This is a genomic window from Tsuneonella sp. HG222, from assembly GCF_053819185.1.
The window spans coordinates 827,035-936,848 of record NZ_JBSOQZ010000002.1; the positions used below are offsets into that span (position 1 = coordinate 827,035).

111 protein-coding genes, 1 tRNA gene and 3 pseudogenes (1 of these 115 running past the window's edge) are annotated in these 109,814 nt (G+C 65.1%); 62 read left to right on the top strand and 53 right to left on the bottom strand.

Going from position 1 to position 109,814, the window contains the following annotated elements; all coding sequences use genetic code 11:
• Nucleotides 1–185 precede the first annotated feature (185 nt).
• Nucleotides 186–551 carry a hypothetical protein gene (locus ACWPMZ_RS15735; protein ID WP_455705004.1) on the top strand — a complete coding sequence of 122 codons (366 nt, stop codon included), beginning with the start codon at nucleotides 186–188 and terminating at the stop codon, nucleotides 549–551.
• Nucleotides 552–572: 21 nt separating this feature from the next.
• On the opposite strand, the gene ACWPMZ_RS15740 is transcribed toward ACWPMZ_RS15735, so the two are convergent.
• The gene (locus tag ACWPMZ_RS15740; protein ID WP_455705005.1) at nucleotides 573–1,028 is read right to left on the bottom strand and encodes a YaiI/YqxD family protein; all 456 of its coding nucleotides are present in this window, start codon (nucleotides 1,026–1,028) and stop codon (nucleotides 573–575) included.
• Between the two features lie 210 nt (nucleotides 1,029–1,238).
• Here ACWPMZ_RS15740 and ACWPMZ_RS15745 point away from each other — a divergent pair, with 210 nt between their 5' ends.
• The 3 genes from ACWPMZ_RS15745 to ACWPMZ_RS15755 all read left to right on the top strand — a co-directional run bounded on the left by ACWPMZ_RS15745 (nucleotide 1,239) and on the right by ACWPMZ_RS15755 (nucleotide 2,293).
• A complete protein-coding gene (locus ACWPMZ_RS15745) occupies nucleotides 1,239–1,451 on the top strand; it encodes a cold-shock protein (RefSeq protein ID WP_455705006.1) in 213 nt (70 codons plus the stop codon).
• A gap of 58 nt (nucleotides 1,452–1,509) precedes the next feature.
• Nucleotides 1,510–1,746, top strand: coding sequence for a hypothetical protein (locus tag ACWPMZ_RS15750; RefSeq protein WP_455705007.1), 237 nt, complete (start codon nucleotides 1,510–1,512; stop codon nucleotides 1,744–1,746).
• 256 nt (nucleotides 1,747–2,002) lie between these two features.
• The gene (locus tag ACWPMZ_RS15755; RefSeq protein WP_455705008.1) at nucleotides 2,003–2,293 is read left to right on the top strand and encodes a hypothetical protein; all 291 of its coding nucleotides are present in this window, start codon (nucleotides 2,003–2,005) and stop codon (nucleotides 2,291–2,293) included.
• Nucleotides 2,294–2,323: 30 nt separating this feature from the next.
• Here the strand turns inward: ACWPMZ_RS15755 and ACWPMZ_RS15760 are convergent, their stop codons facing one another.
• Nucleotides 2,324–2,794, bottom strand: a complete 471-nt coding sequence (locus tag ACWPMZ_RS15760) for a hypothetical protein (protein ID WP_455705009.1) — start codon at nucleotides 2,792–2,794, stop codon at nucleotides 2,324–2,326.
• Between the two features lie 107 nt (nucleotides 2,795–2,901).
• Between ACWPMZ_RS15760 and ACWPMZ_RS15765 the strand changes: the two genes are divergently transcribed.
• The 6 genes from ACWPMZ_RS15765 to ACWPMZ_RS15790 all read left to right on the top strand — a co-directional run bounded on the left by ACWPMZ_RS15765 (nucleotide 2,902) and on the right by ACWPMZ_RS15790 (nucleotide 7,403).
• Nucleotides 2,902–3,348: a COG3650 family protein gene (locus ACWPMZ_RS15765; protein WP_455705010.1), complete on the top strand. Its 447-nt coding sequence runs from the start codon at nucleotides 2,902–2,904 to the stop codon at nucleotides 3,346–3,348.
• A complete protein-coding gene (locus ACWPMZ_RS15770; protein WP_455705011.1) occupies nucleotides 3,345–4,139 on the top strand; it encodes a DODA-type extradiol aromatic ring-opening family dioxygenase in 795 nt (264 codons plus the stop codon). Before ACWPMZ_RS15765 ends, ACWPMZ_RS15770 begins: the two co-directional genes overlap by 4 nt.
• Before the next feature lie 46 nt (nucleotides 4,140–4,185).
• Nucleotides 4,186–4,863, top strand: coding sequence for a hypothetical protein (locus tag ACWPMZ_RS15775; RefSeq protein WP_455705012.1), 678 nt, complete (start codon nucleotides 4,186–4,188; stop codon nucleotides 4,861–4,863).
• Between the two features lie 148 nt (nucleotides 4,864–5,011).
• Nucleotides 5,012–5,623: a YbhB/YbcL family Raf kinase inhibitor-like protein gene (locus ACWPMZ_RS15780; RefSeq protein ID WP_455705013.1), complete on the top strand. Its 612-nt coding sequence runs from the start codon at nucleotides 5,012–5,014 to the stop codon at nucleotides 5,621–5,623.
• Between the two features lie 38 nt (nucleotides 5,624–5,661).
• The gene (locus tag ACWPMZ_RS15785) at nucleotides 5,662–5,910 is read left to right on the top strand and encodes an SWIB/MDM2 domain-containing protein (protein WP_455705014.1); all 249 of its coding nucleotides are present in this window, start codon (nucleotides 5,662–5,664) and stop codon (nucleotides 5,908–5,910) included.
• A 230-nt stretch (nucleotides 5,911–6,140) separates the two neighbouring features.
• Nucleotides 6,141–7,403: a gallate dioxygenase gene (locus ACWPMZ_RS15790; RefSeq protein WP_455705015.1), complete on the top strand. Its 1,263-nt coding sequence runs from the start codon at nucleotides 6,141–6,143 to the stop codon at nucleotides 7,401–7,403.
• Here ACWPMZ_RS15790 and ACWPMZ_RS15795 read toward each other — a convergent pair.
• From ACWPMZ_RS15795 to ACWPMZ_RS15805, 3 genes are all read right to left on the bottom strand, one after another.
• A complete protein-coding gene (locus tag ACWPMZ_RS15795; protein WP_455705016.1) occupies nucleotides 7,376–7,813 on the bottom strand; it encodes a DoxX family protein in 438 nt (145 codons plus the stop codon). The genes ACWPMZ_RS15790 and ACWPMZ_RS15795 overlap by 28 nt on opposite strands.
• Entirely contained in the window at nucleotides 7,810–8,253 is a 444-nt protein-coding gene (locus ACWPMZ_RS15800) for a pyridoxamine 5'-phosphate oxidase family protein (RefSeq protein WP_455705017.1), read from the bottom strand. Before ACWPMZ_RS15800 ends, ACWPMZ_RS15795 begins: the two co-directional genes overlap by 4 nt.
• 71 nt (nucleotides 8,254–8,324) lie before the next feature.
• On the bottom strand, nucleotides 8,325–8,615 hold the full coding sequence (locus ACWPMZ_RS15805; protein ID WP_455705018.1) for a DUF427 domain-containing protein: 291 nt from the start codon (nucleotides 8,613–8,615) through the stop codon (nucleotides 8,325–8,327).
• 99 nt (nucleotides 8,616–8,714) lie between these two features.
• On the opposite strand from ACWPMZ_RS15805, the gene ACWPMZ_RS15810 reads away from it, so the two are divergent.
• Nucleotides 8,715–9,968 carry a dipeptidase gene (locus ACWPMZ_RS15810; RefSeq protein ID WP_455705019.1) on the top strand — a complete coding sequence of 418 codons (1,254 nt, stop codon included), beginning with the start codon at nucleotides 8,715–8,717 and terminating at the stop codon, nucleotides 9,966–9,968.
• Here the strand turns inward: ACWPMZ_RS15810 and ACWPMZ_RS15815 are convergent.
• From ACWPMZ_RS15815 to ACWPMZ_RS15850, 8 genes are all read right to left on the bottom strand, one after another.
• Nucleotides 9,965–10,375 (bottom strand): DUF1810 domain-containing protein, encoded by a 411-nt coding sequence (locus tag ACWPMZ_RS15815; RefSeq protein WP_455705020.1) that lies wholly within the window; start codon nucleotides 10,373–10,375, stop codon nucleotides 9,965–9,967. The genes ACWPMZ_RS15810 and ACWPMZ_RS15815 overlap by 4 nt on opposite strands.
• Nucleotide 10,376: 1 nt before the next feature.
• Nucleotides 10,377–10,562, bottom strand: a complete 186-nt coding sequence (locus ACWPMZ_RS15820; RefSeq protein ID WP_455705021.1) for a DUF3008 family protein — start codon at nucleotides 10,560–10,562, stop codon at nucleotides 10,377–10,379.
• 2 nt (nucleotides 10,563–10,564) lie between these two features.
• Nucleotides 10,565–10,783, bottom strand: a complete 219-nt coding sequence (locus ACWPMZ_RS15825) for a DUF2945 domain-containing protein (protein WP_455705022.1) — start codon at nucleotides 10,781–10,783, stop codon at nucleotides 10,565–10,567.
• Complete coding sequence (locus tag ACWPMZ_RS15830; RefSeq protein WP_455705023.1) at nucleotides 10,780–11,118, bottom strand: hypothetical protein; 339 nt, start codon at nucleotides 11,116–11,118, stop codon at nucleotides 10,780–10,782. Before ACWPMZ_RS15830 ends, ACWPMZ_RS15825 begins: the two co-directional genes overlap by 4 nt.
• An 84-nt stretch (nucleotides 11,119–11,202) precedes the next feature.
• Entirely contained in the window at nucleotides 11,203–12,042 is an 840-nt protein-coding gene (dapD, locus tag ACWPMZ_RS15835; RefSeq protein WP_455705024.1) for a 2,3,4,5-tetrahydropyridine-2,6-dicarboxylate N-succinyltransferase, read from the bottom strand.
• A 62-nt stretch (nucleotides 12,043–12,104) separates the two neighbouring features.
• Nucleotides 12,105–12,743: a guanylate kinase gene (gene gmk / locus ACWPMZ_RS15840; protein ID WP_455705025.1), complete on the bottom strand. Its 639-nt coding sequence runs from the start codon at nucleotides 12,741–12,743 to the stop codon at nucleotides 12,105–12,107.
• 53 nt (nucleotides 12,744–12,796) lie between these two features.
• The gene (locus ACWPMZ_RS15845; protein ID WP_455705026.1) at nucleotides 12,797–13,234 is read right to left on the bottom strand and encodes a hypothetical protein; all 438 of its coding nucleotides are present in this window, start codon (nucleotides 13,232–13,234) and stop codon (nucleotides 12,797–12,799) included.
• Between the two features lie 35 nt (nucleotides 13,235–13,269).
• Complete coding sequence (locus ACWPMZ_RS15850) at nucleotides 13,270–13,785, bottom strand: SspB family protein (protein WP_455705027.1); 516 nt, start codon at nucleotides 13,783–13,785, stop codon at nucleotides 13,270–13,272.
• An 82-nt stretch (nucleotides 13,786–13,867) separates the two neighbouring features.
• On the opposite strand from ACWPMZ_RS15850, the gene hisB reads away from it, so the two are divergent.
• From hisB to pal, 15 genes are all read left to right on the top strand, one after another.
• A complete protein-coding gene (gene hisB / locus ACWPMZ_RS15855; protein ID WP_455705028.1) occupies nucleotides 13,868–14,461 on the top strand; it encodes an imidazoleglycerol-phosphate dehydratase HisB in 594 nt (197 codons plus the stop codon).
• Nucleotides 14,454–15,083 carry an imidazole glycerol phosphate synthase subunit HisH gene (hisH, locus tag ACWPMZ_RS15860; protein ID WP_455705029.1) on the top strand — a complete coding sequence of 210 codons (630 nt, stop codon included), beginning with the start codon at nucleotides 14,454–14,456 and terminating at the stop codon, nucleotides 15,081–15,083. Before hisB ends, hisH begins: the two co-directional genes overlap by 8 nt.
• Nucleotides 15,084–15,159: 76 nt before the next feature.
• Nucleotides 15,160–15,927, top strand: coding sequence for an SDR family oxidoreductase (locus tag ACWPMZ_RS15865; RefSeq protein WP_455705030.1), 768 nt, complete (start codon nucleotides 15,160–15,162; stop codon nucleotides 15,925–15,927).
• Nucleotides 15,924–17,060, top strand: a complete 1,137-nt coding sequence (locus tag ACWPMZ_RS15870) for a glycoside hydrolase family 130 protein (protein ID WP_455705031.1) — start codon at nucleotides 15,924–15,926, stop codon at nucleotides 17,058–17,060. The genes ACWPMZ_RS15865 and ACWPMZ_RS15870 overlap by 4 nt, the downstream gene beginning before the upstream one ends.
• 46 nt (nucleotides 17,061–17,106) lie before the next feature.
• A complete protein-coding gene (gene hisA, locus ACWPMZ_RS15875; RefSeq protein ID WP_455705032.1) occupies nucleotides 17,107–17,835 on the top strand; it encodes a 1-(5-phosphoribosyl)-5-[(5-phosphoribosylamino)methylideneamino]imidazole-4-carboxamide isomerase in 729 nt (242 codons plus the stop codon).
• Nucleotides 17,832–18,590 (top strand): imidazole glycerol phosphate synthase subunit HisF, encoded by a 759-nt coding sequence (hisF, locus tag ACWPMZ_RS15880; RefSeq protein WP_455705033.1) that lies wholly within the window; start codon nucleotides 17,832–17,834, stop codon nucleotides 18,588–18,590. Before hisA ends, hisF begins: the two co-directional genes overlap by 4 nt.
• Nucleotides 18,591–18,657: 67 nt before the next feature.
• On the top strand, nucleotides 18,658–18,828 hold the full coding sequence (locus tag ACWPMZ_RS15885; protein WP_455705034.1) for a hypothetical protein: 171 nt from the start codon (nucleotides 18,658–18,660) through the stop codon (nucleotides 18,826–18,828).
• 43 nt (nucleotides 18,829–18,871) lie between these two features.
• The gene (locus tag ACWPMZ_RS15890) at nucleotides 18,872–19,186 is read left to right on the top strand and encodes a phosphoribosyl-ATP diphosphatase (protein WP_455705035.1); all 315 of its coding nucleotides are present in this window, start codon (nucleotides 18,872–18,874) and stop codon (nucleotides 19,184–19,186) included.
• The gene (locus ACWPMZ_RS15895; protein ID WP_455705036.1) at nucleotides 19,186–19,563 is read left to right on the top strand and encodes a histidine triad nucleotide-binding protein; all 378 of its coding nucleotides are present in this window, start codon (nucleotides 19,186–19,188) and stop codon (nucleotides 19,561–19,563) included. The genes ACWPMZ_RS15890 and ACWPMZ_RS15895 overlap by 1 nt, the downstream gene beginning before the upstream one ends.
• A 74-nt stretch (nucleotides 19,564–19,637) precedes the next feature.
• Nucleotides 19,638–20,093 carry a YbgC/FadM family acyl-CoA thioesterase gene (locus ACWPMZ_RS15900; protein ID WP_455705037.1) on the top strand — a complete coding sequence of 152 codons (456 nt, stop codon included), beginning with the start codon at nucleotides 19,638–19,640 and terminating at the stop codon, nucleotides 20,091–20,093.
• Complete coding sequence (gene tolQ / locus ACWPMZ_RS15905) at nucleotides 20,090–20,797, top strand: protein TolQ (protein ID WP_455705038.1); 708 nt, start codon at nucleotides 20,090–20,092, stop codon at nucleotides 20,795–20,797. The genes ACWPMZ_RS15900 and tolQ overlap by 4 nt, the downstream gene beginning before the upstream one ends.
• 3 nt (nucleotides 20,798–20,800) lie before the next feature.
• Nucleotides 20,801–21,247, top strand: a complete 447-nt coding sequence (locus ACWPMZ_RS15910; RefSeq protein ID WP_455705039.1) for an ExbD/TolR family protein — start codon at nucleotides 20,801–20,803, stop codon at nucleotides 21,245–21,247.
• A gap of 10 nt (nucleotides 21,248–21,257) precedes the next feature.
• The gene (locus ACWPMZ_RS15915) at nucleotides 21,258–22,121 is read left to right on the top strand and encodes a hypothetical protein (protein ID WP_455705040.1); all 864 of its coding nucleotides are present in this window, start codon (nucleotides 21,258–21,260) and stop codon (nucleotides 22,119–22,121) included.
• Nucleotides 22,121–23,512: a Tol-Pal system beta propeller repeat protein TolB gene (gene tolB / locus ACWPMZ_RS15920; protein ID WP_455705041.1), complete on the top strand. Its 1,392-nt coding sequence runs from the start codon at nucleotides 22,121–22,123 to the stop codon at nucleotides 23,510–23,512. The genes ACWPMZ_RS15915 and tolB overlap by 1 nt, the downstream gene beginning before the upstream one ends.
• Nucleotides 23,513–23,579: 67 nt before the next feature.
• A complete protein-coding gene (gene pal, locus ACWPMZ_RS15925) occupies nucleotides 23,580–24,092 on the top strand; it encodes a peptidoglycan-associated lipoprotein Pal (RefSeq protein ID WP_455705042.1) in 513 nt (170 codons plus the stop codon).
• 14 nt (nucleotides 24,093–24,106) lie between these two features.
• Here pal and ACWPMZ_RS15930 read toward each other — a convergent pair whose 3' ends face one another.
• Nucleotides 24,107–24,259, bottom strand: coding sequence for a hypothetical protein (locus ACWPMZ_RS15930; RefSeq protein ID WP_455705043.1), 153 nt, complete (start codon nucleotides 24,257–24,259; stop codon nucleotides 24,107–24,109).
• A gap of 140 nt (nucleotides 24,260–24,399) precedes the next feature.
• On the opposite strand from ACWPMZ_RS15930, the gene ACWPMZ_RS15935 reads away from it, so the two are divergent.
• Entirely contained in the window at nucleotides 24,400–24,933 is a 534-nt protein-coding gene (locus ACWPMZ_RS15935; RefSeq protein WP_455705044.1) for a J domain-containing protein, read from the top strand.
• Here the strand turns inward: ACWPMZ_RS15935 and ACWPMZ_RS15940 are convergent.
• Nucleotides 24,930–25,871 carry an energy transducer TonB gene (locus ACWPMZ_RS15940; RefSeq protein WP_455705045.1) on the bottom strand — a complete coding sequence of 314 codons (942 nt, stop codon included), beginning with the start codon at nucleotides 25,869–25,871 and terminating at the stop codon, nucleotides 24,930–24,932. The two genes, ACWPMZ_RS15935 and ACWPMZ_RS15940, sit on opposite strands and share 4 nt — an antisense overlap.
• A 79-nt stretch (nucleotides 25,872–25,950) precedes the next feature.
• On the opposite strand from ACWPMZ_RS15940, the gene ACWPMZ_RS15945 reads away from it, so the two are divergent.
• Entirely contained in the window at nucleotides 25,951–26,265 is a 315-nt protein-coding gene (locus tag ACWPMZ_RS15945; RefSeq protein WP_455705046.1) for a PilZ domain-containing protein, read from the top strand.
• A gap of 13 nt (nucleotides 26,266–26,278) precedes the next feature.
• On the opposite strand, the gene ACWPMZ_RS15950 is transcribed toward ACWPMZ_RS15945, so the two are convergent.
• Nucleotides 26,279–27,598 (bottom strand): cystathionine gamma-synthase family protein, encoded by a 1,320-nt coding sequence (locus ACWPMZ_RS15950; RefSeq protein ID WP_455705047.1) that lies wholly within the window; start codon nucleotides 27,596–27,598, stop codon nucleotides 26,279–26,281.
• A 334-nt stretch (nucleotides 27,599–27,932) separates the two neighbouring features.
• On the opposite strand from ACWPMZ_RS15950, the gene ACWPMZ_RS15955 reads away from it, so the two are divergent.
• The gene (locus tag ACWPMZ_RS15955) at nucleotides 27,933–28,241 is read left to right on the top strand and encodes a PilZ domain-containing protein (protein ID WP_455705048.1); all 309 of its coding nucleotides are present in this window, start codon (nucleotides 27,933–27,935) and stop codon (nucleotides 28,239–28,241) included.
• A 23-nt stretch (nucleotides 28,242–28,264) separates the two neighbouring features.
• Here ACWPMZ_RS15955 and ACWPMZ_RS15960 read toward each other — a convergent pair whose 3' ends face one another.
• The 4 genes from ACWPMZ_RS15960 to pdeM form a co-directional block, all read right to left on the bottom strand.
• Nucleotides 28,265–29,671 (bottom strand): SLC13 family permease, encoded by a 1,407-nt coding sequence (locus ACWPMZ_RS15960; RefSeq protein WP_455705049.1) that lies wholly within the window; start codon nucleotides 29,669–29,671, stop codon nucleotides 28,265–28,267.
• Nucleotides 29,672–29,801: 130 nt separating this feature from the next.
• Nucleotides 29,802–30,365, bottom strand: a complete 564-nt coding sequence (locus tag ACWPMZ_RS15965; RefSeq protein WP_455705050.1) for a hypothetical protein — start codon at nucleotides 30,363–30,365, stop codon at nucleotides 29,802–29,804.
• Between the two features lie 68 nt (nucleotides 30,366–30,433).
• Nucleotides 30,434–30,976, bottom strand: a complete 543-nt coding sequence (infC, locus tag ACWPMZ_RS15970; protein WP_455705169.1) for a translation initiation factor IF-3 — start codon at nucleotides 30,974–30,976, stop codon at nucleotides 30,434–30,436.
• A 75-nt stretch (nucleotides 30,977–31,051) separates the two neighbouring features.
• Complete coding sequence (pdeM, locus tag ACWPMZ_RS15975) at nucleotides 31,052–31,744, bottom strand: ligase-associated DNA damage response endonuclease PdeM (RefSeq protein ID WP_455705051.1); 693 nt, start codon at nucleotides 31,742–31,744, stop codon at nucleotides 31,052–31,054.
• A 117-nt stretch (nucleotides 31,745–31,861) separates the two neighbouring features.
• Here pdeM and hemF point away from each other — a divergent pair, with 117 nt between their 5' ends.
• On the top strand, nucleotides 31,862–32,719 hold the full coding sequence (gene hemF, locus ACWPMZ_RS15980; protein WP_455705052.1) for an oxygen-dependent coproporphyrinogen oxidase: 858 nt from the start codon (nucleotides 31,862–31,864) through the stop codon (nucleotides 32,717–32,719).
• Nucleotide 32,720: 1 nt separating this feature from the next.
• Here hemF and ACWPMZ_RS15985 read toward each other — a convergent pair whose 3' ends face one another.
• The 4 genes and pseudogenes from ACWPMZ_RS15985 to ACWPMZ_RS16000 form a co-directional block, all read right to left on the bottom strand.
• Complete coding sequence (locus ACWPMZ_RS15985) at nucleotides 32,721–32,837, bottom strand: DUF2474 domain-containing protein (protein WP_455705053.1); 117 nt, start codon at nucleotides 32,835–32,837, stop codon at nucleotides 32,721–32,723.
• Nucleotides 32,838–33,833, bottom strand: coding sequence for a cytochrome d ubiquinol oxidase subunit II (cydB, locus tag ACWPMZ_RS15990; protein WP_455705054.1), 996 nt, complete (start codon nucleotides 33,831–33,833; stop codon nucleotides 32,838–32,840). It lies immediately after the preceding gene.
• A complete protein-coding gene (locus ACWPMZ_RS15995) occupies nucleotides 33,833–35,266 on the bottom strand; it encodes a cytochrome ubiquinol oxidase subunit I (RefSeq protein WP_455705055.1) in 1,434 nt (477 codons plus the stop codon). The genes cydB and ACWPMZ_RS15995 overlap by 1 nt, the downstream gene beginning before the upstream one ends.
• A gap of 78 nt (nucleotides 35,267–35,344) precedes the next feature.
• Nucleotides 35,345–36,489 (bottom strand): annotated as a pseudogene (locus ACWPMZ_RS16000) (aminotransferase).
• A gap of 289 nt (nucleotides 36,490–36,778) precedes the next feature.
• Between ACWPMZ_RS16000 and ACWPMZ_RS16005 the strand changes: the two are divergent.
• Entirely contained in the window at nucleotides 36,779–38,860 is a 2,082-nt protein-coding gene (locus tag ACWPMZ_RS16005) for a RelA/SpoT family protein (protein WP_455705056.1), read from the top strand.
• On the opposite strand, the gene ACWPMZ_RS16010 is transcribed toward ACWPMZ_RS16005, so the two are convergent.
• From ACWPMZ_RS16010 to ACWPMZ_RS16020, 3 genes are read right to left on the bottom strand one after another with little or no spacing between them, the layout of a single operon-like run.
• A complete protein-coding gene (locus tag ACWPMZ_RS16010; protein ID WP_455705057.1) occupies nucleotides 38,857–39,171 on the bottom strand; it encodes a DUF1905 domain-containing protein in 315 nt (104 codons plus the stop codon). The genes ACWPMZ_RS16005 and ACWPMZ_RS16010 overlap by 4 nt on opposite strands.
• A complete protein-coding gene (locus ACWPMZ_RS16015; protein ID WP_455705058.1) occupies nucleotides 39,168–40,073 on the bottom strand; it encodes a peptidylprolyl isomerase in 906 nt (301 codons plus the stop codon). The genes ACWPMZ_RS16010 and ACWPMZ_RS16015 overlap by 4 nt, the downstream gene beginning before the upstream one ends.
• Before the next feature lie 15 nt (nucleotides 40,074–40,088).
• Nucleotides 40,089–40,493 carry a metallopeptidase family protein gene (locus ACWPMZ_RS16020; RefSeq protein ID WP_455705059.1) on the bottom strand — a complete coding sequence of 135 codons (405 nt, stop codon included), beginning with the start codon at nucleotides 40,491–40,493 and terminating at the stop codon, nucleotides 40,089–40,091.
• Nucleotides 40,494–40,602: 109 nt separating this feature from the next.
• Between ACWPMZ_RS16020 and ACWPMZ_RS16025 the strand changes: the two genes are divergently transcribed.
• The 7 genes from ACWPMZ_RS16025 (at nucleotide 40,603) to ACWPMZ_RS16055 (ending at nucleotide 52,003) form a co-directional block, all read left to right on the top strand.
• Nucleotides 40,603–40,693: transfer RNA gene (locus ACWPMZ_RS16025), tRNA-Ser, on the top strand.
• 833 nt (nucleotides 40,694–41,526) lie between these two features.
• Complete coding sequence (locus tag ACWPMZ_RS16030; RefSeq protein WP_455705060.1) at nucleotides 41,527–44,346, top strand: TonB-dependent receptor domain-containing protein; 2,820 nt, start codon at nucleotides 41,527–41,529, stop codon at nucleotides 44,344–44,346.
• Between the two features lie 157 nt (nucleotides 44,347–44,503).
• A complete protein-coding gene (locus ACWPMZ_RS16035) occupies nucleotides 44,504–45,955 on the top strand; it encodes a carboxylesterase/lipase family protein (RefSeq protein WP_455705061.1) in 1,452 nt (483 codons plus the stop codon).
• A complete protein-coding gene (locus tag ACWPMZ_RS16040; protein ID WP_455705062.1) occupies nucleotides 45,894–46,964 on the top strand; it encodes a creatininase family protein in 1,071 nt (356 codons plus the stop codon). The genes ACWPMZ_RS16035 and ACWPMZ_RS16040 overlap by 62 nt, the downstream gene beginning before the upstream one ends.
• Nucleotides 46,965–47,010: 46 nt before the next feature.
• The gene (locus tag ACWPMZ_RS16045; RefSeq protein WP_455705063.1) at nucleotides 47,011–49,695 is read left to right on the top strand and encodes a glycoside hydrolase family 2 TIM barrel-domain containing protein; all 2,685 of its coding nucleotides are present in this window, start codon (nucleotides 47,011–47,013) and stop codon (nucleotides 49,693–49,695) included.
• Entirely contained in the window at nucleotides 49,692–50,726 is a 1,035-nt protein-coding gene (locus tag ACWPMZ_RS16050; RefSeq protein ID WP_455705064.1) for a Gfo/Idh/MocA family oxidoreductase, read from the top strand. Before ACWPMZ_RS16045 ends, ACWPMZ_RS16050 begins: the two co-directional genes overlap by 4 nt.
• A complete protein-coding gene (locus tag ACWPMZ_RS16055; protein WP_455705065.1) occupies nucleotides 50,723–52,003 on the top strand; it encodes an MFS transporter in 1,281 nt (426 codons plus the stop codon). Before ACWPMZ_RS16050 ends, ACWPMZ_RS16055 begins: the two co-directional genes overlap by 4 nt.
• Here the strand turns inward: ACWPMZ_RS16055 and ACWPMZ_RS16060 are convergent.
• The 3 genes from ACWPMZ_RS16060 to manD are packed head-to-tail and all read right to left on the bottom strand — an operon-like array spanning nucleotide 51,986 to nucleotide 55,980.
• Nucleotides 51,986–53,851 carry a sulfatase-like hydrolase/transferase gene (locus ACWPMZ_RS16060; protein WP_455705066.1) on the bottom strand — a complete coding sequence of 622 codons (1,866 nt, stop codon included), beginning with the start codon at nucleotides 53,849–53,851 and terminating at the stop codon, nucleotides 51,986–51,988. The genes ACWPMZ_RS16055 and ACWPMZ_RS16060 overlap by 18 nt on opposite strands.
• A gap of 20 nt (nucleotides 53,852–53,871) precedes the next feature.
• Nucleotides 53,872–54,768 carry a sugar kinase gene (locus ACWPMZ_RS16065; protein ID WP_455705067.1) on the bottom strand — a complete coding sequence of 299 codons (897 nt, stop codon included), beginning with the start codon at nucleotides 54,766–54,768 and terminating at the stop codon, nucleotides 53,872–53,874.
• A 3-nt stretch (nucleotides 54,769–54,771) separates the two neighbouring features.
• A complete protein-coding gene (manD, locus tag ACWPMZ_RS16070; protein ID WP_455705170.1) occupies nucleotides 54,772–55,980 on the bottom strand; it encodes a D-mannonate dehydratase ManD in 1,209 nt (402 codons plus the stop codon).
• An 89-nt stretch (nucleotides 55,981–56,069) separates the two neighbouring features.
• On the opposite strand from manD, the gene ACWPMZ_RS16075 reads away from it, so the two are divergent.
• From ACWPMZ_RS16075 to ACWPMZ_RS16090, 4 genes are all read left to right on the top strand, one after another.
• Nucleotides 56,070–56,849 carry a FadR/GntR family transcriptional regulator gene (locus ACWPMZ_RS16075; RefSeq protein WP_455705068.1) on the top strand — a complete coding sequence of 260 codons (780 nt, stop codon included), beginning with the start codon at nucleotides 56,070–56,072 and terminating at the stop codon, nucleotides 56,847–56,849.
• Nucleotides 56,846–58,267, top strand: coding sequence for a glucuronate isomerase (gene uxaC, locus ACWPMZ_RS16080; protein WP_455705069.1), 1,422 nt, complete (start codon nucleotides 56,846–56,848; stop codon nucleotides 58,265–58,267). The genes ACWPMZ_RS16075 and uxaC overlap by 4 nt, the downstream gene beginning before the upstream one ends.
• Nucleotides 58,264–59,670 (top strand): mannitol dehydrogenase family protein, encoded by a 1,407-nt coding sequence (locus ACWPMZ_RS16085; protein WP_455705070.1) that lies wholly within the window; start codon nucleotides 58,264–58,266, stop codon nucleotides 59,668–59,670. The genes uxaC and ACWPMZ_RS16085 overlap by 4 nt, the downstream gene beginning before the upstream one ends.
• A 111-nt stretch (nucleotides 59,671–59,781) precedes the next feature.
• The gene (locus ACWPMZ_RS16090; protein WP_455705071.1) at nucleotides 59,782–60,687 is read left to right on the top strand and encodes a LysR family transcriptional regulator; all 906 of its coding nucleotides are present in this window, start codon (nucleotides 59,782–59,784) and stop codon (nucleotides 60,685–60,687) included.
• A 433-nt stretch (nucleotides 60,688–61,120) separates the two neighbouring features.
• Here ACWPMZ_RS16090 and ACWPMZ_RS16095 read toward each other — a convergent pair whose 3' ends face one another.
• The 3 genes from ACWPMZ_RS16095 to ACWPMZ_RS16105 all read right to left on the bottom strand — a co-directional run bounded on the left by ACWPMZ_RS16095 (nucleotide 61,121) and on the right by ACWPMZ_RS16105 (nucleotide 64,047).
• The gene (locus ACWPMZ_RS16095) at nucleotides 61,121–61,453 is read right to left on the bottom strand and encodes a GFA family protein (protein ID WP_455705072.1); all 333 of its coding nucleotides are present in this window, start codon (nucleotides 61,451–61,453) and stop codon (nucleotides 61,121–61,123) included.
• Nucleotides 61,454–61,630: 177 nt separating this feature from the next.
• Entirely contained in the window at nucleotides 61,631–62,248 is a 618-nt protein-coding gene (locus tag ACWPMZ_RS16100) for an imm11 family protein (RefSeq protein ID WP_455705073.1), read from the bottom strand.
• 887 nt (nucleotides 62,249–63,135) lie between these two features.
• Complete coding sequence (locus tag ACWPMZ_RS16105; RefSeq protein ID WP_455705074.1) at nucleotides 63,136–64,047, bottom strand: LysR family transcriptional regulator; 912 nt, start codon at nucleotides 64,045–64,047, stop codon at nucleotides 63,136–63,138.
• A gap of 96 nt (nucleotides 64,048–64,143) precedes the next feature.
• Between ACWPMZ_RS16105 and ACWPMZ_RS16110 the strand changes: the two genes are divergently transcribed.
• The 5 genes from ACWPMZ_RS16110 to ACWPMZ_RS16130 all read left to right on the top strand — a co-directional run bounded on the left by ACWPMZ_RS16110 (nucleotide 64,144) and on the right by ACWPMZ_RS16130 (nucleotide 71,168).
• Nucleotides 64,144–64,473: a nuclear transport factor 2 family protein gene (locus ACWPMZ_RS16110; protein ID WP_455705171.1), complete on the top strand. Its 330-nt coding sequence runs from the start codon at nucleotides 64,144–64,146 to the stop codon at nucleotides 64,471–64,473.
• On the top strand, nucleotides 64,470–65,258 hold the full coding sequence (locus ACWPMZ_RS16115) for an SDR family oxidoreductase (RefSeq protein ID WP_455705075.1): 789 nt from the start codon (nucleotides 64,470–64,472) through the stop codon (nucleotides 65,256–65,258). Before ACWPMZ_RS16110 ends, ACWPMZ_RS16115 begins: the two co-directional genes overlap by 4 nt.
• A 487-nt stretch (nucleotides 65,259–65,745) precedes the next feature.
• Nucleotides 65,746–67,440: a hypothetical protein gene (locus ACWPMZ_RS16120; RefSeq protein ID WP_455705076.1), complete on the top strand. Its 1,695-nt coding sequence runs from the start codon at nucleotides 65,746–65,748 to the stop codon at nucleotides 67,438–67,440.
• A gap of 11 nt (nucleotides 67,441–67,451) precedes the next feature.
• Nucleotides 67,452–68,231: a hypothetical protein gene (locus ACWPMZ_RS16125; protein WP_455705077.1), complete on the top strand. Its 780-nt coding sequence runs from the start codon at nucleotides 67,452–67,454 to the stop codon at nucleotides 68,229–68,231.
• A 54-nt stretch (nucleotides 68,232–68,285) separates the two neighbouring features.
• Nucleotides 68,286–71,168, top strand: coding sequence for a TonB-dependent receptor plug domain-containing protein (locus ACWPMZ_RS16130; protein WP_455705078.1), 2,883 nt, complete (start codon nucleotides 68,286–68,288; stop codon nucleotides 71,166–71,168).
• Nucleotides 71,169–71,540: 372 nt separating this feature from the next.
• Here the strand turns inward: ACWPMZ_RS16130 and ACWPMZ_RS16135 are convergent, their stop codons facing one another.
• Both ACWPMZ_RS16135 and ACWPMZ_RS16140 read right to left on the bottom strand, forming a co-directional pair.
• Complete coding sequence (locus ACWPMZ_RS16135; protein ID WP_455705079.1) at nucleotides 71,541–72,389, bottom strand: hypothetical protein; 849 nt, start codon at nucleotides 72,387–72,389, stop codon at nucleotides 71,541–71,543.
• A gap of 10 nt (nucleotides 72,390–72,399) precedes the next feature.
• Nucleotides 72,400–74,118, bottom strand: a complete 1,719-nt coding sequence (locus ACWPMZ_RS16140; protein WP_455705080.1) for a hypothetical protein — start codon at nucleotides 74,116–74,118, stop codon at nucleotides 72,400–72,402.
• Nucleotides 74,119–74,315: 197 nt separating this feature from the next.
• On the opposite strand from ACWPMZ_RS16140, the gene ACWPMZ_RS16145 reads away from it, so the two are divergent.
• Nucleotides 74,316–74,813, top strand: a complete 498-nt coding sequence (locus ACWPMZ_RS16145; RefSeq protein WP_455705081.1) for a MarR family winged helix-turn-helix transcriptional regulator — start codon at nucleotides 74,316–74,318, stop codon at nucleotides 74,811–74,813.
• A gap of 143 nt (nucleotides 74,814–74,956) precedes the next feature.
• Here the strand turns inward: ACWPMZ_RS16145 and ACWPMZ_RS16150 are convergent, their stop codons facing one another.
• The 6 genes from ACWPMZ_RS16150 to ACWPMZ_RS16175 form a co-directional block, all read right to left on the bottom strand.
• A complete protein-coding gene (locus tag ACWPMZ_RS16150; RefSeq protein WP_455705082.1) occupies nucleotides 74,957–76,276 on the bottom strand; it encodes a PQQ-dependent sugar dehydrogenase in 1,320 nt (439 codons plus the stop codon).
• Entirely contained in the window at nucleotides 76,273–76,710 is a 438-nt protein-coding gene (locus ACWPMZ_RS16155) for a DUF2231 domain-containing protein (protein ID WP_455705083.1), read from the bottom strand. The genes ACWPMZ_RS16150 and ACWPMZ_RS16155 overlap by 4 nt, the downstream gene beginning before the upstream one ends.
• Before the next feature lie 70 nt (nucleotides 76,711–76,780).
• A complete protein-coding gene (locus tag ACWPMZ_RS16160; protein WP_455705084.1) occupies nucleotides 76,781–77,056 on the bottom strand; it encodes a hypothetical protein in 276 nt (91 codons plus the stop codon).
• A gap of 2 nt (nucleotides 77,057–77,058) precedes the next feature.
• The gene (locus tag ACWPMZ_RS16165) at nucleotides 77,059–79,599 is read right to left on the bottom strand and encodes a cbb3-type cytochrome c oxidase subunit I (RefSeq protein WP_455705085.1); all 2,541 of its coding nucleotides are present in this window, start codon (nucleotides 79,597–79,599) and stop codon (nucleotides 77,059–77,061) included.
• Nucleotides 79,596–80,624, bottom strand: coding sequence for a cytochrome c oxidase subunit II (gene coxB, locus ACWPMZ_RS16170; protein ID WP_455705086.1), 1,029 nt, complete (start codon nucleotides 80,622–80,624; stop codon nucleotides 79,596–79,598). The genes ACWPMZ_RS16165 and coxB overlap by 4 nt, the downstream gene beginning before the upstream one ends.
• Entirely contained in the window at nucleotides 80,617–80,976 is a 360-nt protein-coding gene (locus ACWPMZ_RS16175) for a c-type cytochrome (RefSeq protein ID WP_455705087.1), read from the bottom strand. The genes coxB and ACWPMZ_RS16175 overlap by 8 nt, the downstream gene beginning before the upstream one ends.
• Before the next feature lie 54 nt (nucleotides 80,977–81,030).
• On the opposite strand from ACWPMZ_RS16175, the pseudogene ACWPMZ_RS16180 reads away from it, so the two are divergent.
• Nucleotides 81,031–81,591, top strand: a pseudogene (locus ACWPMZ_RS16180) (c-type cytochrome); the annotation flags it as partial.
• Nucleotides 81,592–81,604: 13 nt separating this feature from the next.
• On the opposite strand, the gene ACWPMZ_RS16185 reads toward ACWPMZ_RS16180, so the two are convergent.
• Together ACWPMZ_RS16185 and ACWPMZ_RS16190 are read right to left on the bottom strand one after the other, a co-directional pair.
• Nucleotides 81,605–82,276, bottom strand: a complete 672-nt coding sequence (locus ACWPMZ_RS16185) for a cytochrome b (RefSeq protein WP_455705088.1) — start codon at nucleotides 82,274–82,276, stop codon at nucleotides 81,605–81,607.
• The gene (locus ACWPMZ_RS16190; protein ID WP_455705089.1) at nucleotides 82,273–82,887 is read right to left on the bottom strand and encodes a cytochrome c oxidase assembly protein; all 615 of its coding nucleotides are present in this window, start codon (nucleotides 82,885–82,887) and stop codon (nucleotides 82,273–82,275) included. The genes ACWPMZ_RS16185 and ACWPMZ_RS16190 overlap by 4 nt, the downstream gene beginning before the upstream one ends.
• A 367-nt stretch (nucleotides 82,888–83,254) precedes the next feature.
• Here ACWPMZ_RS16190 and ACWPMZ_RS16195 point away from each other — a divergent pair.
• From ACWPMZ_RS16195 to ACWPMZ_RS16205, 3 genes and pseudogenes are all read left to right on the top strand, one after another.
• Nucleotides 83,255–83,596: pseudogene (locus ACWPMZ_RS16195) on the top strand (low affinity iron permease family protein); the annotation flags it as partial.
• Between the two features lie 220 nt (nucleotides 83,597–83,816).
• Nucleotides 83,817–85,988, top strand: coding sequence for a TonB-dependent receptor (locus tag ACWPMZ_RS16200; protein ID WP_455705090.1), 2,172 nt, complete (start codon nucleotides 83,817–83,819; stop codon nucleotides 85,986–85,988).
• A complete protein-coding gene (locus ACWPMZ_RS16205) occupies nucleotides 85,988–87,064 on the top strand; it encodes a PepSY-associated TM helix domain-containing protein (RefSeq protein WP_455705091.1) in 1,077 nt (358 codons plus the stop codon). Before ACWPMZ_RS16200 ends, ACWPMZ_RS16205 begins: the two co-directional genes overlap by 1 nt.
• A 60-nt stretch (nucleotides 87,065–87,124) precedes the next feature.
• Here the strand turns inward: ACWPMZ_RS16205 and ACWPMZ_RS16210 are convergent, their stop codons facing one another.
• From ACWPMZ_RS16210 to ACWPMZ_RS16225, 4 genes are all read right to left on the bottom strand, one after another.
• A complete protein-coding gene (locus ACWPMZ_RS16210; protein WP_455705092.1) occupies nucleotides 87,125–88,555 on the bottom strand; it encodes an efflux transporter outer membrane subunit in 1,431 nt (476 codons plus the stop codon).
• 10 nt (nucleotides 88,556–88,565) lie between these two features.
• Nucleotides 88,566–91,757, bottom strand: a complete 3,192-nt coding sequence (locus ACWPMZ_RS16215) for an efflux RND transporter permease subunit (protein WP_455705093.1) — start codon at nucleotides 91,755–91,757, stop codon at nucleotides 88,566–88,568.
• 23 nt (nucleotides 91,758–91,780) lie between these two features.
• Nucleotides 91,781–93,079, bottom strand: a complete 1,299-nt coding sequence (locus tag ACWPMZ_RS16220; protein ID WP_455705094.1) for an efflux RND transporter periplasmic adaptor subunit — start codon at nucleotides 93,077–93,079, stop codon at nucleotides 91,781–91,783.
• 241 nt (nucleotides 93,080–93,320) lie between these two features.
• Nucleotides 93,321–93,917 (bottom strand): TetR/AcrR family transcriptional regulator, encoded by a 597-nt coding sequence (locus tag ACWPMZ_RS16225; RefSeq protein ID WP_455705095.1) that lies wholly within the window; start codon nucleotides 93,915–93,917, stop codon nucleotides 93,321–93,323.
• A gap of 161 nt (nucleotides 93,918–94,078) precedes the next feature.
• On the opposite strand from ACWPMZ_RS16225, the gene ACWPMZ_RS16230 reads away from it, so the two are divergent.
• The 9 genes from ACWPMZ_RS16230 (at nucleotide 94,079) to ACWPMZ_RS16270 (ending at nucleotide 104,393) form a co-directional block, all read left to right on the top strand.
• Nucleotides 94,079–95,008 (top strand): hypothetical protein, encoded by a 930-nt coding sequence (locus tag ACWPMZ_RS16230; protein ID WP_455705096.1) that lies wholly within the window; start codon nucleotides 94,079–94,081, stop codon nucleotides 95,006–95,008.
• A 116-nt stretch (nucleotides 95,009–95,124) separates the two neighbouring features.
• Nucleotides 95,125–95,460 carry a DUF6152 family protein gene (locus ACWPMZ_RS16235; protein ID WP_455705097.1) on the top strand — a complete coding sequence of 112 codons (336 nt, stop codon included), beginning with the start codon at nucleotides 95,125–95,127 and terminating at the stop codon, nucleotides 95,458–95,460.
• Nucleotides 95,453–96,268: a hypothetical protein gene (locus ACWPMZ_RS16240; RefSeq protein ID WP_455705098.1), complete on the top strand. Its 816-nt coding sequence runs from the start codon at nucleotides 95,453–95,455 to the stop codon at nucleotides 96,266–96,268. The genes ACWPMZ_RS16235 and ACWPMZ_RS16240 overlap by 8 nt, the downstream gene beginning before the upstream one ends.
• Before the next feature lie 67 nt (nucleotides 96,269–96,335).
• Nucleotides 96,336–96,746, top strand: a complete 411-nt coding sequence (locus ACWPMZ_RS16245; protein ID WP_455705099.1) for a DUF6152 family protein — start codon at nucleotides 96,336–96,338, stop codon at nucleotides 96,744–96,746.
• Nucleotides 96,743–97,525 (top strand): hypothetical protein, encoded by a 783-nt coding sequence (locus ACWPMZ_RS16250; protein ID WP_455705100.1) that lies wholly within the window; start codon nucleotides 96,743–96,745, stop codon nucleotides 97,523–97,525. The genes ACWPMZ_RS16245 and ACWPMZ_RS16250 overlap by 4 nt, the downstream gene beginning before the upstream one ends.
• Nucleotides 97,526–97,649: 124 nt before the next feature.
• Nucleotides 97,650–100,568 carry a TonB-dependent receptor domain-containing protein gene (locus ACWPMZ_RS16255; RefSeq protein WP_455705101.1) on the top strand — a complete coding sequence of 973 codons (2,919 nt, stop codon included), beginning with the start codon at nucleotides 97,650–97,652 and terminating at the stop codon, nucleotides 100,566–100,568.
• Between the two features lie 175 nt (nucleotides 100,569–100,743).
• A complete protein-coding gene (locus ACWPMZ_RS16260; protein WP_455705102.1) occupies nucleotides 100,744–102,651 on the top strand; it encodes a PQQ-dependent sugar dehydrogenase in 1,908 nt (635 codons plus the stop codon).
• A 41-nt stretch (nucleotides 102,652–102,692) separates the two neighbouring features.
• Nucleotides 102,693–103,289: a cytochrome b gene (locus ACWPMZ_RS16265; protein ID WP_455705103.1), complete on the top strand. Its 597-nt coding sequence runs from the start codon at nucleotides 102,693–102,695 to the stop codon at nucleotides 103,287–103,289.
• A 108-nt stretch (nucleotides 103,290–103,397) separates the two neighbouring features.
• Nucleotides 103,398–104,393: a LacI family DNA-binding transcriptional regulator gene (locus ACWPMZ_RS16270; protein ID WP_455705104.1), complete on the top strand. Its 996-nt coding sequence runs from the start codon at nucleotides 103,398–103,400 to the stop codon at nucleotides 104,391–104,393.
• An 11-nt stretch (nucleotides 104,394–104,404) separates the two neighbouring features.
• Here the strand turns inward: ACWPMZ_RS16270 and ACWPMZ_RS16275 are convergent, their stop codons facing one another.
• The 4 genes from ACWPMZ_RS16275 to ACWPMZ_RS16290 form a co-directional block, all read right to left on the bottom strand.
• Complete coding sequence (locus ACWPMZ_RS16275; RefSeq protein ID WP_455705105.1) at nucleotides 104,405–105,139, bottom strand: prepilin peptidase; 735 nt, start codon at nucleotides 105,137–105,139, stop codon at nucleotides 104,405–104,407.
• A 109-nt stretch (nucleotides 105,140–105,248) separates the two neighbouring features.
• The gene (locus ACWPMZ_RS16280) at nucleotides 105,249–106,109 is read right to left on the bottom strand and encodes a general secretion pathway protein GspK (RefSeq protein WP_455705106.1); all 861 of its coding nucleotides are present in this window, start codon (nucleotides 106,107–106,109) and stop codon (nucleotides 105,249–105,251) included.
• Complete coding sequence (locus ACWPMZ_RS16285) at nucleotides 106,106–106,642, bottom strand: prepilin-type N-terminal cleavage/methylation domain-containing protein (protein WP_455705107.1); 537 nt, start codon at nucleotides 106,640–106,642, stop codon at nucleotides 106,106–106,108. The genes ACWPMZ_RS16280 and ACWPMZ_RS16285 overlap by 4 nt, the downstream gene beginning before the upstream one ends.
• Nucleotides 106,642–107,730 carry a penicillin-binding protein activator gene (locus ACWPMZ_RS16290; RefSeq protein ID WP_455705108.1) on the bottom strand — a complete coding sequence of 363 codons (1,089 nt, stop codon included), beginning with the start codon at nucleotides 107,728–107,730 and terminating at the stop codon, nucleotides 106,642–106,644. The genes ACWPMZ_RS16285 and ACWPMZ_RS16290 overlap by 1 nt, the downstream gene beginning before the upstream one ends.
• Before the next feature lie 17 nt (nucleotides 107,731–107,747).
• On the opposite strand from ACWPMZ_RS16290, the gene ACWPMZ_RS16295 reads away from it, so the two are divergent.
• On the top strand, nucleotides 107,748–108,398 hold the full coding sequence (locus tag ACWPMZ_RS16295; RefSeq protein WP_455705109.1) for a hypothetical protein: 651 nt from the start codon (nucleotides 107,748–107,750) through the stop codon (nucleotides 108,396–108,398).
• Nucleotides 108,399–108,407: 9 nt separating this feature from the next.
• Here ACWPMZ_RS16295 and ACWPMZ_RS16300 read toward each other — a convergent pair whose 3' ends face one another.
• On the bottom strand, nucleotides 108,408–109,652 hold the full coding sequence (locus ACWPMZ_RS16300) for a type II secretion system F family protein (RefSeq protein ID WP_455705110.1): 1,245 nt from the start codon (nucleotides 109,650–109,652) through the stop codon (nucleotides 108,408–108,410).
• A 1-nt stretch (nucleotide 109,653) separates the two neighbouring features.
• A protein-coding gene (locus tag ACWPMZ_RS16305; RefSeq protein ID WP_455705111.1) for a GspE/PulE family protein crosses the window boundary here: on the bottom strand, nucleotides 109,654–109,814 show its 3' portion. The gene runs 1,366 nt beyond the window's last position; only the last 161 of its 1,527 coding nucleotides appear in the window; its start codon lies off the right edge, out of view; the stop codon is at nucleotides 109,654–109,656.

Here is a 109,814-nt window from a genome sequence, read left to right on the forward strand (position 1 = left end):
ATGCGCTGATCGGTCAGATGCGCACCTTCTCCTTCGCTCTCTTCGCCATGATACTCGGGGCCTGCTCTCAGGAACCTGCCGCGCCTGCCCCTGAGGCGACGAATGCCCCCGCAGACGCGACCGCTCCCGCCCCTGCGGCTACCTCCACGTCCCTTCCCGAACCCGGTGTCAGTGGTACGTGGGAAATGACTTCCAGCGGCGAAGGCGATGGCCTGTTCTTCGGTGCGACTGAAGGCGAACCTCCTTCGATGCACCTGTTCTGCCCGCGCGAAGGCGGCCTGCTGGTCAACGTCAATTCCTTCCGCCCCGTCGGCAGCGAGGAACGGATGACGCTCGGATCAGGGGGGACGGTCGTGACCCTGGTGGCCGATCCGGCCGGAGACGCGCTCCGCGGCGGCGTAAGCGGCACCGGGCCGGTCCCGACCGATCTGGCCGCCATCCTGACCGGAGCGGACGGCGTCGCGGTCAATTACGGCGCCCAGAACCTGGGCGTCCTGCCCTCCGTGCCGCGCAACTTGGCAGACAATTTCGTTGCCGGCTGCACCGACTAGACTACGGATCTCGGCAATCGTTCACCGCATGCCAACCAGCACCCGGTCGAGCGCCTGAAGGAAGCGCGAGCGATCCGCCTTGGCGAACGGCGGCGGGCCGCCCATGGCGCCGTCCATCCCGGCGCGCAGGTCGGCCATGATCGCGCGGGTCGCGATGGCCGCGCCGATGCCGCCCGCGTCGAACTCGCGCCCGTCGTGCTTGAGCACCCGCGCACCGGCCTTCAGGCAACGGTCGGCCAGCAGGATGTCGCCGGTCACCACGATCGTCCTCGGCCCGGCGTGCTCGGCGATCCAGTCGTCCGCCGCGTCGAAGGCGTCGGAGACCACGATGCGCTGGACCCGCTCACTCACCGGCACGCGGAACGCCGCGTTGCTGACCACGCGCACATGGGCGCGGTGGCGCTCCGCCACGCGGTAGATCTCGTCCTTCACCGGGCAGGCGTCGGCATCGACCAGGATGGTGACGGGATCGGCCATTTCGCCCGCGATTAGGCGATCCGCACCTTTCGTGCTACGGTAACCCCGCTGACGTCGAACTTTGCGACGGACTTCGAGATTTGCCGACCGCCGGCGCCCTCATGGGCATCGGCGCAAACCAGACGACGACCTCCTTTTCGAAAACGATCTGACGCACGAACCGGGCCGCACTCTGCGGCTCGACACCATCGTTCTTGAAAGGAACACCCCATGGCCAAGACTGGCACCGTCAAATTCTTCAACACCGAAAAGGGCTATGGCTTCATCCAGCCCGACGACGGCTCGGCCGACAGCTTCGTCCACATCAGCGCAGTGCAGGCCGCCGGCATGCAGTCGCTCGATAAGGACCAGCGTCTCAACTACGAGGTCGAGAAGGGCCGCAACGGCAAGGAAAGCGCCGTCGACCTTTCGTCCGCCGACTAATTCCGTTTCCCCCCTCCCGTACGCGGGAGGGGGGCCACTCGCGCCGGAGAACCGATCCATGAGCCAGACTTTCGAATTCTACGACGCCCGGGCCAACGAGGCCGCTGCCGAAGCAGCCTCCGCGACGCTCGACAACGTGCGCGACCGCAACCTGCGCGCCGAAAAGACCTGGCGCGCCCTTGCCACGCAGGCCCGCAAGGTCGTGGTCGACCGTGCCAAGGCCGATAACGAACGCGCCGAACGCCGCGCCGCCGAGGCGGAAGCCGCCGAAGCTGCAGAGGCCGCCGCCGGCTGACGGGGCGTCGCCGCGGGGCAACCCCGCGGTTGCGATGCTTTCTCCAGTGCTCGGTTGCGAATGCGCAGCCAGTCCGTCGATAGGCGGGCACGAGCCCTCCGGCCGATGCGCTACTGTGGCCCACTTGCCATGAAAAGTGTGACAACTGTGCCGGTCGTACTGGCAAAGTGACGCCGTTGACGAATTCCGGTTGGTTGGGCTGGACCTCGGCACGCGTTCTCCCCACATGTTGCAGTGCAGCATCAAGGAGCCGCCAATGACCTCTAAGACTCCCACCGACCTCTGGGTCGACGCCTGGATGCTCTCGTTCGAGGCGGCCTCGGTCGTCTGGCTGCGCTCCTTGCGGATGATGAGCGGCGGCGCGATCGCTGAACGCGAGGGGCAGCGCATGATCAGCGAAAAGATCACCGCCAGCGCGATGTTCTGGCCGGCGATGATCTGGGGTGGAGCGCTTTCGTCACCCGAAGCGTTCGGCACCAAGGCTCTGGCGCATTACGCCGTTCCGATCCGTGCTAACCGCCGGCGACTGTCGCGCTCGGCTCTCTAGCCCTCCTCGCCGCACGCGGCGTTAAGCCGCTTAGAAGGACTGGGTAACCATTGGAGCGACGGGGGCGGGGACGGTCGAGGCATCGATCACCTCGATGGCCGGCGCTTCGGCAGACTCTTCGGCCGCGGCAAGCACGTCCTCGACCGCGGCCTGGGCCCGGTCGGCTGCGCGTTCGACATTCCCCTGCGGACGGAAATCCGCCGCCTGCTGGAGGCTTTCCTCGGCCTCGCCGATCCAATAGTCGGTCGCGTCCTGCTCGGCATAGGCGAGAGCCTCGTAATCGAGGTCCGGGCGGTAGGAATAGCGTTCGGGGGTCAGGTCCTGCGGCCCGCCTTGATAAATCGGACGCCAGGCATCGACGCTGACATTCGCTTCCTGGATGGACGAGGGCCAGTAATCGCGGGCGTTCTGGATCATGACCGGGCGGGTGGCGGCGCCTGCCGCCATGCCGAGCAGCAGGCCGGCAGGTACAATCAGCGCGAGGGCTTTTACGGGCTTCATCGGTGCGACTCCAGGCGAATACCGTCTCCCCGAAAAAATGCGCGAGATGGCGGGCAGTTCCGCCGCGCCCCCTTTCACCGCGCGGAGGAAGGACCTAAGTTCGCCGGATGCTGGACCTACGCCTCGCCGCAGCCATCGTTTTCGCCCTCGCGGGTTGTACCCGGCAGACGGATACCGGTGGATCGCCCCTGCCAGGCGACAGCGAGGATCACACCGCCTGGTCCGGCATAGGGCCACAAGAGACCATCCGCTTCACCGGCACCGAGCCGTTCTGGGGCGGCGAGTCCAGTGGCGACACCCTGACCTATTCGACACCCGAGGACATCGACGGGACCGCAATCGCCGTCCAGCGCTTCGCCGGGCGCAACGGCCTGTCGCTGTCCGGCGAACTGGCCGGGCAACCGTTCACGATGGCGATCACGCCGGGCGAGTGCTCGGACGGCATGAGCGACCGGACCTATCCCTTCACGGTTACGCTGCAGGTCGAAGGGCAACAACGCCAGGGCTGCGCCTGGACCGACAAGACCGCCTTCACCGGGCTGGAGAACCCATGAGCCTGCGCCAGCCTGCCCTGTTCATCCCGCACGGCGGCGGCCCCTGGCCGTGGGTGCCGAACATGCGGCAGAATTTCCTCGGCCTGGAAGCCTATCTCAAGGCGCTGCCCGCGACCCTTCCCGAGCCGCCCAAGGCGATCCTTATCGTGTCCGGGCATTGGGAGGAGGCCGCGTTCACCTTCACCGGCACCGCGCCGGCGCAGGATCTGGAATTCGACTATTACGGTTTCCCGCCCGAGACCTATCGGCTGCGCTGGCCGGCGCCCGGCGCTCCCGGCCTGGTCCAGCGTGCCGAGGAGTTGATCGCCGGGGCGGGTCTGCCCAGCGCCATCGATCCTGCCCGCAAGCTCGACCACGGGGTGTTCGTGCCGCTCGCGGTCGCGTGGCCCGACGCCGATGTGCCGCTGGCCCAGATGAGCCTGCACGCCTCGTTCGATCCGGAACTGCATATCGCCGCGGGCAAGGCGCTTGCCCCGCTGCGCGACGAAGGTGTCCTGATCCTGGGATCGGGCATGAGCTTTCACAACCTGCGCGCCTACGGCCATCCCGGCGCGCGCCAGCCCGCCGCCGAGTTTGATCGCTGGCTCACCGCCGCCGCAACCGCGCGGGCAGGCGAGCGGGCGCAACTGCTTTCGCGGTGGCTCGATGCTCCGCACGCCCGGGTCAGCCATCCCAGGCCGGAGCACTTGCTCCCCCTGATGGTCGTGGCCGGGGCGTCGGACGAGCCGGGCACCCACGACTTCGGCGAGGAGATGATGGGCACGGCGATCTCGGGCTATCGCTTCGCGTGAGGACGATGGGGCGGGAACTGGCACTGGCGTGAGGCGTCGATCGGGCATGATCCCCAGGATGCTCGGCCTGCTCGCCGCTACCACGTTCCTCGCGGCATGCGACCAGCCGGGACCGCCCGATCCCCCGCCGGTAACCCCTCAAACCAAGGCGGCCGTCGGCGGGCTGGCCGAGCCGACCGAATCCGCGGTGGTCGTCGATGCAAGGGTTCGGCCCAGCGCCGTCGATCGACAAACGCCATTGGTGGCCGAGGCGGTCATTCTGGCAGAATGGGCCAAGGCGGCCAACCGCGAGAGCTGCGCCCCGCTGGCCTTCGAAGGCACCGGCAGTGCGCGCGGCGCTCCCCGCTCGGCCGAATTCTCCGGCGGCTGGGCAGTCGCCTTCGACCTGCCCAACCTGCGAAGCGCCTTCGGGGTCGCAGGAACCGGTGTCCGCGGAACGGACGCGGGGCCGACGGAAGCCGAAAGGGCCGCACTCACCGAGCAGTGGCCGTACTTCCGCGAACTGGAAAACGTCCCCAAGCCGGCGTTTGCCGCATACGGCGTGGAAGGGGCCGAGCCCTATCCGGCGACGAACGCAACCGGCCGGGGCCTCAATTCGCTCGCCTACGTCAGGATCGGTGGGCAGAATTGCCTGTACAACGTCTGGAGCCGGCTGGGCCGCGCACATCTCGAGACGCTGCTGGGCGAACTGCGCGTCGTGACGGCCGAAGGAACGGCACCCTGATCGGCGTCTGCCTGGCCTCGGCGCGGCATCGGGCGAGCGCCTGCGTGCCCGGCGCGGCGGAGCGCCGCTTACCGCCGACAACTCGCAGGGGCGGGTGTTGCGCCAATCGCCCGTTACGCCTAGGCCCATCCGTAAATCCGGAGAAATCATGCTAGAACACGTACCCGCCTGGTTGGGCAAGGCTCTCAAGAACGTGCGTGCCGGGCACGGCAAGCTGGCGATCGCGAAGCTGGGGGGCGAGGGCCTGCTCGGCCGCGGCGGCTTCACGCTCGGTTCGCCCGCTTTCGAAGACGGCGAGGCGCTGGATCCCAGCTTTACCGCCGACGAGGAGGATGCGGTCGCGCCGCCGCTGGAATGGACCGCGCCTCCGCCCGAGGCGATGGAGCTGGTGCTGATCGTCGAGGATCCCGACGCGCCGACGCCCGAGCCGTTCTGCCACTGGCTGGTCTGGGGCCTGCGCGCGCAGCAGGGCAAGCTGCTCGAAGGCGAAGCCCCGCCCCGGGTGGGCAAGAACAGCTTCCAGAACTCCGAATGGCTGCTCCCCGATCCCCCCACCGGACACGGTCCGCACGACTATGTCTTCCAGCTTTTCGCGCTCGATGACGGCATCGCCTTGATGCCCGGCGCGGGGCGCGGCGAGCTGCTCGCAGCGATGGAAGGCCACGTCGTGGCGGCCGCCGTTCTGACCGGAACTTACGAACGAAACGAAAATGGGGAAGAATCGGACGAGGAGTGGGACGATACGGATGAAATCGATTAGGACACTGCCACCGAATCTCTAACTGAAAGGACAGGCCCATGGCCAAGAACAATGCTCTGCAGAAGCCGGTGAACCTGACGCCGGAACTCGAAGCCGTCGTCGGCAAGGGTCCGATGACCCGCGCCCAGGTCACCAGCAAGGTGTGGGACCACATCAAGAAGAACGACCTGCAGGACAGCAAGGACAAGCGGATGATCAATCCCGACGCCACGCTCAGCGCGGTGATCGGCAAGGACCAGATCTCCATGTTCAAGATGACCGGCGCCGTCTCCAAGCACATGAGCTGAGACGCGCATTCGCGGGGCGCACGCCCTGCGAGGTCGCAATGTGTTACGGACGGGCGGGGCGGCGGAGAGGCCGGCCCGCCCGTTTTGCGTTTTGCTCAATGAATTCGGATATGCGAAGATTTCGCCCTTGCGGAGGTTTTTGACTTGTCGCCCGGCGCGGCGGCATGGCAAGGACGGTGACAGGCCGAACCCCGCTGGCGGGGTGGCGGCCGCTGCGGAGAGATTTCATCATGGCCCAGATCGTCGGCGGCGTCGCCACGTCGCATACCCCCACCATCGCCTTCGCCAAGGATGGCGGGAAGCAGAACGATCCGGTCTGGCAGCCGATCTTCGAAGGCTACGAGCCGGTCCAGGAGTGGTTTCGCGAGAAGGCGCCCGACGTGCTGGTCTACATCTACAACGACCACATGACCGCCTTCTTCGATCATTACAGTCACTTCGCGCTGGGCGTGGGCGAAAGCTTCGGCCCGGCCGACGAAGGTGGTGGTCCGCGCGACATTCCGGCGATCAAGGGTGATCCCGAATTCGCCGCCCACGTCGCCCGGGTCATGGTCGCCAACGAATTCGACCTGAGCTATTTCCAGGGCAAGAACCTAGACCACGGTGCCTTCAGCCCGCTGTCGGTCATGGTCGACCATGACGACGAGCACGGTTGGGCCTGCAAGCTGCTGCCGGTCGTCTGCGGCGTGTTGACCGTGCCGCTGCCCAGTGCGCGGCGGTTCTGGAAGTTCGGCAAGAGCCTGCGCCAGGCGATCCTGAGCTATCCCAAGGACATCAAGGTCGCGATCGCCGGGACCGGCGGCCTCAGCCACCAGGTCCACGGCGAAGGCTGCGGGTTCAACAACCCGGAATGGGACCACGAGTTCATGGAACGGCTGGAGAAGGATCCCGAAAGCCTGCTCGACATGACCGTGGCGGAACTGGCCGAGAAGGGCGGCTGGGAAGGCGCCGAAGTGGTCATGTGGCTGATGATGCGCGGCGCGCTGTCGGAAAAGGTCGAAGTGACCCACAAGACCTATTTCCTGCCCTCGATGACCCCGATCGCAACGATGATCTTCGAGGAAGTGAGCCAGGACGCGCCGGTCGAGGATCCGGCCCAGACCCGCGCCCGCGCCACGCACCAGTACGACGGGGCCGAGAAGCTCAAGGGCACTTATCCGTTCACGATCGAGCGCAGCGTCAAGGGCTTCCGCCTCAACCACTTCCTGCATTCATTGACCGATCCGGCCGTGCGCAAGCGCTTCAAGGCCGACGAGGAAGCGACGATGGTCGAGGCGGGGCTGACCGACGAGGAGCGCAGGCTGGTCCGCGAGCGCGACTGGATCGGCATGATCCACTACGGCGTCATCTTCTTCATGCTCGAAAAGCTGGGTGCCGTGGTCGGCGTGGGCAATATCGACATCTATGCGGCTTTTCGCGGCATGACGGTCCCCGAGTTCCAGAAGACCCGGAATGCGGCCATCAACTACGGCGTGGCGGGCAAGGAAGACTGATCGCGGCGGCGCAGCGGCCAGTCGGTCGCTCCGCCGGTCCACAGCGCAAGCCAGATAATGAGCGGCTGCGCCAGCATCCGGGGGATGTGATAGGCCATGCCCCAGCCGCCGTCGGTCTGGGCCATGTCCATCAGCATGTGGTTCATGTTGGCGGGCCAGACGCACAGCGCGTAGAGCGCCAGGCCGATACCGCCTGCACGGCGCAGGCTGGCCGACCACGGCTGGGCGAGCGCGAGCGCACCCAGCAGTTCGGCGACGCCGGTCAGCGCGATCACCGCATCGGGTTCAGGGACCCAGCCGGGGGTGATGCGCAGGAATGGGGCCGGGTCGGTGAGGTGAAAATAGCCGGCTACGCCGTAGAACAGCGCCAGCACCCAGCGCAGCGCCGTCCGAGGGCGGCTTTGCGTCAAGGCAGTTTGACTTCGCCCTCGTCCTCGCCGTCCCAGTAGTGGACGCGCTTGGCGACGACTTCCAGCAGGACGAGGCCGGGGGTATCGACGCCCTGCTTGAACCAGCGGTCGAGGCTCTTGTCCCAGTGCTCGGCGAACTTCGCCTTGTCTCGCACCAGCTTGGCCTCGCCTTCCACGTGGATGAACATGCCCGGCGCGCCGACAATGCCTTTCAGGCCAGCCTTGCCCGCATAGCTGAGGCCGACGGAGGGATCGCGGGCGATGTCGTCCACCATGCGCGTCTCGTCTTCGGTGAAGAACCAGCTCGTCCCTTCGTAGGCGACTTCGCTGTTGTTGCTCATCGGCCGGCCGGCGATCGAGCCGTCCTGCGCCCGGCTGACGAGCATGCAGAAGTCGATGTCCTTCATGTCTTCGGAAATGTCGGCGAGGGTCTTGGTCATCGGTGTCGATCCTTGAATGTATGGAGTCAGAGCGGGATCGAGGGACAATCGTTCCGGGTTACCCGGGCGCGTCACTCCTCGACGATCTCCACCCCGTTCCAGAAGGCGATGCGGCCGCGCACCTGCTCGGCTTCGGGCTTGGGATCGGCATAGTACCACGCGGCATCGACATTGCGCTCGCCGTCGATGTCGATCGTGTAGTAGTTTGCCGTGCCTTTCCAGGGGCATACGCTGGTCGTGTTGCTCTTGACGAGGACCGAGGGGTCGACGTCGTCCTTGGGGAAATAATGATTGCCTTCGACGACGACGGTGTCGTCGCTATGGGCAATTACCTGGTCGTTCCAAACCGCTTCGATCGCCATCAACGAGGCTCCTTCAAGCGCCTCCCACGCCGGCAAATATCGCGCGAAAACGTCTTCGGTTCCGGCTATCGCGGTGCAAATGCGTTGAAAGAAGTGCGAATGAAGCGCCTGATCCTTGCCGTCCTGCTCTCGGGCATCGCCGTTCCGGCCTGCGCGCAGAGCGCCGAACAGGTCGCCGAGGCCGCCCTGAAAGCGGCGCCGGTGTGGGACGGGCACAACGACGTGCCGGGCCAGCTTCGCAGCCGGCGCGGCAACGTGCTCGACGGGTTCGATTTCGAGGACACGAGCCACGAGCCCGATCCGCGCGGCGCGAGCACCAGCGCGATGCAAACCGATTTCGCGCGCATGGCCAAGGGCGGGCTGGGGGCGCAGTTCTGGTCGATCTATGTCAGCGCCGACCTGCCCGAGCCCGAAGCGGTGCGCCAGACGCTCGAGCAGGTGGACGTCGCCCGCCGGCTGTTCGCGCGCTATCCGCAGCGCCTGGCCTTCGCCCGGACCTCGGGCGAGGTCGAGCAGGCGATGAAGGCGGGCAAGGTCGCATCGCTGATGGGGCTCGAGGGCGGGCACTCGATCGGCTCGAGTCTGGGAATCCTGCGCCAGATGCACGCGCTGGGCGTGCGTTACATGACGCTGACGCATTACAAGAACACCCCCTGGGCCGACAGCGCGGACGATGTGCCGCGGCACGGGGGCCTGACCGACCTGGGCCGCGACGTGGTGCGCGAGATGAACCGGCTGGGCATGGTGGTCGACCTGGCGCACGTCAGCCACGACACCATGCGCGATGCCATCGAGGTCGGCCGGGCGCCGGTCATCTTCAGCCATTCGAACGCCTGGGCGGTGGTCAACGAAAGCCGCAACGTGCCCGACGACGTGCTCGCCTCGCTCAAGGCCAACGGCGGCATCGTGATGGTCACGGGCGTGGCCGACTTCGTCAGCGAGCCGTACCGCCAGTGGATCGCGAACCGCGATGCCGAAACGGCGCGCCTCAAGTGGCTATGGCAGGGCGACCCCGACAAGGTCGCGGCCGAGCAGAAGGCCTGGGCCGCAGCCAACCCGATGCCGAAGGTCACGGTTGCGGAACTGGCCGACCACGTCGATCACATCCGCAAGGTCGCCGGGATCGAGCACATCGGCATCGGCGGCGACTACGACGGCTGGATGGCCTTCCCCGTGGGGATGGAGGACGTATCGGGCTATCCGCTGCTGTTCGCCGAGCTGGCGCGGCGGGGCTACACCCGGGCCGACCTGGCCCGCATTTCGAACGGCAACATGATGCGGGTGATGAAGGCGGTCGAAGCCTACGCCGCGGCCCATGCCAACGATCCGCCGACCGAGCGCGACGTCCGCTAGAGCAGGTCGAGCGTTCGCTGGTCGCGCTCGCCGCGGTAAAACGCGTCGATGACCTGCGCGAATACCGGATCGCCACCGGCGGCCTCGAACAGAGTCATCGAACTGCGCAGCTTCAGGGCATCGACAGGCCCCAGGATCGCCTCGGCGCTCTTGCGCCCGGCCCAGGGAAGGAGGGCGGCAGCACATTCCATCAGTCGCGGTGCAAGGAGGGGGTGGCGCAGATAGGCCTCGGCTTCGGCCATGTCCGCGATGGCATACAATTGCGCGGTCGAGGTGCGGCCGAGCCCGGCGATCTGGGGAAAGACGAACCATATCCAGTGGCCGCGCTTCGACCCGGCCCGCAGTTCGGCCAGCGCGTTGTCGTAGACGGCCTGCTGGGCTTCGACGAACCGGCCGAGGCCCGGCACGTCAGTCGCCCTTCTTGTCGGGCAACCCCTTGCGCTTGGTCTCGGCAAATTCCTCGAGCTGCTTCGCGCTCATCGAATCGTACATGTCCTTCGAGGCGCCCTGCAGGTCCTTGACCTTGGTGTCGCCTCGTTTGGCCGACAACGCGGCCCCTGCGGCCTTCTGCTGCGCTTTCGACGTGGCGGGCATGATCAGTCTCCTTTCAGCTCCGATCCAAGTTTCAGAACCCTGTCGCCGTCGTCCTGCTCGATCAGGTAGGCAGGATCGTCCTTGCTGCCGTTGCGCACGATCTTGCTGCCCTTGATCGTGCGCTGCACCTTGCGTTCGAACCGTTCGGAGACCTTGCCTTTCGCCGTGCCGGACCCCCACGACCATGTGACGGTCTGGCCCTTGCGAAAAGCGTTGCTCATTCCGGCGTCTCGGCAGGCATGGGCGCGGTCGGCTCGGCGGCATCGGCAGGTGCCGCGGGATCGTTGGGCGCGTCCGGTCCGGCCACCAGGCCAGGTTCGTCGCTGACGATGCTGTCGGTAGAATCGCCGCCATCGGTGGCGTTCATCACGCGGTCGGTCTGGTTGGCGACGCGATCCTCCTCGTCGGTCGAAGCCGCGCCGGTCATCCAGATCGCCGAGAGCAGGACGATCGCCGCGAGCAGGCTGATCGCCAGCACCCAGCGCACAACGCCGCTGGTCGACCCGGCGCGCGCCTCGTCGGTCGTTTCGTGAATTTCTTGGCCTTCGGTATGCATAACGGCTCCCGTCAAATCCGGTGCGACCCGTTTTGGGTTCGGCGGATTCTACGGTTGCCGGGGGATTGTGTTCCTTTGGCCGCCCTAGTCGCGCAGCAGTTCGTTGATCGCCGTCTTGGCGCGGGTGCGTTCATCGACGCGCTTGACGATCACCGCGCACGACAGGCTCGGGCCGGGCGACCCGTCGGGCAGCGGCTTGCCGGGCAGGGCGCCGGGCACCACGACCGAGTACGGAGGAACCTCGCCGGTGAAGGTCTCGCCCGTCGCGCGGTCGACGATCTTGCTGGTGGAAGAGATGAACACGCCCATCGAGAGGACCGAACCCTTGCCGATGCGCACGCCTTCGACCACTTCGGAGCGGGCGCCGATGAAGCAGTCGTCCTCGATCACAACGGGCCCGGCCTGCAACGGTTCGAGCACCCCGCCGATGCCGACACCGCCCGACAGGTGGACGTTGCGGCCGATCTGCGCGCAGGAGCCGACCGTGGCCCAGGTGTCGACCATCGAGTTCTCGCCCACGTAGGCGCCGATGTTGACGAAGCTGGGCATCAGCACCACGCCCTTGGCGATGAAGCTGCCGCGGCGGGCGATGGCGCCGGGGACGACGCGGAAACCACCTTCGCGGAAACGGTCCGCATCCCACCCGGCGAACTTGCTCGGCACCTTGTCGAACGCCGGGGCGCCGGCGCTGCCGCCTTCGACCAGTTCGTTGTCGTTCAGCCGGAAGCTGAGCAGCACGGCCTTCTTGAGCCACTGGTTGACCTGCCAGCCGCCATTGCCGTCCGGCTCGGCGACGCGGGCCTTGCCGCTGTCGAGCAGGCCCAGCGCGGCTTCGACCACCGTGCGCACGTCGCTGCTGGCCGGAGTCACGCCGTCGCGGGCTTCCCAGGCGGCTTCGATGGCGCTTTCGAGTTCGGTGCTCATGACAGGGTCCCCATGGTCGTTTCGGGCGCGGTAGCGGCCGCCGCCATGGGGAGCAAGGCGAGCTAGGCCATCAGGTCGCGAACGAAGTCTATCAGTCCGGTCTGGCGCGTCCGCTCACGCCGTTCGGCATGAAGGATCTCGCGCACTTCGGCGAAGCACTTGTCGACATCGTCGTTGACCACGACGTACTCGTACTCGGCCCAGTGGCTGATTTCGGCCCGCGCGCGCGCCATCCGGCTCTCGATCACCTCGGCGCTGTCGGTCGCGCGGGTGGACAGGCGGCGGTGCAGTTCCTCGATGGTCGGCGGCAGGATGAACACGCTGACCACGTCCTGGCGGTCCTTCTGGTAGAGCTGCTGCGTACCCTGCCAGTCGATGTCGAACAGGAAGTCCTGCCCGTCCTTCAGGCCCTGGCGGATGCGCCCCTTGGGGGTGCCGTAGCGGTATCCGAAGACATGCGCCCACTCGTAGAAATCGTCTTCCTCGACCATCCGGTCGAAGTCCGCATCGGATACGAAGTGATAGTGCACGCCGTCCGTTTCGCCCGGACGCATCGGGCGCGTCGTCGCCGAAACGGACAGGCAGATTTCGGGATCGTCCGCCAGCAGCATGCGCGAGATCGTGGTCTTGCCCGCCCCGCTGGGCGACGAGAGTACGAACATCAGCCCGCGGCGTTTGAGCGAGGGTGTGGGATCGGCCATGCGCGCTCCTGCCGCAGAACCGGGCGGGGGCGCAAGACGCGATGCGCGCTTTTTCAGTCGGAGTTCTTGGCCTGCTCGTGGAGCGTCCGCGTGCCGCGCCGGCTGGATTCACGCCGGCCGATGCTTCGGTCGAAGATCGCCTTGGCAACGAGCCCGCCCGTCACCAGCAGGGCGCCGGGGACCGACTTGGTCGCAACCCGGGCGATGGCCGAGGTGACGAGCGTCTGGCCGAACGAGCGGCCCTCGACGATCTCATGCGCCTTCTCTGCAGGAAATTTGAGCTGAAGCAGGCCCTTTTCCATCGACCGGCGGAACAGGCGGCTGGCGGCGCGAATGCCGATGTCGGCGATGAGCAGGTTGGTGGCCGGGTTGGTGCTGGGGCCGGGCACCTTGTGGATGCGAGCCTTGGTGCCGCCGATCGCCTTGCGGACGAGGTTGCCGCCGGCCTTGGTGGCCTTGGCGCCGCCCTTTTCCTTGTCTCTCTTCGGCATGTATCGCCCCCTGCGTCGCCGCGCCGGGGCGCTGGCTATTTCTTGCGGCCGAAATCGACCGTGACGACGTTCGATCCGTCTTCTGCCGGGATAACGTCGGGCCGAGCACCGCGTTCCTCGCCGCTGGCCGTGCTGTCGTTCTCGGCATCCTCGTGCGCGGGCGGCGCCGTGTCGGACGAGACCGCCTGGAACTGCAGCCCGAAATCGACCGCCGGGTCGACGAAGGCGGTGATAGCGGCGAAGGGAATGACCAGCTTGGCCGGCACCTGGTTGAACGAGAGGCCCACGGTGAAGCCCTCGTCGGTGACGTTGAGGTCCCAGAACTTGTTCTGCAGGACGATCGTCATCTCGTCGGGGAAGCGATCCTTCAGGCTCTTGGGGATCGAAACCCCGGCCGCGCCGGTCTTGAAGGTGATGTAGAAATGGTGGTTGCCCGGCAGTTCGCTGCCGTTAGCCTGCACCTCGCCCAGCACGCGGCCGACCACGGCGCGCAGCGCCTCCTGCACGATCTCGTCGTAGGGTATCAGGCTGTCGGGCGTGTCGTCTGCCATATCGCCGCCTAGGTGGCGGGGAGGTTCGCGCCGGTCAAGCGAAAGCGTTGCCTCGGCGGCGTTTGCGCTTATAGCGCGGCACATGCGCACCGGACGGATAAGCAGGGACACGACGGAGACGAAAATCCTCGTCGAGGTGAACCTCGACGGGACCGGATCTTACGACGTTTCGACCGGAATCGGCTTCCTCGACCACATGGTCGAACAGTTCAGCCGCCACTCCCTAATCGACGTGACGATGAAGGTCGACGGCGACCTCCATGTCGACCAGCACCATACGACCGAAGACAGCGCCATCGCGCTGGGTCAGGCGCTGGGCCAGGCGCTGGGCGACAAGGGCGGCATCGGCCGCTACGGCAGCGCCTATTCGCCGATGGACGAAACGCTGGCGCGGGTGTCGCTCGACATCTCGGGGCGGCCGTTCCTCGTCTGGAAAGTGCGCTTCACCCAGGAGAAGCTGGGCGAATGGGATACCGAGCTGATCGAGCACTGGTTCCATTCGGTGGCGCAGGCGGCCGGCATCACCCTGCATGTCCAGCTGCTCTACGGGCAGAACAACCACCACGTCTGCGAAGCCGTCTACAAGGGGTTTGCCCGGGCCATGCGCCAGGCGGTGGAGCTCGACCCGCGCAAGGGCGGGGCGGTGCCCTCCACGAAAGGCCAGCTCGGTGGCTGAAGCCCTGGCGCTGATCGACTACGGCGCCGGAAACCTCCACTCGGTCCACAACGCCCTCCGGGCCGCGGGGGCCGAGCGGGTGAGCGTGACGGCCGATCCCGACATAGTGCGCGGCGCGCGCCGCATCGTCTTGCCGGGCGTCGGCAGCTTCAAGGCCTGCGCGCAGGGGCTGACCGCGATCCCCGGCCTGGTCGAGGCGCTGGAAGAGCGGGTGCTCGGCGGCGGCGTGCCGTTTCTCGGCATCTGCGTGGGCATGCAGTTGATGGCCGAGCGTGGGCTGGAGCACGGAGTGACCGAAGGGCTCGGCTGGATCGAGGGCGAGGTTTCGCCAATCGAGCGGACCGACCCGGCGATCAAGGTTCCGCACATGGGCTGGAACGACGTATCGCACATGCCGCATCGCGACGGCGCGGGCCTTATCGAGGAGGGGGAGGCCTATTTCCTCCATTCGTACCATTTCTCTGTGCGCAACGGCCGCGACATCGCGGCGATGACCGACCACGGCGGCGGCCTCGTCGCGGCGGTGGCGCGCGACACGATGCTGGGCGTGCAGTTCCATCCGGAAAAGAGCCAGGCCTACGGCTTGGCGCTGCTGGCGCGTTTCCTGGACTGGCGCCCCTGAGCCGAGCCCTGGCAGCGGCAGGCTGCCGGAACATCACCGCCCGCCCGCGCGTCTCCCTCACAACAGGAGACCACGCATGGCAGCAGATTCCCGCAACTTGTCCGACGCCCATACCGAGCAACCGTCCCTGAAAGGGCGCAAGGCGGTGATCACCGGCGGCACGACCGGCATCGGCCGCGCGATCGGCACCCTGCTGGCGAGCGAGGGCGTCGAGGTGTTCACCTGCGGGCGCAACGAGCAGCACCTGGCCGACGCGCTCGAGCGGTTCAACGAAGTCGGCAAGGGCGGCGGCATCGCGCTGGACCTGGCCGAAAAAGGCGGGGTCGATCGCTTCTTCAGCGCCGCCGAGGAATACCTGGGCGATTACGATATCGTCGTCATCAACGCCGCTGTGCCGGCCGACGGACTTGCCGAAATGGACGAGGACGAGGTCCGCTATGCCATCGCCACCGATTTCACCGCCTACGTCATGAGCGCGCACAAGGCCGTCGCCCACCTGAAGGATCGCGGCGATATCGTGATGACCGGCTCCTATTCGGTGCACAAGCTGGGGCCGGGCAGCACCGTCTATGCCGGGATGAAGGCCGGTATTCACGGGTTTGCCGAAGCTCTGCGGCGCGAGGTGGCGAAGCAGGGCATCAAGGTCGGCCTCGTGGTCCCCGCCATGACCGGGGCGGACTTCCAGTATCCCGACATCCCGGCCGACAAGCAGCGCGAGAAGATCAACAAGGACGAGATGCTGCGCGCCGAGGACATCGCCGTCGCGGTCCATTTCATGCTCACCCAGCCGCGCCGCGCGGTGGTGCAGGAAATGGTCGTCGTCCAGCGCAGCACTGACGAATGACCTTTCCCGTCGACCGCCTGATCTTCGGGCCCGACGACGTCGACCTCGCCCGGTCGCCGCTCGCCGCCGCGCTGGGCGGGCAGACCTATGTGTTGGGGGCGTTCAATCCGGGCATGACCCGGCTGCCCAGCGGCAACCTGCTGCTCATGGTCCGCGTGGCCGAGGCGCTGAAGGAGCCGATCCGCGACGGCAAGGTCCATGCGATCCGCTGGGACGATGGCGAGGGCTATGTGCTCGATGCCTGGCCGCTCGAGCTGGCCGACACTGCCGACCCGCGCAAGTTCCTGCTCCACGGCCACGGCTGGAAGGTGATGGCGCTTACCTCGCTGTCCTGGCTCCTGCCCGTGGAGCTGTCGCCCGACGGGCTGGAGGTGCGCGCCGTCCACTACGACCGCGTCGTCGCACCCACCGGCTCGTGGCAATGCTACGGCGTGGAGGACGCGCGCATCAGCAAGGTCGGCGATCGCTGGCTGATGACGACCTGTTCGGTCAGCCCGGAGCGGCACTCGACCACGCTGTACAGTTCGCGCGACGCGCTCGACTGGACCTTCGAAGGCATCGTGCTGGACCATCAGAATAAGGACATGCTGATCTTCGAAGGGGTGATCGGCGGCAAGTTCTGGGCACAGACGCGCCCGCTCGGCGCCCTGTGGTTCGCCTATCCGCCGGGCAGCCCCTATCATGCCGGGCCGTCGATCAACCTCGCATCCAGCCCGGATGCCCTGCACTGGCAACCGAGCATCCACCCGGGCATCCGGCCGCACGCGGGCACCGCCTCCACCGCGCGGATCGGCGGGGGAACGCCCCCGGTCCTGACCGAAATTGCCGGGCGCAAGGGCTGGCTGTCGCTGTGGCACGGGGTAGAGCCGCACGAGATCGTCGGCATCTATCGCACCTACTGGTCGCTGCTAGACCCTGAGGAGCCATGGAAGGTGCTCGCCACCAGCCATCCGCCGCTGCTCGAGGCGGACGCGGGCCTGACCGCGCCGCTGGCCGACAAGATGTACGTCCACGATGTCGTCTTCACGACCGGGATAGCCGATGCGGGCGATCATTTCGTCGCCGCGAGCGGCGAGACGGACCTCGCCTGCCGCATCACCCACATTCCCAAGGATGCCTTCGTCGCTTCCTAGCAATTCGGCGGATGACGCATCGGATGCGTGGTGATAGCGGGCGGCCATGATCGTCTTTCCCGCCATCGATCTGAAGGCCGGCCAGGTCGTGCGCCTGGCCGAAGGCGATATGGCGCGCGCCACCGTCTACGGTGACGATCCCGCGGCACAGGCGCTGATCTTTGCCGAGGCCGGTGCCGAACACCTGCACGTGGTCGATCTGGACGGCAGCTTCGCCGGCCGGGCAGAGAACCGCGCGGCGGTCGAAGCGATCGTCGCGGCGTTTCCCGGCTACGTCCAACTGGGCGGCGGTATCCGCGACCGCGCTACGGTAGAAGGCTGGTTCGACGTCGGAGTGGCGCGGATTGTGATGGGTTCAGCCGCTCTCAAGTCGCCGAATTTCGTCAAGGACATGGCGCGCGAGTTTCCCGGCGGCATCGTCGTGGCGGTCGACGCGAAGGACGGCATGGTCGCGACCGAGGGCTGGGCCGACGTGTCCGACGTGCCGGTGGTCGATCTCGCCCGCCGGTTCGAGGATGCCGGCGTCGCCAGCCTGCTGTTCACCGACATCGGCCGCGACGGCCTGCTCAAGGGCGTCAATATCGACGCGACGCTCGATCTCGCACGGCGGGTCGACATTCCCGTGATCGCCAGCGGCGGGGTCAAGGGCCTCGACGACATCCACGTCCTCGCGATCAACGCGCGCGATGGGATCGAGGGCGTGATAACCGGGCGCGCGCTCTATGAAGGGCGGCTTGACCTTGCGGCGGCAATCGCCGTGGCGAGCCGGGCATGACCGTCCGCGTCCGCGTCATCCCCTGTCTCGACGTGCGCGACGGGCGCGTGGTCAAGGGCGTCAACTTCGTGGACCTGCGCGACGCGGGCGATCCGGTCGAACAGGCGCAGGCTTATGACGCAGCCGGGGCCGACGAACTGTGCTTCCTCGACATCTCCGCCAGCCACGAAGGGCGCGGGACGCTGCTCGACGTGGTGCGGCGCACGGCCGAAGTTTGCTTCATGCCGCTGACCGTCGGGGGCGGGGTGCGCACGGTGGAGGATGCCCGCGCCTTGCTGCTGGCCGGGGCGGACAAGGTGGCGGTCAATTCGGCCGCCGTAACCCGGCCCGAGGTTGTGACGGACATCGCCGAGAAGATGGGCAGCCAGTGCATCGTCGCCAGCGTAGATGCCCGGCGGGTCGGCGACCACTGGGAGATCTTCACCCACGGCGGGCGGAGAGAGACTGGCATCGATGCCTTGCAACATGCTGTAAGACTGGCGGAACTCGGCGCCGGCGAATTGCTCGTCACCTCGATGGACGGCGACGGAACGCAGGCAGGCTACGACCTCGAGTTAACTAGAGCTATCGCGGATTCGGTCTCGATCCCCGTCATCGCCAGCGGCGGGGTGGGCAATCTGCAGCACCTGGTGGAAGGGGTCACGAAAGGCCATGCCAGCGCCGTCCTGGCCGCTTCGATCTTCCATTTCGGGACGCACACCATCGCCGAGGCGCACGAAGCGCTGCGCGCAGCGGGTTTACCCGCCCGGGGCTGAGCGTCCCTGTACGACACAGTGTGGATGAAGCGCTTGATCGGATTGCAGAAGAGCCGAGTGAACCGGCATGTATCTGCGTCTCTCCATAACCGTCGCGCTGGCGCTGATCCCCTCGGTTGCGATGGCCGGTGGGGGGGCGCAGGTACCCGAAGGCTCGCACGCCACATTGTTCGCGCTCGGCCTGGTGGGCGTGATCGTCGGCCGCCGGCTGTCGATGAAGTCTCCCGACCAGGATTGACGCCAGCATTGACGTTACCGGGCCGTTTGCCCATTCCGCGGGCATGGATACGCTTTCGCGCCTAGAACAAACCTTAAAGCAGCGCCTGACCGCGTCGCCCGATGACAGCTATGTCGCCAAGCTGGCGTCGCGCGGCATCCCGACGATAGCCCGCAAGCTGGGCGAGGAGGCGACCGAGGCGGTCGTCGCCGCGCTGGCGGGGGACGAGCAGGAACTGGTCGGCGAAAGCGCCGACGTGCTGTTCCACCTCATGGTCCTGCTGGCAGCCAAGGGCATCGCCTTCGACCGCGTGCTGGCCGAGCTCGGGCGCCGCGAGGGCACCTCCGGCATTGCCGAAAAGGCGGCGAGGAGCGCCTGATGCCGATCGACGCGACCCAGCCCTACGACAGCGGCAATATCTTCGCGAAGATCCTGCGCGGCGAAATCCCGTGCAACAAGGTCCACGAGGACGAGTGGAGCCTTGCCTTCCACGACATCGCCCCGCAGGCGCCGGTTCACATCCTCGTCATCCCCAAGGGCGAATGGGTGAGTTGGGACGACTTCGCCGCCCGGGCCCCGGCAGAGGAGATCGCCGGCTTCGTGCGCGCCGTGGGCAAGGTCGCGCGCGACAACGGGCTGGTCGAGCCGGGCTATCGCCTGCTTGCCAACGTCGGCGGCCACGGCGGACAGGAAGTGCCGCATCTGCACGTCCACCTGTTCGGCGGCGCGCCGCTCGGGAGGATGATTTCGCGCTGATCGTCGAGCGCGGGCAACAACTAACCATTGTCAGGTTGCCAGCCGAGTCGCCCGGAGTCTAAAGCCCCGGGTCAATGACCGAATGCCCCCCTCCAGCATCGGGCACGATCGACGGGAAACGTTTCCTGTTCCCGCTGCGCGTCTACTTCGAAGACACCGATGTGATGGGGATCGTCTACTATCCCAATTACCTCAAGTGGTTCGAACGCGCGCGCTGGGAAATGCTGCGCGCCGTCGGGGTCGACCTGAAGGGCTCGCAGGAGGCGGGACAGGGGGGATACGCCGTTGCCGCGCTCGACATCCGCTATCACCGCTCGGCCAAGCTCGACGATTCGATCGTAGTCGAAAGCCGCGTGTCCGAAATCCGCGCCGGCAGCGTGCTGGTGGCCCAGACCGCCCTGCGCGATGGGGAACCGATCGCGTCCGCCAACCTTCACGTAGTGTTTATCGGCCCCGACGGCCGCCCACGGCGCCAGCCGCGCGAGTGGATCGCCGCCTTCGAACCGTTCTTGTCCAAGGATCCTGCATGACCGCCCTCGACCTTCTCGCTGTCTCGACCGCGCCGACCCGGCTCGACCCGGGGCAGCTGTTTCTCGATGCCGACATCGTCGTGCAGGCGGTTATCCTCGGCCTGCTGCTCGCGAGCGTGTGGGTCTGGGCGATCATCGTCAGCTTTAGCGTGCGGATGGGCGGGGTGAACCGCAAGTCGGCCGCCTTCGAGCGCGAGTTCCTCAAGGCGCGCGAGCCGGAAGGCCTGATCGAGGAGCGCCGCCGCGATGAGCCGCCTTCTGTCCGCGTGGCCGCGGCTGGCCTCAAGGAACTGCAGCGCTCGACCGGATCGAGCGGCCGTGTGCTCGACCGCGAGGGCACGCGCGCCCGCGTCGCGCTGGCGATGGAAGGCCAAGTCGCGGCCGAGGCGGATTCGCTGGCCGAGCGGCTCAACTTCCTGGCGACGACCGGCTCGGTCGCGCCGTTCGTGGGCCTGTTCGGCACGGTGTGGGGCATCATGAACAGCTTCTTCCAGATCGGCCAGCAGGCCAATTCATCGCTCGCGGTGGTCGCGCCCGGCATCTCGGAAGCGCTGTTCGCCACCGCCATCGGGCTGTTCGCGGCGATCCCCGCGGTTATCGCCTACAACCGCTTCAGCCACCGCGTGAACGCCTACGAGGCGCGGCTGCAGCGCTTTGCCGACAAGGTGAATGCGCAGGTCAGCCGCGAGCTGGAAGGCATCTAGGCGATGGCGATGGGCATTGCTTCGGGTTCCAGCCGCCGCCGGGGCGGGCGCAGGCGGGCCGCCATTGCGGAGATCAACGTGACGCCGCTGGTCGACGTCATGCTCGTGCTGCTGATCATCTTCATGGTCACCGCCCCGCTGCTGACCAGCGGCGTGCCGATCGACCTGCCCGACAGCCGCGCCAACCCGCTCGACCAGGACCCCCGGCAGATCACCCTGTCGCTCGACGAGAACGGCTTCGTCTTCATCGACGATACGCTGGTCGAAGTCGGCCAGCTGCCGCAGGCGGTCGCGCAGCTCGATTGCGGCGCGGCCGAGGCGCCGCTGATCACGCTGCGGGCCGACCGGGGCCTCGACTATGGGCGGGTGATGGCGGTCATGGGCGAACTGAACCGTGCCGGGTGCAACAGCATTTCGCTGGTCACCAACGGTTCATCGCAGGCTCCATAGCCCCGGACCGATGGCGGCAATCGCGCATCTTCGCAGGGAGGAACGGCTGGGGCTGGGCGTGGCGCTGGTCGCGCACGTTGCCCTGTTCGCCGGCCTGCTGTGGCATGCGAACAAGCCCGCCGCGGTGATCGAGCCGCAGGAACGCATGATCGTGAGCCTGGCCGAAGAGGTCAGCCTGGAATCGACCGCGCCCGATCCGGCGACCGAGGCGCCTGCCGCCGTGGCGCCGGTCCTGGCTCCCGATCCCGCGCCTGCGCCTCCGCCTGCGGCAGAACCCGTCCCGCCCAAGCCGGTCGAGCGGGCGATCGAACGGCCCACGCCGCCAAAGCCGCAGCCCAGGCCGAGCGTCGCGCCGCCGAAGGCGCAGCCCAAACCCCAGCCCAAGCCGAGCGCCGCGCCGCCCAAGCCGCGCGCGTCGGCCTCGTCCGCCCCGCGCCCTGCCGCCAGCGCGCAGCCGCGGCCACGGCCGACGAGCGGCGGGTCGCGCCTGGGCGACGATTTCCTCGAAGGCGCGGGCGAAAGCCAGACCGCCAACCGAGGCACCCCGGCAGCCACCTTCGGCGCCGCCGAACAGGCCGCGCTTGCCCAGGCGATCAACCGCCAGCTCAAGCCGCACTGGGCCGCCCCGCAAGGCGCGGACGCGGAAAAGCTGGTCACGATCCTGGCGTTCAACCTCAACCAGGACGGGAGCCTCGCGGGCACGCCCCGGCTGGTGCGACAGGAGGGGATCACCCCGTCCAACGAGGCGCAGGCTACCCGTCACGCCGAGCAAGCGATCCGCGCGGTGCGCCTTGCCGCGCCGTTCGACCTGCCCGAACAGTTCTACGACAAATGGAAGCGCGTCTCCTCATGGCGCTTCGACAGGAAGCTGTAATGAAAACCACCATGATCCTCACTTCGCTGACGCTTCTCTTCGCGTCGCCCGCCCTCGCCCAGCAGGCCATGACCGTGCCGGCGCCCGCCACGCAGGTGCCCACCGCGCAGACGGATGAGGACGAGGGGCTGACCGGCTCGGTCAGCGACGAGAACGCCTGGCAGGATCTGTCGCTGGCGATCCCCAGCTTCGCCACCGACCGCGATCAGCCGACCCCTGCCAACAGCGGCGGGACGGCGGCGCTGGGGCTGGAGCTGGCCCGCATCGTGTACAACGATCTGCGCTTCAACGGCCTGTTTCGCCCCACCGGACCCGACACGCTGCCGCGTCCGAGCTTCCCTGAAATCACCGGCCCGGCGTTCGGCACCTGGCGCGGCCGCTCGGCCGAGATGCTGGTGCAGGGGTTCGTCCGAGCCGGGGGAGACGGGCGGCTGACGGTGGGCTGCTATCTCTACGACGTGGCGCTGGGCGAGGAACTGGCGCGCTCGGGCTGGGTGGTGCAGGCGGCCGACTGGCGCCGTGCGGCGCATAAATGCGCCGATCTGGTCTATTCGCGCCTGTCGGGCGAAAGCCCGTTCTTCGACAGCAAGATCGCTTACATCGCGGAGACCGGCCCGAAGAACAATCGCGTGAAGCGGCTGGCGATCATGGATTCGGACGGCGCCAACCACCGTTTCATTACCAACGGCCAGTCCACCGCGCTGACCCCGCGCTACTCGCCCGATTACTCGAAGATCGTCTACCTCAGCTACGTCGGCAACCGGATGCGGATCTATGTCTACGACATCGGCAGCGGCCAGCAGCGGCTCGTCTCGGAAAGCAACAATCCGACCTTCGCCCCGCGCTGGAGTCCCGACGGGCGAACGATCATCTATTCGATGGCGGTGGCCGGCAATACCGACATCTACTCGGTCCCGGCGACCGGCGGATCGCCGCGTAAGCTGACCGACAGCCCCGGTATCGACGTGGGCGGATCCTACTCGCCCGACGGCAGCCGGATCGTGTTCGAAAGCGACCGTTCGGGCACGCAGCAGTGCTATGTGATGGACGCGAACGGCGGCAACCAGCGGCGCGTCAGCTTCTTCGGCGGCCGCTGCGCGACACCGGAATGGAGCCCGCGCGGCGACCAGATCGCCTTCACCCACATCGCCGGCAACTTCCGCGTCGCCGTCATGACGCCGACGGGCAGCGGCGTGCGTCACCTGACCGATTCGTGGCAGGACGAGGCCCCGACATGGAGCCCGAACGGCCGCATCATCCAGTTTTTCCGCACTGCGCAAGGATCGGGCGAAAGCACGATCTGGCAGGTGGATCTCACCGGCCGCAACGAACGGCGTCTGCGGACGCCGGTCGGGGCGTCCGATCCGGCGTGGGGACCGGTTCTGCCCTAGGGGCGTTAGAGATCGTGGGGGTTACGACCAGGGCCGCAAGCGATCGCGATTACGAAGGAGATTAAGAATGAACCGTGTGATCACCGTCCTGGCGGCTGCCAGCGTCCTTGCCCTGGGAGCATGCTCTAAGAAGGCGCCGGAACAGCTTCCCCCGGCTCCGACCGAGACCGTGACGCCGACCCCGACCGGGCCCGATACAACGGCGGGTGCTCTTCCGGGCACGCAGGCGCACTTCAGCCAGATGATGCAGGGCCGCGACACCATCTTCTTCGATACCGACCGCTTCGACATCGACGGCCAGGATGCCACGGCGCTGCGCCAGCAGGCGCAATACCTGCTGCAGTATCCGCAGATCAACGCCACCATCGAAGGCCATTGCGACGAGCGCGGCACGCGGGACTACAACCTCGCGCTGGGCGAGCGGCGGGCCAATTCGGCGAAGAACTACCTCGTCAGCCTGGGTGTGCCGGCCAACCGCCTGTCGACCATCAGCTACGGCAAGGAACGCCCGCTGGCGATGGGTTCGGACGAGAACGCCTGGGCGCAGAACCGCCGCGCGGTCACGATCGTCCTGAATTAAGAGTGGAGGCCGCTCTAGCGGCTGAGCGTGTGGAGCGTCGGCGCGGCAAGCCCGCCCGGCGTTCCCCCGCTCGCATCGCTGAGAAGCGTGTTGGGCGTGGCCGAGAGCACGAACAGAACCGTCGCAAAAATCGAAAACGCGGCGGAAAGGGTCAGCTGCTTGCTCACGGTATCGGCTCCTTGACGCAGGCGATATGGGATCGACCCGCGATTGTGCAATGCAGCATTTGTCTTAATTTGTCGTCAAATGCGCGCTTGGCAAGGGCGCGGCGGCAAGCCACAGGGACAACCGTGGTAAAGGATCATCCGTGACCAAGGCGCGCCGCTCGATGGACTGGGGCTTTCCCCGCTGGCGTGGCTACGGCTCGTCGCGCGAGGCGACGACGGTCCGCCTGTGCGATCGCCACGGCTGCGAAGAACCCGGCAACTGCCCGGCGCCGAAGGCGCCTAACAGCCGCGACCGCTGGTATTTCTGCCAGAAGCACGCCGCCGAATACAATCAGAAGTGGGATTACTTCGAAGGCCTCGACAAGGCGGAGGCCGAGGAGCGCGCCCGCGCCGAGAAGCGCGACACGTCCGGCTATGCCGAAAGCTCGCACTACGGCTGGGCGAGCAGCGGCGACGGCAGCCGCAGCGCCGATGAAGTCCGCGCGCTCGAAGTCCTGGGCCTGACGCCCGACGCCGATTTCGACACGATCAAGAAGGCCTGGCGTGCCAAGGCCAAGGAAGTTCACCCCGACGTCAATCCCGGCGACGCCGAAGCGGCCAAGGAATTCCATGCCTGCTCGCTCGCTTGGGAGATCCTCCGGCAGGCCGAGGAACGGCGGGAGTGGAAGGGTTAGTTCGTGAGTTGGTAGGTGATCCGTGTGGTCCAGATCGACTTGACCGCCTTGCCCTGTTTGTCGAGCGCCGGAAAAAACTGAGCGTATTTGACGAGGTTGAAGCAGGCCGACTTTGAAAAGCTATCGTCCTGCGTGCGGACGTAGCAGTTCGCCACCCGGCCATTTTCGTCGACGATAAGACGCACCTGCAGGAACGCGCTCTGGCTCTGCTGAATCATGTCACGCGGATAATCGTTGATGATCCGCTGCGCCCAACTCGCCTGATCGTTGGGGGCGACCTGCCGGCTTAGGTCCCGCGGCAATGTGTCCACGCCCAGGTCCCTCACAAGATCGTCGACGCATTCATCGAGTGCCTTCATCGGCGCCCCCATCGAGCCAAGGCTGAGTTCAATGTCGCGTTCGAATACCTTACCCAGCCGAAGGGCGTTGATTTCGGCGTTGCGGCTATCGATTTCCTCTCGTGACCTTTCGGGTGGGACCACGCCGGGGACGGGCTGTGGGTCCCCGTCCAGCCTGTAAGGATTGCTAGCGATGATCTTGCCTTTACGCCCTTCGGGATAGTCGGCGAGATAGAAAAATCTGGTCTCTCCCGTTTCCCCACGCGGCAGATAGACAATCCGGGGCTTTCCCCTTGCCCTGGCGAGATCGCCCGACTGGACGCTGATCTGCAGGCTGTCGCCCGGCGCGAACCGATCGAGGTCGAGCATGACCGTCTGTCCTTCGGCGCCGAACACCCGCTGCAGGCCGCAGCTGTTGTCCTTGTAATTCATGATCCAGTTGGACGAGGGTCGCAGGACCAGATCGGACGGACCGGGCTCGTCTGCCGCCCAGGCCGGCAATGAAAGGGCAAGGGCGACGCCGAGTGTCAGGAAACGTGCGAACATGGGGCAACGCTGCAGCGCACCGATTCTGCCGTCAATCCGATTTTTGCGCGGCATTCCAGTTATTTTTAACCAAAGGGCCCTATCGCCCGATGCCGCCGCGGGGGTCAGCGGCATGCCCTCTGTGGAGCGAACGATGAGCACCGAACGTCGCGCGGGTAACCGGCTGAAGGTCGAGATTATCGTCGAATGCCGGGTCCCGGCAACGGCGGTGCCCGCGGTGATCCTCGACCTGTCGTATTCCGGCGGCCGGGTCGTCACCATCGACCGGCTCGAAATCGGCAGCACGATCGTCGTCACCTTTCCCGGCGAACGCCCCCTGTCGGCCCGTGTCGTCTGGGCCGAGGAAAGCGTCGCCGGGGTCCGTTTCGTCTATCCGTTGCCGAACGAGCTTTACGACCGGGTCATGGCGCTGTCGGTGCGCGAAGAGGACCGGTACCGCGTGGCCTGACCGGCCCCAGGCCCTAGACTTCCGCCAGCGCCTGTTCGAAGTCGGCGATCAGGTCGTCGGCATCCTCGATCCCGATCGATATCCGCACCAGGTTGTCAGTGATCCCCATCGCCGCCTTTCGCGCATCGGGCACCGAAAGGTGGGTCATCGCCGCGGGATGGCTGGCGAGCGTCTCGGTCCCGCCGAGGCTCACTGCCAGCTTGGCCACCTTGAGCGCGTCGAGGAAGCGGAAGCTCTCCGCCTCGCCTCCCTTGATGAACAGGCTGAAGGTGCTGCCCGGGCCCGAGCAATGCCGGTCGTAGATGTCCTTCTGGCGCGTGCCCTCTTCCAGCAGGCCGAGGAAGCCGACCCCCTCCACCTTGGGATGCCTGACCAGGAAATCGCACACCTTGATCGCGTTCTCGGTCGCCCTCTGCATGCGGATTTCGAGCGTTTCCAGGCTGCGCAGAAGCATCCAGGCGGTGTTGGGATCGCAGATCCCGCCCATCGTGTTGCGGAGCGAGCGGATCGGATCGAGCCACTTCTTCGCGCCCGAGACGGCGCCGGCCACCAGATCGGAATGGCCGCCGACATACTTGGTCAGCGAATAGACCACCATGTCCGCCCCATGATCGAGCGGACGCTGCCACAGCGGGCCGAGGAAGGTATTGTCGATGGCGATCGGCGGCTGGAAGCCATCCGCGCCAAACGTCGCGTCGCGCGAGGCGGCGACCGCCTCGATATCGACCAGGGCGTTGGTCGGGTTACCCGGGCTTTCGAGATAGATCAGCGCCACCTGGCCGCCCTGTTCGGTCGCCATGTCGCGGGCCTTGCCGAGTACCGCATCGAGCTCTTCGCGGCTCGCACCGGCGGGGAAGTCGACGTAGGTGATGCCGTATTTCGACAACTGCCGGGCGATGAAGCCCTCGGTCGCGGCATAGAGCGGGCCGGAATGGACGATTACGTCGCCCTTTTCGGCCGCGGTCAGCAGGAGGATGGCGATCGCCGACATGCCGCTGGAAAAGACCAGCGTGTCCTCCGATCCGTCCCACAGCGACAGGCGATCCTCGAGGATTTCCTGGTTGGGCCCGTTGAAGCGCGAATAGACTAGCCCGTCGGCGCCGCCCGGGCGCTTGCCGGTGATGCCCTCGAAGTGGCGCTTGCCGGCTTCGGCCTTGGGAAACACGAACGTGCTGGTGTGAAAGACCGGCGGCTTGAGGGCGCCTTCGGACAGTGCCGGGTCGAAGCCGTGGCCCATCATCAGCGTGCTGGGCTTCAGTTCGCGTCCGCCAATGGATTTCACTTCCGGCCGGGCGTGGCGGCGGGGGGTAACGGGTTCGATCGGGTCGGCCATGGCTGGCGTCCTTCCTATGTCTTGCGTGCTCCCAGGAAGGCAGGAGCCGGTTCATCGCCGGGGCGCTGGCGATCCTAACCTCCGCAGGATCGCATCTCCGCCGGGATGGCGCGCGGTTAGCGCCTGGGGGCTTTGACTTCAACTGAAACGGTTCGGGCCGTTCCTGTGCGCATGCCGGCCGAACGAACAGGTTCACCGAAACGAAAATTATGGACGGTGCGACTTCATTTCCGCAACAAATCCAGTCAATTCAGTATGCTTCGTTAACTTTCGGCAGGTATCTCTACGGATGCCGGTGAGCGGGTTTGGGTCCCGCGCCGATGAGGGTTCTGCAATGATTTCGGACCGACGCAATTCCCGCCGCCATCCGGTGGACCTCTTTGTCGAATGCAGGGTCCCTGCGACGGCGACCAGTGCCATCATGGTCGATCTGTCGGACAGCGGATGCCGCATCGCCACGCGCGAAAAGCTGCATCTGGGACAGACGGTGATCGTTCGCTTTCGCGGCCACAAGGAAATCGCCGGAACGGTTGCCTGGTCGAAGGCCAATGTCGCCGGACTGCGGTTCTCGCTCGCGCTGGAAGACGACGAGCTGGACGAGCTGGTCGAACAGTTCGCGCTCCAGCGCTCGAGCGCCGCCTGACACGGCCCCCCGCGCACACGCATTCAGCCGAGTACGGCGTGCATCGTCCAGATTACGCCGACAATCACCACCGCGCCGAACAGATCGAGCCATAGGCCGGCAGTGATCATGCGCTTCAGGGTCAGGTGTCCGGTGGCCCAGGCAAGCGCATTGGGGCCGGTGCCCGCGGGGAGCATGAAGCCCCAAGTGCTGGCAATCGCGCAGGGCAGGGCGAGTAGCAGCGGATCGGCATTCATCGACGGGGCGAGCGAGGCCACGATCGGCATGATTCCGCTGGCCGTCGCGATGTTGCTGGCAAATTCGGTGATGAGGATCACGAAGGCGACCACCAGCACCACCATCAGGAATGGAGGCACGCTGGCAAGCGGCAGCAGCGCCTCGCCCAGCCACTCGGCCAGCCCGCTTTCGGTCATGCCCATCGCCATCGCCAAACCGCCGCCGAACATCAAAACCACGTCCCACGGGGCGCGATTGGCTTCGGGCCAGAGCAGCATGGGGCGGCCGGTGCCGTCGGGCAGAAGGAACATGACCAGCCCGGCGATCGCCGCGATCGTCCCGTCGGTCAGCCCGCCCTCTGGTAACAGCGGCTCGGTGATGGGCTGCGTCATCCACGCCGCCATGGCCAGCATTACGACGATCGAGAGACGCTTTTCGGGGACCGTCCAGGGTCCGCCTGAACCGATCGCCGCCTTGGCCGCCGCCAGGTCGAACCGCTCGTCGGACAGCCGTTGGACCCTGGCGATGATGAACGCGGCCATCGGGATGGTGACGATGACCAGCGGCAAGGCATAAAGGCTCCAGGTCAGGAAGCTGATCCTGATCCCCAGGGTTTCCGCGATCAGGCCCGCGCCGATGACGTTGGTCGGGGTGCCGATCATGGTGCCCAAGCCACCGATGGAAGCGCCGAAGGCCACGCCCATCGGCAGCGCGCCGGCCAAGCCCCCGCTCTCGCCCGGCTTGACGCCGCCGGCCGCCAGCATTGCTATGGCCATCGGCATCATGATCAGCGCGGTCGAGGTGTTGGAAATGACCATCGACAGGATCGCGCAGGCGGACATCACGGCCAGCAGAAGTTGCCAGCTCGTCGCTCCAGCCAGTCCCATGATCCACAGGGCCAGGCGTCGGTGCAGGCCCGTCCGTTCGATGGCCAGCGCCAGGAAAGCGCCGCCCACGAACACGAAGATGATCGGCGAGTAATAGGCGCTTGCAGTCGCGTTCGCGGTGGCCACGCCCGCCAGCGGCAGGACGATGAAGGGCAGGAGCGCGGTCGCATAAAGCGGGATTGCCTCGGTCATCCACCAGGCGGCCATCCACATGACCAGTCCTGCAGCGATCCATGCCGGCTGGGGCATTCCGGCGGGCGGCGGCAGCACCAGCGTGATCGCCATCGCCGCGTTCCCGGCCCACAATCCGATCCGCCGTGCCGTCATGCTCTACCCCCTGCACGCAGTCCTAGCTTGTGGGCGCGCGAGGGCAAGGCGCTCGCTGTGGGCGAGCGTCCGGAGCAGGAGGTACCGCCTTATGACGCGACCGTTGCCGCCTTGGCGTCGACCGGCGGCACTAGGCCGGGTTCAGATCGACCTTCTCGATGTGCCAGGCGAGCTGGTCCGCGCTGGCGCCGGGCACATCGTTGACCCGGCGCAGTACGACTTCGCCTTCAAGCCGATAGGGCCGACCGTCCTGCGTCTTGCCGACGACCGTGGTCGGAGCGGTGTAGTAGAGCGAGCCGGCGGCGCCATCGGTCGTCCCCGTGGGCATGGCGATGGTGATGGTCTTGAAGCGCTGCCAGTAGGCGTCGTGCTGTGCGCGAGTCATGCCGCTGCGCGCCTCGGCATCCTTGCCCCAGGTGGCCCAGGTGCGATCGAGCTGGCCGACTTCGAGCGAGCGCGCCCATTCGAGCAGAACGCCGCGCGCGGCCTTTTCCTCGGCATTCGCCGGCTGCGACGGATCCGCCTCGGGAGTGCCTGGACTTGCCGCTGGCGGTGTAGGTTCGCCCGAAACGACGGGGGCCGGGGTTTCGACCGGCGCGGCCGTATCGCCGGCTTCGGTGGAAGGGGAGGGGGCGGGCGATCCGCACGCGGCGAGGGCCAGCGCGCTCGACAGCCCGATGATGGTTCTCGTCATGGATCGCAGAACGGACCACGGCGGGGCGCCGTTCCGCGCCCCGTCCCGGATTTCGAACTTCCTGGGCGCTACTTCGGCGCCAGCACCATCACCATCTGGCGGCCTTCCAGGCGCGGGAAGCTTTCCACCTTGGCCAGTTCCTGCATGTCGTCCTGCACCTTGCGCAGCAGGTCGATGCCCAGTTCCTGATGCGCCATTTCGCGTCCGCGGAAGCGCAGGGTCATCTTCACCTTGTCGCCTTCCTCGAGGAACTTGATCACGCTGCGCATCTTCACGTCATAGTCGTGCGTGTCGATGTTCGGACGTAGCTTGATCTCCTTGATCTCCTGCGTCTTCTGGGACTTGCGCGCGGCGTTGGCCTTCTTCTGCGCCTCGTAGCGGTGCTTGCCCACGTCGAGGAACTTGGCCACCGGCGGATCGGCGTTGGGAGAAATCTCGACCAGGTTGAGTCCGACTCCGGCCGCCTGTTCCATCGCTTCTGCGGTGTACATGACGCCGAGGTTCTCACCGTTCTCGTCGATGACGCGAACCTTGTCGGACTGAATGAGATTATCGTAGCGCGGGCCGCTCTTTACGGGCGGCTGAAGTGTGCGCCGGGGGGGACGGGCTATGGGGCAGTCTCCTGGAATTGCCGATGTGAATGCGCGCTACTTAGGGATGAAACGCGGATTCGGCAAAGGCTAAGGTCAGGCCGCCTTGCGCCACAGCGGAAACGTTGCAAGCTTGCCACCCGCCGGGACCACGGCGTCGATCGCGCGCGAGGGCTGTAAGGCGGCCAGGATGGCCGGATCGGCCGCGTTCATCCCGCCTGTCAGTGCCCCGTAGGCCGGCAGGATCATGCGCGCCGCACCGTTCTCTCCCGCGCCGATCACCGCGCAGGGGCGGCGGATCGCGCGGTCGCGCACGCGCACCTGAAAGCGCGGGTGATAATGGCCCGACAGTTCCGCCTTCGTCTCCCCCTTGCGGGCCCGGTGGCGCAGGATGATGCCGGCAAGCTCGAGCTCGTCGACCAGCGTGCCGCCGGCGGCAGCCTCCATCTGGGGGTCGTGGTTGCCGGTGATCCACACCCAGTCAGTCGCCCGCACCAGCGCGGCGAGCATCCCGGCGGCGTGCGGCTCGAGCCGCTCGGTCCCGTAGGAATCATGGAAATTGTCGCCCAGCGTGTAGACGCGCCGCGCCCCGGTTTCGCGGATGGCCAGCGCCAGCCGTTCGAGGGTCTCGCGGCTGTCGTAAGGGGGCAGCATCTGCCCGTGGCGGGCGAAGAAGCTCGCCTTCTCGAGGTGCAGGTCTGCCACCAGCAGCGCCTGCTCGCGCGGCCAGTAGAGCGCGCGGCCCTGCGTGATGGCAAATTCTTCACCGGCGAACGAAAGGGGAACCATGGGCCGCACTTGCCTCATGCGATTCCGCTTGGCAAGGGACCTGCGACGGCTTGATCGTGGTAAATGCCGGCCGCGCCGCCGGCTGCCATCGGCCCCCTGGACGCAACGAGAGAGCGAATGACCGACTGGACCCAGCAAACCGCCGAGGCCCGCGCATGGTTCGAAAGCCTGCGCGACCAGATCTGCGCTGCCTTCGAGATGATCGAGCGCGAGGCCGGCTCGGACGCCCGGTTCGACTACATCCCGTGGGATCGCGAGGCCGATGAGGGCATCGACGGCGGCGGCGGCGTGCGCGGGGTGATGAAGGGCAAGGTGTTCGAGAAGGTCGGCGTCAACGTCAGCACCGTGTCGGGCGATTTCGCGCCCGGCTTCGCCGCCACGGTCAACGGCGCGAGCGAAGACAACCCCGGCTTCACCGCCACCGGCATCAGCCTGGTCGCGCACATGGCCAACCCGCACGTGCCCGCAGTGCATATGAACACCCGCTTCCTTACCACCAGCCGGGCCTGGTTCGGCGGCGGGGCGGACCTAAATCCGCCGATCCCCTACGAAGAGGATACGGCGGAATTCCACGCCGCCTTCCGCGCCGCCTGCGCGGGCCACAACCCGACCTACTACGACAGGTTCAGCAAGTGGGCCGACGAATACTTCTTCATCCCCCATCGCGGCGTTGCGCGAGGCGTGGGAGGGATCTTCTACGACCACCTGGAATGCGACGATTTGGCCGCCTTCGACCGCAACTTCGCGTTCACCCGCGATGTCGGCAGCGCCTTCCTAGACGTGTTTCCCCGCCTGGTGCGTAAGCGGATGGGCATGGAATGGACGCCCGAGGACAAGGCGGCGCAGAAGGAGTGGCGCGGCCGCTACGTCGAATTCAACCTGGTCTACGACCGGGGCACGCTTTTCGGCCTCAAGACCGGCGGCAACATCGACGCGATCCTGATGAGCCTGCCGCCCGAGGTGACCTGGAGCTAGATCAGGCGATCCACAGGCGCAGCACCCAGGCGACGAGGCCCAGGGCCGCGACGCTGACCGCCCAGATCGCCGCCATCCAGGCGAGCCGTTTCCACAGCGGAGCGCGGTCGGCCTCCATCTAGTGATAGCCGTCCGCGCCGACCTTGCCGCGAAATACCCAGTAGGCCCAGCCGGTGTAGCCGAGGATGAGCGGCAGCGTCAGCGCCACGCCGACCAGCATGAACGCCTGGCTGCTTTCGGGCGCGGCGGCATCCCAGATGCTGACCGCAGGCGGCACGACGTTGGGCCAGATGGTTACGCCAAGGCCCGCCATTCCCATGAAGAACAGGCCCAGCGAAAGCAGGAACGGCGCCAGTTCGCCGCCCTTGCGGATTGTCCGGAACAGGAAATAGGCGGCGATCAGCGTCAGCAGCGGCACCTGGCTGGCGAACAGGATGTTCGGCATCTCGAGCCAATGGGCGCGGTACTGGGGCAGTAGTGCCAGGTTGTAGGCGCTCACCGCGCCCATCAGCAGCAGCGTGGCGATGCCGGCGCGCACCGCCAGGCGGCGGGCGTGATCCTGCACCTCGCCCTCCAGCTTCCAGATCATCCAGGTCGCGCCGAGCAGCGCGTAACCGGCGACGGTGCCGAGCCCGGTCAGCAGGGTATAGGGGGTGAGCCAGTCCCACCACGAGCCGGCATAAGCGCGATCGACGACCTCGATGCCCTGCAGGATCGCGCCGAGCACCATGCCCTGGCTCATCGCCGCGACGAGCGATCCGGCGAAGAACGCCAGGTCCCAGAACGCGCGATGCCGTTCGTCGCGCCAGCGAAACTCGAAGGCGACGCCGCGGAACACCAGGCCCAGCAGCATGGCGATGATCAGCGGATATGTGGCCGGCAGGATCACCGCGTAGGCCAGCGGGAAGGCCGCCATCAACCCGCCGCCGCCCAGCACCAGCCAGGTCTCGTTGCCGTCCCACACCGGCGCGATCGAATTCATCGCCCGGTTGCGCCCGTGACCGACCGTCACCGTAGGGAAGAGGATGCCGATGCCCAGGTCGAACCCGTCCATCACCACGTAGGCGAAGACCGCGAAGGCGATCACGAAGGCCCAGACGACGGTCAGGTCCATCAGCGTTCGGTCTCCCCCTCCGTGCGCGGCGCGCCGCCGGCCGCCTGTTGCGAGGCCGGCGTGACGCCTGCGGTGCGGATCGGCCCGGCGACCCCGCGGTCCGGCCCGCTCTCGCCGGTCTGGACGCCGTCGCCCATCAGCCGCAGAATATACCAGGTGCCGGCCCCGAAGACCGCGAAGTACACGACGACGAAAGCGGTCAGCGACGCGGCAAGCGCCGGCGCATCGAGCGGGCTGGCGCTTTCGGCGGTGCGCAACAGGCCATAGATCGTCCACGGCTGGCGGCCCACTTCGGTCGTTACCCACCCGGCGATGACGGCCACGAACCCGCTCGGCCCCATCAGCAGCGCTGCGCGATGCAGCCAGGTCCAGTCGAACAGCCTGCCGCGCATGCGGGCGAGCAGGCTCCACATCCCGATGCCCAGCATGGCGAAGCCGATCCCGACCATGATCCGGAAGGCCCAGAACACCGGGCCGACCGGCGGCCGGTCTTCCGGCGCGATCGTGTCCAGGCCGGCCAGCGGGGCATCGGGATCGTGCTTGAGGATCAGGCTGGACGCCTTCGGTATCTCGACCGCATATTTCACCTCACCCGCCGCGCTGTCGGGAAAGCCGAACAGGATCAGCGGCGCGCCATCGGGGTGGCTGGTGTAGTGGCCTTCCATCGCCATCACCTTGGCCGGCTGATGCTCGAGCGTGTTGAGCCCGTGTGCATCGCCCAGGAATATCTGCACCGGGGTGGCGATGGCGGCCATCCACATCGCCATGCTGAACATGATCCGGGCGTGCGGCTCGTGCCGGTCCTTCAACAGGTGCCAGGCGCCGGTCGCGCCGACGACGAACGCCGTGGTGAGGTAGGCCGCGGTGACAGTGTGCATGAGGCGGAAGGGGAAGCTGGGGTTGAACACGATCGCCCACCAGCTTGGTCCCGGCACGAACTGCCCGTTGGCGGCGATCTCGTAGCCGGTGGGGGTCTGCATCCAGGAATTGACCGAAAGGATCCAGAACGCGCTGACGAAAGTGCCGAGCGCGACCATCAGGGCCGCGGCAAAGTGCAGGCGCTTGCCCACCTTGTTCATGCCGAACAGCATGACGCCGAGGAACCCTGCCTCGAGGAAGAAGGCGGTCAGCACCTCGTAGGCCATCAGCGGGCCGATGACCGGCCCTGCCTTGTCGCTGAACACCGCCCAGTTGGTGCCGAACTGGTAGGACATGACGATGCCCGAGACGACGCCCATCGCGAAGGCGACCGCGAAGATCTTCAGCCAGAAACGGAACAGGTCGAGATAGGCCTGCCTGCCGGTCTTGAGCCAGAGGCCTTCCAGCACGGCGAGGTAACTCGCCAGACCGATCGAGAACGCCGGGAAAATGAAGTGGAAGCTCACCGTGAAGGCGAACTGGAGTCTCGCTAGCAGGAGAGCGTCGAGGTCCATGGCCGAAGGGCTAGACCCCTTGGCCGGCAGTTGCAAAACCGTAAAGTCGAACGGCTGTTGCGCCGAACGCAACTTGCATCAGCTCGGACGAAATTTCCTCAATCGTTCCAACGCGGCATCGAGCGTTGCGTCTTCCTTGGCGAAGCACAGGCGCAGGAAACCGCGCTGTGCATCCGGGCCGCAAAAGGCGCTGACCGGGATTGCCGCCACGCCCGCCTCGCGGATCATCCGTTCGGCCACCGCCTCGTCGTCCGGCGCAAGGCCGGATGCGGCGAGATCGATGGTGACGAACCAGGTCGCCTGGCTCGGCAGGACCGCGTATCCGGCCTCTTCCAGGCCGTTCACCAGCCTGTCCTTCGCACGGGCATAGCGAGCGCGGTGGTCGCGGTGCCATGCGGGCGGCAGCGCCAGGCCTTCGGCCACCGCCCATTGCAGCGGCACGGCGGTGGTGAAGGTCAGGAACTGGTGCTGGCCGGCGACGAGCGCGGCGAGCGCCGGGGCGGCGACCGCCCAGCCGACCTTCCAACCGGTCAGCGAGAAGATCTTGCCGGCCGAGCCGATCTTGATCGAGCGGTCGCGCAGCGCCGGGACGTGGAACGGGGAGACGTGGCTTGCCCGTCGAGGATCATGCCTTCCCACACCTCGTCGGCGATAAGGACGAGATCGTGCGCCTCGCACAAGGCGCCGAGCCGCTCCAGATCGGTGCGGCCGAGCAGGGTCCCGGTGGGGTTGTTCGGGGTGTTGATGACGATCGCGCGGGTTCGCGGGCCGATGGCGGCCTCGAGCAGATCGAACGGTATCGACCAGGCGGGCGGTTGCAGCGGCACGATCCGCGCGGTGCCGCCGGCCCGCTGGATGAGCGGCAGGTAGGCGTCGTAGAACGGCTGGAAGATCACCGCCTCGTCGCCGGGGCCGACGAAAGCCATGATCGCCGCCGCCAGCGCCTCGGTAGCGCCCGATGTCACGATCACTTCCGAAGGATCGACCGCAAGGCCCTGTTCCTGCGCGTAATAAGCCGCCACCGCCTGCCGCAGTTCGATCAGCCCGCGCATTGGCGGATACTGGTTGCCATGCTCGACCAGCGCGCGCTGCGCGGCAGCCAGCAACTCGGGCGCATGCTCGATCTCGGGGAATCCCTGGCCCAGGTTGATCGCCCCGGTTTCCCGGGCGAGCGCCGAAACGCGGTCGAACACCGTGTCGGCGGGAAGGGGCGGCAGGCGCATCGCGCAACACCTGCCGCACCGGGCGGAGTCCGGCAAGCGTGTGCAATCCGCTTTCCTACAACCTGTCAGGTATGCCACGCACACTGGATGGATTCGCCCGGCCACCGGTCCTTGTGTTCGGCACGCCTTGAGTGGTCGCGAGGGGACGGGCGGCAGGCGGGATCGCCGCGCCCAGGTGTATACTTCGTGTCACCTTTCGCGCCGCGCCGGCCATGATGTTGCATTCTTTGCAACGGCCAGGCGCTCTTTCCGCTTGCCGTGCGTGGCATCGCCCCACATCTTGCCCGGTATGCTGAGACAGTACGAACTGGTCGAACGGGTCAAGGAATACGATCCCGACGCCGACGAGGCGCTGCTCAATCGCGCCTACGTCTATACCGTGCAGAAGCACGGCAGCCAGAAGCGGGCCAGCGGCGACCCCTACTTCAGCCATCCGGTCGAGGTCGCCGGACTGATGACCGACCTCAAGCTCGACCAGGAAACGGTCATCACCGCGCTGCTCCACGATACCGTGGAAGACACGCTGGCGACGATCGAGGACGTCGAGGCGCAGTTCGGTCCCAACATCGCGCGGCTGGTCGACGGGGTCACCAAGCTCTCGAAGATCGAGACGATGACCGACGACGAGCGGGCGGCCGAGAACCTGCGCAAGTTCCTTCTCGCCATGAGCGAGGACCTGCGGGTCCTGCTGGTCAAGCTAGCCGACCGGCTGCACAACATGCGCACGCTGCACTTCATCAAGAGCCCCGACAAGCGCAAGCGCATCGCCCGCGAGACGATGGATATCTACGCCCCGCTGGCCGAGCGGGTGGGCATGTACGAGTACATGCGCGAGATGCAGCTCCTGGCGTTTGAGCAGCTGGAGCCCGAAGCCTATGCCACGATCACCGGGCGGCTGGAGCAGATCCGTGCCAGCGCCACCGGCCAGGTCGATGCGATCGCGCTGAAGATCAAGCAGGCGCTGGCCGAAGCCGGCGTCCAGGTCGAGGTTTCGGGGCGGGAGAAGCACCCCTATTCAATCTGGCGCAAGATGGCCGAGCGCCACGTCAGCTTCGAGCAGATCTCCGACATCATGGCCTTCCGGGTCGTCACCGAAAGCGTCGAGGACAGCTACCGCGCGCTGGGCGTGCTGCACAACGTCTGGCAGTTCGTGCCCGGCCGCTTCAAGGACTACATCTCGACCCCCAAGTCGAACGGCTATCGCAGCCTGCACACGACGCTGATCTACGAAAGCTCGATGCGGGTCGAGGTGCAGATCCGCACCCGCGAGATGCACCGCCGCAACGAGTTCGGCCTCGCCGCGCACTGGGCCTACAAGCAGGGCGACCGGCCCGACGGGCAGGTCGGCTGGCTGCGTGACCTGATCGAGATCGTGGACGCGAGCCACGATGCCGAGGAACTGCTCGAACATACCCGGATGGCGATCTACGCCGATCGCATCTTCGCCTTCACCCCCAAGGGTGCCCTGTTCCAGCTACCCAAGGGCGCGACCGCGGTGGATTTCGCCTTCGCGGTGCATACAGACCTCGGCGCGCAGACGGTGGGCGCCAAGATCAACGGCCGGCACATGCCGCTGCGCACCCCGCTGCACAACGGCGACGTGGTCGAAATCGTCAAGGGCAAGTCGGCCGAGCCGCAGCTCTCATGGCTGGGGTTCGTGACCACCGGCAAGGCGCGCGCCGCGATCCGCCGTGCCGTGCGGGCGAAGGAGCGCGAAGAGGTCGAGGCGATCGGCCGCAAGCTGTTCGACGACATCGCCAACCGGGTCCCCGCGCGGATCGGCCGCAAGGCGATCAAGGCCGCCGTCACCCGGCTGGAGCTCGGGGACGAGGACGAACTGATGCTGCTGATCGGCAGCGCCAAGCTGTCCGACCGCGAGGTGATGGAAGCTCTCGTACCCGGCAGCACCGCCGACCTGCCCGAACTCCCGCCGCAGGAACGGGCGATCTCGATCAAGGGGCTGACGCCGGGCGTCGGCTTCGCGCTGGCCGATTGCTGCCACCCGGTGCCGGGCGACCGCATCGTCGGCCTGCGCCAGCCCGGCGAGCGGGTCTGCGTCCATGCAATCGACTGCCTCGAACTCGCCAGCGGGATTGACGCCGACTGGGTCGACCTGTCGTGGGGCGAACGTTCGCAGGGCGCGGTCGGCCGGCTGCGCGTCGTGCTCTACCACCGGCCCGGTACGCTGGCGGAAATGGCCGGCATCTTCGCGCACAACCGCGCCAACGTGCTCAATCTCGTGCTCACGCAGCGGGACGATCCGTTCCACACCTACGATGTGGAAATCGAGGTGTCGGACCTGGCCCACCTGACCCGCATCGTCAGTGCCCTGCGCGCCAGCGAGGCCGTGGCCCAGGCGGAGCGGATCTAGAGTAGCTCGAGCTCGATCTCGGCGCTGTCTCCTTCGGACAGGCCTTCGGCCAGTCGCATCGCCTTCTTGACCGGCAGAAACCATTTGCCCTGCGATGGGAAGACCGAAGTCTGCCACGTACTCTCGCCCAGCCGGACCACGACCTTGACCGAGCCGAAGCCGCGCCTCTTGCCCAGCTCCAGCCGCCGCTCCAATTCGTGTCCGGTAACCTGCTCCGCCGCCTCCTCAGTCAGGTAGACGAAGGCGATGGGCGCCATGCCCTCCTCGATCACCATCGATTGCAGCGGTGCGCGGAAGCGGACCAGGGTCATCCGGCCGGCATGCGGCGAACCGGCGGCTGGACGTTGCACACGTCGATCCCGCCCGCCGGGTGGAGGTAGAACGGGTCCTTGCGGTTGGCCCGCACCTCGACGTAGCGCTTGAAGCTGTCGCTTGCGCTGTCGAGATATTCGAAGCGGAGAGGGGCACCGTCCGCCATATCGTTCGCGAGCCTCGCCGAGAGTATCGGCGTACGCTGCGCAGCGTCGTCGTACACACCGTTCGTCGCCGACGGACCGCGGGGCAGGGTGGACAGGTGCTCGATACCCTCGATCACCCGCCCGACCACGGCGATGTTACGATCGAGCTGGCGCGGAGCGTGGCCGATGACGGCATAAAGCTCGGAGCCGGTCCCACCGCTTCCGACCGACCGGGCGACCCCGACCGCGCCGTAGCAGTGCAGCGGCCATATGGCGCTCTCGGCAAAGCCCACGGGCCAGCCCCCGTCGAAGCCGGCGCCTTTCGCATAACTGTCGCTCAGGGTCAGTTCGGGCGCGGCGAAGGCGGGCGCGGTGTAGGTATCGTCGGGCTGGTCCGTTACGCCAGCAGGCATCGGCTTTGTCTCCTCGACATCGCCCCACTGGCTGACCCAGTTGTCGACCACGCGGTAGACGCTCGTGCCGTCCCACCAATGCCCCTGCGCCAGCTTTCGGATGTTCCCGACCCAGCCCTGGCTGAAAGGCGCGGGGATAAGCTGGATCACCACCCGCCGCTCATTGCCCGCGGGATCGGGCGCCAAGTCCATCACCAGAAGGTCGGCGCGATCGATCGCCTTCCACTCCGAAGGTGTAGCAGCGGCCACGACTGAAGCGGGGGTGGCGGGTTCGGGCCGGGCTTCCTGCGCCAATACGGGAGCGGGAAGGGTGAGCAGCGCTGCTGCAAGGGCGATTCTCATCGCGCCATCCTGCCGCTACCCGGCCGCATCCTCAAGCGCATGCAAGTCGTCGTCCGACAGGCCGAAGTGATGGCCGGCCTCGTGCACCAGGACATGCGTCACCAGGTCTTCCATCGTCACGTCTCCGCGCTCGGCCCATTCATCCAGCAGGGGCCGGCGGTAGAGGAAGATCCGGTCGGGCATTGAACCCGATTCTTCGATCGACTTCTCCGTCAGGGCACGGCCTTCATACAGACCGGACAACTCGAAGGGGTCTTCGATTCCCAGATCGGCCAGAACGTCGTCCTCGGCGAAATCCTCCACTTGCAGGACGATATCGCCAAGATGCCGGCGAAACTGCTCCGGCAACCGTTCGAGCGCGGCCCGCGCCAGTGTCTCGATCTCGGCGGCCGAGGGGGGAGGGCCGAACGTGCGCATCATGCCGCATGCCATAACGCGCATCCTTGCCACCGCAAGCCGCTGCCGCTAGGGCGCGCGTTCTCCGGACCGCCCGTCACGCTGAACAGCGCGGCATCAGCGCGAACGAGATGGAGCGGTGGCCGAGTGGTCGAAGGCGCACGCCTGGAAAGTGTGTATACGGTAACCCCGTATCGAGGGTTCGAATCCCTCCCGCTCCGCCACACATCCCTAGCACTCGTCTCCGCTCACAGGCGCCCCGCGAAAGGCCGGGGAACAGGCTGTCCAGCGGGCGGTAAGGCGTCCAGGCAGGACACTTTGGCCTCGATCTTCGCCTATTCCGGATCGGCTTTGCGGGGCCAGTATCCGCGTCGATCAACATCGGTACGGTTTCCTTTTGAGGGAAGAACAAGGAAAAAGACTGAACTTTTTTGGCTCAAATCAATTCGCCCAAATAATTGCGCCGCCCCAGATTTCCCGGCAATTTCGGAAACTTACGCCGGCCAAATTACCGTTTCCTGTTATTTGCGGAACAAGCGATTTGGTCGACGTAACAGCAGAGCGATGTCGCCCTGAACAGGGCGTCTGATCGCCATAACCGGTCACGCCGGATTTCCACCGACTAGGGTCGGCGCTTTGCGGTCAACTGCTTATTCGAGATGAGCCGCAAGTTTTAGCGGATCCACCCGAGGGTATTTGGCCATTGCAGCGGGAAATCCTCATTCGTGGTCAGGCCAATATGGCGGCGTAGCCATACCTCGCGGAAGGCCTGTCTAAGGCGAACCTGCGGTTAGCGCCTTACAGCCTACGGCGAGTATGTCGGAAATTTATGCACTACCATAAAATGCATTGATTTGTGTAACCGGCGTTCCCATGCGATTGGCATTACCAATATTTCGCTTGGGAGAGTGGACTGATGAGGCCGATTTCATTGTTGTTGGCGAGTGCGTGCGCCCTGGCATATGCAGCGCCGGCGCTAGCTCAACAGGCTCCGTCGGACCGGGGGAGCCCTCGTACAGCTGAGGAAAGCGGAGTCGTCAGCGATCAGAGCGACGACGTGATCGCTGCGGACGCCGGCGACGAAGCGGATCAACCTATCGTCGTCACCGGTTCGCGTATCGACCGAGCGGGTTTTGTTGCACCTTCGCCGACCGTCGTCATTGGCACGGAGACGCTGGAAGACCGCGCCGCGGTCAACGTTGCCGACGTCATCAACGAAATTCCCTCTTTCCGCCGCAGCCAAGCCCCTGAGGGCGGCGGCATCGGCAACTCGGGCATCAACAGGGTCGACCTTCGCGGGCTTGGCTCGGTGCGCACGCTCGTGCTGCTCGACCGTATGCGTCTCCCGGCCGTCAATCCCCCGGGATCAGCAACTGCAGGGGCCACCGACCTCAACCTCATTCCTTCCGCGCTCATCGGCCGGATCGACGCGGTCACCGGCGGCGCTTCGGCGGCTTATGGATCCGACGCGATCGCCGGCGTGGTCAATCTTCAACTCAACACATCGCTTGATCGGCTGAAAGGCACAGTTCAGGTCGGGCAGACGCGATACGGGGATGCGAGCGACTTCTTCGGCGCGCTGGCGTGGGGCACTGGCTTTGCCGACGGGCGCGGCCGGTTCATCGTCGGCGGTGAATTCCACCACAACGACGGGACGGGTCTGTTCAACCTCGATCGGGAGTGGGGGCGCCGCAACGTCAGCGTCGTAAACCTGCCGACCAGCCGCGCCGCTGGCCTTCCCGCTGCACTGCTGACTGACGATGTGACATTCGGCATGCTTACGCCAGGTGGTCTGATCGTACCCAATGCGGCGGGGAACCCGGCAGCGCTGCGCAACCTGCAGTTTGTGATCGGGCCGAACGGAACGGCAACGACTGTTCCCTTCAATGCCGGCCAGTTCCAAGGCCAGATCGGGACCAATATGGTCGGGGGCACGGGAACGCCGCCCTATCAGGTCCTTCGCCCGGAAACCCAGCGCTACAGTATCGCCGCCCACAGCGAGTTCGACATCACGGACGGCCTGATGGTGTGGGCCCGCGGCCTGTTTTCCAATGCGATCGGCAGAAACGTAGGGGCGCAGATTCGCGCCGCGACCGGAGGAACCTCCGGCCCGCTCTCCCTCAGCCGGAATAATCCCTACCTGCAGGCTGCGCTGACACCCGCGCAACTCGCGCTGATCCCTGCCAACGGCTCGTTGAGCATCGGCTATCTCGGTAACGACTTCGGACCGCCGCGAATTCGCAGCGAGAGCGAGACCTATAGCATTTCAGGCGGGCTCAAGGGCAAGATCGGTAACGCCTGGCGGTGGGACCTGGTCGTCCAGTATGGCAAGAACCGCAATATCGCCGAGCAGACCAACATCGCCAACACGGCGAACTTCCTGAATGCCATCAACGCGGTGTCATTGAACGGTCAGATCGTTTGCTCCAATGCCGCCGCACGGACCGCGGGGTGTCAGCCGATCAATATTCTCGGCCGGGCGCAATACACCCCCGAAGCTTACGCCTATGCCTTCGGATCCTCGACCGCGGTGTCGAACTCCACCTTGTTCGAAGTGGCCGCCAACGTGAACGGCGAGCCTTTCTCGGTATGGGCTGGTCCGGTTTCGGTCGGCGTGGGTGCGGAGTATCGCGAAGAGACATTTGGAACGCAGGTCGATCTGCTCACGCAGGCCGGATCGTTCCTGGTGGGGACGCGCAACTTCCCCAAGCGCGGGACAGAGGTTAAGGAAGTCTACGCCGAAACCATCGTCCCACTGCTCAGTGATGAGTGGTTTACCGGTTCGCTCGAGCTGAACGGGGCGGTTCGTCTGACCGACTACAGCAGCTCGGGGACTGTCACCACCTGGAAGGGCGGCCTGATCTGGCGGCCGATCGACGACATCATGCTTCGCGGCACCCTTTCGAGGGACATCCGTGCGCCCAGCATCCCGGAGCTGTACACGGCAGCCACGGCGGCAATTCCGCGGCCGATTTACAACGATCCGCGTGCAGCTTTTGCGGGCCAGACAGCATATGCCTACGACGCGTTCAGCGGCGGCAACGTGAACCTGGCCCCGGAAACCGCAAGAACTCTCAGTTTTGGCGCGGTGCTGACACCCAAGTTCGTCGACCGCCTGCAGCTGTCGGCCGACTATTACCAGATCAAGATCGAGGACGCGATCGGCGCCACGGGGGCGGGGACGATCCTGACCAACTGCCTCGGCACAGGGGTTGCGGACCTCAGCAGTCCTTATTGTGGCCTGATCACGTTCGCCAACAACAATCCCGTCACCGGTGCGGTGCAGTCGGTCGTCGCGCAGAATGCCAACTTTGCCCAATTCAAGACGCGTGGTGTGGATCTCGCCGCGTCCTATGTGCAGCCGCTGGACGAGATCGTGCCTGACGCGGCAGGTCGCATCACGTTCAATGTGCAGGCCACTCACGTCATCGAGTATCGCTCCACCTTCGACATCAGCTTGCTTTTTCCCAATGGCGTAAACCGGGCCGGGCAGACGGGTGCGATCTTTGGCGGTACGGCCGGCGTTCCGAAGTGGGCGGTCAATTCGACAGTGGCCTATCGCGGCGAGCGGTTCGAGACGAGCCTGCAGTATCGCTGGATCAGCCCCAGCCACTTCAACAACGCCCAGGTCGGGCCCGATGATCCGGCCTACAGCCCGACGCTGGTCAACAGCATCAGCGACAACACGATCCCCGCGCGCGGATACGTGAACCTGAGCGCAAGCTACGACTTCGGCAACGGAGGGCGCCGAATGGAAGTTTTTGGAACGATCAACAACCTGCTCGACCAGGATCCTCCGCTTCCGGCGATCAACAACAATGCCTGGTATGACATTCTCGGGCGAAGCTATCGCGTCGGCCTGCGGTTCGAGCTTTGATCGAAAGCGGGTCTGAAAACGTGTCCCGCTCGTCAGCAAGCGCACTACCGTGGCAGGAGTAAACTTGCGGCCTGCGGCTGCCATCCTGCTGGGCACACTGTTGGCGCTTGCCGCGCCGGTAGTGGCGCAGTCCGGACCGGGCCGGAGCGCTCCGGTCGTGTCGACGGCAACCGGATCGGTAGCCGGGGTGCTCGCTGGTTCAGGTTATGCATACAAGGGAGTGCCCTACGCGGCGCCGCCGGTCGGTGAATTGCGCTGGCGCTCCCCGCGCAGCGCGCCGCGCTGGACTGGGGTGCGGGACGCTGACGCATTCGGCCCCCCATGTGCCCAGGCCGCGCTGCGCGGCCAAACGGCGATCTCCGGAATCAGCCGCGAGGACTGCCTTTACCTGAACATCTGGACACCGGCGGACGCTGAAGGAAAACGCCTGCCGGTCATGGTGTGGATCCACGGGGGGGCATTCGCCAACGGCATGCGATCCAGTCCCACGTACGATGGAGCACGCTTTGCGGACGAAGGCGTGATCCTGGTCACACTGAATTACCGATTGGGGATCTTCGGGTTTCTGGCGCATCCGGATCTTACCACGCAATCCGATGTCCGCTCGTCCGGGAACTTCGGTCTCGAAGACCAGCTCGCTGCGCTACGTTGGGTGGCGGCCAATATTGCCGGGTTCGGTGGGGATCCCGGCAACGTCACGCTTTTCGGCCAATCCGCAGGTGGGGCAAGCGTGCTCGATCTCGTCACCTCGCAACGGGCGCGGGGCTTGTTTCGCAGGGCCATCATCCAGAGCGGTGCATCGTTGACCGGCATGACCGTCCCGGCACTGGAAAGCGCCGAGCAGCAGGGCCTTTCCCTCGCCGCAGGGCAGTCGATTTCCAGGTTGCGGCAGCTCAGTCAGGACGAGGTGCTGCAACGGGCGGCCTCGGCCGGCTCTGCGATGCGGCTAGGGCCGGTTCGAGACGGCTATGTAATCAAGGGAATTCCAGCAAACCTGGTTTCGGATCTGCAGGGATCGGGCGTGCAATTGCTGGTCGGCAGCAACTCGCGCGAGGGCCTTGCCATCCCGGCCGACGATCGGCTGGAGAACGAAATTCACGCCGCATTCGGCGCGGCAGCAAATTCCGGCCTAGCATTCTATCGCAGTTCCCCGGCCGACCCAATCCTGGGCACGCCGGCGCAGCAGTTCGCCACCGACAGCACATTCCGATGCGGTACCGTCGACCTGGTCCAGCGGATCGCCGCGGCCGGGTTGCCCGTCTGGCAGTATCAGTTCGAACAGTTCGTGCCGGGGCGAGAAGCGCAAGGCGCGGCCCACTCGTTCGAGGTGCCCTACGTCTTAGGCAACCTGTCGAGCACGGGGTTTTCCGCTGCCGCCTACGAACCCGCCGATCGCAAGCTGTCGGACCTGATGGTCGAGTACTGGACGAATTTCGCCAAGACCGGCGATCCAAACGGCGCAGGGCCTCCCGAATGGCCGCGCTACACGCCGGCCGGCAAGAGCTACCTCCGCCTTTCGAGTGCATTTCCCGCCAACGCAGAGCCTGATGCGGATCTTCGCGGTGCGGTCTGCAGGCTTTTTCCACCCCATTCATCCATCGAACAATGAGGCTGCTATGATCAAACGGATTTCGTCGGTGCGTTCGGCCAAAGGCATGGCCGCTCTGGCAGCATCAGTCGCACTGGCGGCGGTGGCTCCGGCGCAGGCTCAGGCGCAGGGACAGAGCCGGAGCCAGGCGCAAGCCACGGCGCCAGCGGCACCGCAAATGCGCTCCCGCCTGCTTACATCCCTCACGGGCTACGAAGTGACCGAATATCTCAAGCGCAACGATGTGATCTTCGTCCCCGTGGGTCCTACCGAGGTCAACGGCGGTAGCCCCACTGATGTGGAATACGTCATACCGCTCGCCTACGCGCTCGAGATGGCGGAAGAAGGGGATGGGCTCGTTCTCCCCTATCTGGCCTATTTCTACCCGGGTGGCACCACCAGCAGTCCGGCGACTGTCTACATGTCGACTTCGGACACGTTGCCCTTCCTGAAGGCACTCACCCGGTCGCTCATCAGGCAGGGGTTCCGCCGCATCGTGTTCCTCACCTCGCACGGGCCGTCGGGCAACACCATGCTGCCGCTGGTACGCGAGACTTTCGATGAGCATCACGTGCCCGTCCTGTGGATGGGCACCGATCTCGTTCGTGCGCCAACGCCTCCGGGCCAGCAAGCTCCGGGTTTCGGCGGCGGCGGCCCCGCCAATGGCCGGCAGCTGGTCACCTTCGGATCGTATGAACTGGTTGGACGCCTCAACGATATTCCGATCGGACTGAGCGAACCGGAGCGCAAGTTCGAGCGCGATCCGAGCAACCTGTCGCGCTTCGTTCCGCCCACCGCCGGAACGCCGGCCGGCAATTTCATCGCCGATGCCTCGGAGCATGGCGGTTACGTCCGCCCAATCACCGCCGAACAGCGCGCCCAGTGGGGCCGCGAGGGTGCTGCCTACATCAAGTCGCAGGTTGCCGATTTCGACGTGAATGGCATGCTCAATGCGTTGCGGCTGCGCGACGAGTTCACCAAGAAGCTGGAAAAGAAGTACGGCGATCTGCTTCCCGCAGCCGGCCGCTAAGAGCCATTGGGTTAGCAGGGTCATCGCCTTCGTGGGAGTGTCGGGAATGTTCACATTGGTTGTCCGCCGGATGACACTGCTGGCCGCGATCCTGTGCCTGGCGGTGCCGGGCTACAGCCCAGCTCAAGCGGGCGGCGAGACGCCCCGTCGAACCGTCATGCTGACCGACGGATGGCGGTTCAAGATGGGCGATGCCAGTCCGACGCCGCCGGCCGACACGTCCGGTTCGGGTTGGGAACAGGTCTCCGTCCCGCACACCTGGAACCGCGTCGGCTATTACCTTCCCGACCCGGCGACCCACATCGACCGCGCTGAAAACATCAACAAGGCGCAAGGGGTTGGCTGGTACAGCCTCAGCTTCCGTGCGCCGGGCAACCCCGACAGGCAGCGCGCCTGGTTGCAGTTCGACGCCGCCAGCCGCACCGCAGAGGTCTGGTTGAATGGGGTCCGACTGGGTGAGCACCGCGGTGCCTTTTCCCGGTTTCGGTTCGACGTGACGGGCGCCTTGCGCGCGGGCGAAGACAATCTGTTGTGGGTTCGGGTCGACAACACGCAACCTTCCGCGACGGCGCAAACGCCCGCCACGTTCCCGCTGACGGGTGACTTCTTCATCCACGGTGGGCTCTACCGGCCGGTCAGCCTGGTGTTCACTGATCCCGTCCACATCGACATGCTCGATTTCGGCGGTCCTGGCGCTTACGCGACGACCAAGACAATCGAGGGCGGCAACGCCGCGGTCGAAGTAAGAACGCGGGTCCGCAACAATGGCGCTGCAGGCGGCGAGATCCGGCTGGTGACGCAGCTTCTAGAGGCGACCGGTGCGCTCGCGGCGCAAGCCGAACAGACCTTCGCGCTGGCGCAACGTGGTTCTGCGGAGCCGGTGCAGCAACTGGAGGTACCGCGAGCCCGGCTGTGGCAGGGCACGGCAGACCCCTACCTCTACACTCTGCGCACGGAAATTCGCGCGAGCGATGGCAAAATCCTCGATGCGATCGAGCAGCCGTTCGGCATCCGTACGATGCGTCTCGATCCCGAGCAGGGGTTCTTTCTCAACGGCAAGCCCCTGCGGCTCCATGGCGTCGGGCTGCACCAGGATTGGGAGGGGAAAGGCTGGGCCCTCGGCGAACGGGAAGTCGAGGAAACGGTCGCGATACTGCGCGAAATGGGCGCCAATACGATCCGCCTGACGCACTACCAGCACGGCCGCCCGATCCACGAGGTCGCCGATCGAACCGGCTTGATCTTGTGGGACGAGATCGCGGTCGTGACCGCATGGACCCTGGGCGAGGATCAGACCGCTTCGCCCGATCTCCTCGCCAATGCCCGCTTGCAGTTGCAGGAACTGATCCGCCAGAATTACAATCACGCCTCCGTGGCGGTGTGGGGTCTGGCGAACGAAGTCGATTTCGGCCCCGGCCGCCCCGACTTTCTCGGCCGTCCGCCCTCCGCCGTTCCCGATCCCATGAGCCTGCTCGCCGAACTGAACCAGCTCGCCAAGGCAGAGGATCCGGGCCGGCCAACCGCGGTCGCGAATTGCTGCGAGGAACGCGGCATGGTCGCTGTGCCGGACATCGTCGATGCTGTCGACGCATCAGGCGCCAACAGGTACTTCGGCTGGTATTATGGCAAGCCGTCGGAACTGGACGCGCACCTTGATCGCCTGCGGGCAAAGCACCCGGGCCAACCGCTTTCGCTGAGCGAGTACGGCGCGGGGGGCGACGTCACCATGCACGCTGACGATCCGCTCGGCGGGCCGATCGAATCTGCCGGTCGGACGCAGCCGGAAGAATACCAGACCTGGGTCCACGAGGAGACGTGGAAAGTCGTCAAGACCAAGCCATACCTGTGGGCGACATGGCTGTGGAATGGCTTCGACTTCGGATCGACGGTGCGCCGAGAAGGCGACTCCCAGGACATCAACACCAAGGGCCTGGTGACCTACGACCGGCAGGTCAAAAAGGATGCGTTCTACTTCTACAAAGCGAACTGGGCCGCCACTCCGACGGTCCATATCACCGGCCGCCGTTATACCGATCGCGCCTATCCGGTGGCGGACGTGCGGGTTTACAGCAACGCTCCAAGCACCACACTTTCGCTCAATGGCCGCGCGCTTGGGGCCAGGAGCGACTGTCCGGATCGCATTTGCGTATGGGCGGCGGTGAAGCTCTCCGAGGGGAATAATCAGCTCGTCGCCAGCGGCGATTTCGCCGGCGGTGCGGCCAGCGACACGGTGAACTGGACGCTTGGCGCCGCATCGTCCCAATCCTTCCGCATCGATAGCGGGGCGATCATGGCACCGGCCGCGCCGGTGCGCTTCGGATCGGACGCGTTCTTTCATGGGGGAACGGCGGGAACGGCCGACACTCCGGGTGGCAGGGGACGCACCGCGGTGAAGGCGTCGATCAATGGCACCCAGAGCCGCGATACGGTCGCAACTTTCAGGGAAGGCGACTTCTACTACAGGTTGCCGCTCGCGCGGGGCCGTTACACGGTCGTGCTGACGTTCGTGGAGCCCAAGGCTGCCGGCGACACTCCCCGCACCTTCGATGTCATCGCCAACGGGCGCCCTTTGCTGGAAGGGTTCGACATCGCCCGTGCCGCAGGGGGCGCATTGACCGAAGTGAAACGCAACTTCCGGGTGACCGTGGGTAACAGCGGCCTGGACCTGCACTTCCGGCCCAGGGCGGGTAGTGCAATCGTCTCGACGGTAGAGGTGATGTCCGGCTCGTGATCCGGACCGCCGTTCTTGGTCGCGGCATGGCGGGGCGCGTCTTCCATGCCCCGCTGATCGGCGCCGTGCCCGAACTGGACCTCGTCGCCGTAGCAGGTCGAGCGGACGCCGCATCGCTGATCGCCGATCCGGCGATCGATCTGATCGTGATAGCGACCCCGAACGACAGCCATGTCGATCTGGCCGAGCAGGCCTTGCGCGCGGGCAAGCACGTGGTGATCGACAAGCCGTTCGCGCTGGATCTTCAGTCAGGGGAGCGCATCGTCGACCTCGCGCAGCGGCAGGACAGAGTGCTCACCGTATTCCACAACAGGCGGTGGGACGGAGACTTCCTGACGGTTCGCGCTATCTTGGCAGCGCAGCGGTTGGGAACGGTCCAGTTGTTCGAGGCACACTGGGATCGCTTCCGCCCACAGGTCCCGGACGGGTGGCGAGAGGAGCCGTCGGCCGGTGCGGGCACGCTGTGGAACCTTGGACCTCATCTGGTCGACCAGATGCTAGTTCTATTCGGTATGCCCGATGCCGTTCAAGCCGATATCTCCGCTCAGCGAGCAGGCGCGCGGGTTGACGACTTCTTCGCGCTGACCTTCCACTTCGGGGCGATGCGCGTGGTCCTGTCGGCCTCCAACCTTATAGCCAGCCCACGGCCCCGGTTCGGGGTACATGGAACGGCTGGAAGCTTCGTCAAATTCGGCCTCGATCCGCAGGAAGCCGCGCTTGCCGCGGGGAGCGATCAACTGGATGACGATTTCGGTGTTGAGCCCGATGCCCAGCACGGGACATTGACGCTCGCGTCCGCGCCACCAGAATTGATCATGACCGAACGTGGCAGGTACCTGGAATTCTACCGGCAAGTCGCTGGCGCAATACGAGACGGCGCTGCCCTACCGGTCAGGCCCGCCGATGCGCTTGCCGGCGTGCGCCTGATTAACGCCGCGCAGGAGAGCGCCGAGCAAGGCAAGCTCGTAGCGACCGACAGGCAAGGTGCAGGCAACGGCGCGGTGCTTCCCAGAACAGGATCGATGGCATGAAGTTTCTGCGCGAAGGAAACCTGCGCTGGTGGATCATCGGTCTGGTCACGCTGGGGACGATCCTCAACTACCTGGCCCGTTCGACCCTGTCGGTGGCAGCGCCCACGCTGCAGGCCGAATTCGACATGTCGACCGAGGAGTACAGCTGGGTCGTGCTCGCCTTCCAGGCAACCTACACGATCATGCAGACGGTCGCGGGGGGAGTGCTCGATGCGCTGGGTACGCGGCTGGGATTCTTCCTGTTCGCGATCGGCTGGGCTTTGTCCAACATGGCCCACGCCTTCGCCACCGGCTGGCCGAGTCTTGCTTTCTTCCGCGGGCTGCTCGGCGCGACAGAGGCAGCCGCCATTCCAGCGGGCGCCAAGACGGTCTCCGAGTGGTTTCCGCCGCGCGAACGACCGCTCGCCACCAGCGCCTTCCAGATGGGTACCAGCGTCGGCAACATGATTGCACCGCCGCTCGTCGCCTTCTGCATCCTGTGGTGGGGCTGGGAATCTGCCTTCCTCGTCACTGGCGCACTTAGCCTGGTGTGGGCGGCGATGTGGTGGGTAGGCTATCGCACGCCTGCCAATCACCCGCGCCTTTCCGCCGCCGAACGGCGCAAGATCGAAGCCGGCCTAGCGGAGAACACCGATGTCGGCGGCCAGCCTGCGACGCGCAAGGAAGTGCTCAAGTCGCGCGGCTTCTGGGCCATCGCGGTTCCTCGTTTCTTGGCCGAACCGGCCTGGCAGACTTTCAACTTCTTCATCCCGCTCTATCTCGTCGCGGTTTGGAACCTCGACCTGAAAAGCATTGCCCTGTGGGCCTGGCTCCCGTTCCTTGCGGCGGACTTCGGTTCGCTTGCCGCAGGCCTGCTTCCTCCGGCGCTCATGCGCCGCGGGGCGTCGCTGCTCACCTCGCGCAAGGTGACGATGACAATCGGCGCGCTGTGCATGCTCGGCCCCGCATGCATCGGCCTGGCGACGTCTCCCGCGATGGCGATCGCCTTGTTCTGCATCGGCGGCTTCGCGCACCAGATGCTGAACGGAGCGCTGGTCACCCTCTGTTCGGACCTGTTCGACACCCGCACGGTCGGCACCGCGACCGGGATGGCGGGCTCGCTCGCTTGGATCGGCGGCATGCTGTTCACGTTCGCGATCGGCAAAAGTGCCGACACCTTCGGCTATGATCCCCTGTTCGTCGCGCTGGCAGGTCTGGACCTCATCGGCGCGGCGGTGTTGTGGGCCCTGCTGCGCCAGCGCAAGGCCGAGGTTGGAGGATCAGCCGGGCCGGCGTGAGAAGCTTTGTTCGGGCGTGTACGTACCCGCCAGCTTGGCGACAGCTGACCCGGCAGCGCGCGACAGGTATTCATTGGCGTCGGCGGCCAACGGCCGCAGCTGCGCCAACAGCGGCAATGCCAAGGTACCGAGCTCCTCGATGGCATTGAGGCTCTGAAGACGGGCAGGAAATTCCAGGGTCGTGTCGGTGGCGATCCCACCTAGAACGGCCAACCCTTCCGACGTCTTGCCCACATTGCACAGTGCCTCCGCTGCAACGACCCGCACTGATGGCCAGTCATCATGCAGGGCACTGTTGAGCAATGCGTCGGCATGGGAACGCGCAGCTTCCCGCTGAATGAGCAGTCCGGTAGCCGCCCAGTACCTCATCGCTCCATTGGGATGGGACAGCCGCTTTGCGAACAAGCCGGACTTTTTATCGGCAGAACGGGCGGCCGACTGGGCCAAGACCATGATGGACCGCAGGGGATATGCCACAGGGTCCTGCGCCGTCTCATATCCTTCGAGCGGCGAACCTTCCGGTATGAAGCCGTTGTCGCGCATCTCCAGCATATGGCGGTCGAGGACCCGCCGAAGTCGGTGCTGTATTGCCTTGTGCGTCGATGTTCCGGCCAGGTTGTCCATCTGGTCTGGGTCGGCATCCAGGTCGTAGAGTTCCTCGAACGCCTTGGGCCTGAAGAAACGTTCTTGCTCGTCGTTCAGTTCGCCGGCGAGGTGAGCCCGCTCGAGCGACTGGTAACCTTTCGTCAGCCACTCGAAATCGACGCGCATGCCCAGCTTGCGGTGCGGCATGTAGTTCCGAATGTAGCGGTAGCGTCCGTCGGTAACTGTGCGAACGAAATCGTAACGCTCGTCCATGCGGTTGCGCATCCCGAACGCGAACCGGGACGGAGGTTGCCGATGAGCCCCCAAGAACGCCCGCCCTTGCATCGATCTAGGAGCCTTCAGGCCGGCAATCGATAGCAGCGTTGGCGGCAAGTCGATCAGGCTGACTGGGCTCCGGGCGACGGAGCGCGCAGCGAAGGGGGAAAGATGCTGCCAGCGCGGTGGCACGTATACGATCAACGGGACCCGTAATCCTTCCTCGTAGCAGTATCGCTTGCTACGGGGCAGCGCGCCGCCGTTGTCGCTGTAGTAACAGACGATCGTGTCGCCAGCCAGGCCATCGTTGGCGAGGTCCTCGAGCCGCGCGCCCATCTCACCGTCCATCAACGAGATCAGCTGATAGTAATTGGCAAAGTCGGCCTGCAGCTCCGGCGTGTCGGGCAGGTACTGCGGAATCTCGAATGACCCAAAGCGATCAGCACCCGGGGCCTTGGCAAACTGACGGGATTCGTGGGTGGTGTTACTGTTGAACACAGCCAGAAAAGGCTTGCCTTGCGGCCGGTTGCGCCAGTGCGCCCGGGGCGAACTCTCATCCCAGATGGTAGCCGGATCGACATCGCAGTTGTAGTCGGTCTTGTCGGCGTTTGTGCAATAATACCCCGCGTTCCGCATCAACGCGGGATAGATGTCGAGCGCCTGTGGCAACCTCGCGACGGCGCGCATGTGTTGAGCTGGTGAGCACGATGATGCGTAGACACCGGTCAGCAAGGTGAAGCGCGAAGGGGCGCAGACCGGAAAGTTGGCGTAAGCGTGTTCGAACAGGATGCCGCGGCTCGCCAACGCGTCAAGGTTGGGTGTGCGCGCCATGCGGTCGCCATATGCGCCCAAGAATGGGTTGTTGTCTTCGCTTACCAGCCAGAGGATATTCGGACGATCCGCCGTTGTGGCTGCTGATGGCGATACGGAGGCCGACAGTGCTGCCCCCACGGTGCCACGCAATATGTCTCTTCTGCTGGTCGACATGATGATCCTTTGCCGTGCGATCAAGCTTCCCGGTCTGGTGAACGGGGGATCGCTCCACGCTGCATGACGCACCAACCGGCAAGGCGATGACCGGCGGCGGCGGCATCTTCGACAGATTCGCCAATGGCTCGGGCTCCGAGATAACCCCCATTGAATGCATCGCCCGCGCCGGACGAATCGACGGGCTCGACAACGGCAGCCGGAGCGAGACTGCTTCCGTTGGGCAAGAGACAACCGTCGGCCCCGAGTTTTACGATCACTTCCCCGCAACCCAGACCCGCCCAGAATGCGGTGACCGACTGGGCATCCTGGGCGCCCCAGAGCTGTCGTTCGTCATCAAGTGTGGGCAGGCCGATGTCTGACAGTTCGATGGCCGCCTTGTGGGCGCTACGCGCCGCAGAAGGACTTTCCCAAAGCCGCGGGCGGTAATTGCCGTCAAAGGCTATCCTGCACCCCTGCGCGCGTAGATCGCCCACCAGGTTCAGGAGCTGCATGCGGTCGTCAGGCGAAAGGATCGCCAGGCTGATCAGCGAAAAGCAGAACAGGTCTACCGCGCCGATCGCCGATGCGAGATCTTTCGGCTGGAAAAGCCGGAAGAGATCGCGCGCGGCGCTGGTCTCTCGCCAATAGGTGAACGATCGCTCCCCCTGGGCGTCGGTCGTGATCGCATAGAGGCCTGCATGGCGGCTGGGGTGCGAGGCAAGCAACGAAAGGTCCAGGCCCTCGGCCGTCCATTGGGCCCGGAGCTGCTCGCTGAAGGGGTCGGAGCCTATCGCGGAGAGGAAACGAACCTGATGCCCTGCTCGGGCGAGATGGATTGCGGTATTGAGCGTGTCACCGCCATATCCGAGCGCCCAGCCGTCTTCAGCCCTGGCCAGTTCGAGCATTCCTTCGCCGCAGCAGACGATCCGGGCCAAGACTTACCAGTTCCACATGGTACCGTCGTCCAGCCGGGCGACAGGCAGGTAGGCGCGCTTGTAAGGGTACTTCGCAGCCAGTTCCTCATCGATATCGACGCCGTGGCCGGGCGTCTCTCCGCAAATCAGGTCGCCGGTTTCGAACCGGTAGTCATGCGGGAAGACGGCATCGGTTTCTTCCGTGTGCCGCATGTATTCCTGGATGCCGAAATTGGGCACCCAGGTGTCGAAGTGGAGCGCCGTTCCCATGGTGACCGGCGACAGGTCCGTCGCGCCATGGCATCCGGTGCGGACCTGGTACAGCGCCGCGAGGTCGGCGATGCGCCGCAGGTGCGTTATACCACCGGCGCCGACGATGGTCATGCGGATATAGTCGATCAACTGGTTCTGGATCAGGTCCTTGGCATCCCAGATCGTGTTGAAGACTTCGCCAACCGCCAGCGGGGTCACCGTGTGCTGACGAATGAGCCTGAACGCCTCCGGATTTTCCGCCGGGGTCGCATCTTCCAGCCAGAACAGCTGGTGGGGCTCGAGCATCTTTGCCAGATTTGCCGCCTCCTGCGGGGTGTAACGATGATGCCCATCGTGCAGCAGGTGATGATCGAACCCGTAGGTTTCGCGCAGCTTGTCGAACAGCTTCGGAACGAAATTGAGCGCCTTGCGGGTATCCCAGCCGGTTTCACTGGGAAGGGCGGCATCGGCCGGTTCGTAAAAGAGCTTTCCGCGGCCGACACCATAAGCGTCCTTGATGCCGGGCACGCCGGCTTGCGCGCGGATCGCCTTGTAGCCCATGTCGATATACTGGCCCACGGCATCGACGGTTTCGGCTATATCGCCGCCGTTTGCGTGCCCATAGACCATGACGCGATCGCGGCTCTTGCCGCCGAGCAACTGATACAGGGGCATTCCGGCCATTTTCGCCTTGATGTCCCACAACGCCACGTCGACGGCCGCGATCGCCCGCATCGTCACCGGACCGCGCCGCCAGTAAGCGCCTCGGTAAAGATACTGCCAGATATCCTCGATACGGCGGGGATCCTTGCCGATCAGTGTCGGCGCGACGTGTTCCTCGAGATAGGATACCACCGAAAGTTCGCGACCGTTGAGGGTGGCGTCACCGATACCGTAGACGCCTTGGTCGGTCTGGATCTTCAACGTAACGAAGTTGCGGCCCGGACATGTCACGATGACTTTGGCGGCGACGATTTTCATCGGGATGACCTTTGTTGAACTCATCCCGTGGTACAACCCATCTTGCCAATTTCAAGTAAAATGGTAAGGCCAGTTTTGGAGGATGTTGAATGGCATCGAAAGGTTTGATCCGGTTGGCTTCGAGCGGCGCCGACCGCATCTACGAACGCGTGGCGCGGCAGCTCATCGGCGAACTGGCAAAAGGCAAATACAAGGTCGGCGAGCGGCTCCCGGCCGAGCGTGAGCTGGCTGCCGAATACCAGGTGAGCCGACCGGCCGTTCGCGAGGCTATGATTGCGCTCGAAGTGCAGGGATTGGTGGAAGTCCGGATCGGGTCGGGCGCTTACGTGAAGCGTCTGCCAGGCACGGATGACAAGACACCCGGTTTCCACGCCACGGCCTTCGAGGTGACCGAGGCGCGGCTGCTGTTCGAAGGCGAAGCCGCTGCTCTGGCCGCCGAACAGATCAGCGACGAGGAATTGGTCGAGCTGGACGCCTTGCTGGAAAAGATGAGCCGGCCTGATCTGGGCGTGGGCGAGAGCGAGGCTGCCGACCACGCTTTCCATCTGCTCATCGCCCGGGCAACCCGCAATTCGGTGGTCATCGACACGGTGGAGCGACTGTGGGAGTTGCGCGCCACATCACCGGACTGCGTCCTGTTGCACGAAAAGTCGCGGGTTGCCGGCAATCGTCCGGTGCCAGAGGAGCACGAGGCCGTCGCCAGCGCGCTGCGGAACCGCGATCCGGGCGCTGCGCGTGCTGCGATGCGGGCCCATCTCGATCATGTGATCGACTATTTGCTCTTCGCGACCGAAGAACGGGCCCTGGCCGAAGCCCGACGGACAATCGCCGCCACTCGCCAGCGCTACAACCGGCCTGCACAAACGTGACGCAAGTCCGCTCGATAGCCCTGCATCCGGATCGCCTGTTCCCGACCGACGCGGCCGTGCGTGGGATCGCGCGCGAACTTTACGGTTCGGTTGCGGGGTTGCCTATCATCAGCCCCCATGGCCACACCGATCCTGCCTGGTTTGCCACCAACGAGCCGTTCGGAAATGCCGCCGAACTCTTGCTGATGCCGGACCATTACCTGTTCCGCATGCTCTACAGTCAGGGCATTCGTCTCGAGCGTCTCGGCCTTTATCCAAGCGATTATGCCGGACCAAGGGTGGACCCGCGCGAGGCATGGCGGCTCTTCGCTAGCAACTACCATCTATTTCGGGGAACCCCGTCGCGTCTGTGGCTCGACTGGGTTTTCGCAGAAGTCTTCGGCCTTGCCGACCTCCTTTGCGAGGCGACGTCCGATGCGTATTTCGATACCATCACCGAGGCTCTCGCACGCGAGGAGTTTAGGCCGCGTGCGTTGTTCGATCGCTTCAATATCGAAGTGATTGCGACGACAGAGTCGCCCACCGATGACTTGCGACATCATGCGGCTATCCGTGCAAGCGATTGGTCCGGCAGGGTCGTCACCGCCTATCGCCCCGACCCGGTGATCGACCCGGAATTCGAAGGCTTCCACGACAATCTTGCTCGGCTGTCGGACATGACCGGGCAGGAATGCTTTTCGTACGAAGGTTATTTGGCGGCGCACCGGCAACGACGCGCCTTCTTCGCGGAAATGGGCGCGACTTCGACCGACCATGGCCATCCGACGGCGAACACCGCCGACTTGTCGCGGCAAGAGGCGCAACAGCTGTTCGCAGCGGTGACGAAATCGGAGCCTGATCCGCGGCAATGCGAATTGTTCCGCGCCCACATGCTCACCGTAATGGCTGGCATGAGTGTGGAAGATGGCCTGGTCATGCAAATCCATCCGGGCAGCTTTCGCAACCATAACAGCGAGTTGTACGAACGCTTCGGACGCGACAAGGGAGCCGACATCCCGATGCGCACCGACTTCGTTACAGCCTTGCGGCCCCTGCTGGGCCGCTACGGCAACGACCCTCGCTTCAGCCTGATCGTGTTTACGCTGGACGAGACCACGTATGCGCGCGAGCTGGCGCCGCTTGCGGGTCATTACCCGGCGCTCAAGTTGGGCCCGGCATGGTGGTTTCACGACAGCCCGGAAGGAATGCGCCGCTTCCGGGCGCAAGTCACCGAGACTGCCGGATTCTACAACACGGTCGGCTTCAATGACGATACGCGGGCATTTCTGTCGATCCCCGCCAGGCACGACGTGGCTCGGCGGATCGACTGCGGGTTTCTGGCTCAGCTGGTTGCCGAACACCGGATCCAGGATTGGGAGGCCGCGGAGTTGGCGGCCGACCTGAGCTACAATCTCGCCAAGGCCGCTTACAAACTATGAGGCTGGCGTCGGACACCCTGTCTCACCTGGCGGGCGAGGTACAGCGCTTTGCCTACCCACGGGAGGAGCAGGACGTTGGTATCGTCCATCTCGGGCTCGGCGCCTTCCACCGCGCGCACCAGGCAGAATACACCGATTGCGCCATGGATGCCGGAGACCGCAATTGGGCGATCGGCGGCGTGTCTCTGCGATCACCTGCGGTCCGCAACCAGCTTGTGCCGCAGGACGGGCTGTTCACCGTCACTGCCCGCGACGGGTCCGAACAAAGGACCCGCCTAGTCGGTGCCGTGCGGACAGTGCTCGTTGGTAGCGAGCATCCCCGGGATGTCATCGCGGCATTGAGCGCCCCGGCGACGAAAATCGTCACCCTGACTGTCACCGAAAAGGGATACCTGGAAGCCCCTGATGGAACCCTGTCGCTCACGTCCGCACAGATCGCCCACGATCTGACGGACAGCGAGCGCCCCCAAACGATTTATGGCTTTCTCGCTCGGGGCCTGGAGGCGCGGCGGCGGGAAGGCCTCCCGGGCCTGACGATCATTTCCTGCGACAACCTCGCCGCAAACGGCGAGCGGCTCGCTGACCTTCTTGGCCAGTTTCTCGATCTCGTCTCTCCTTCGCTGGCCACCTGGTTTGCGAACGAATGCAAGTGTCCCTCGACGATGGTCGACCGCATCGTGCCAGCCACCACCGAAGCGCTCGTCGAGGATATCGCCCAGCGCATCGGAGTTCGCGATGAAGCGGCGGTCGTGACCGAGCCGTTCACGCAGTGGGTGGTCGAGGATCGCTTTGCCGGACCGCGGCCACGATGGGAGGTTGCCGGGGCGCAGCTTGTCGCAGATGTGAAGCCATACGAGGATGCCAAGCTGCGTATGCTCAACGGCGCGCATTCTGCGTTGGCCTATTGTGGCCTGGAGCGGGGTCACACCTTCGTCCACGAAGCTATCGCCGATCCGGAAATCGGCGCACTAGTCTCCAGATTGATGCTTCACGAGGCAGCCCCGACGCTGCCTTCGACCGCGGGTCTCGATCCGGTTTCATATTCCGAGCGCTTGCTCGCGCGGTTCGGCAACGCGGCGCTTGAGCATCGGCTCGAACAGATCGCGATGGACGGCTCGCAGAAGATCCCGCAGCGGTGGTTCCCGACACTGCGCGCGCATCAGCGAGAAGGTCGGCAGTGCCCGGCCATCCTGGAGGGATTGGCCGCCTGGCTTCGTTACCTGAAGGCTGGACCGACGGAGGCGAAAGAGCCGCTGGCGGCTACTCTGACGCCGTTGTGCCAGAACTCAGGGGTGGAAGCAGGATCCGCATTGTTCGGGCCGGGCGGCGTATTTTCCCAAAGCTGGACCGCGACGGACGATGATCTAGCCGTTCTGCGCAAAGCGCTGGCGGGCGCATACTGACTTGAAACCGCGGCGGCCATCTTCCCCCGACCATGCGAACGACGCTGTCCGCTTGTCTGTCACGTCGCCGCGACCATTGCCGGTCCACGATGGCTTGGAAATGTAGCAGCCATGCGGTTCAAAGGCCTGGATCTCAATCTGCTGGTGATCTTCGAAGCACTGATGGACACCCGCAGTGTTACACGCGCCGCCGAGCGGCTGGGCATGACTCAGCCGGCGGCAAGCGCCGCGCTGCGGCGGTTGCGCCAATACTTCGGTGACGATCTCGTCGTCGCGGTGGGCAAGCAGATGCATCCCACGCCTTTTGCCGAAATGCTCTTGCCCGAGATCCAGAACAGCCTTCAAGGCGTGGAGCGGGCAATCGCCACGCCGATCGAGTTCGATCCCAACAAATCGCACCGACGGTTCGTCGTCAGCACTTCGGATTACATCATGGTTGCGGTGCTGGTCCCGCTGGCGAAGCGCCTGGCCGAGAGTGCGCCGAACATTCAGCTGGAGATCACCGTACCAAACGAAGAAAGCGCACCTTCCCTCGAGCGCGGAAAGCTCGACCTGCTGATCACTCCCGAACGATATCTTGCCGAATGGCACCCCTCGGAGTTGCTGTTCGACGAGCAGCAAGTTGTGGTCGGATGGTCTCAGAACACGGTTCTCAAACGCGGAATAACGGAAGATGACTTTTTCTCATCAGGCCACGTGAGTGTGGCCTTGGGCAGCGCCAGAACGCCAGCGTTCGCGGACTCCCATCTCCAGCACCTCGGCCGGCACAGGCGCGTCGAAGTGTCCGTCACCAGCTTCGCCTCCGTCCCGTGGTTCCTGACAGGCACCCAGCGGCTGGCCGTCATCCACGAACGACTGGCGCGCGCGATGGCGCCGATGTTCGATTTGGCGTGGGCTCCCGTACCCTTTGAATTTCCGCGACTTCGGGAGATGATCCAATTTCACCAGGCACGAGCGAATGACTCAGGTCTTACTTGGCTTCGCGGAGAGCTCATGAAGGTGGCGCAGAGCGCTTAGAGCCCAAACGGGGGCTCTGTCAGCGCAAATGTACCGACTGCAAGGAACTGAGGGCAGGGGGCTTAAATACCTCGACGTCGCAAGCCCGCCGGCCAATTCTACTATCTCAACTCCTCGCCCGAGGTGAGCTATGCCGATCGGATCCAGGTAGCGGGCAGACTGATAGATCCGCCACCTCACATTGATTTAATAGGCCTCTATTGAAGCTTAGGCATCGAATCCCATGACCGCTCCCGATAGGCCGGTGCTTGAGGCGAACGCGGACTATTTTTTGCTCGGGCGGCCCGGATCTCACCAATTCTCGACAGGGGCAGGGTAATCGGTTCTATCGTTAATCGGTTCGGATCTACGAAATGGCGGCTTTTAGGAACAAACCGCCAACGGACCGCTGTCTGATTTTAATGTGATCAGCAGGCGTCAGCGCCGAACCGGCTTACCCGGCATTATCGAATTTCCTGACCTCGACGGCGGTTTCGTCGAAGTCGTCGATCAGGCGCGCGTTGATGCCCATCTTGCCGAAGTCTTCGCCAAGTGACGCCCAGTGGGTGCCGCAGCCGCAGGTCGGGCAGTGGTGAATGCCAATCATCCGATCGCCCCAGATGTAGGCTGCCGTCTCACCGGTAATGCGCACGCTATCCGGCGGAAAATAGGCGACCCGCCAGGCGGTTTTGCGACAGAGGGAGCAGTTGCAGTCGGCGACCCACTCGGGCCGGCTCGGTAGCTCTATCTGAACATTGCCGCAGTGACAGCTTGCTCGAATGCTCATGGCGACTTGTAACCGCCGGTTTGAACCGTACGCAATGGGGGTCGTTGCCGGAAAGTCGGCCTTCGGACCGGGAGGCGGGAAACCTGCCGGTCCGCTTCTGGAGCACTCACGGTATTCGAACGTCCGATTCTGGGGTGGAAAGCGGACATTCGACAAGGGCGTCAGGTCATGCCCATGTCAAACAATGCGACATTGTTTGAGGAAAAAGCCTTTATCGGCTTTTGCCTTCTTTAAGGCGCGACCCAGTTCCCAACTGAAGAAGATTGCGCTGTCAATCTTCTCTTCCACCCATAATTCGGGGGGAAGCATAGCGTCAGATCGAAGGGCGATCTGGCCGTCGTCCAGTCTTGAGCTGGCTGAGAAAATATCTCGCACAAACGGCCTGAGGCCAGGAGATTCTCCAGCAACAACTGTGTTCTTGTGGTTTCCGAATACGATGAGCAGCCATTCGCCTCCGACGGCCGTGGAACGATCGTTCTTGAGTACTCGAACAGCGGAAAAGCTCGCACGGCCGAGGTCGAACTGGCGCATCACATCGGCCGCGGCCTTCGAAACGACCCAATAGCTACCCGCAAAAAAGATGTCGGGCAGCTTGTAGTCTTTTTCCTTGGCGTGCGGAGCGCCGTAGATATCCTCAGGAAGGCACTCCGGCCCTACAGGCTCTCCGGATTCGATCCGTTGCCGCGCGTTCCGCACCAACTCCCGCTTCGTCTCATCGTCGCTCAGGCTATGGCGCAACGGCCGCAGGTTGCTAGCGTGTGCCGGAGCCGTGCTGATCCACGCCTTGCCACTCATCGGACGAACTCCACGTTCGTTGCCAAGATAGCCCGTTGAATCACTCTGAATCCTGTCATGATCACACCCCTTGCATATCGGTCGCATTGGCCACTGCAAACTGCGTCAGGTCTGCAATGTGGAAATCAGAAGCTCCGCTCGCCGGCCGGCATCAGGATTGGCCGATTTACGAGCCCCTGCTTGCGCCCCGCCGCAAGATCAGGACAGCGAATCCAGCTCCGATGCCAAGCAACACGGTAGCTCCGCCCGCCTGGCCGAGCGGCCCTGTGAAGAAAGTTGCCACTATCCAGTCGAACGCGCGCATCGCCCGAGGATACACAGGGCCGGAAAAGAAATTACGCATGAAGCCAGTCGCCGCCTGCGCCGCAAGGAACGTCATGAATAAGAATACGAACCCAGCCTGCAAGACTGCTCTAAGCATCGGCAATCGACCCATTCAGCACCTTTTGAAGTCCCCTTCAGTTCTCGGACGCTAACTGCTGGTTTGGCCGGAATGCGGACGTTAGGAGCCAAGCTCTCGGGTAGGTTCTTGATCCGCTTTCCGACGCCTCAAGCGAACCGAAGCCAAGCCCATGTCGCATATAGAAACAGGAGAGGAAGCAACACAAGGTGGTCTCCCCTCGCAAGTAGAGATTCCCGCAGCACGTATAGCGGCGCAGCCATAAGCGCCCACTAGCAACGCGCTGAAGGTGAGCCACAGCCCGACGGCTATCCGCTTGTCCCTCAGCGGACACTATTAAGTGCTGCCACCTTGCAAGCCGTAGCGCGGCAAAACTAACGGCCTGCTAGTGTCCGCAATGGGGTAGGAAGAGGACTGGCTGCTTTCTGCCTAACCCAACCCCAAATTGGCCTGTCAGCAAATGGCCCGACGGGAGCCGTAATTCGGGTTAGGCCTGTGCGAGCCGTCCCGATGCGTAGTCGCGGGCGAGCGCGATGAAAGCTTGAAACGCTGCGGAGGAATTCCGTCGATTGGAATAATAGAGGCAGAGCGGCGCAAGCGGCGGCGTCCAGTCTTCGAGAATGCGAACGAGACGTCCATCCGCGAGGTCTTCACGCACGTCGGTTTCCATGAAATATCCGATCCCCACGCCGTTCTCCACCGCGATGCGCGCCAGGGACGCTTCGTCGAGAGTGATCGGTCCCTCTACATCGAGGTGCAGCTCTTCGCCGCTTTTCTCGAAGCGCCATCGGAACAATGAGCCGTTGGGAAGCCGCACGCGAACACAGGGATGGCCGAGCAGCTCCGAAGGCGTCTGGGGGGTGGTCCTGCTTTCGAAAAAGGCGGGGGAGCCCACCACCGCCATTCGTCGTATCCGACCCAGCGGAATGGCGATGGCGTCGGTGGGCACCAGGTCCAAACTGCGCACCCCAAGATCGAAGCCCGCCGCCACGACATCGACGAGCCGCCCCTCGGTGACGAGGTCGATATGAACTTGCGGATAGCGCTGTAGGTAGCTCAGAATGAGCGGAGCCATGATCTCCCGCGCCGCCGTCGCGAAGGCGTTGATGCGCAAGGTGCCGGACGGCGTCTCCTGCTGGGAGCGCACCGTGTTCATTGCCTTTTGAATGTCCTCGAGCGCTGGTTTGATCTGCCCGACGAAAATCCGCCCGGCGTAAGTGAGCGAGACGCTGCGTGTGGTGCGATTGAACAATCGGACGGCCAGCTCCCGCTCGAGCTTGCCCACCGCGTTGCTGATGGCCGTGGTCGATATCCCCAGATCGAGCGCTGCCGCTCGAAAAGAGCCGCACCGAACGATGGCCAAAACCGCCTCGAGTTCGATTAGCGAGTGGCGAGCCATTATCCCGTTTTCCGTGACACCCTATCCCGATTTGTCTTGATTATCAGGCTAAATGTCCATCGCTAAATGGCGTTCATCACCCCTGAGGAGATGAACATGCCAATCGAGCTACCCAAGCCAATCGCCGACTATGTCGAAGCTAACGCCCGTCTCGACATTGACGGCATGCTAAAGCCCTTCCTGCGCGATGCGGTCTTCATCGACAACGGCAAGCATTTCGAAGGCACTGCTGCGATCCGCCAGCTGTTCGAAGACGAGGTGATCCCGGTAAAGGCGATCTTCACGCCCGATACGGTTCGGGAAAATGGCGGCGATGTCGTTGTCGAAGGTCCCGCTCATGGTGACTTTCCGGGCAGCCCGCTGCGTTTTACCTATCGCTTCACGCTGCTGCACGGCGCCATCAAAACGCTGGAGACAACGGTATGAACATCAAGGCAGATGCGGCCGAGTTCGTCGGCAGGCGTGTGCTCGTCAGCGGCGGTACCAAAGGTCTCGGCCGCGCCACGGTCGAGCGCTTTCTCGCCGGCGGGGCGCGCGTAATCACCGCCGCCCGGGCACTCAAGGATCCCATAGACGGCGTTGAATATGTCCAGGCGGATCTCATCACGCCTGAGGGCGGCGAAACGCTGGCCAAAGCTGCGATCGAGCGTCTGGGGGGCATCGACATCCTTGCCCATGTCGTCGGCGGATCGGCGTCGCCGGCTGGTGGCTTTGTCGCACTGACGGACGAGCATTGGCTAGCCGAGCTGAATCTCAACTTGCTGGCGACCGTGCGGCTCGACCACCTTCTGGTTCCGCAGATGCTCGAGCGTGGCGCGGGCGTCGTGGTGCACGTTACCTCCATCCAGTCGTCCCTGCCGCTGCCCGAATCCACGACCGGCTATGCTGCTGCCAAGGCTGCGCTCAGGACCTACAGCAAGTCTATCTCGAAGGAACTCGGTCCCAAGGGCGTGCGGGTCAACGCCGTGTCACCCGGCTGGATTATGACCGAGGCAACGGGAGACTTCTTGGAAAGGCTCGAGGCAGCCAATGGCGGCACGATCGAAGACGCGCGTCAGTCCGTAATTAATGCCTTGGGCGGAATCCCGATCGGACGGGGTGCACAGCCCGAAGAGGTGGCTGACCTTATCGCCTACCTTGCCTCGGACCGTGCCGCAGCGATCAACGGCGCCGAATTTGTCATCGATGGCGGGACCGTCCCCACCGTCTGAAGGTGATGGCCAGCGCCCCAATGGATCCATGCCCGTTGTCCGTTGGTCCGATCAGATCCGATTAGCGCCGCGAGCCGATCTCGGCGCACAGCTGCGACGACATTCTATGGTCATCAGGGGACAGCGGCAAACGCGTTGCAGATGATGCTCTCATCGCAGCCACCACCGGTTCCCGGCTGGGGCAGGTCATTTCCTCCCATAGAACTTTGTGACCGTGGGATCGGCTTAAAACCTCATTGCCCGAGGTTTGCGGCATCAAGCGACGGCCGGGTCGATCGAATACAATTTGCGACCAAACTCCCAGCCCCCAGAGACGAGCTCGCGGCCCGGCTCCGGACGCTATGATGGCTTCATGATTTGACCCTGACGCAAACGCTTACAAAGGGGGTTATGTGATCGAATGTTCTGCGCCATAATCATCACTATTGCCAAGGTATCTCGTTCGGTTATGTCACATAACTGTTAGACGAAAAGTCATAGGGTGGGGATGATGGGAAAGCGCAAAATCGGAGTCGAATTGTCTCGTCGAGGGCGGATGTTGCGTCCGTCTCCGGCCGTGGCGACGATTGCGGGGTTCCTTTTCCTTTCGTGTGCGACGGTCGCACAGGATCGGGCCCAATCTCCGGAGAGCAAAGCGCCCGGAGCGGTCGGCGATGTCGCCGGACACGTGCCGGACCAGAACGAGCAGGCCCAGGCCGCGCCGGTCGTCGATTCGGCTTCTCCCCGGGGGGCGCACTGGTGGTCGCCGGGCGACCGCAGGCGGATACCGGGGTATGTCACGTACCCTAACGCCTACGGCCAACTCGGCTTTCTGGTCGAAGGCGCGCCGATCGAAACCCAGGGCCACGCGTTTTTCGAACCGATCGGCGAGAATGGCCGGGCTTGCGTAAGCTGCCACCAGCCCGCGGACGCCATGTCGCTGTCAGTCGAATCGGTGCGCGAGCGGTGGACCGCTACCAAGGGCAAGGATCCGATCTTCGCCCCGGTCGACGGCATGAACTGCCCCCATCTGCCTGCGGGAGAGGAGAGTTCACACTCCCTGTTGCTCAACCGGGGCCTGTTCCGGATTTTCCTGCCTTGGCCACCCAAGGCTGCGGACGGCTCTCCGCTGGAGACGGAATTCACGATCGAGGTGGTCCGCGACCCGACGGGCTGCAACACCCATCCGGAGTATGGGCTGAACAGTGCCAACCCGATGATCTCGATCTATCGCCGGCCGCGGGTGCTGGCGAACACGAAGTACACGACGCACCAGAACTTCGGCGTCGGCGACTTTATCGGCAAGAGCGGATTGCCGACGGCTCGCGACCCTGAAACCGGGCGGCCGGTCAGCATGAACCTCATGGCCGATGCGCGGCATCCGACCTTGAAAACCCAGGCCGTCGAAGCGGCCGTGACCCATCTCCAGTTCGGCGCCAAGCTCTCCGACGAACAGGTCGCCCAGATTCTGGATCTGGAGAAGCGCGTGTACACCGCGCAAGTGATCCGCACGGGCGCTGGCAGCCTGGTCGAGAATGGGCCTCCCGGCTTCGGCCCGCGCAATCTGGCTGCCGCTGATGCCGGCGTGCTGGGCAACAATATCACCCGCTGGATCTTCCCGATGGGCGACGCCTGGTCGCAGGAAATCGCATCCCCGACCACCGATCGGGCACAGATGCGCGCCTCCATCAAACGCGGCCATGACGTTTTCATGTTCCGCACCTTCTGGATCAAGGATTCGATGCATCTCAACACGGTCGGACTCGGCAACCCGACTAAGCGCACCTGCGCGACCTGTCATGGCATGCACATGACCGGGCTGGATGCGGCCAACGGCTGGATGGACATCGGCACCACCAACCTTCCCTGGGCCAAGGAAACGCCGATGAACCCGTGGGAAGATGAAAAGCCCGAGCTGCCTCTCTTCAAGATCACCTGCAAACCCAATGTGCCGCCGCATCCCTTCCTGGGGCGGGTGTTCTACACGCAGGACCCGGGCCGCGCGCTCATTTCGGGCAAGTGCAACGAAGTCGGCACGATCGTGATGCAGCAATTCCGCGGCCTGGCGGCACGCGCGCCATACTTCTCGAACGGTTCGGCGGGGTCGATCCGCGAGCTGATCGACTTCTATGACCGGCGCTACAACATCCAGTACTCGGACAGCGAGAAACGCGATCTCGAGAACTTCCTGGCAAGCCTGTGAGGAGACTTACGATGGTCCGCAAAATCCTCGCTTGTGCTGCCGCCGTCAGCGCGGCTTCCGCTTCGGCCGCCGATGGGCAGAGGCTGGCGTTTGTCGAATGTCCGATCGTCCGTGACACCGCCAGCGTCCCGTGCTGGCTGAGCGAGTACGACGGCGAGCTTTATTACATGGGCATCCAGACCGACGTGAGTGCGGACTTCCATCCGCCTTCGCTCGGCCACAAGGTGCTGGTGGAGGGCACTGTCTCGGACGAGCCGCGCATCTGCGGCGGCGTGGTGCTCAAGGATGTCGTCGTCTCCGTGATGCAGGAGCGGGCCGACGACTGCAACACGCTGTTGATGGCCGAGGACCGCTACAAGCTGCCGTTCGAAGCACCGCGCCCACCGGGCCCGAGCCTGGGCCGGCTGGCGTTCGACAACACCCCGGCGCGCGCTCCGCGGGCGCCGCAAGTGCCGCAGCCTCCCTATCAGGCCAAAAGCTTCGACATCCCTTTCGATTTCAACGGGCGGATCGCGTTCAAGCATCCCCGGTTCCTGAGCCAGGTGATGACCTACGCCAAGCAGATCAACGCCAGCCGCATCAGCGTGACTGGCTATCGCGGCGCCACGCGGCTGAGCAACGGGGAGCTTCTTTCCGAGCAGGAGCAGATCGCCGAGCGCCGTGCGACCCAGGTGGCGGACCTGCTCAAAGGCGCCGGACTGACGACGCCCCAATACAAGGTCGAATGGAAAACTCGCGCCGAAACGGGTGACCATACCAAGCGACGAGTGACGGTAACGGTCGCGCCTTAGGCCGACCGAAAAGAAAAAAATGAACGCTCGAAATACGAGCACAGGGAGGGAAATATGGGGGATTTCAAGCATAGCCAACGCCTGCGTCGCAGCCTTTGGCCGGCGGTCGCCGGCATGGCGGTTGCGTGGAGCATTCCCGTCAGTGCGCAGGAAACCGCCGAACCGGCCGACAGGCAGGTAGAAGAAGAGCTCGAGGAAGACGCCTCTGATTCGCCAGAGGCGCAGGAAGAGATCGTCGTCACCGGTTCGCGCGTCCAGACGGCCGGCTTCACCGCCCCGACGCCGACAACCGTGCTCAGTTCCCAGGATCTGCAACAGACCGCGCCGACGCAGATTTCCGAAGCACTGTCCCAGATGCCGCAGTTTCGCATCACCTCGCAGCCTTTGACTGCCACGACCTATGCCAACCTCCGCGGGATCGGCGCCGACCGCACGCTGACCCTGGTGAATGGACGCCGCCACGTTCCCACGTTTTCCGATGGCACGGTCGATCTGGGGGTCATTCCCGCGATCCTCGTATCGCGCACCGAAGTCGTCACCGGCGGCGCTTCGGCGTCGTGGGGTTCCGACGCGGTCGCGGGCGTGGTCAACCTCATTCTGAAGAATCAGCTCGAGGGCATCGAAGGCTCGGTCCAGGCCGGCATCTCCGACTATGGCGACGACTTCAACTGGCTCGCTTCGTTGGCCGCCGGCACTTCGTTTGCGGGCGGGCGTGGCCATTTCCTCATCGGCGGCGAATATTCCCGGAGCAAGGGCGTGCGCCCGCTGCAAGCGCCGGAGATGTCCCGGCCCTGGGCGATGCGCGGCTCGGTCGGCAATTCCGCGTTCGCGACGAACGGCTTGCCGGGGACGCTTTACGCCGAAGACGTGCGCAGGGCCGATACCTTCGAAGGCGGGCTTATCACCAGCGGTCCGCTGCGCGGCACCACTTTCCTGCCGAACGGTGAAACCGGCCAATTCGGGTATGGACAGGTGTTCGCCAACAACATGATCGGCGGCACCAGCAATCTGGGCGAAACCCCCGTACCCGGAGGCGATCTCAAGAACCCGTTCGAGCGCTGGACGCTGATGGGCCGGGCGGAATACGAAATCACCAATTCGCTCAAGGCGTTTTTCGAAGGCACATACGCTCACGTCCTATCGAAGGCGTTGGGACAGCCGGCGCGTAACAACGGTACGGTCAGCGGCAGTGCGGCCGCCCTCAACCCGACCTGCTCGACCACTCAGCTTACGTCGACGCTCGGCAATATCCTCGTGCCCGTCAGCAACCCGTTCCTGCCGCAAAGCCTGAAGACCCGCGCAGCGCAACTGGGCGTGACCTGCTTCAACTTCGGCCGAGTCTATCGCGATCCGGGACTGGGCTCCTTCGTCTCGGACGACGGCTCGCCGGCAATCTACCGCGGCGTGGTCGGCCTCGAAGGAGGCCTGTTCGGCAGCTGGCACTGGGAAGCTTACTACCAGTACGGGCATAACAACTTCCAGCAGGCCCGCGTCGGCAACTTCAACAATGCCAAGTACCGCAACGCGCTCGACGCGGTGCAGGTGGGTTCGAACATCGTTTGCCGCATCAATGCGGATACCAACACCGCCAACGACGACGCTGCCTGCGCGCCGTTGAACGTATTCGGTTTCGGCTCCCCGTCACAGGCAGCGATCGACTACATCACCGGGACCTCCACCTTCGAGATGGACACCACGCAGGAAGTGGCTGCGGTGAGTGCCCGGGGCGATCTGTTCAACACTTGGGCCGGCCCGATCGCAGCGGCCACCGGTGCCGAGTATCGCAAGGAAACCGTCGACGCCGTCGCCGACCCGATCTCGCAGAACAACGGCTGGCACTCTTCGAACCGCAAGGGGATCACCGGGTCGTACAACGTCAAGGAAGCGTTCCTCGAACTCGTCATTCCCCTCGCGCGGGACTGGCCGCTTCTGGAGTCGTTCGACCTCAACCTTGCGGCAAGGCGGACCGATTACAGTTCGTCGGGCGGCGTCACCACGTGGAAAGCAGGTGCCACCTGGGACGTCACCGACGACCTTCGGTTCCGCGCTACGCAGTCGCGCGACATCCGCGCAGGCAACCTGGCCGAACTGTTCACGCCGACCGCGGTGCAGAGCGGAAACATTCGCGATCCCCGGACTTCGGCCGGCTTCCCCGTGCCGATCACGACGATCGGCAACAGCGCGCTATCGCCGGAACGGGCGGATACGTTCACCGCTGGCGTCGTATACCAGCCCGACTGGGTGCCGGGGCTCCGGCTGTCCGCCGACTACTACAGCATCGACATCGACGGACAGATCGGCACGATTCCTGCCAACGAAGTGCTCGAACGGTGCTACCTCGACAACCTGCCCCAGTATTGCGCGCTCGTGACGACGGGACCGACCGGCGCCATCACCGGTGTGACGGTACAGTTCGACAATCTCGACAAGTTCAAGACCAGCGGCGTCGACCTCGAGGCTTCGTATCGGATGCCGATGGATCAGCTGTTCAGCGGCGCCGACGGGAATCTGTCGCTCCGCATTCTGGGCAGCTACTTGCATGAGCAGGCCACCACGGCGGTGATCAATGCGACGACCACCGACGTGGCCGGCCAGTACACCTCGCCGCATTGGACGGTGTTCGGCCTGCTCTCCTATGACAACGACCGGTTCTCCACCGCGCTGGACTTGCGCTGGTACGGCGGCGGCACGATCAACAACCAGCGTGTCGAAGGCGAGATCTCGGCCAACGGGTTCAACATCAACCACGTCGACCCGGTGTTGTACGCCAACCTGTCCGCAAGCTACAGCCTGGCCAACGACGATGGCAACGGCCCGGAGGTCTACGTCAGGATCAACAACCTGTTCGACAAGGCTCCGCCGTTTCCGTCGACCGGCGGGGGCCTGTTCGATCCGGTCGGACGTTCCTATCGCGTCGGCGTCCGCTTCAAATACTGAGCGTGCGATCGAGGATCAACCACTGCGATGGGCGGCAAGGCCATCGCAGTTGGTTGAACAGGTTCAGTCGAGGGTCAGGTCGGCGACGCCATATCGCCGACTTGGCCTGACTGGCGATTAGCCGACACATCGCCCGAGCAAGGTCACCCCCTTTACGCCCTTGGCGGATGGGCAGTTTAAGTGCTCGCTGGCCATTGCGGATCTCGCCACACTGCATAGGTGCGCCTGGAGCGGCGAAGCGCTCGTCGTTGGCCCAGGGGCTGACCTCAGTTAGTGAACTTCCGTGGTCAGGGGGCGAGGCAAGGTTATCGAGACCCAACAAGCCGGTTGAAAGCCCCCGGTCGGCGCGCTCCGCGCCTTCAAGCGATTACCTCAATCGTTGGTCGAACGCAGGGCCAATTCACGCGAAACTCGCGGCTTCACGGTGATGTCCGCGCTGCGCGTGTTCCAATCGTCGGTGCCGTTCAAATCGCGGGGCTCGGTTTCCCACCGGATCGTCAGCCTGTCCTCGGGAATTCCGACCTGCTTCAGGATGACTTCGACCTGCTTGGCGCGCAACTCGCTCACACCTTCGTTCTCGATGAACGAGGTACCGTCGGACAGGAGCGACCCCCCGCGATAGCCGACCACCTCGATCTCGGCGGCGTCCATCGAGCGATAGTAGTCGATAGCCTGCCGGATTGGCGGGCTGTTCCGCGCGCTCCAGCCTCGATTGTTGAAGTCATACAAGACCTTGAACACTCGGGGTGGCTTCGCTTCCTTGACCGCCGGAGTGTCGGCCACCGGTCGCGCGGCTACGGCGGGTCTGGCAGCGGGTTCCTCCAGTTCGTTCGGGCCAGGGCCTCTGTGGTGGAACGGAATTTCGTAGCGGGCGTCGATCGGCAGGATCGTGTTGCAGGTGTCGTCCCGCTCCGGCAGCGAGGCGACCTTCACCGGATCAAGGACGATGCCGCCGCAGATGCGCTCCTTGTCGGTCGCGGTGCCTTCGACGATCACCTTGTGGTCGAGAAACGGCGGCCAGAACGCCGAACCGAAGCTGCCTTGAATGCCGAGATAATATCTCTCGCCATTATAGTCGGCCACCCAGCACGGCACGGTCTTCGTGTCTTGCACGATCGGGCAGGTGACGAAATTGCGCCGGTCTGCCGGCGGTCCCGCGGCCAGAGCCGGCATCCCGAGGGTCGCCAGGAACACAGCCGTCGTTTTGCCGATTTGCGCCATTCGTTTTTCCTTAGAGGACGCTCAAGAAGTTGACCAAGTCCTGCTTCTCCTGCTCCGTGTAGCGGATCAGGAAGCGGCGATCGTAGAAGTCGACGAGTTCACGCAGATTCGAGGCAGAACCGTTCGAGAAATAGGGGGCCCGGGCGGCGAGGCCGCGGAATTGCTGGCTGACGACAGCGCCCACATCCCTGCAGCTGCCCGAGATCAGCGCACGCCCTGGATCCTGCGTGTATATCACCCGGCCGTAGAAGGGATGCTCCGGCAGTCCCGGTTTGCAGGTCACCTTGAACAGCGGCAGCTCGGGTACCTGATCCGTGAACGGGCTCACCAGCGGCTCGCGGGCCCAGGGCAGGTTGGTGGTACCAAGGTCATACCACCCGGCAACGGCGTCCATGCCCGTCATCATCATGTTATGGCAGGTCGCACAGGTTCGCTTGGTCGGATTGCCCAGTCCGACCGTGTTGATATGCATCGCGTCCTTGATCCAGAACGGCTTGAGGAAGAACACGTCGGCCCCGCGCGCGATTGATGCCCGGAAGGCCTGCTGCGGCGAGCTTTCCGTCGAGACCGGCTTGTTCCACAACACGAAATCCATGAACACGGGTCGTTCGAGGAAGTCGCCGAGGAGGGGCTCACCCCGCTCCATGTTCCTCGGGCCCAGAGCGGGCGGCCCGTCGGCCTCGGTCAGCGACCCGGCGTTCTGGCTTGAAACCTGCGCCCCATAGAGCTGCATTTCGAAATCGACGATCTGCTTGAGCTGCGCGTCGGTCAGCTGCGACTTGGCCTGAAGATGCGTGACCGCAGCAGAAACCGCCTGCGTCTTCAGCGTCGGCTCTCGCGCGTCGGACATGATCTGCATGCTCACGGCCTGGCCGGTTTCCGGATCGACCGCAGCCGGCATGCCGTTCTTAATCAGGAAGGTTACCGACGGATTGGCCCGTGGTGCCCGTTGCGGTCCGACAACGTACTTCATGTTCATGACCGGCCGGGGCCGCCGGTAGATCGACACCATCGGGTTGGGGCTGTTCAAGCCATACACCGGATCGGTGTTACATCCGGTCGGATCGCGAACGACTTCGAGCGTGAAGTCCGGATCGATTTTCGAGCCGTCCGCAGCCCGTGGGGGCCAGGGCAGGAACACGCGGAACAACCCGCGATCGAGCAGCAGGGAATGCGAGGCCTTGTCGCCCTCGGGCTTGTTGGGACAATTGGCCCCGTCGACCAGCGCGAAGAGCGGATCCTTGCCGTCCGTTTCTTCCCAGCGTTCGCGAATGGTGTCCACGGAGATGGACATGGCGTCCGAGGGCTGATGGCAGGTGACGCAGGCGCGGCCATTCTCTCCGATCGCCTCGAAGAACGGGTGCCCGGCGGTTTCCACCCGGCCCCCGGCATTGTAGAGTCCGAAGGCGCCAGTGGGGTTCGCATATTGCGGCTCGGCCGGCAGTGCGTCTGCCTGACCGGGCGACCACCAGCGGTTCTTGTCGCTGGCGGACGCGGCGCCGTCGGCATCTTCGGGCTCCGCCGGCGCTGTTTGCGCCTGAACGAATTGGGCCGGCACATGGCCGGAAACGGCACCCACGGCGCCGGGCACCTCGCTCGCATCGGCCGGGACAGTGTCTTGTGCGGAAAGTCCGGACACCAACATGGATGTCAGCATCGTCGCGACAGAGGCTCCCAAGAGCCATTGACCAGCCGATGATCCCCCGGCGCCTTGCGTCCGTTTTTCCATTTCCAGCAATCCCCTCGGGTGCCTTGCAAGGCGAAGCATTCTTAAAGTGCTTGCATCATTGTTATCTGGCAGGACAATTCAAGTCAACGCGACGTCAACGCTTACAAAGCGGTGACCGAGCCGCGGTCTGGATTTCGAGGATATTCGCGCTAGGTTGCGCGACGAGGGGAGAACTTTCGATTGCCACCGACACACCAGTGAACGAGGCAGTAGACCTTGGCGTCATCGATAAGCTGGTTGGGTACCATATCCGACGCGCATCGAACCTGTTTCTCGCCGACTTCAACGAGTCGGTTTCGGATACTGGCATGCGCCAGGTCCTGATCGGAATCCTGTCGATCATTTCGGAGAACCCCGGGATCAGCCAGGGCCGTGTGGGCGAGACTCTCCGGATAAAGCGCGGCAACATGTCGAGCTTGATTTCTGAGCTCGAGGAACGCGGGCTGGTGCAACGCACCACCGTGGCAAGCAACCGTCGAGCCTTGTCCCTGACGGTCTCGCCCAACGGACAAAAGGTGCTCGGCGATTGCCTCGTCCGCATCCGCCAGCACGAGGACCGGTTGCTTGCCGATCTCTCGTCGCAAGAACGAGCGACGCTGGTCCACCTGTTGAGTCGGATCGAAGGTCCCGTGAGTTCAAATGCACCGGCTGCAAAGGAACTGAGCGCAGAGGACTCGCTCAAAGAAGTCTCGTAGCCCCTTCGGCCGCTTCAATCCGTTTCTTAAGATACCCTCACGAAGCCCAGTGATTGCAAGAGGACCGGACACACGACCCTGCGTCGTCAACTAAGCCATTGACGAGCCCCGGCTGACCAGTCGCATGGCGAAGCCGCCCCCTTTTATCCTACCGGTTGGACCATCGCTGGGCGGGTTCGCGGGGTAATGCTCCAGACCGTGTTCGAGACATCGTCGGCAACCAGCAGTCGGCCGCGCGGGGCGTCGAACAGTACCCCGACAGGACGCCCGCGCGCCTTACCGTCTTTCAAAAAGCCGGTGAGGAAATCGATCGGCTGGCCTGAGGGTCGCCCGCCCGTGAACGGAACGAAGACGACCTTGTAGCCCGAGCGATCATCGCGGTTCCAACTGCCGTGTTCGCCCACGAACGCGCCTTCCGCGAAGCGACCGCCTATTCCTCCGCCGGTCACGAACGACAGGCCCAGCGCGGCGACGTGGCTGCCGAGCGCGTAATCGGGCTTGAGTGCCTTGGCGACCATGTCGGGCTTCTGAGGGTGGACCCGCGGATCGACGGTTTGACCGTAATAGCTGTAGGGCCAGCCGTAAAATCCACCGTCACGCACCGAGGTGAGGTAATCGGGGACCAGTTCTGGCCCCAGCTCGTCGCGTTCGTTGACGACCGACCAGAGACGGTTGCTCCACGGGTCGAAAGCCAGCGCGGTTGGGTTGCGAATGCCGCTGGCGAAGACGCGGTTGCTTCCGTTGGCGGGATCGATTTCCCAAATGACGGCGCGGTCTTCCTCGGCGTCCATCCCGCGTTCGCCGACGTTGCTGTTGGAACCGATCCCGACGTAAAGCTTCGAGCCATCGGGACTGGCGGCGAGCGACTTGGTCCAGTGGTGGTTGATGACCGCCGGCAAGTCGGTGACCTTCTCACCTTGCGCGGTCATTGTCGTCGCGCCCTCCGTATAGGGAAAGCGCATCAAATCGCCCTGGTTGGCGACGTAGATCGACCCGTCCACGAACACCAATCCGTAAGGCGCGTCGAGGCCGGAGATGAAGGTCGTCTGCAGGTCGGTCTGCCCGTCGCCATCGCTGTCACGCAGCAGGGTGATGCTATCGCCGCCCTTGACCGGGCTCTTGCCGCGCGCCTTCAGCAGCCCGGCGATCACGTCCTTGGGCCGCAACTTGGGAGCCTTGCCGCCGGACCCTTCGGCGACCAGCACGTCACCGTTGGGAAGCACCAGCATCTGCCGCGGGATTTTCAGGTCCTTGGCGATCGCGGTGACGGTATAGCCGTCCGGCACTGTCGGCATTTCGCCATCCCACCCCGAAGGCGGGGCGATGGCGATCGCGGGGATGAGGCTGTCCGCCTGCCGCGGCAAGGTGGGCGACTGGCCGGTCTGATCGAGTCCCTGCGAGGACGGCGAGCACGCGGCGACGAGCGCCACGACAGGCAACGACCAGAGCATGGAGCGCGTCATGAGCGGGTCTCCCGGACGACGGCTTTGGAGTGAACTATGAATGCGGCGACCAGCGCCAGGACGCTGCAGACGACCGACATCAGAACGCCGGCCGTGCCGACCGAAGACCAGCCGTCCTTGGAATGTTGCAAGGCGTTGATGACGCCGACGACAAACATGACTGCGACGACGCCGAGATAAATGGCCCCGCGTCCGCGCGAGTGGCGTGCCCGTCCGAAGAAGAACGACACGAGCGCCCACGCCAGCAGCAGGCCCGCGAACAGGTCGGCCCCGGCAATCAGCCATTGCGAGAAATTGGTCCACTGGACCACGGACGTGCGCAGGTAGGTGATGTCGCTGATCAGGGCTGCGGGATATAGCGCCACCGGAAACGCCAGTAGGATGGCGTGGATCGGACTGGCGAGAGGCGCAGCGCGCACCCCGGGGTCTGGCATGGCGGAACTCCGGCCGGTTGAAGCTGATGAAACCTCAACCTGCCAGACGGCAAAAAGGTCCTAGGCGGCCTCACCCGACAACGGCAGGCAAGGCTCCGAACACGATAGCCACTGCGGCAAAACCGATGGCCGCTTTCGGCATGTTCTTGGCCGACCGCCGCCTTCGCCAAAGGACTGCCAACGCGGCGATTGCCACGAGCGTGGCGGCCATGGCGAGCATTCGCGCAACCGGGGAGTTGGGAAAGACGCTGCTTGCCCCCCACAGCGCCGAAAAGTGCGCGGCCCAAACGGCAAAGGCCCAAGCCGCCCCCTGCCAGTCCGTCGTCTCGCTGAACTGGTCGGACATCGCTAACCGCCCGGGAACAGTCGCACGACGAGCGAAGTCGCGAGGCCCTGCAAGGCCACGTAGCCGATGAACCGAGTCACGACGTCGAGCGTCACGTTTTCGGGCCCCGAAACAAGGCCGCGACCGCTGCGATAGCCCAGGTACAGCCCCATGATGACGGAAATGGCGGCGCAGACGCTCTGGAAGGCGACCAGCGCGAAAACCGTTGCGCCCTGACCGGTGGCAGCCGGATCGAGGCCCGCATCGCGCCAACCGGTCCAGTCGATCCACGAGCCGAACGCGAGCGCGCCGCTGCCCAGCGCAGCAAGCAGCCAGGGACCTTGCCCGGGAAATATGCCCTTCTCCGACCTGGAAAGAAGGCGGCGGGAAAACACGGCGAGCCCCAGCGCAAGCACCGCGAGACCCGCAACGAGTCTGGTCTGCAGAATTGCCGGCGGCGCGATCCAGACCTCGGGATGGATGCCGTAGAGATAGAGGTAGCTGAAGACCGCCATGAAGGCGATCATGCCCATCACCACCATCAACGTATTGAGCGCCCACCAGCCGTGGCTCGAAGGCCCGGTGATCGCGATCGGGAGCACGATACCCGCGCCGACGTCGGCCTCCTCGTGCTTGAGCGGTCGGTCGGTTTCCCACAGCCAACGCAACACGCAGGCGATGGCCACCAGGCCGCAGAAGAGCGCAAAGCCGTAGGCCTGTACCGTCAGTGAGAGGAAGTGGAGCGCGGTGCCGACCGCCGCGGCCAGCGGCCAGGGCGAAGGGCCGGGCATGATCTGGAGGTACTGCGGCTCGGCATTGACCGGGCTGGTGATCAGCGTCTCACGCAGGCCCGTTGCGCTGCCGGGCAGGAAGTACCGGCCTTCCTCGACGTCCTTCGCGAGGGCGGGTTCGTGCCAGAGCGGCTCGCGGCTGCGCACGACGGGGATCGAGCGCGTCGAGTAGAGACCCGTCGGCAACCATTCGAGAGTGCCGCCGCCATAGACGTTGCCCGCGCTGTCTTCGGCGGAGAAACGGAACTTGCGCGCTAGGTCGACGACGAACAGCGCGACGCCCGCCGCGATGATGAATGCGCCTACGGTCGATATAAGGTTGAGCAGATCGAACCCGCGATCGGGCAGGTAGGTGTAGACCCGCCGCGGCATGCCCATCAGGCCGGTCAGGTGCATCGGCAGGAAGGTAACGTGGATGCCGGTGAACATCAGCCAGAACACCCAGCGGCCCACTCGCTCGCTGAGCGGCTTCGCACTCGACATGCCGAACCAGTAATAGAACGCGCCGAACATCGGCAGCACCATCCCGCCGATGAGGACATAGTGAAGGTGCGCGACGATGAAGTACGTGTCGTGCGCCTGCCAGTCGAACGGCACCATGCCGAGCATCACTCCGGTGAGGCCTCCCATGACGAAGATGAGCAGGCCGCCGACGACGAACAGCGCGGGCGCCGACCAGCGGACCTTCCCGCTTGCCAGGGTGGCGATCCAGCAGAACACCTGGATACCGGCGGGAAGGCTCACCGCCATGCTGGCCGCGCTGAAATACCCAGTGGAAACGCGCGGCATGCCGGTGGCGAACATATGATGCGCCCACACGCCGAAGCTGATGAAGCCCGTGGCGATGATGGCCAGCACGTTCAGCCGGTAGCCGACCAGTTCGGTGCGCGCGATGGTCGCCACCATCATGCTCATCAGGCCCGCCGCGGGCAGGAAGATGATGTAGACCTCGGGGTGACCGAAGAACCAGAAGAGGTGCTGCCACAACAAGGGATCGCCGCCGCGGGTCGGATCGAAGAACGGCCAGTTGAACGCCCGTTCGAGCTCGAGCAGCAGGGTGCCCAGGATGACGCTGGGGAAAGCAACCACGATCATCACGGCGAACACCAGCATGGCCCAGGCGAACACCGGCATCCGGCTCAGCGTCATGCCTGGCGCGCGGGTGCGCAGCACGCCGACGATGATCTCGATTGCGCCGGCGATGGCGGAAATCTCGATGAAGCCGATGCCCAGCAGCCAGAAATCGGTGTTGATGCCCGGGCTGTAGGCGATCGAGGTGAGCGGCGGGTACATGAACCAGCCGCCGTCCGGCGCGAGGCCGACGAACAGCGAGCAGAAGAACAGCAGGCCGCCGACGATGTAGGCCCAGAACGCGTATGCCGAGAGACGCGGAAAGGGCAGATCGCGCGCCGCCAGCATCTGTGGCAGCAGAAGCACGCCGATCGCTTCGACCATCGGAACGGCGAACAGGAACATCATCACCGTACCGTGCATGGTGAAGAACTGGTTGTAGGTGTCGAGCGGCAGGAATTCCTGCAGCGGCGCGGCCAGTTGCACCCGCATGCCCAGCGACAGGATGCCCGCCAGCAAGAAAAACAGGAACGCCGTGCCGATGTAGTAGATGCCGATGTAGTTGTTGTTGACCGCCGTCAGGTACTGCCAGCCCTTCGGCGCACACCAGATGCGCTCCAGTTCCTCCAGCTCACCTTCGGGCCGGGGACCTTGCGTCGGGAAACGGTCGTAGAGGGCGTGATCGAACCCGGTCTCGCTCATCGCGGGGTGTCCAGCCAGGCCGCGATGGCCGCCACCTCCTGCGCGGACAGCAGGTCGTAGCTCGGCATTCGGTTGCCCGGCTTGATCGCTTGGCTGTCCGTGATCCACCCCTGCAGCGTCCCGCGGTTGTTCGGCACCACGCCCGCGCCCAAAGTCAGGCGTCGCGAAACATGGGTGAGGTCGGGCCCGGACAGGCCATTGGCTGCCGTGCCTTCAACCCGGTGGCAGGCGGCACAGCCGTTGGCCATGAACAGCGCTTCCCCATCCTGCCCGACGCCTTGCACTGCCGGCGGCGTGGGCCGGGCAACCGCTGGCGCGCGCCCGGGAACAGCCTGCGGCACGGCAGCGCCTTGAACCGCGACCCGCTCCCCGGCAAGAAAGCGGCGATAATCGGTATCTCCATGAGCGGCGACGACGAAGCCCATCAGGGCATGGGATCCACCGCAGTATTCGGCGCAGACCCCGCCGAAGCGCCCGGCGCGGTCCGCTTGCACCTTGAGCAGGTTGGTGCGGCCGGGGATCATGTCTTCCTTTCCCGACAGATTGGGAACCCAGAAGCTGTGGATCACGTCCACGCTGCGCAGTTCGAGTACGACTGGCCGCCCGACCGGCAGGTGCAGTTCATTGGCATCGCGCAGAACGACGCGGCCCTGTGCGTCGAGGTATTCGACGTCCCACCACCACATGTGCCCGGTGACGCGGATGCGTTGCTCGTCACCGCGGATCGGATCGGTGAGCGACGCGGTGAGGGTGAGACCCCAAACCAGCAGTCCCGTCAGCACCACGGCCGGGAAAGCGACGCCCATGATCCAGATCAGCTTTTCGCCGCCAAGCTTCGCTTTCCATCGGGCAGGGCCCGCCAGCGCGACGTAGAGTGCCGCCGCGACGATGGCGGTCACGGCAACACCCATCGCGAACAGCGCCCAGGCGAGCGTCGTGACGCTCTCGGCATAAGGTCCGGCCGGGTCGAGCACCGGCGGAGGCCAGCCCCACCAGGCGTCGAAGGCAATCGAAGCATCAGTCATCGGCGATACCATACAGATAGGCGGCGACATCGCGCGCCTCGGAAGCAGTGATCGGCATTGCGGGCATCGTACTGCCAGCTTTGGCGGCGGGCGCGTTGCGGACGAAAACCGCGAGATTTGCCGGGGTGTTGGGCAGAGCGCCGGCTATCGGTCCCCGCCCGTCGAACGCGGTCAGGTCCGGGCCCGCACTCCCCTTGGGCCACTCGATGTCGGGGAAGGCGTGGCACGTGGCGCATCCTGCATCGGCAACGATCGCGCGCCCCCGCTTTATGGCATCCGGGTCGAGATCGTGCCGTGCCTCGGGCGGCGGTTTGCAAGCGGCAGCCAAAGCTGCCAGCGTTGCTACAGCCACGATGCGGCCCAGCGCGGAACCCGGGATGCGACCGCGGGATTGGAACGAGGACCGATGAACTTCCTTGCTATCTTCCCGCTCGCAGCGAGCGCCCTCGCACTGAACGGTTGCAGTTCGCCTGCCATCACCGCCGATCCCTTTGCCGCTACCGGGGAACTGATAGCCTTCAGTGGCGGCGAAGCCGGACCCGCCGGAGCCTGCTCCACCTGCCACGATACCGCGGGCCAGGGCGATGGCGAAAATGCGCCGCGCATCGCCGGGCTCGACCAGGGCTATGCGCTGCGCCAGCTCGAGAACTTTGCGTCCGGCGCGCGGAGCCATCCCCAGATGCAGTGGATTGCCGGGCGGCTCGACAGCGGGGCGCGCGAGAAGGTCACCGCCTATTACGCCGATCTTGCGTGGGAGCCCGCGACGGATGCAGGTCAATCGTGTGCCGGCGCGACGATCTATCACGAGGGCATTCCTTCGCGCGGCATCGGATCGTGCGCCAGTTGCCATGGCCCTGACGGTCGCGGCGATGGCGGCAATCCCCCGCTGTCCGGGCAACCCGCCGGATACCTTTCCCACCAGCTCGAGGCATGGGCGAGCGGCGAGCGGTACGGCGATGCGACCGGGAGGATGACGGCCATCAGCCGCGCGCTCCATCCGCGCGATCGACAAGCGGTGGCGGCGTATGCTGCGGGCCTTGCGGATGGTGGCGATGGTCAGTCACCTCGGGCAACATGCCTTCGAACACGTCGTCCCGATCGACCAGGTGGTGCTTGATTGCCGCCAGCGCATGCGCCGGGACCAGCAGGGCCAGCAGGATTACCCCCGCGAAGTGGACGTCCATCGCCCAATCCAGCACGCGGAACTGCCACGCACGCGATAGTTCGTGGAACGGCATCTGCGGGATTGGTACGAGTCCCGCCAGGTAAAGCGGCTGCGCCGGCTGGATCGACGACCACATCGCCCAGCCCGACAGCGGCAGGATGGTGAACAGCGCGTAGAAGATTCCGTGTGTCAGGTGTGCGATCTTCGACGAAAATCCCGGCTTGTCCGCGTCGTTTATGGGGCCTGGAACGATCAGGCGCCACACCAGTCGGAGCAGTCCCAGCACCAGGAGGGTGAGCCCGATCTGCGAATGCAGCGCATAGGCTGCGAGTTTCTCGCCTCCCGCAAGGAATCTCTGAATCCACCACCCCGTTCCGAGCTGAAATATCACCACGGCGGCCATGATCCAGTGGAATGCGACCCCAACCGGTGTGTATCGCCCGCGGCTACGGTAGCTCTGCGCCCATGCCTGAAGCGTCCGTTTCATGCGATCCGCGGCTGCGCTTCCGCGCCCAACGCACGCCACAGCAGCGCCGACGCCAGGAGCAGGTAGACACCCCCACCAACGACCCACATCACAAGGCCGGCGATCTGTTGATCCTCGAGCGGGGTCAGGCCCCACACTCCGGTCGTCAGCCAGTGCGGCGCGTAGAACGCCTGCCGGGCGAAGACGAGCAGCGCACCTAGCACACCCATCTGCACCATCTGCGCCAATAGACCGGCAGTGGCTTCAAGTGCGGTTGTCCGGCGCAGCGCGACCCACCAGACGGCGGCCGTGCCCGTGATGGAAAGCTGCATGGCCCAGAACACGAGGTCGTCGGACATGGCCCGTTCGTAAAATGCGGGCACGTGCCATGCCCAGAAGACGCACACCTGCATTACGGTGGCTACCTTGAGCGAGACCTTCGGATAGGCCTGCGGACCGACGGCGGCCACCAGCAAGGGCGCGAGAACGATCGCAAGGCCCAGATGGTGGATCGAGCGCGCGAGAAACAGCCCGGAGCCCAAGGCACAAAGCGGTGTCACGAACAGGAGGAAGACAACTGCGGCCGCCCCGATCTGGCTGCGAGCATTGTCGCGCCGGCCGACCAGTCCCACGAGAAGGGCGGCGGCGAGGACAGTCAGCAGGACGGGATCCCAATTCCAGTGAGACCACCAGTGAGCAGGACCTGGCGCCTCTCCGCAATACGGCCGCCAGACTACTCCTCGTGACGCTGTCACAATATCCATTCGGACCAGCCTACGCGAAGGGGAGCTTCATGCAATCACATCCTCGTTCTTGCGTATCGTGGACCTGGCTACAGACAGCGTTGCATGACTAATCCGCGCGCAGGATCTCATTCATCCCAGAGTTTCTCACGCCGACGCAACACTTGCTGCAGATGGAACTACCTTCTGACTAAGCCGTTTTCGCATCCCACTCAGTAACCTGATCGGGCTGGAAGGGCCCTTGGGAGATGCGGCTATGCAGCGCTTCTTTGCCGCGGTGGCTTCGCGCAGTGCTTATCTTATGGGCCACCCGATGGCCTTTCTTGTCTCGGTCGCCTTGTGCCTTCTTTGGGCGGCGACCGGGCCAGTCTTTCGTTATTCGGATACCTGGCAACTGGTGATCAATACCGGAACGACGGTGCTGACATTTCTTGCGGTGTTCCTGATCCAGAACAGCCAGAATCGTGACGGCGCGGCAATCCAGGCCAAGCTGGACGAGATGCTGCGTTCGGTTGCCACCGCGCGAACCGGTTTCATCGGGATCGAACACCTCACCGACGAGGAAATCGCCAAGATCAAGGCGGCCCTCGAGCGGGAGGTTCTGCAGGTGAGTGAAGGGGAGCCCGACCAGCCCGGGGAGTCCGTCGACGAACTGCTCCAGACTTGCCGCGATACTGCGGTCGACGCACCGGCCAAGGTGCCGCTCGATGGCGAACTTGCACCCGATGATCGGCAGTGCGTCGATACATGATCGGCTCACTCTGCTATTGATAATAACTCGCAGTTAGCCTAGCGAGCCCTCGTCCAAAGGAGGGTTCATGAGTACTCGGGTGCGCTTGCTGGCTGGTATTGCAGTGTTTTCGGTGCCGTTTTCGGTGTCCGCGCAGGATTCGGTGTCGGCGCCGGCGGAGGACATTGATCGGCCATCGATCGTCGTAACCGCCACCCGGACGCAGCTTCCGCCCAGCGCGTTGCCTCTGACCATCGACGTCATCGAAAAGGAAGCGTTCGACCGGCAGGTTCAGATTTCGGGCTCTGCGGTCGACGCGGTGTCGGCCTTGCTGCCGTCTTTCTCGCCCACGCGCGAAAAGCTGTCCGGAGCGGGCGAAAGCCTGCGCGGCCGCTCGCCGCTCTATGCCATTAACGGCATCCCGCAATCCACTCCTGTGCGCGACGGCTCGCGCGACGGTTACACGATCGATCCGTTCTTCATCGACCGGATCGAGGTGATTTACGGCTCCAACGCGCTGCAGGGCATCGGCGGGACCGGGGGCGTGGTCAACCAGGTGACCGTCGGGGCACCCAAGGTGGACGGCACGGTCGTGACGAGCCTGTTGCAGGCGAGCGCCGCGGATGGCTTCGATGGCGCAGGGATGGGTGGCAAGCTGGGGGCGCTCGTTGGCCACCGCGCCGGTCAGTTCGACATCGCAGTAGGGGGGGCTTTCGAGCGCCGCGGCGTGTTCCTCGATGGACGCGGCAACACGATCGGCGTCGACGGCACCCAGGGCGAAGTACAGGACAGCGATTCCTGGTCCGTGTTCGGCCGCTTCGGTTTTCAGATCGATCCTTCGTTGCGGCTCGATGTCGTCGCAAACCGCTTCCAGCTCGAAGGCAACGGTCATTACGCGCTGGTCGTGGGCAATCGCGCGCTGGGTATTCCGGCAAGCAGCACCCGGGGCGCTCAGCCCGGCGAGCTTCCCTCCAACCGCGCGGAACTCCTTTCGGCCGCGCTGACGGACGACAACCTGGGCGGAGGCACATTCGCGCTGCAGGGATTTTTCAGCCGCACACGCGACATATTCGGGGGCGGCGCTTTTTCCACCTTTCAGGACCCCGCCATCGACCCGACCGGAACCTTGTTCGACCAGTCGGCAAACCAGTCGCGCAAGCTGGGCGGCAAGGTCACCTACGAGCGCGAAATACCCGGCTTCGAAGACCTTACGCTGACCGCCGGGTTCGACATGCTGTTCGACCGCACGGCTCAGACGCTGGTGCAGACCGGGCGGGTCTGGGTGCCGGAAACCGATTTCCGCAGCCTTGCGCCGTTTGCCCAGGCCAACCTGGCGCTTGCCGACGGCCTCATCCGGCTGGCCGGCGGGGTGCGCTATGAAGACGTGCAGCTCAAGGTCGGCGATTACCAGACGCTGGCGGTCTACGGCGCCACCAACGCCAACAACATTGCGACGTATCGGCCGAACCCGGTCTCCGGCGGAAGTCCTTCGTTCGACCAGCTTCTTTGGAACGGCGGCGTGATCGTCGAGCCGCTGCCGGGACTGCGAGCCTATGGGTCTTATGCCGAAGGGTTCACTATCGCCGACGTCGGTCGAATCCTGCGCGGGATCACCGAAAGCAATGTCGACATCGACGATTTTCTCGCGCTTGAACCGGTCATCTCGAACAACCGGGAACTCGGGCTCGAGTGGAAACGCGGACCGGTCGATGCATCGGTGTCGTACTTCTGGTCATCTAGCGATCTCGGATCGATCCTTGTCCGCGGGCTCGACGGCATCTTCAGCGTGTCGCGCCAGCCGATCGAGATCGAGGGGTTGGAGGCGAGCCTGGCCTGGGCCACTCCGCTACCTGGCCTCACCGTGAGCGCTGCCTATGCCGCCATCGAAGGGCTGACCGACAGCAACGACGCGGACGTGCTGGTCAATAACGACCTCGACGGCGCCAACATCTCGCCCGACCGTGTGAACCTCGCCGCCGACTATCGTAGCGGTCCATTCTCTGCCCGAGTGCAAGGCAGGTTCTACCTCCCCCGGACGTTCAACGACGCGGCGACTGCAACCGACTTCGAAGGTTACGAGCTGTTCGATGCATGGATTGCCTATCGCACCGGCATCGGCGAGTTCGCGCTTTCTGCGCAGAATATCGGCGACAAATTCTACATCACTTATGACAGCGACACCGTACAGACGGCGAGCAACGACCGCTTCTATTCGGGGCGTGGGCGGACCTTCACACTGAGCTGGCGCGGCGCCTTCTGATGCAACTGCTCGCGCTCCTGCACCGCTGGACGGGCGGGTTTGCGGGCCTGTTGCTGGCCGTCATCGGGCTAAGCGGCACTGTGCTGGTGTGGGAGGGGGCGTGGGTCGGCCTGCCCGGCGCCAACGACCGGGTCGCCAATGACCCGGCGATGTTCGGTGCCGCGATCGAGGCGGCGCTCGCCGAGCGGCCGGGCCTGACGCGCATCACCTTCGCGAGCGAGGAACTGGGGCTCCACCATGCCGCCTACGAAGACGGCGGCGGCGCCTATTTCCGCCAGGACGGCGCGGTGGTCGCCATCTGGGACACGATGTGGGCCAGGCCCGAACTGTGGCTGTTCGACCTGCATCATTATCTGCTGGTGGGAGAAAGCGGGAAATACGCGACCGGCGCGCTCGGCATCTTGCTGGTCGCTTTCACCGTGACCGGGTTGATCCTCTGGTGGCGCACGCGCAAGACCTTCAAGTTCCGCCTCTGGCCCGCCCGGCTGACCCGCAGCGCCATTGTTCGCCAGCATCGCGACATAGGTGTCGTCGCCGCGCCCTTTCTCCTGCTTACCGCGCTGACAGGAACGTTCATGGTGTTCCCGGCGATCTCGGACGTCCTAACGGCGCCTTGGGCGGACAATGAGACGGTCGCTCCGAAACCGCCAGAGGATCTCGGCCCGGTGGGACCGCGGACGGATTGGGCCCAGGCCATGGACAATGCCCAAGCCGCCTTTCCGGACGCCGCTCCTCGTCGCCTGATGTTTCCAGCGCCGTCAGGGTCGCCACTGACCCTTCGGTTGAAGCAGCCGTTCGAATGGACGCCGAATGGCCGGACTTATGTCTGGCTCGATCCGGCCGATGGCGCTGTATTGGGAGTAGACGATCCGGCCATCGCCGACACCGCCTCGGCCATTGCGGAGAAATTCTACCCCGTTCACGCAGGCAAAGTGGGCGGCCTCCTCTGGCAGCTTGCGCTGACGTTTTGCGGACTTGCGCTCACTTTGCTCGGAACGCTCGCCACCTGGAGTTTCTGGTTCCGACCGATTTCCAAAGCACCCGCGAGACCCACGATGAAAGTAGGTCTGATCTAGGTCGCGAAGTAGTCACACGCAGCGCGCGCGGGCTTTTTCAGACGACTTTTCCCGGTCGCTTCATGATCGAGGGACCACGCCCGCATCGGCCCAGCTTCCGCCCAGCGCCCTGAACACGTCGATCTGGCTGCGCGAGATGCGCGCGTCCTGGTCGGCCAGTTCGGCGCGGGCCTCGGCCAGGGTGCGTTCGGCGTCGAGCAGTTGGAGCGAGTCGACGGTCCCTTCGCGTTGCTGGGCGCGTACGATGGACGCGGCTCGCTCGGCTGAGGCCTGGGCGGACTGGAGCGCGCGCCGCTGGTCGAGCGAGCGGGCATAGCGGGTCAGCGCGGTTTCGGTTTCCTGCAGGGCGGTCAGGATCGTGCCGTCGAAGGCGGCCAGCGATTCGTCGGCGCCGGCCTGGGCGGCGTCGATCCGGGCGCGGGCGGCTTCCTGGTTGGGGAAGGCCCAATTGATCAACGAACCGACGAGATAGCCGACCGAACCGCCGGTCAGGAGGTTGCCGATGCTGGTTGCGGTCGAACCGACGTCGCCGCCGAGAGTGATGCGGGGATAGAGGTCCGCGGTCGCCACGCCGATCCGGGCGGTGTCGGCGGCAAGCCTGCGCTCGGCGGCGCGAATGTCGGGGCGGCGCGCAAGCAGGGCGGCTCCGTCACCGACCGGCAGCGGCGCTTCGATCTCCAGCGCGAGCGAGCGTTCGCCGGCGACCGGTGGCAGTTCGGCCGGAGCGCGGCCGGTGAGCGTCGCGAGCGAGAACAACGCCGCGCGGCGCTCCGCCTCGATCCCTGGAATCTGCGCGGAGCGCTGATCGCGCAGCGTGCGGATGCGCGCGACCGCGAGGCCATCCTCGAGTCCGGCGTCATGGCGCCGCTCGGTCAGGCGGAGCGATTGATCCAGCAGGTCCACGATCGACCGCGCCACGGCCTCGCGTGCGGCCGCGCTGGCGGCGTCGGCATAGGCACGGGTGGTGTCGGCCACGACGACCACGCGAACCGCGTCGGCCTCTGCCTGGGTCGCGCCGAGGTCGGCACGTCCGGCCTCGATCCCGCGCGACACGCGGCCGAAGGCATCGACCTCGTAGGAAATGTCGACGCCCAGGTCGAAGAGCGCATCTTCCCGATCCGCCCCGGGCGCCCGCTGGTCGTCGGGCGTGCGAAGGTAGGACCCGCCAGCGGACAGATTGGCCTGCGGCAGCCGGTCCGACCTGGCGCCGCGCAGCGCCGCGCGGGCGCGGGCAATCCGCGCCTTGGCCTGGCGAATGTCGGTGTTGGCCGCCAGCGCGTCTGCCACCAGGCTGTCGAGGACCGGGTCGTTGTACATCCGCCACCAATCGCTGGGCAGCGGCGAGGGCGTGACGGCTCCTGTCTCGAGCGAAAGAAAGGGGCCGGTCGCCGCCGAGGGCAGGGGGGTATTGGCGACGTAATCCGGCCCCACCGCGCAGCCGGCAAGGACCAGCGCGGATAGGGAAACGAGGGTGAGCGAGCGAAGACGCATGGGAGCAGTCCTATTCGGCTGGAACGTGGGAGTGGGTGCCGCCGCGATCGGCGCGCGACCGGCTGCGCAGCGCAGCCAGGCGGTCGCCGAGCTCGCGGCAAACGACGTAGAACGTCGGAGTGAAGACCAGGCCGAAGCCGGTGACCCCGAGCATGCCGAAGCACACTGCGGTGCCCAGCGCCTGGCGGAGCTCGGCGCCCGCCCCCGTCGCCACGACCAGCGGCACCGATCCGAGGATGAAGGCGAAGCTCGTCATCAGGATCGGGCGCAGGCGGGTACGGGCCGCCTTGACCGCGGCATCGATCGGCGAGAGGCCCTCGAGCTCTTCACCCTGGCGGGCAAACTCGACGATCAGGATCGCGTTCTTCGCGGCAAGCGCGATCAGTACGACGAGACCGATCTGGGTGAGCACGTTGTTGTCCATGCCACGCAGGTTCACGCCCACCATCGCGGCCAGCAGGCACATTGGCACAATCAGAATGATCGCCAGCGGCATGACCAGGCTCTCGTACTGCGCGGCGAGGACCAGGAATACGAGCACGACGGCCAGCGCGAAGACCAGCATCGCGGTGTTGCCTGCGCTCGCCTGCTGGAAGGCGATCCCGGTCCATTCGGTCTCGTAGCCGGCGGGCAGGGCCTCGGCGGCGACACGCTCCATCGTCGCCAGCGATTGCCCGGAGGAGAAGCCGGGAGCGGTATCGCCGTCGATCGCCACGGCTGGCGCCAGGTTGTAGCGCGTGACCCGGTACGGCCCGGTAGTATCGCTCAGTTCGGCGACCGAACCCAGCGGGACCATCGCGCCGTTGTCCGAGCGGGTGTAGAGGTTGGCGATATCGGCCGCGTCATTGCGGAACGGCGCGTCGGCCTGCGCGGTCACGCGGTATGTGCGCCCGAGCAGGTTGAAGTCGTTTATGAAGGCGCTGCCGAGGTAGACCTGGAGCGTCTCGAACACCTTGCCGGGCGACACGCCGAGGATTTGCGCCTTGTCGCGGTCGATGTCGGCCCTGACCCGCGGCGTCCCGGTGTCGAAGAAGGTGTAGACCCCGGCAAGTCCCTGCTGCTGGTTGGCCTGGGCGATGACCGCGTTGGCGATGTCCTGCATCTTGCGATAGCCGGCGCCCGACCGGTCCTCGATCATCATCCGGAAACCCCCGGCCGAACCGATCCCCCGGATGACGGGAGGCTTCACGATCATCAGGCGGGCGGACTTGATGTCGGCGGTCGCCGCCTGCGCCTGCTGGATCAGGGTATCAATGTCCTGGCCGTTCGCGGCGCGGTCCTTGAAGTCGTCGAGCACCCAGTAAGCCGCGGCCGAGCTGGCCGACTGGGTTTCGGACGTGCCGTCGAAGCCCGACAGCATGACCGTGCCGGAAATCCCGTCGATCGGCAGCACGCGCTCGGCAACCTGCTTCATCACCGCGTCGGTCCGGGTCGTCGCCGATCCTGCCGGCAGCTGGATCACGGTCAGGAAATATCCCTGGTCCTGTTGCGGCACGAATCCCGTCGGCGTCCAGACGAGCGCGGCCGCGGTCAGCGCGATGAGGCCCGCATAGGCGGTCATCATCCGCCGCGGCATGCGCACCAGGCGCGCAGTGAGCGCGGCATAGCGGTCGCTGAACCGCTCGAACGCGTGGTTGAACCTGTCGCCGGCCCGCTCGATCGCGAGCCGCCAGCGCGGGGCATCGTGCGGAAGCGCCGCGTGGGGGCGCAACATGAGCGCGGACAGCGCGGGCGACAGCGTCAGCGAAACGACCAGCGAGATGATCGTCGCCGCCGAGATGGTCACGGCGAACTGCTTGTAGAATTCGCCCGACAGGCCGCCGATGAAGAGCGTGGGCACGAACACGGCGCACAGCACCAGCACGATCGCGATCAGCGCGGTGCCGACCTCGTCCATCGATCGGCGGGCGGCTTCCAGTGGCGAATAGCCGGCCTCGAGATTGCGCTCGACGTTCTCGACCACGACGATGGCGTCGTCGACCACGATGCCGATGGCCAGCACCAGCCCGAACAGGGAAAGATTGTTCAGCGAGTATCCCAGCATTGCGAGCACCGCGAACGTGCCGACCAGCGAGATTGGAATTGCCAGCACCGGGATCAGCGAGGCGCGGGCCTTCTGCAGGAAGGCCACGATCACCAGCACGACGAGGATGATGGCCTCGAACAGGGTGTCGACCACCGCGTCGATGCTTTCGGAGATGAATTCCGTCGGGTTGTAGACGATGCGGTATTCGAGGCCCGCCGGGAAGCTTTCCGACAGCTGCGACATGGTCGACTTGACCTCCTCGGCAGCCGCGAGCGCGTTCGATCCGGGCGCCTGGAAGACCGGGATGATGACCGAGTCCATCTGGTCGAGATAAGCCGACGTCGCGTAGTCCTGCGCGCCGATCTCGACCCGCGCGACATCGCCCACGCGGACCTGCCGGCCCTGCGCATCGGTGCGTATCACCACGTTGGAGAATTGCTGCGGGTCGGTGAAGCGGCCCTGCGTTTCCACGTTGAGCTGGAAGGCGCTGTCGGGGCTGGGCTGCTGACCGAGCGTTCCTGCCGCGACCTGCACGTTCTGCGAACGCAGCGCCTGAACGATGTCGCCGGCGGTCAGGCCGAGCGCGGCCGCCCGGCCCGGATCGATCCAGACGCGCATCGCCAGTTCGCGCTGGCCGAACAACTGGACGTCGCCGACGCCTTCGATCCGCGCCAGCCGATCCTTGATGCGGGTCTGCGCGTAGTTCGAAATGTACTCCCGATCGAGCGATCCGTCGGGCGAAATCAGGTTCACGACCAGGAGGAAGTCCGGTGTCGTCTTGCGGGTCACGAGGCCGAGGCGCTGGACTTCCTCGGGAAGCCGGGGCTCGGCGATGGCCACGCGATTCTGCACCAGCGTCTGCGCCTGGTCGAGGTCCGTGCCCGGCTCGAATGTGACAGTGATGGTCACCCGGCCGTCACCGGTCGACTGGCTGGAGAGGTAGAGCATCCGGTCTACGCCGTTGATCTCCTGCTCGATCGGATTGGCGACCGTATCGGCCACCGTCTCGGCGGAGGCGCCTGGATAGACGGCGGTTACCGTCACCGTCGGCGGCACGACTTCGGGATACTGGCTCACCGGCAAAAAGGCATAGGCGATCGCGCCCACCAGGGTGATGATCACTGCGATCACTCCGGCAAAGATCGGCCGGTCGATGAAGAAGCGGGACAGTTGCATGATATTGGCTCCGGGCCGCAGGATCAGTTGGCGGCGGTGGCGAGGGCCGGGGCCTTCGCTGGCGCGACCCTGCCGGGTTTCGGCCGGACGGTCTGGCCGGGCATGGCAAGCTGCACGCCGTCGATGATGACGCGGTCGGCCTTGGTCAGGCCCTTGCGGATCACGCGCAGGCCATCGACCAGCGGCCCAAGTTCGACCTCGCGTGTCGCCACGCCATTCTTGCGGTCGACCACCATCACCAGCTTTCGCGTCTGGTCGGTCGAAATCGCCGCGTCGGGCACCAGCAGCGCCATCTCGGTGCCGCCGGTTGCCATGCGCATGTTGCCGAACAGCCCTGGCGTCAGGAAGCCGTCGGGATTGCGAACCAGCGCGCGGGCGCGGATCGTGCCGGATCGCGCATCGAGACCGTTGTCGACGAAGTCGAGCGAACCGTGCCAGCGATAATCCGCCTCATCGGCCAGGCGGATGTCGACCGGAACGTTCGACGCCATTCCTTCGCGCCGGGTCTTGAGGAACGTGCTCTCCGAACCCTCGAAGTTGAAATAGATCGGATCCACGGCGTTGATCGTGGTCAGCAGGGTGGCGGCTTCACCACTGCCGGCGGCGACGAGGTTGCCGGCATCGATGCGGCGGTCGGAGATCCGGCCGGATATCGGCGCCCTGACGGTCGCGAACTCGACGTCGAGATTGCGTGAGCGAACCTGCGCCTGTGCGGCGGCAAGGGCGGCCTGGTGGGCGCGCACCTCGGCCTGCAGCCGGTCGATCTCGTTGGCTGCTACCGCATCCTCGGCAACGAGACGTTGGGCCCGCGCGAGGTTGCTTCGGGCGAGGGTAAGCGCGCTCGATGCGCTGGCGACATTGGCTTGGGCTTCGGCCAGGCTGGCCCGGAACGGGCGCGCGTCGATGCTGAAAAGAGGGGCTCCGGCCCGCACGAACTGACCATCGGTGAAGTGGACCCCGACGACTTGGCCCGAGATGCGCGGACGGACCTCGACGGCGCGGCTGGGCTCGAACCGACCGATGAATTCGTCCCAACCGGTCACTTCGCGCTGCAGCGGGGTTGCAACCGTCACCTCGGGCGGGGGCGGGGTGGCGGCAGGCGCGTCTTCGGTGCGCAGCAACCACCAGGCGGCCAGGATCGCAGCCAGAATGGCGGCGATCATGATCGGGCGCCTGCTCCGTTGCTGAGCGGGCTGGCCGATGTCGGTCGCCGCCAATTCGATCGGTTGCATCGTGGCGGGATAGCCGTCGACGAACTCGCCGCTTTGGGAATGGCTGCTTTCGCGTTGACCGTCGTGGCGATCGAATGGCGTGTCGAACATGCGTATACCCCTCGCCCCGCAGGGCGCTTCATCCCGATCCCGAAAGCGAGCGCTTCGGAAGCAGCAGTTGCGGACAAGGCCGGAGCGGAGGGATGCGCGATGCAGGCCCCGCGCCCTTCCCGACAGCATTGCCATCAGGTGGGCCAGACTTCTGTACCGCTAAGTATGTAATCTGAGGTTCAGGTCAAGCGCTAATTTTGTACCGACCGATATTTTTTTCTGAAACGGTCGAAACCGGGCTTTAGCGGGAGGGCCAGATTGCCAGTGTCGCGCTCGCTACACTCTCGAGTTCGGCCCGCGACATGCCGGACTTGGCCTGCACCGAGAGCCCCTGCAGGACCGTCTTGAGATAATTGGTCAGGGCTTCGGCATCCGCCGGGCCCGTGAAATCGCCGGCCGTAATCCCCGTTTCGATCCGCTCGACAAGCGCCCGATGGGTATTCGCCGCGATGCCTTCGATGTGCTGGCGTATCGTCGACGTTTCCGCTCCGCAGGTCACCGTAGCCATCACGCCGAGGCAACCGCGGCAATCGCCGCTCACCAGTTCGATGGCGCCGTTCAGGAGATTGGCGACCATCCCCTTGGTGGTCGGGGCGGACAGGGCCTCGTGAATGTAATTCAGCTTTTCGCGCTCGTAGAGGTCGAGCGCCTGGGTGAAGAGTTCTTCCTTGTTGCCGAACGCCGCGTAGAGACTGGGCCGGGTAATCCCCATTGCATCGGTCAGATCGGACATCGATGCGCTCTCGTAGCCCTTCTCCCAAAACACGCGGAGGGCTGCCGCCAGGGCATCCTCGACGTCGAATTCCCGTGGGCGACCGCGGACTGCTACGTTTTCCATATCGGTCGGTATATATTGATGCCGTCGGAAAGTGCAAGCTTGCCGACGGGCTGCCGTCGCTGAGCTTTGGCTGTTGCGTGCGCGCTTCGGCCTGCGCGCCCACTTTGACGTCAAAGCCTACTACGCATATGAAAGCGCAACCAAAGAGGGGTGTGGCGGACGTGAAACTGCTCAATCGTTGTATGGCAGCAATGTCGATCTTCCTCGTTTCGCCTGCGATGCATCCACTCCTCCCGCTGCACGAGGCAACCGACGCTGTCGCTGATCGCGACCTTCTCATAGATGCGGCAAACGCGTTCATCGATGCCATCGTCGTGCACCGCGATGTCGCAAGCCTGAGCACGACCCGCGGCGCTCGCTGGACTGAAAACGGCTCCGTGATCGACGCGTCCGAAAGCCGCCTCGTGTCCGCACAGACCATCGGATACCGCCTGATCTTTGCGGACGAACTGACCGGCCAGGTCGCATTCTATGGCGCGGTTTCAGAGCCGGGCGGCGGCAGAGCGGCTGTGTTCGTCCGTCTGAAAACCGTGCGAAGGGAGATCGCCGAAGTCGAAATCGTCCATGCCCGTCAAGGGGAAGCATCGCTGTTTCGGCCCGAGGCCATGACCCTTCCCGATCCGATTTATGCAGAAACAGTGCCCGCCGACAAGCGCAACACGCGAGCCGCCCTGATTGCCGCCGCGCAAGCATATTACGATGGCATCGAGGCGGCGGACGGCTCTCGCGTCCCGGCCGCACCGGGGTGTTACCGTGTCGAAAATGGGGTCGACACGCATATCGAACCCTCGCTCCAACTGAGCGGTCATTGCAACGCGGGCCTGGCGAATTTTACCTGGATCAAGCCGGTACGCGATCGCCGCTTTCCCATCGTCGACGAAGAGCGGGGCCTGGTCTGGGCGATCGTGGTGATGGATATCGCGGGCGGGCCCTACCAGACTATGATCGATGGGCGCCCGACGCAGGCCGTGCGGCCGCCGCGTTCGATCATCGTGGGCGAACTGTTCAAGGTCGTCGGAGGGCGCATCAGGCGCATGGAGGTGGTCATGCGCAACGTGCCCTACGGCAGCGGGACCGGTTGGGCTGCATAGGGGCCGGCCAAACCTCCTTTACAGGCAAACACAACTGCATTATGGAAGCGCAACCATTTCGGGCTTGGGAGAGCATGTTGGGCGTTCGGAAAATACTTGCGGTGCTGTTGGTGGGCGTGACCCTATCGACGGGCTCCGCCTCGGCGCATCACAGCTTCGCCATGTTCGACAAGTCGAAGGAGCGGTGGATCGACGCCACCGTCGACCAGTTCCAGTGGACCAACCCTCACACGTGGATTCAGGTTACGTCGCGCGGCGAAGGGAAGGCCGTTCGCTGGAGCCTCGAGGGCGGTAGCCCCAACATCCTTTCGCGCAACGGCTGGAGGCGCTCCTCGCTGAAGCCCGGCGAGAAGGTCAGGGTCCTGTTCTATCCGCTGCGCGACGGCAAGCCCGGCGGCAGCTTCGTCGAGGTGCACAAGACCGACGGCACGGTGCTGTATTACCATGGCTGAGGCGCGTCTGGCTCTTCTGGGCCGGTTCCTCGCGGTGAGCTGCGCGCTGGTGCCCCTGCCTGCGATCGCGCAGACCGATGCCGAGGTGGCCGAAGTGGTGGACGCTTCGCGGCCCAGCGACCCGCGCGATTTTTCGGGCGTGTGGATGAACGACTTCACCTTCGACGAACGGCTCCGCCGCGCCGGCTTGAAGCGGCTCGAGGACGATCCCGGTCCGCCGCCTCCGCCCGCGGTCGAGGACTTGCCGCTGACGTCCGAGTATCGCGAGAAATATCGCGCGATCCAGGCGGAGCGCGCGAAGTTGGCCGAAGGGGCCGAGCCCTGCGCCTGGCCGGGCATGCCGCGGATCATGGTCTACCCCTATCCGTTCGAGGTGCTCCACACGCCGGGCCGCATCACCTTCATCTTCGAAGCGGACAACCAGATCCGCCGCATCTTCCTCGACCGGAGCGAGCACCTTCCCGAGGACGATCTCGATCCGACGTACAACGGGGATTCCATCGGCCGCTGGGAAGGCGACACGCTGGTCGTCGACACCGTCGGGTTCCACGAGCACACGCTCATTCCCCCGGGGCTACCCCACAGCGGCGCGATGCGCATCGGCGAACGAATTCGCTACCTCGACAGCGACACGATCGAAGTGCGCATGGTCATCGAGGATCCGGAGGCGCTGACGCGGCCGATCGAGCAGCGGGTGATCTACTCCAAGCGGCCCGACTGGCGGATCCGCGAATACAGCTGCCTGGAAAACAACCGCGACGCCCCCGACGCGCAAGGCGAACGGTCCGGCGGGGTTGTCGAGCAGTAAGGTTTCACACGGCGCGAGGGCGAACAGCCGCCGGCGGCGATTGCGAATTGAAGGGTCGGAGAGGGTTATGAGAAACAAGCAACTGGCGATCGGGGCGATGATGCTGGCCTGCCTCGCGGGAGGAGCCTCGGCGCATCACTCCTTCGCGATGTTCGATCAGACGCGGACCATCCGCCTGAAGGGGACCGTGCGCGAGTTCCAGTGGGTCAATCCGCACACCTGGGTCCAGTTGATGGTACCGACCGGCGGCAAGACCGTCGAGTGGAGCATCGAGGGCCGCAGCCCCAACGGGCTTGCCCGGCGCGGCTGGACCCGCAAGACCCTGGAGCCGGGCGACAACGTCACCCTGATCGTCAAGCCGCTCAAGAACGGCAAGCCGGGCGGCGCGATCGTGCGGGTGGTCTTCGCCGACGGGCGCGAGCTCAACGCGGATACGCCGACCGCCGTCGACACCGACGAGGAGGGCGTGCGCCGGTGACACGCTTCTTTGCATCGATCGGCGCAGTCTCGCTTCTCGCGCTGGCGACGCCGGCCCTGGCGCAGGTCGAAGCCGCGCCGGCGCAGACCGTCATTGCGACGAGCACCGTGGCACCGTCCGCTCCGGCCGATTTCAGCGGGCTGTGGGCGATATCGAACAACAGTGTTCGCGGCGCGCTCGATGCCGAACTGAAACCGATCACCGGCGGCCTCCTCACTCCCGAGGGCGAGAAGCGCAAGGCCGAGTCCCGCCCGGCGCTCGACCCAAGTGCCCTGTGCCTTCCCTCGATGCCGCGCCACCTGGGCGGCCCCTATCCGATCCAAATCCTGCAAACGCCGCGATACCTGGTGATGCTGTTCGAATGGGATACGATCTTCCGCGTCATCTACCTCGACGGGCGGCCCCATCCCGACCCGGACGTAGAGACCCGCTGGCTGGGTCATTCCGTCGGCCGCTGGGAGGGCAGCGATCTCGTGGTCGAGACGACGAACTTCAACGGCAAGACCTGGCTCGCCGGCGATGGGACGCCGATGTCCGAAAGCGCCCACCTGACCGAGCGGTTTCGCCGCACGAGCCCGACGAACCTGGAAATCCTCACCGAGTTGAAGGACCCCGAGATCCTGGCGCAGCCGCAGTTCTCGAAGCTGGTCTATAACCTGAAGGACGACTGGGAGCTCAAGGAATACTTCTGCACCGAGGGTAATCGCGACAACGTGTTCAATGCGGATCCGGACAACCCCGGCTCGCTCGAACTCGAAGACGAGTTTCCCGACCAATAAGCGAACCATAAGCTTTCGGAATACGACCCGCCTACGAAGCAACTTGGTTAAAAAGACAGCGCTACCATTCATGACGGAAAGACATTCGCATGGTCGGTATCGATAGAACAAACAGGGAGAGGGAATGATGAATACGAACCACCTGCGGCTCCTGCCGTCGACGGTCAGCCAGGGATCGCTCGCAATCGCACTGGCGCTGGGTCTGGCGCTTCCCGCTGCCGCGCAGGACGCTTCCGATAACGGCGCCGATGCGGTCGAAGAAAGCGCGTCTACGGCGATCGACGAGGAGATCATCGTCACGGGTTCGCGCGTCGCCCGCAGCGGCTTCACCGCACCCACGCCGGTTACCGTTCTGGGCGCCGAACAGCTCGGCAAGCTGGCGGACACCAATATCGCGGATTCGCTCAACAGGATTCCGTCTTTCCGGCCGCAGAACACCCCCACGACGCAAGGGCTCGGCCAGGCGAACCTGGGTAGCCAGCTGCTCGATCTGCGCGGCATCGGCGCGACGCGCACGCTGGTCCTGGTCGACGGGCGCCGCCACGTACCCACCACCACGGGCGGGACGTTCGACCTCAGCCTGGTGCCCAGCAACATCATCGAGCGGGTCGAGGTCGTCACCGGCGGCGCGTCGGCGGCCTACGGCTCCGATGCGGTGGCCGGCGTCGTCAACCTGATTACCGACGGCCGGCTCGACGGGATCAAGGGCGAAGTCCAGTACGGCATCTCGAAAGAGGGCGACAACAAGGAATTCGCCGCGAACCTGTCGTTCGGATCGGACCTGTTCGGCGGGCGCGGCCACATCGTGATGGCCGGCGAGTACAGCCGCAACGGCGGGGTGGGCGATTGCTTCACCCGCAAGTGGTGCTCACCCGATGGACTGGCGGACGGATACACCATCGCCAATCCGGGCGGCGCCGGGGCGGGGGGCTTTCCCGCGAACGTGATCGGCCTGGTCAAGGTGGCCAACATGACGCCCGCCGGTATCGTTACCGCCGGTCCGCTGCGCGGCGTGCAGTTCAACGCCGACGGCTCGATCAATCCCAACCGCTTCCAGTACGGCCAGCTTTCGACGACCGTGTCGGTCTACATGCTCGGAGGGGAGGGCAAGAACTACTTCCACGAAGGGCTCAACATCCTGCCCGAGTCCGAGCGGTTCGCCGTTTACAACAACCTGTCCTACGGGGTGACCGACTCCATCACCGCCAAGCTCGCCGTTTCCTTCGGCCAGATCACGGCCAAGACGAACGCTGCGCGACCGCTCGACAGCGGGGCCCTGACGATCCGGCGCGACAATGCGTTCCTCCCGGCCGGTCTCGCCGCGCTGATGGACGACCCTAATCAGGACGGAAACAAGGCCGATGCGCTCGCCAGCGTGGCGTTCGGCCGGGTGACGACCGAAGGCGGCTTCCCGCGTACCGTGGCCAAGCGCAGCGCACTGCGGGTGGTCGGCGCGCTGGAGGGCAGCATCGGGCCGGCATGGGACTGGGATGTCTATTACCAGATCGGCCGCGCCGACAGCGACCAGAGCACGACCCGCAACAAGATCCAGGCGAATTTCGTTCGCGCGATCGATTCGGTCCGCAACGCGCAGGGCGTTGCCGTCTGCCGTTCGAGCCTGAGCGATCCGACCAACGGCTGTTCGCCGATCAACCCCTTCGGCATCGGGAAGATTTCCGATGCGGCGCTCAACTATGCGCTGGGCACTTCGATGAACAGTTTCAAGTACGTTCAGCACGCCGCGGCGGCCAACGTCACCGGCGAGCTGTTCGAAGGATGGGCCGGGCCCATCTCGCTGGCCGCCGGTGTCGAATGGCGCCGCGACACGGTGGAAGGGGTGAGCGACCCGGTGTCCACCGCGAACGGGTTCTTCAACAACAACACCGCGCCGATCAACGGCAAGATCAGCGTGATCGAAGGCTACGCGGAATCGGTCATCCCGCTGGTTCGCGACCTGAGCTTCACCCACCTGCTGGAACTCAACGGAGCGGTCCGCCAGACGCACTACGCGCGGGAAAATTCGTTCAATCCGCAAACGACGGTGAATGCGACGACCTGGAAGGTCGGCGCGGTGTGGGAGCCCGTCGAGGGCGTGCGCCTGCGCGCGACGCGCTCACGCGATATCCGCGCGCCTAACCAGGTGGAGTTGTTCTCCGGCCGGGCGAGCGGACAGAACTTCATTTCCGATCCGGTGACCAAGCAGCAGTACAACACCCGGGTCTTCACCAGCGGCAACCCGACGCTGGACCCGGAGAAGGCGAACACCAAGACGGCCGGCATCGCGCTGCGTAGCCCGCCCGGCATGATTCCGGGGCGGCTGAGCCTTTCCGCCGATTATTACGACATCAACCTGAAGGGGGCGATCGCCACCTTGGGCGGCCAGCTGATCGTCAATCGCTGCTTCGGCGGCAGCGCGGAATTCTGCGCGCTGCTGACCCGCGATCCGGTGACGAACTTCCTGACCGAGGTCGTCAACCAGAACCTCAACCTGACCAGCCTGCGGTCGCGCGGCTGGGATTTCGAGTTCAACTACCAGCTTCCGCTCAGCGAGATCGGTTCGTTGCCGGGCGATATTTCGCTCAGGGTCCTGGCCAACCGTGCGCTGGAGCTTTCGACGACCGATTCCGCCGGGGTGACGACCGACCGCGCGGGCCAGACCGGCCGTCCGGTTTCGCAGGAATCCGGCGTCCCGGACTGGACGGTGAATACCGACCTCACGTTCAGCACCGGCCCGTTCAGCGCCACGGTGCAGGCACGGTATTTCACGGGCGGGGTGTACAACGTCACGCTCGTGGGGCCGGAAGATGCAGGCTACTCGGTCACCGCGGCCAACAGCATCAACACCAACCGCATTCCCGGTCGGACCTACATCAATCTGGCGGCATCCTACGAGTTGACCCCCCGCTTCGAACTGTTCGGCGCGGTCACCAACCTGTTCGATGCCAACCCGCCGATGGCGCCGTCTTCGGTGGGGCCGTACAATTCCGTTCTCTACGATCCGATCGGGCAGACCTTCCGGGTCGGCCTGCGGGCGGAATTCTAGCCGATGGATGGGCAACCGGCGGCCAGCCGCGCGGGCGAGGGGCTGGTGCGCTTCGCCGGCGTCGGCAGGGCCGCCGGACCAGCCCGCTCGGCGCCAAGTTTCAATTCCTTGGACGCAGGATCGGGCGCCGCGCGATGCGTCTCCGATCTCGGGATGTGAAAGCGTGAGGGTAGCAATGAAGTTCGTGATTGGTGCCATGCTGTTGGGCACTGCCGGGGCATGGGCTCTCGGCTCGGCGTGGCGCGAAGACTCCGCGGGACGCCAGGATGTGGCGCAGCTTGCGGTTGCGCCGGAAGTCGCGGCCGCGGCGGAAGCGGGCATACCCGTCTGGGCAGCGCAATACGATGCATCGCGGATCGAGTTCGCGAGCACGATATCGGGCGCGCCGATGACCGGCTCTTTCGGACAATGGGACGCGCAGATAGCCTTCGACCCGGCCAATCTCGCTGCCTCGCGCGTGGCGGTGACGATCGACCTGGCATCCGCGCGCACGGGCGACGAGGCGCGCGACGAGATGCTGCCGGGCTCGGACTGGTTCGATGCCGGTCAGTTTCCGCATGGCACCTTCAAGGCAGACAGCTTCCGCTCGCTCGGGGCCGACCGCTACGAAGCCTTGGGCCAGCTTTCGATCCGCGGCGTGCAACGCCCGGTCACCCTGCCGTTCACGCTCGCCATCAAGGGCGACGAGGCGACGATGAGCGGCGCACTCACCCTTGATCGCAGGGACTTCGGGCTGGGAAAGGCGCAGTTCGCGGCAGTCGACGTGGTGCCCGCCGCCGTCGAGGTGAAGATCGCATTGAAGGCCAGGCGCGCGCAGGGGCTGCGCGCCGACGCGGCGGGCTTCGGCCAGGCGGCGACGGCCGATGGCGGGGCGGGGCAGTCCTGCACCTACGGCCCCTATTGGGGCGACGACTATCGGCCCAAGCCCCAGTTCGCCGGCCAGACCCGCGCTCCGGCGGCCAAGCGGACAAACGTCAGGCTGGAAACGCTCGCCGACCTCGACACCGCGTGGTCGATCGCATTCCTGCCCGATGGGAAGATGCTGGTAACCGAACGGCCCGGCCGCATGCGCATCATCGACCGCGATGGCCGCATGGGCGCACCGATTGCCGGGCTGCCGCCGATCAAGGTGATCGCCAACACGGGTCTCTACGATGTCGCTCTGGACCCCGGCTTCAAGCACAATCGCCGTCTGTACTTCGGCTATTTCGCCCCGGCGAAGGGCGAGGCGCCCACTGTCGAGACCGACCGCGCGCGGTGGACCGCATGGATGCATCTCTCGCAGCCGGAGCGCGACCGCCAGAGCATCGGCATGCAACGGATCGCGAGCGCGAGGCTCTCCAAGGACGGTACGCGCCTGGAAGACGTCAAGGTGATCGCGCAGCAGGCCGGGCTCGACGGCCGCATCGCGGTGGGCCGCGATGGCAAGGTCTACATCACTGCCGGGACGATCGCGGCGGGCGACATGGAGGTCGACGATTTGCCGCAGCGGCTGAACTACACCTACGGCAAGGTCCTGCGCATCAACCGCGACGGGACGATCCCGCGCGACAACCCCTTCGTCGGCCGCAAGGGCGCGGTCCCCGCGATCTACGCCTACGGCCTGCGCGATCCGCAAGGCGCGGCGATCAATCCGGTGACAGGCGATTTGTGGACCGTCGAGCACGGCCCGAGGGGCGGCGACGAACTGAACATCATCCGCTCCGGCCGCAACTACGGCTTTCCGACAGTTAGTTACGGACGAAACTATTCTGGCACTTTCATCAACGGCGGGGCGACGGTGCTAAAGGGGACCGAGCAGCCGGTCTATTTCTGGACCCCCTCGATCGCCCCCTCCGGTATGCACTTTTACAACGGAACCCTGTTTCCCGAATGGCGCGGCAACCTGTTCGTCGGCGCAATGGCCGGCAAGCGCCTGATGCGCCTCGTGCTCGACGGTAACCGTGTGGTCGGCGAGGAGCAGATGCTCACCGACCTTTGCGAACCGATCCGCGATATCGAGGAGGGACCCGACGGCGCCCTCTACCTGCTGACCAAGGGGCCGAAGTCGAAGCTGCTGCGCCTCACCCCTTCGCGCAGCTGACGTCGCCAGTGTCCCAGAGACGAGCGGTTCGCTATCATGCGGTGAGCATCGCACTGCATTGGTCGATCGCCGCCGCCATCGCCGTTCTTTACGGCCTGGGTTGGTGGATGACCGACGCGGTGCATGATCCTGAGCGCGTCATCGCGGCGTTCGCGGGCTATCAGGTCCATAAATCGCTGGGCCTGACGGTCCTCGTTTTGTCGCTGGTCCAGCTCGCCTGGCACTTCGCTCATCGGCGACCGGCCTTGCCCGCGCGGATGACCCGGTTGGAGCGCTTGCTCGCCAAAAGCATGCATGGCTTGCTTTTCGCACTGATGATCATGCTGCCGTTGTCGGGATGGTTGTACGTGTCGGCCGGGTGGGATGTCAGGGGAGGAGCGCCTCTTGCCATTCCCACCTTTTGGTTCGGCGCATTCGAATGGCCTCACATCCCCGCGATCGCCGATCTTGAGACTCCTGCACGCGCGGCGGTGGCACAGGCAGCTCTCAGGGCGCACGACTGGCTTGGTTGGGTGGGGCTCGTGCTGATCGCGGGGCATGCGCTCGCGGCGTTGCATCATCATTTCCACGTGCGCGACGCCGTGCTCTGGCAAATGCTGCCGATAGGTCGCCGGCCGGAGCTGGGCGACGGCTCCTGACCACTGCGAAAAGAGTTCGCTTCCAAATGACGGTGGGCCGCATTAGGTCACCAGAATTGCGGCTACCCTGGCGTACCTTTCCGGTTGCATGAGGAGGAGCGAGTACGCTTGGTCACGACCGGACGCCCGACCCTAGAGGACGTTGCCTCTCTCGCCGGCGTCGCTCCCGTCACTGTTTCGCGTGTCGTCAACGGCAGTGAACAGGTCAGGGAAAAGACCCGCCAGAAGGTCATGGCCGCGATCGAACAGCTTGGATACGTTCCAAATCGGCTTGCAGGCGGCCTGGCATCGGCGCGCAGCAGAACGATCACGCTGGTCGTCCCTGCCAGCTACCTCAGCACCGCGAACTTCCTGCGGGGCGTCATCACCGCGGCGACGGACGCAGGGTATCACGTCTCCGTCGGCTTCTCGGGATCGTCGCGGAAGGAAACCGAGCGTGCGGTTCGCGAAGCGCTCAGCCGATGCCCCGAGGGAATGATCATCGTAGGCGGCTTTCTCGATGAACCGGTCCGACAACAGATTGCAGCGGCTAACATACCGGTCGTCGAAGCATGGGAAATCCCGCAAAAACCTGTCGACATGGCGGTCGGGTACTCGATCACCGCCTTGGGACACAGGATAGGGCGCTATTTGCTCGACCGTGGGTATGTGCGGCCGTTCATGGCGTGGTCGAACAACCCCCGCGCCATGGTTCTGCGCTATGCGATCAATCAGGTCATGCTCGATGCCGGGCTGGAAGAACCGCAGCACGCCGATTACGAATTTCCCGGCACCTTTCCCGATGGTATCAACGCGGTCGGCCGCATCGCCGAGATAGAGCCTCAGCCCGACGTCCTGCTCGCGATGTCGGACTGGGTTGCGCACGGCGCCATCTTCGAGGCGACCCGGCGCGGCTGGCGGGTGCCGCAGGATCTCGCAGTCGTCGGATTTGGCAACCAATCCTTCGGCGAATTCCTGTCTCCGTCGCTCACGTCGGTCAATATCAATGGCGAACTCGTCGGAACCCTGTCGGTCTCATTGATTTTGAAACGGCTGCGTGGACAGCCCGTCGAGCAGCCCGTCATCGATGTCGGCGCCGAGCTCCTGGTGCGCGAGAGTTCGTAAGCCGCCAAGGCTCACATCATGGGAAGCCCGAGGGCCATTCCTATCGTGCAGGCGGCAAGGAACGTCCCCAATGGCAAGGGCGAGGATGGACCAGCCAGCTTTTTTGCGCGCAGAACCGCGTAGACGGCAATCCCCAGGCAGCTTGCGCCGAGCAGCAGGAGCGGCAGGTTGCCGAGCCCGCACCATAGTCCGATGGCGCCGAAGAGTTTCTTGTCGGCGCCGCCGAGGCCGTTACGCCCCTTGAGGGAGCGGTAGCCCCAAGCCACGGCCCAGAGCACTCCGAACCCCGCCGCCCCTCCGGCAAGTCGCTCCCACAACTCGACGCCTTCCGGTGCGGGTGCGATCAGCGCTGCGACCGCAGTTGCAGCCACCAGATGATTTGGCAGCCAGAGGTAAAGGGCATCGAACACTGCGAGAACCAGCAGCAACCAGACGAGGGGGGCAAGGAGGGGCTGTCCGACTGCGAAAAGCCACGCACCGCACAGTGCACTTGCGACTTCGAGCGCGAGATGCTGCCGGGAAATCCGCTCGCCACACTTCGCGCATTTCCCGCGCGAAAGCAGGATTCCGGCAAGGGGGATGATGGCATGCCAGGGAAGTGTGGTCCCGCATGCGTCGCAAACCGAACGCCCGGTGTTCGCGCTGCCCCCGCGCGGAAGCCGCCAGAGGACGGTGGCAAGGTAGCTTCCGGCGACACTTCCGAGGATCGCACCCAAAGCGGCAAGCAGGATGGTGTCGCTGGGCATCGATCTGCCTTTACGGCGCTCTGCGGTGCGATGGAACACGGGTCTATTCGCCCGGTCGCTTCTGGTGCCGCAGGCGGGGCGGTCGCTTCAGTCGAGCCCCGGCGCGCGATCAGGGCAGAGGCGGTGCTCCCAGGGGCGGTGCGCCGCGCCACCGGCGAAGAGGGACCGCTTGCGGAACGCCTTCGACTGACCGGCGATAAAGCAGGGTCGTCAGGCGCTGCTTCGACCTGCCGATGGTAACCCCCGCGCGGGACCAGAAGTAGCTCGACGTCGTCCCTGCACCGGGTGGGGTAAAACTTCCCACCTCGGCCAATGTCCTGTCGGTCAGAATTTCCCTCTCGCGCCGTGCCACGATCGCATTGGCGCGCCCGGCATTTCCGACCAGAACGGTGACAAGCTCGGGCGGCGCGCTGTTGAGGTTCACCGTGGTCCCGGGCGGCAGGGCCGTGGCCAGCGTGGCGAGCCGTACGATGTCGGGATACGGGACGCCGGCCGCCTCGAGCTCGTTCAGGCTGCGCAAGCCCTGCCGCTCGATAACCGCGCCGGCGATCTGCGTCTCGCGTTCCGCCGGGAGACCTAGTTGCGCGACGATGGCCCGAAGTATCGAACGCGAAACGAGATCGCCCCGCGCCAGATTGTTGAGATTGAAGCGGTCCTGCGCGTCGGTCAGAACGAAATCGAACGTACCGTTGTCGATCTTCCGGTCGTTCTCGGCAATGGCCCCCCACGCTTCGAGCCTGCTGTCGCTTTCGGATCCTTCGACCAGATCCCGCCGCAGGGCAACGACGGCCGACAATTCTGCCCCCTTCGCGGTCGCCTGCGCCTGCGCGACCTCGCGCATCTGGATGGCAAGAGCCATGTCGCCGTCGTCTCCGGCGATCATGACGGCGAGAATGGACGTGGCGAGCATGACGATGACCAGGACGTTGATCAGGATCGTCCCGTCCTCTCCCGGTGGGATCTGCTTCATGGTCGCACCGTGGGCAATTCGATCACCCGCCGCACCGGGCCGGAAGTTTCGTTGGCGCGTGGCGCAAGCTCAAGGACGATCTCCAGCGCGCGCGGCATGGGCTGATCGGCAGCCACGACCTGCGGAATCGGCTCCCACTGATCGTTGAGCAGGACCCGCATCGTCAGGCTCTGAACCCCATCGAGCAGGATCGCCTCACTTTCGCCCGAACCGCGCGAAATCGCCCCATCGGCAAAAGCATAGGCCACTTCATACTCGCCGCCAGCGCTGGCGCGCACGATCTGCACCGTGCCGTCTTGCGCGAACGGCCCTTCGGTCATCTGCTCAAAGTCGGCGGAAAGGAGATAAAGCGCCCGCTGGACCTGCGCCAATCGGGCACCGCGCACCTCGGTTCGCTCCTGAACGTCCACCACGGTGGTCACCAGGCTGACGCCGGCCAGCGATATCAGCGCGAACAGGACAAGCGAGATCAGGACTTCGATCAAGGTGAAGCCGTCGCTTCCGTCGGCGGAAGGACCGTGCGACGGCTCCATCAGGCCGCGGGATGAACCTTGCGGACGCCCGTCGTGGCCACTTCCAGCACGACCATCTCACGCGCCGCGCTGCCGTCTTCCCGAAAGCGGACATGACCGCACACGCCGGCGAATCCATCGCCCGAAAGCACCGCAGAGCGATCGAGCGCCCCGGTCAAGCGCATCCGGCGTACTGCCATCGCGGCGTCGTAGGCCAATGCCGAGATGAGGCCGGGTCGCGTTCCGATGCGCTTTTCGTACTCGTTCGCGAATGCCGAGAAACGCTCGGGATCGGCGGCCGAGAGCCAGGTTCCTTGCAGTGCGCCGTAATCGGAAGGATCCAGATCGAGCTCGGCAAAGGCGCCGAGGGCTTGGACGCCGATGGCTGCGATCTCGGGCATGAGCCTTGCAAGCGATTCCTTGTCGGCCATCAGGACCGCGTCCGGATAACCGTCGGTCGAGCCGGCGACCGATTGAGGCAAGCCGGTCTGCGGCGAAAACGTCGAGACTTCGAGGCCGAGCGATTGCGCTTCGGCTCGAGCGGCCTCGTTGACCTGGCTGCTCCAGGCGCCCGGCAAATCGGCGACGGCGACCCGGCGGATACCTCTGCCAGCTGCGTAGCGCAGGACCGACGATACCGATTGGCGCGCTGTGATGCCCAGCATGAAAGCGCCGCTCTCTCTCAGGGCGGCGTCATTTCCGAAAGCCACCACGGGAATTCCCGCCGCAGCGGCGACCACGCCGCGCACGGAACCCGAGTGTACGGGACCTAAAATGATCCCGGCGCCCTTCTTGCGCGCCTGCTCGGCCGCGGCGGCGGCCCCCTCAGCAGTGTCGCCGGTGTCGAACACGATCAGCTCGCCTGCTTTATTATCGCCTTGCGCGAGCAGGGCTGCGCGTTCCATGCTGCGCCCCAACGCGGCGAGGTCGCCGGACTTCGGAATCAGCAGGGCTGCCGGCGGCGACTTTTTCGCCGCCGTTGCCGCCCCCGACCAGGAAAGTGGCAGCGACGATGCAATCAGGAATGACGGGACGGATTGCAGCAGCCGACGTCGATCCACTCGCACTTCAGGATGCTCCCGTTCGCCACCGGCGCTGGCGCCGGCCAAAGACAATATTCATCGCGATGGGTCTGATAGCATACATTTTCGCGCTTATCGCGTTCATTCCCGCCGAGGCGGTGCTGGACGAAAACGACGGCTTCCAGGTCGGCGGGACAATCTGGAACGGCAATGCCGTGCTGGGCGGAACGGTGCAGGCCGACTGGGCCGTAAGTCCGATCGACAGCATTTCGAGATTGGCGTTCAGCGCACGAGTCCGCATCACCGGAGGGGGCAGCGATCTGACAGGACTGATAACCCAACGTGGCGAACAGTTCGGAATTGACAACCTGTCCGGCCAACTCGGAGGCGGCACGCTCGAGGCACTGTTTCCGCGCTTGCCGGTGCGCTGCAGCTTCGAAGGCAGTCTGCGGATCGAGCGCTTGAGGCTGGGCGGGCAGGGCCAGACGGCGGAGGGACAGATGTTGACCGGACCGGTCTCATGCACGGCCAAGCAGCTCGCCGGCGTGCCGGTGAATTTCCCCTCCCTTGCCGGACGGATTGCTCCCAATGCGAACGAATCCACCGGATCGATCGCGACGACGGGTGCGCAAGCGGTGTCGCTTGTCGAAGTGCGCCTGTCTCCCAAGGGCGCACTGAGCATCTGGCCCACCCAGATGGCCATCACCCGCGCGCCGTTCCTGGCGGGATTGCGCTACGATACGGTGGTCGACTGATCCGCGCGACTAGATTGCCAGGTCGTTCAGCCCGATGATTGGCATGAGGATTGCCATCACCATCAGCAGCACCATACCGCCCATCAGCAGCAGGACGATGGGTTCCACCAGCGAAACGATTACCTGGAGCTGCTCCTCGACTTCGCGGTCGAGCTCCCCCGATGCCTTATGCAACGCGATACCGAGCTTGCCGCTGGCTTCGCCGCTTGCGACGATCGCAACCAGCATCGGGGGCAGGATGTCGGCCTCCCGCATGGCGTGACTGACGCTGTCGCCTTCCCGCACCTTGTTGGCCACGCCTTCCATGCTCGTGCGGACGTAGCGGTTGGGCACGACCGCTGCTGCGGCGTTGAGTGCGTCGAGCAGCGGTACCGCGCTCTGGACCAGGGTCGCCAGCGTGGCGGAGAACCGGGCGGCGTTGAACTGACGGACGAAGCGAGCAAACGGTCGCCGCGTCACGAGGAAGCGATCGAGAGCCAGTCGCCTTTCCGGCCGTTTCATCTCGCGGCGCAGCAGAAAGCCCGTGACCACTAGCAATAGCAGGATGATCAGGCCGTAATCGTTGACCAGCGTGCTCACGGCGATCAGCAGCCGCGTGAGCAAGGGCAGGTCAGCCCCGCGCGAAACGAAGACGCGGACGATATCGGGCACGACGTAGACCATCATCGCCGTCATCATCAGCGCGGAAATCGTCGCCAGCAGCCCGGGGTACAGCAGCGCCATCAGCAATGTGCGATTGGCGCGATGCCGCGCTTCGACGAAGTCCGCGAGATACGCCAGCACTTCTGGGAGGCGCCCAGCCTGTTCGCCCGCTCTGATGGAGGCGACGTAATATTCGGGAAACGCCGTGGGATGGGTCGCCAGGCCGTTGGCCAGGCTGGAACCTTCGAGCACGCGTTGCCGCGCATCGGCCAGAACCGCGCCGATCGCGGGAGTCTCGCTTTGTCGCGAGACAAGCCGCAGCGCCTCCTCCACGCGCACCTGGCTGCCGATCAGCGTCGATAGCTGCCGGGTGGCAGTTGCCAGATTGCGGCCGGTTACCCGTTGTCCCGGGCGAAATCGCGACAGGAAGCTGGCGCTCGCTCGAGCGTCCGTTGGACCATCAATTGCGGGTGGCCGCGTGGAGGTGACTTTGACGGGAAGGAGATTCTGCGCGCGAAGTGCGTGGCGGGCCGACGACACGTTGCCAGCCTCGATCGTCCCGCGCTTCGTTCGTCCGCTGCCGTCGATTGCTTCGTAGGAATAGGCCGCCACGTCAGCTTTCCTCGCGCACGACGCGCGCCACCTCGCTTATGCTGGTGAGACCTTCTCGGACCTTCGACACTCCATTCTCGAGCAGCGAGGGGCTGAGAGTGCGGGCATGCTCCAGCAATCGGGCCTCGGGCACGCCATCGTGGATCAGGGCCTCCATCGTGG

What these genes read in the sequence shown, in the direction of transcription:
- ACWPMZ_RS16240 (WP_455705098.1), top strand. Translation starts at nt 95,453, where the DNA reads ATGGCTGAGGCGCGTCTGGCTCTTCTGGGCCGGTTCCTCGCGGTGAGC.
- ACWPMZ_RS16045 (WP_455705063.1), top strand. Translation starts at nt 47,011, where the DNA reads ATGTTCACATTGGTTGTCCGCCGGATGACACTGCTGGCCGCGATCCTG.
- ACWPMZ_RS15785 (WP_455705014.1), top strand. Translation starts at nt 5,662, where the DNA reads ATGGCCAAGAACAATGCTCTGCAGAAGCCGGTGAACCTGACGCCGGAA.
- ACWPMZ_RS15850 (WP_455705027.1), bottom strand. Translation starts at nt 13,785, where the DNA reads ATGGCAGACGACACGCCCGACAGCCTGATACCCTACGACGAGATCGTG.
- ACWPMZ_RS15890 (WP_455705035.1), top strand. Translation starts at nt 18,872, where the DNA reads ATGGATACGCTTTCGCGCCTAGAACAAACCTTAAAGCAGCGCCTGACC.
- ACWPMZ_RS16115 (WP_455705075.1), top strand. Translation starts at nt 64,470, where the DNA reads ATGAACATCAAGGCAGATGCGGCCGAGTTCGTCGGCAGGCGTGTGCTC.
- ACWPMZ_RS15830 (WP_455705023.1), bottom strand. Translation starts at nt 11,118, where the DNA reads ATGCATACCGAAGGCCAAGAAATTCACGAAACGACCGACGAGGCGCGC.
- ACWPMZ_RS16205 (WP_455705091.1), top strand. Translation starts at nt 85,988, where the DNA reads ATGCAACTGCTCGCGCTCCTGCACCGCTGGACGGGCGGGTTTGCGGGC.
- ACWPMZ_RS16140 (WP_455705080.1), bottom strand. Translation starts at nt 74,118, where the DNA reads ATGGAAAAACGGACGCAAGGCGCCGGGGGATCATCGGCTGGTCAATGG.
- hisF (WP_455705033.1), top strand. Translation starts at nt 17,832, where the DNA reads ATGACCGTCCGCGTCCGCGTCATCCCCTGTCTCGACGTGCGCGACGGG.
- cydB (WP_455705054.1), bottom strand. Translation starts at nt 33,833, where the DNA reads ATGGACCTGACCGTCGTCTGGGCCTTCGTGATCGCCTTCGCGGTCTTC.
- ACWPMZ_RS16210 (WP_455705092.1), bottom strand. Translation starts at nt 88,555, where the DNA reads ATGCGTCTTCGCTCGCTCACCCTCGTTTCCCTATCCGCGCTGGTCCTT.
- ACWPMZ_RS15955 (WP_455705048.1), top strand. Translation starts at nt 27,933, where the DNA reads ATGATTTCGGACCGACGCAATTCCCGCCGCCATCCGGTGGACCTCTTT.
- ACWPMZ_RS16280 (WP_455705106.1), bottom strand. Translation starts at nt 106,109, where the DNA reads ATGAAGCAGATCCCACCGGGAGAGGACGGGACGATCCTGATCAACGTC.
- ACWPMZ_RS15895 (WP_455705036.1), top strand. Translation starts at nt 19,186, where the DNA reads ATGCCGATCGACGCGACCCAGCCCTACGACAGCGGCAATATCTTCGCG.
- ACWPMZ_RS15735 (WP_455705004.1), top strand. Translation starts at nt 186, where the DNA reads ATGACTTCCAGCGGCGAAGGCGATGGCCTGTTCTTCGGTGCGACTGAA.
- ACWPMZ_RS16160 (WP_455705084.1), bottom strand. Translation starts at nt 77,056, where the DNA reads ATGTCCGACCAGTTCAGCGAGACGACGGACTGGCAGGGGGCGGCTTGG.
- ACWPMZ_RS16060 (WP_455705066.1), bottom strand. Translation starts at nt 53,851, where the DNA reads ATGTCGACCAGCAGAAGAGACATATTGCGTGGCACCGTGGGGGCAGCA.
- ACWPMZ_RS15870 (WP_455705031.1), top strand. Translation starts at nt 15,924, where the DNA reads ATGACCTTTCCCGTCGACCGCCTGATCTTCGGGCCCGACGACGTCGAC.
- ACWPMZ_RS16295 (WP_455705109.1), top strand. Translation starts at nt 107,748, where the DNA reads ATGGGTCTGATAGCATACATTTTCGCGCTTATCGCGTTCATTCCCGCC.
- ACWPMZ_RS15825 (WP_455705022.1), bottom strand. Translation starts at nt 10,783, where the DNA reads ATGAGCAACGCTTTTCGCAAGGGCCAGACCGTCACATGGTCGTGGGGG.
- ACWPMZ_RS15805 (WP_455705018.1), bottom strand. Translation starts at nt 8,615, where the DNA reads ATGGCGATCGAAGCGGTTTGGAACGACCAGGTAATTGCCCATAGCGAC.
- ACWPMZ_RS16040 (WP_455705062.1), top strand. Translation starts at nt 45,894, where the DNA reads ATGCGGATCTTCGCGGTGCGGTCTGCAGGCTTTTTCCACCCCATTCAT.
- ACWPMZ_RS16255 (WP_455705101.1), top strand. Translation starts at nt 97,650, where the DNA reads ATGATGAATACGAACCACCTGCGGCTCCTGCCGTCGACGGTCAGCCAG.
- ACWPMZ_RS15810 (WP_455705019.1), top strand. Translation starts at nt 8,715, where the DNA reads ATGAAGCGCCTGATCCTTGCCGTCCTGCTCTCGGGCATCGCCGTTCCG.
- manD (WP_455705170.1), bottom strand. Translation starts at nt 55,980, where the DNA reads ATGAAAATCGTCGCCGCCAAAGTCATCGTGACATGTCCGGGCCGCAAC.
- ACWPMZ_RS15965 (WP_455705050.1), bottom strand. Translation starts at nt 30,365, where the DNA reads ATGACGAGAACCATCATCGGGCTGTCGAGCGCGCTGGCCCTCGCCGCG.
- hisA (WP_455705032.1), top strand. Translation starts at nt 17,107, where the DNA reads ATGATCGTCTTTCCCGCCATCGATCTGAAGGCCGGCCAGGTCGTGCGC.
- ACWPMZ_RS16105 (WP_455705074.1), bottom strand. Translation starts at nt 64,047, where the DNA reads ATGGCTCGCCACTCGCTAATCGAACTCGAGGCGGTTTTGGCCATCGTT.
- ACWPMZ_RS16005 (WP_455705056.1), top strand. Translation starts at nt 36,779, where the DNA reads ATGCTGAGACAGTACGAACTGGTCGAACGGGTCAAGGAATACGATCCC.
- dapD (WP_455705024.1), bottom strand. Translation starts at nt 12,042, where the DNA reads ATGAGCACCGAACTCGAAAGCGCCATCGAAGCCGCCTGGGAAGCCCGC.
- ACWPMZ_RS15950 (WP_455705047.1), bottom strand. Translation starts at nt 27,598, where the DNA reads ATGGCCGACCCGATCGAACCCGTTACCCCCCGCCGCCACGCCCGGCCG.
- ACWPMZ_RS16220 (WP_455705094.1), bottom strand. Translation starts at nt 93,079, where the DNA reads ATGTTCGACACGCCATTCGATCGCCACGACGGTCAACGCGAAAGCAGC.
- ACWPMZ_RS16245 (WP_455705099.1), top strand. Translation starts at nt 96,336, where the DNA reads ATGAGAAACAAGCAACTGGCGATCGGGGCGATGATGCTGGCCTGCCTC.
- ACWPMZ_RS15770 (WP_455705011.1), top strand. Translation starts at nt 3,345, where the DNA reads ATGAGCCTGCGCCAGCCTGCCCTGTTCATCCCGCACGGCGGCGGCCCC.
- ACWPMZ_RS16095 (WP_455705072.1), bottom strand. Translation starts at nt 61,453, where the DNA reads ATGAGCATTCGAGCAAGCTGTCACTGCGGCAATGTTCAGATAGAGCTA.
- pdeM (WP_455705051.1), bottom strand. Translation starts at nt 31,744, where the DNA reads ATGGTTCCCCTTTCGTTCGCCGGTGAAGAATTTGCCATCACGCAGGGC.
- ACWPMZ_RS16155 (WP_455705083.1), bottom strand. Translation starts at nt 76,710, where the DNA reads ATGCCAGACCCCGGGGTGCGCGCTGCGCCTCTCGCCAGTCCGATCCAC.
- ACWPMZ_RS16010 (WP_455705057.1), bottom strand. Translation starts at nt 39,171, where the DNA reads ATGACCCTGGTCCGCTTCCGCGCACCGCTGCAATCGATGGTGATCGAG.
- gmk (WP_455705025.1), bottom strand. Translation starts at nt 12,743, where the DNA reads ATGGCCGATCCCACACCCTCGCTCAAACGCCGCGGGCTGATGTTCGTA.
- ACWPMZ_RS16135 (WP_455705079.1), bottom strand. Translation starts at nt 72,389, where the DNA reads ATGGCGCAAATCGGCAAAACGACGGCTGTGTTCCTGGCGACCCTCGGG.
- ACWPMZ_RS16150 (WP_455705082.1), bottom strand. Translation starts at nt 76,276, where the DNA reads ATGACGCGCTCCATGCTCTGGTCGTTGCCTGTCGTGGCGCTCGTCGCC.
- ACWPMZ_RS16100 (WP_455705073.1), bottom strand. Translation starts at nt 62,248, where the DNA reads ATGAGTGGCAAGGCGTGGATCAGCACGGCTCCGGCACACGCTAGCAAC.
- ACWPMZ_RS16055 (WP_455705065.1), top strand. Translation starts at nt 50,723, where the DNA reads ATGAAGTTTCTGCGCGAAGGAAACCTGCGCTGGTGGATCATCGGTCTG.
- hemF (WP_455705052.1), top strand. Translation starts at nt 31,862, where the DNA reads ATGACCGACTGGACCCAGCAAACCGCCGAGGCCCGCGCATGGTTCGAA.
- ACWPMZ_RS15775 (WP_455705012.1), top strand. Translation starts at nt 4,186, where the DNA reads ATGATCCCCAGGATGCTCGGCCTGCTCGCCGCTACCACGTTCCTCGCG.
- ACWPMZ_RS16130 (WP_455705078.1), top strand. Translation starts at nt 68,286, where the DNA reads ATGGGGGATTTCAAGCATAGCCAACGCCTGCGTCGCAGCCTTTGGCCG.
- ACWPMZ_RS16090 (WP_455705071.1), top strand. Translation starts at nt 59,782, where the DNA reads ATGCGGTTCAAAGGCCTGGATCTCAATCTGCTGGTGATCTTCGAAGCA.
- ACWPMZ_RS15750 (WP_455705007.1), top strand. Translation starts at nt 1,510, where the DNA reads ATGAGCCAGACTTTCGAATTCTACGACGCCCGGGCCAACGAGGCCGCT.
- ACWPMZ_RS16120 (WP_455705076.1), top strand. Translation starts at nt 65,746, where the DNA reads ATGATGGGAAAGCGCAAAATCGGAGTCGAATTGTCTCGTCGAGGGCGG.
- ACWPMZ_RS16085 (WP_455705070.1), top strand. Translation starts at nt 58,264, where the DNA reads ATGAGGCTGGCGTCGGACACCCTGTCTCACCTGGCGGGCGAGGTACAG.
- ACWPMZ_RS16015 (WP_455705058.1), bottom strand. Translation starts at nt 40,073, where the DNA reads ATGAGAATCGCCCTTGCAGCAGCGCTGCTCACCCTTCCCGCTCCCGTA.
- ACWPMZ_RS16165 (WP_455705085.1), bottom strand. Translation starts at nt 79,599, where the DNA reads ATGAGCGAGACCGGGTTCGATCACGCCCTCTACGACCGTTTCCCGACG.
- ACWPMZ_RS15820 (WP_455705021.1), bottom strand. Translation starts at nt 10,562, where the DNA reads ATGCCCGCCACGTCGAAAGCGCAGCAGAAGGCCGCAGGGGCCGCGTTG.
- ACWPMZ_RS15780 (WP_455705013.1), top strand. Translation starts at nt 5,012, where the DNA reads ATGCTAGAACACGTACCCGCCTGGTTGGGCAAGGCTCTCAAGAACGTG.
- ACWPMZ_RS15960 (WP_455705049.1), bottom strand. Translation starts at nt 29,671, where the DNA reads ATGACGGCACGGCGGATCGGATTGTGGGCCGGGAACGCGGCGATGGCG.
- tolQ (WP_455705038.1), top strand. Translation starts at nt 20,090, where the DNA reads ATGACCGCCCTCGACCTTCTCGCTGTCTCGACCGCGCCGACCCGGCTC.
- ACWPMZ_RS15755 (WP_455705008.1), top strand. Translation starts at nt 2,003, where the DNA reads ATGACCTCTAAGACTCCCACCGACCTCTGGGTCGACGCCTGGATGCTC.
- ACWPMZ_RS15945 (WP_455705046.1), top strand. Translation starts at nt 25,951, where the DNA reads ATGAGCACCGAACGTCGCGCGGGTAACCGGCTGAAGGTCGAGATTATC.
- ACWPMZ_RS15995 (WP_455705055.1), bottom strand. Translation starts at nt 35,266, where the DNA reads ATGGACCTCGACGCTCTCCTGCTAGCGAGACTCCAGTTCGCCTTCACG.
- ACWPMZ_RS16110 (WP_455705171.1), top strand. Translation starts at nt 64,144, where the DNA reads ATGCCAATCGAGCTACCCAAGCCAATCGCCGACTATGTCGAAGCTAAC.
- ACWPMZ_RS15885 (WP_455705034.1), top strand. Translation starts at nt 18,658, where the DNA reads ATGTATCTGCGTCTCTCCATAACCGTCGCGCTGGCGCTGATCCCCTCG.
- ACWPMZ_RS16020 (WP_455705059.1), bottom strand. Translation starts at nt 40,493, where the DNA reads ATGATGCGCACGTTCGGCCCTCCCCCCTCGGCCGCCGAGATCGAGACA.
- ACWPMZ_RS15790 (WP_455705015.1), top strand. Translation starts at nt 6,141, where the DNA reads ATGGCCCAGATCGTCGGCGGCGTCGCCACGTCGCATACCCCCACCATC.
- tolB (WP_455705041.1), top strand. Translation starts at nt 22,121, where the DNA reads ATGAAAACCACCATGATCCTCACTTCGCTGACGCTTCTCTTCGCGTCG.
- coxB (WP_455705086.1), bottom strand. Translation starts at nt 80,624, where the DNA reads ATGACTGATGCTTCGATTGCCTTCGACGCCTGGTGGGGCTGGCCTCCG.
- ACWPMZ_RS16185 (WP_455705088.1), bottom strand. Translation starts at nt 82,276, where the DNA reads ATGAAACGGACGCTTCAGGCATGGGCGCAGAGCTACCGTAGCCGCGGG.
- ACWPMZ_RS15910 (WP_455705039.1), top strand. Translation starts at nt 20,801, where the DNA reads ATGGCGATGGGCATTGCTTCGGGTTCCAGCCGCCGCCGGGGCGGGCGC.
- pal (WP_455705042.1), top strand. Translation starts at nt 23,580, where the DNA reads ATGAACCGTGTGATCACCGTCCTGGCGGCTGCCAGCGTCCTTGCCCTG.
- ACWPMZ_RS16200 (WP_455705090.1), top strand. Translation starts at nt 83,817, where the DNA reads ATGAGTACTCGGGTGCGCTTGCTGGCTGGTATTGCAGTGTTTTCGGTG.
- hisB (WP_455705028.1), top strand. Translation starts at nt 13,868, where the DNA reads ATGCGCACCGGACGGATAAGCAGGGACACGACGGAGACGAAAATCCTC.
- ACWPMZ_RS15740 (WP_455705005.1), bottom strand. Translation starts at nt 1,028, where the DNA reads ATGGCCGATCCCGTCACCATCCTGGTCGATGCCGACGCCTGCCCGGTG.
- ACWPMZ_RS16285 (WP_455705107.1), bottom strand. Translation starts at nt 106,642, where the DNA reads ATGGAGCCGTCGCACGGTCCTTCCGCCGACGGAAGCGACGGCTTCACC.
- ACWPMZ_RS15800 (WP_455705017.1), bottom strand. Translation starts at nt 8,253, where the DNA reads ATGACCAAGACCCTCGCCGACATTTCCGAAGACATGAAGGACATCGAC.
- ACWPMZ_RS15915 (WP_455705040.1), top strand. Translation starts at nt 21,258, where the DNA reads ATGGCGGCAATCGCGCATCTTCGCAGGGAGGAACGGCTGGGGCTGGGC.
- ACWPMZ_RS15745 (WP_455705006.1), top strand. Translation starts at nt 1,239, where the DNA reads ATGGCCAAGACTGGCACCGTCAAATTCTTCAACACCGAAAAGGGCTAT.
- ACWPMZ_RS15765 (WP_455705010.1), top strand. Translation starts at nt 2,902, where the DNA reads ATGCTGGACCTACGCCTCGCCGCAGCCATCGTTTTCGCCCTCGCGGGT.
- ACWPMZ_RS16260 (WP_455705102.1), top strand. Translation starts at nt 100,744, where the DNA reads ATGAAGTTCGTGATTGGTGCCATGCTGTTGGGCACTGCCGGGGCATGG.
- ACWPMZ_RS16215 (WP_455705093.1), bottom strand. Translation starts at nt 91,757, where the DNA reads ATGCAACTGTCCCGCTTCTTCATCGACCGGCCGATCTTTGCCGGAGTG.
- ACWPMZ_RS15940 (WP_455705045.1), bottom strand. Translation starts at nt 25,871, where the DNA reads ATGCCGCGCAAAAATCGGATTGACGGCAGAATCGGTGCGCTGCAGCGT.
- ACWPMZ_RS15845 (WP_455705026.1), bottom strand. Translation starts at nt 13,234, where the DNA reads ATGCCGAAGAGAGACAAGGAAAAGGGCGGCGCCAAGGCCACCAAGGCC.
- ACWPMZ_RS16125 (WP_455705077.1), top strand. Translation starts at nt 67,452, where the DNA reads ATGGTCCGCAAAATCCTCGCTTGTGCTGCCGCCGTCAGCGCGGCTTCC.
- ACWPMZ_RS16275 (WP_455705105.1), bottom strand. Translation starts at nt 105,139, where the DNA reads ATGCCCAGCGACACCATCCTGCTTGCCGCTTTGGGTGCGATCCTCGGA.
- ACWPMZ_RS15900 (WP_455705037.1), top strand. Translation starts at nt 19,638, where the DNA reads ATGACCGAATGCCCCCCTCCAGCATCGGGCACGATCGACGGGAAACGT.
- ACWPMZ_RS15865 (WP_455705030.1), top strand. Translation starts at nt 15,160, where the DNA reads ATGGCAGCAGATTCCCGCAACTTGTCCGACGCCCATACCGAGCAACCG.
- ACWPMZ_RS15985 (WP_455705053.1), bottom strand. Translation starts at nt 32,837, where the DNA reads ATGGAGGCCGACCGCGCTCCGCTGTGGAAACGGCTCGCCTGGATGGCG.
- ACWPMZ_RS16075 (WP_455705068.1), top strand. Translation starts at nt 56,070, where the DNA reads ATGGCATCGAAAGGTTTGATCCGGTTGGCTTCGAGCGGCGCCGACCGC.
- ACWPMZ_RS16225 (WP_455705095.1), bottom strand. Translation starts at nt 93,917, where the DNA reads ATGGAAAACGTAGCAGTCCGCGGTCGCCCACGGGAATTCGACGTCGAG.
- ACWPMZ_RS15760 (WP_455705009.1), bottom strand. Translation starts at nt 2,794, where the DNA reads ATGAAGCCCGTAAAAGCCCTCGCGCTGATTGTACCTGCCGGCCTGCTG.